Raw genomic sequence first — 115,343 nt, forward strand, 5'->3', positions numbered from 1 at the left:
GGTGACATCATCAGTATGTCGGAAGATCTCTAAAAGTGAATGGGCCGTTTAAGCGGGATACTTACACAACCATCAACAAATTGTTGCAGGCGCAGGACACTCTTAATTACTACAAAAATCAGGCCGGGAGTCTTGATTCATATCTGAAACGTTATCAGGACGTGAATTACTACCGCTCATCACCGTGCTTTAACAGTAATGTTGAATGTACTGCAGATGAAATCAGCGCACTGCGTAAAGCAGAACAGAACAGCTCTGAGGCGCGTAAAAAGGCCAATGACGCCGTTTTTAAGGCTCTTGATGAACAGCAAGAAACACTGCAAAGCGATGCTGATAACCTGGCAGATTTGCAAACTCAGGCAACCGGCGCACAAGGGCAAATGGAAGCTATTCAGGCCGCTAACCAGCTTGCCAGTGCTCAAACGAACCAGCTGCTGCAAATCCGCTCGCTCCTGGTAGCCCAGCAAAACGCTGCAGCAACACTGGCACAGGCTCAGGCAGATAAAGAATCACAACAGATAGCCGCTGATGAAAAAGCGTTAGCTGGAGAGAATACACCAAGCCCGAAGCGAATTTGGTGAGGAAACGCAGAATGAAAGATAATCTTTTGATTGTATTTATTCTGATCAGTTTATTGGCCATATGTTCTTGCGATAAAAATGATAAAGATTGTTTATCGACGCCAGATAATAAATTTTATGAAAATAAATACGATAAATGTGCTCTACGGAGTAATAATAAACCAAGCCCTAAACGAGAATGGTAATCATGAAAATAGTAAGTAAGCTCACCTTTCTAGGTATCATAATTTTCTTTTCTATAAATGCCTATGCTGGTCAATTAGATAGTAGCGGGCTACTTGATTCTTTATTAGATAAGTTTCAACAAGTAGCCAGTACATGGACAACAGTAATTGCTGACTATGCAAATTGGCTCTTCTGGGGGCTGGTATTAATAAGTATGGTTTGGACATTTGGTATGATGGCAATGCAAGGGGAAGGGTTGACAGGCGTACTTGCTGAAATAGTTCGCTTTTTTGCCGTCATTGGTTTTTTTTATTATCTTTTAATCAACGGCCATCCATATCGCAATCCATAATTAATTCAATGAGGCAACTTGCAGCAAACGCTTTAGGAATAAGTACTGGTATTTCGCCCTCAAGCATAGTTGATATGGCGTTTGCGATATTAACAAAGGTCAGTTCAGCCGCATCAATTTGGTCGCCAATGATATCCACCATTATGATAACAGTCGCGATAATCGTTTTGGTAGTGATGTCCCTTATAGCGATAAATATGCTAATCATGTTGGTTTCTGCATGGGTGTTATGCTATGCAGGAGTTATATTGCTTGGATTTGGTGGTTCGAAATGGACCTCTGATATAGCAATTAATTACTTACGAACTATTTTATCGATTGGCATTCAATTATTCACGATGACATTAATTATTGGGATTGGACAATCATTTATAGATCAATATTTTTCTCTTATTAAAGATGATGTTCCTGATCTTAATAGTCTTATCGTTTTGCTTCTGGCGTCAATTATCCTGTTAGTATTAACGAATAAGCTACCACTGTTGTTATCAGGTGTTGTAGGAGGGGCTTCTTTACAAGGGATTGGTGGATTTGGGGCGGGTATGATTACTGGCGCTGCCGCTACTGCCATCAGCGGTGCTGGAGCAATGGCAATGGGGGCATCAGCTCAAGTCAGCGGCGGAGCCTCTGCATTAAAGGCAGCGTTCGAGTCTGCGCAAGCTGCCATGGCCGAGGAATCTGGTTCAGGCGGTGGAGGCGGTTCCGGTGGAGGATTTGGCGGCGGGGAAGATACCGGTTCTGTAGATACTTCTGGAGGCCAACCCTCAGGCAGTTCCGGTGGTTCGTCAGCATGGAGCAGTTCAGTTAGCGCCAGCGGAGGAAGTCAGGGGTTTGCTTCATTCTCACGAGCTGGCCGCATGGCAAGCCATATGGGAAGCATCATGGCCAACGGAGCTGCTGAGTACCAGAAAATGAAGCGAAGTAGCAATTCTTCTCGTGTCCAACAAACCATTGGAGGGGAGTTGGCGACTCAGATACGTAAGCAGACAGCTACTCATCGGGATAACCGCGAACATGATGATTTTGCCGATGATAGCTTATCGGGTAATAATAAATCTTGAATCACGTGCGTCAGTTAACGAGGTAGCGTGAGCTGACGCTTTCACTGTGCGAACTTTACTCCTGCAATTCAAAGGAAAAACATGTCCAGGACTCCCTATACACGGTTACGTATTGAGGGCTTCCGCAAAGCAGAGGCTTCCCTGAGACTTGAAGGAATGGACCCCAGTGGTACGACACTGTACGAGTCCATTAAGGCACGTATTATTTCAGGTGAGCTTACGTATGAGCAGGGGCGTTCAGAGATTCTTGCATACTACACAAAAGCAGATACCGCCGGGCCTGTGACAGTGGGAGAAATTCTGACAGAAGAATTTTTGAAACCGCTGAACATGTCTAATGATGAACTGGCGGAAGCTATGGGTAGCTGCAAGCAGTATATTGACGATATTCTCTGCGGCTTGCGTCGTCTTACAAATGCCGATGCTCGCATTCTTGCTGCCATATTTGGGACTGATGAAGACTTTTGGAGTAACCTGCAGGAGATGCAAGTTCACCGAGAGCAACAGCATAAGTAATTAAAAACATTGCTATCTCATAATTTATCATACCAGCAGTCCCTCAAGTGCCATGATATCCGACCAACTCGCGAATTCTTCCCCTCAGCTTGGTTCTCCAAAATCTATTCACAAAACGGTGAGTTACCAGATACTCCTATATACTGCGCTTTTTGCTCGTCTATGCTAGCTGTGGATGTTAATATTTGCGTCAAGTTTTCATTGTTTTGATTGGATAAATGAATCCACAAGCTTGATACGCAACTATGGGGTTTCGCAAACGACAATTTAGCAATGATGTACAATAAATCGTTGTTATTGATGGGGATTAAATGAAATTTGCATACGAAGATCTAAGCGATGGTCAGTTCGAGACCTTGATCGTTCTTCTGTGCCAGCGGTTGCTTGGAGCCGCCGTACAGGGATTTGCAAAGGGCCCTGATGGTGGGCGCGATGCCAAGTTTATGGGAACAGCTGAACTGCACCCAAGTAAGAACGCGCCATGGGTAGGTACAACCATAGTTCAGGCAAAGCACACCAATGGGTATAACCGAAATTTCTCCGAATCTGACTTCTTCAGTGTTACGTCTGCGAACACCGTGCTGGGTAAAGAAATTCCTCGTATAAAAAAACTTCGTGATGCCAAGCAGTTAGATCATTACATGCTATTCGCTAATCGTCGCCTATCTGGTAATGCTGAAACGGAGATACGTGATTACCTCTCGTCTCAATGTAACATTTCCAGTTCATCACTTTATCTTTGTGGGCTAGAACAACTGGAGATCTGGCTTAAGCGTTTCCCCGATGTAGCGAGGGAAGCAGACCTTGATCCAGTTGATTCGCCGCTGATTGTTAGTCCCGATGACTTGTCTGATGTTGTACAGGCTCTGGCTCAAAATAAAGAGAGCTTGGTCGAAATGCTTGATGATCCGCCGACTGCGCGAGTGACATACGAGCAAAAAAATACACTCAACAATATGAGTGTTGAGTATGCCAGGGCACAGCGGAAGAGATACTTGAAGGAAACGGCTCAAATTCGGGCTTTCTTGGCTGCTCCGGAAAACCTCGAATTATTACGTATGTACGAGTCGGTAGTCGATGAGTTCCAACTCAAGATCATTGCAAAGCGTAAGGACTATCAAACTTTTGATGAGGTAATGGAATATCTGGTTGACATGTTGTTCAGCCGTGATCCTATCTTGCGGCAGCACGCTCACAAGCGCTTGACGCGTGCTGTACTGTTTTACATGTACTGGAATTGTGATATTGGGGAGGTAGACGATGCTACGGCCAACGAAGCACTCTCATCCTGATCGAACAGTCATCAATGTCTCACTGTTACTATTGGCTCGCTTGAAAACTCGGCGTATTGATGATTATGACGCTCTACGTAAATTTGCGAAAAAAAGCGTTATCGGTGGAGAGGTGCTGTTCTTACCTGCTCTTAATTTTCTTTATCTCATGGGATTGATTGAGTATCGCCCCAAAACCGATGCTCTAGAATATGTGGGGCCAAATGAAGTTATCTAGACTCTATTCTAACAAGCCTGACTTGTTCGATCCCGTGGAGTTTGTCCAAGGCATGAATGTCGTTATGGCTGAAATCCGCTTGCCGGAGAACAGAAGTAAGGACACGCATAATCTCGGCAAGACTACGCTAGGGCGCTTGCTCGACTTTGGTTTCTTAGCCAAACGTGACCCTAAGTTCTTTCTTTTCAAGCACTCCGATTTGTTCAAAGAATTTATATTCTTCCTTGAGATTGAGTTGGAAGATGCATCGTTCGTAACGATTCGGCGTAGTGTTAAAGAAGCCACTAAAATTAGTTTTAAGCGTCATCAAGCAGGCCATCAAGACTTGTCGGGGTTAGCACTGACTGAGTGGGATCATGTGAACATGCCTTTCGAGCGTGCACGTGAGTTGTTGGATGGGGTATTGGATTGGCGAGCAATCAAACCTTGGGCATATCGCAAAGGCTTAGGATATCTACTACGCTCGCAGGACGATTTCCGAGATGTATTCCATCTACGCAAATTTGCGGCAGCACATTCAGATTGGAAGCCTTTCTTGGCTCACGTCCTTGGTTTTGACGCTCAACTCATCGTTGAACATTATGAAAAAGAAGAGCAACTCTCCAAGAAACAAGCCATTGCACAGACTATCAAAAATGAATTGGGTGGCTCTATTGAGGATATCAGCAAGATCGAGGGCATTCTGTTACTTAAGCAGAAAGAGGCTGAGAAAAAGCAGACATTGCTTGATGCCTTTGATTTCCGTACTCAGGATAAGGATAGTACTAAGCAGTTGGTCGATGACATCGACGTAAAAATTGCGTCTTTAAATGCTGAACGTTACTCATACAATCAGACCAAAAAGAAAATAATATCCTCGTTGGAAGAAGATCAGATTCTCTTTAATCCCGATGAGGCGCAGCGTCTATTTGAGGAGGCTGGAGTCCTGTTTAAAGGACAGATTAAAAAGGATTTCCAACAGCTAATCGACTTCAATCGGGCTATTACAGATGAGCGTCGTGGCTATCTGCAGGAAGAGCGGGAAGAAGTCGAAGCTGAGCTAAAACGCATCAATGCAGAATTGAATTTCCTAGGAAAAAAACGCTCGGAGATGCTTTCATTTCTAAGTGAAACTGACATTTTTGGTAAATATAAACAAGTCTCGGACGAGATGGTGATATTGCGTGCTGATATTACGTCGTTAGAGCGTCAGCGAGGCTTCTTACATCGTTTGCAGGAACTTCGAAAAGAAATTAGGGCTTTGACAGAAGAGCGTGGAAATCTACAGGCCCAGATTGAAGCTAATGTCGAGAAGCAAAACTCTGATCAGGACAGCTTATTTTCTGCAATAAGAGTGTTCTTTAACGAAATAGTTGAAGAGGTCATTGATCGCAAAGCTCTGCTGAGCGTATCGCCCAATCAACTAGGACATCTAGAGTTTAAGGCAGAAATACTTGACGAGTCAGGTAATGCTACTAGTGCCGATCTTGGGCATACATACCGCAAACTGCTTTGTATTGCCTTCGATTTGGCTGTATTGCGTGCTCACTTGGACGAAAAATATCCTCGTTTTGTTTATCATGATGGTGTGTTTGAGTCTTTGGATGATCGTAAGAAAGAAAACCTTTTGGCTATCATTCGTCGTTATGCGGAGTTGGGGCTACAGCCAATCATTACTCTTATAGATTCGGACTTGCCTGTGCGTGCTGGTGATCAGCCAGTATTCTCGTCTGATGAGATTGTGATTACGTTACACGATGAGGGAGAGAAAGGTCGAATCTTCAAAATAAGGGCTTGGTAATTAAGGACGAATAAATTTTTGGCAGAATCAAAGCCTGAGACTTGGGTTATAGTTTCGCCCTATACGCCAAAAATTTACCAAACATACTAGCAACAGAAGTTGCGCAGTAAAAAATATATTGATGCCAGTGGTAGGCTGGGGGTTTTTAATGGTCTTTGATCCAAAACGCGCGTTACAACTTCTTCAAATCGGCTCCGGACGCGGGGATGCAAGTTTTCGTGATGGCCAAGAAGATGCCATACGTCATATTGTCGAAGGCAAGGGTCGTTTGCTGGTCGTGCAAAAGACTGGTTGGGGTAAGAGCTTTGTCTACTTTATCGCGACTAAAATATTGCGAGAAAATGGAAATGGCCCTGCGTTATTGATTTCTCCGCTGTTGGCTCTCATGCGAAACCAGATAGCTGCTGCACAGCGGATGGGTGTTCGTGCCGCGACAATAAACTCTGATAATATGGATGAATGGGCTGTAATTGAAGGTGAATTGGCCAAGGGTAAAATCGATATACTACTGATCTCACCTGAGCGTTTGGCGAATGAGCGCTTCAGAACACAGGTTCTGTCCAGTATCGCAGCACAAATTTCGATGCTGGTCATTGATGAAGCACATTGCATTTCAGACTGGGGCCACGACTTTCGGCCACACTATCGCCTGCTTGAGAGAATCGTCAAAACTCTCCCGCCAAACCTGCGGTTGCTCGCCACCACTGCGACGGCGAACAACCGAGTGATGGAAGATCTTGCTTCTGTCCTAGGTCCGAATCTCCATGTTTCACGTGGAGACTTAAACAGGACCTCCCTCTCCCTGCAAACTATCCGCTTACCAAGTCAGGCCGAGCGTCTAGCTTGGCTGGCAGAACAGCTAGGTACGCTAAAAGGTAATGGCATCATTTATACGTTGACTGTACGTGATGCTAATCAAGTGGCGCAATGGTTGAAAGCTCAAGGCTACAATGTTGAAGCCTATACAGGTGAAACCGGTGCTCAGCGCGAGCAGTTGGAAGAGGCGTTGCTCAACAATGAAGTCAAAGCTCTGGTTGCAACAACTGCATTAGGTATGGGTTATGACAAACCAGATTTGGCGTTTGTTATTCACTTCCAGATGCCGGGCTCGGTTGTCGCCTACTATCAGCAAGTGGGGCGTGCAGGGCGAGCAATGGAGTCCGCTTATGGTATCCTCCTAAGTGGTCAGGAAGAGTCAGATATCACTGACTGGTTTATCCGTAGCGCCTTCCCGACACGGCATGAGGTTAGAGACGTATTGGAAGCGCTTGAAGACGAGCCCGAGGGGTTATCAGTTCCCGAGTTGTTGAACCGTATCAATCTCAGTAAAGGGCGTGTAGATAAGACGATTGCACTTCTTTCTCTTGAGTCACCGGCCCCCATTGCAAAACATGGCAGTAAATGGCAGCTCACCGTTGCAACGCTGAGCGAATCGTTCTGGGAGCGGGCTGAACGCCTCACAGCGCTCCGTCAGGAAGAGCATCAACAGATGCAGCATTACGCGAGCCTACAGTACGGTGGTCATATGGGATTCCTAATTGGAGCTCTAGATGGCGATCCATCTAGTGTTACAGCACCTACCTTACCCCCACTGCCCTCAACCGTTAATGAAGCACTGGTCAAAGCAGCCATAGAATTTCTTTGTCGCACTAGCTTGCCTATTGAACCCCGCAAGAAGTGGCCTGATGGCGGAATGCCTAAGTATGACGTTAGAGGAGTCATCGCTCCTGCATATCGAGCTAATTCGGGTAAAGCACTTTGTGTATGGGGGGATGCTGGTTGGGGACGTATTGTAAGAGAAAATCGCTATAAAGATGGATATTTTTCTGAACAATTGGTTCAGGCATGTGCTGAGATGTTTCATCAATGGGGGCCCACACCAGCCCCTGAATGGGTCACAGCTATCCCATCTTTGAAGCATCCAGATATTGTTCCGAATTTTGCTAAAAGACTTGCCGCTGCCGTAGGGCTACCTTTTCATCAAGTGCTTGTAAAAACTGAAGATAGGCCAGAGCAAAAGACTATGGCGAACTCCTCTCAGCAGGCACGTAACCTTGATGGCTCTCTTGCATTAGCCAATGAGCCTATTCCTAGTGGACCAGTGTTACTTGTTGATGACATTGTTAATTCTCGATGGACGCTAACAGTGGCAGCATGGCTCCTCCGAAAGGCTGGGAGCGGTGAGGTTTGGCCAATAGCTCTTTCACAAACTGGGCACGAGGACTGATGCAAAAGATTTCACCTAATACTCAAGCGATTCTGCTACTGACGGCACCACTGATTGCAGGACGTGGGATGCCGTCAGCTGAGCTTTTAACTCCGGGAGAATACAAGCGTCTTGCTCGTCATTTGCGTGAGATTCACCGTCAACCAGCAGACCTTTTAACCCCAGACGCTGATGAGATTTTACGCGCTTGTCAAACAGTGATTGATCAGAGTCGTATGCAACGTCTATTGGCTCGTGGTTTTCTATTAAGTCAGGTGCTGGAACGCTGGCAAGCGAGAGCTATTTGGGTTGTAAGTCGTGCAGATCCTGGATATCCACGCCGCCTTAAAGCTCGGCTGCGTGAAGACGCTCCAGCAATACTTTATGGCTGTGGCGATATTAGGCTACTTGACGCAGGTGGGCTAGCAGTTGTTGGATCGCGCAATGTGAGTGAGCCATTAATTGACTATACCATGTCCATTGGACGGTTAGCCGCCTGTGCTGGACGGGCCATTGTGTCTGGGGGGGCAAGAGGCATTGATCAAGCTGCCATGCGTGGTGCATTGGAGTCAGGCGGAAAGAGTATTGGTGTGCTTGCTGAACACCTTGAAAAGGCCGTAATGAATCGTGAAGAAAGAAATCGTTTACGTGACGGTAACCTCACACTAGTTTCTGCCTACGATCCAAACGCTGGTTTCAACATTGGGCATGCTATGCAGCGCAATAAGTTGATTTATGCATTGGCGGATACATCGTTGGTGGTGAATTCCGACCTTAATAAAGGGGGGACATGGGCTGGTGCCATTGAACAATTGGAGACACTAAGGTTCGTCCCTGTTTTTATTCGATCGACGGGCGAAGCTTCCGAAGGTTTAACCGGATTACAAAAAAAAGGCGCACTTCCTTGGCCCAACCCGCAAAGCGTTGAATCCTTCAAAGACGTATTCAGTATAGCGATGCCAATGCCTGCAGCCTCTCCACAGTTAGATCTTTCTCTGTCGTCGAAAGAGGGCACGTTGTTGGCTGACGTCAAAACAGCAGAGCAAGTCTCATGCAGAACGGATTCGCAGACCGAGATTGAGCTGTCAGAACCTGCTGACATTCTTCTTGAAGAACAGCCAACAGCTGAGGCATCGGAAGAATTATCCCCATTAACAAAAGAGTCTTTAGCATCCACAAAGGACATTAAAAAATTTGAGCATGCTGAAGCAACGCCGGCCGAGGTGCTCTTCACAGCTGTACGCGCAGCGATCCAGCAACTTTTGAGCACTCCGATGAATGACGCCGAAGTAGCGGTTGCGTTGAATGTGTCGAACTTACAGGCAAAGGCATGGTTACAACGTCTGATTGATGAGGGCGTTTTGGAGAAGCAGAGTAGACCCTTGCGTTACGTTGTTAAGAAAAAAGGATAATTAGTTAAAATCGAGTGGTGCAATCCCCTTGAGCCATTTTGAGTATGGTATTGTTCATGGTCTTTGCAATTGTTTTATATTTATGTTTTTGATTTATATTGATATTTTTGTTGTATTTATAATCGAGTGGGAATAATAGCTCGAAATAAATAACTGTTAGATAAAAATTCAGCCCCCGTATATTTCGGGGGTTTTTCATTTATTTAATGTTCTCAAATGAAACAAGATGTTTATTGTTATTTTGTATTCTATTTTTCATATTTAATGTTCACGCCTAAGATGGCGCTAATGTATTGATTACATTTATTGAGTTGATATAGGCTTGGCTATACATCCTAGATATTTGCTCTGCATGGATTTCATTCTTTATTTGTTAAATTTATTCTGCCTTTAACTCTATTGTTGATGATCGTAAATGCTAGCTTAATTATTATAGTAATAAAGATGGTGTTTTTTTGCTAAAAATCACTTTAAAAATTAAAAAATGAGTTCATCAATGTAATATGCCTATGCAGGAAAAATAATGACGATATTTGTGGGTGAGGACCTGATATGTCATTTTTACTGTCTAGAACTAGGGCGCTATAGACAAGAGGATGGGTTGGCGAATGTCTACTTTAGTATCACGATGGCAGAGCTATTCTGTTAAGCCTTATATGCCGTTCAAACCCGATTTACAACCAGTAGTGACAATGAAACTTGATGGTATCTATCAAGAGAATTAGCCAATAATAACGCTTATGTTTATCTGAATGACAATGCGTATCATAGAGAAATGTATGACGATCTAGAAAAGCAAACAGTCATTTTTTATCTGGCTGATATTGTTGAGTATGGGGGGCTTAGCGCTGTCGGTGAAGGGACCAGAATATTTTCCAAGGTTATGAGAACTATTATATATGCAGAAGCGGTGGGGTAGTAAAATGCTATAATAGTAGGGTTGATTATAGCCGGGAAAAAGTAGAGATTAATTCCTTGTGAGGAAGTGAGTGGTTATCACTATTTGGTTAATGAGGGTGGAATACAAAGGTTAACTTTGCCAAAACTAATCCACCATGTCAGACCTATCAAAGCAATATACCTACAATTTTAAATGAATAGCTTCTGATTTATGCTTCTAAATTTGCATTTATTGATAAAATCAGTTCTCTCTATATAGGCAACCCAACATTACGTATGTTATTACGGCAGTCAGCGTTCAGTAGTGTTATTTGTGATGAACGCGATAGGGTTAAATGAAAGAAAGAGAGGGGGCGGGTAATAACGCAGACTCGTACTTTTCCAGCGAAAAAGTTGGCTGCGATGTTATCCCGCTAAAATTACGTTGATAATCGTTTCATCACTGACACCTGAAATAATGGAAATTTCGCCTCCGTAATATCTATTATATGATGATTTTTAAACTACGAAGTATATTCGTAACTTCTTATTAATAAGTATCGATGAGTATCATTGCAATCAATGAATAATATCATTTTCTTAAATGCACAGTATTGCTTTGAAATTAATAATACTGTCGTTTTTCTTTATGTTATCCGTTGAGATTGATCGTTATGACCTTGACGAATATTTACCTATCAACTAAATGTTTAAGTTATAGAACACCATAATTTACATCGCTCACAGGCGAGATAATTATTTTTTCACAACAGAACTTTTCACCTCGGCGAGCAGAGAAATACGCTGCGGTTTAGCCAGACAGTCACCTGCATCGCTGAATCAAATCGATGATTACTGTAGGGCGTACTTAGTGTTTTGTGGAGAGAAAACATGTCGTTACTTCCCCCATCGATACCTCGTGTTAACGGCGTATCCCGTCGGCGTTTATTGGGATATGTCGGCGTCGGGTTAGTCGCCAGCTTGATGAGTCCGTTGTCCCTGAATGTTTTTGCTGCTTCAACCTCAACAATGCCGCTCAATCTGGAACGATTTATGCTGGTTTCGCGTGCTTTGACCGGTAAGCGCCAGCTTAATCCTCACATCGGACAGCGGATCTATCAGGTACTAATCCTGCGCCTGCCGCAGCTCGATCAACAACTGGCTTTGCTTCAACCGCTTCCGGCTGGTGAGCCAAAAAATTGGTCGCAGGCACAGCAGGAAATTGCCCGGCAGGTTTTGCAGGCGTGGTATGTGGGCGTCGTAGGGGAAGGTGCGAATGCGGCGGTGATTAGCTACGAGAATGCGCTGATGTTTGAGGCTGTGTCTGATGTTTTAGTCATTCGCTCCTATTGTCCTAACCAACCCGGTTATTGGGCTGCCAAGCCTGACGTGGCCATATAATTCAGGAGAATACGTTTATGGCTGATACTTTGCAGGCTGACGTGATTGTTATCGGGTCCGGCGTAGCAGGAGGGCTTGTCGCGCATCAACTGGCGTTAGCGGGGAAATCGGTATTGATACTGGAAGCGGGGCCGCGTTTACCGCGTTGGGAGATAGTGGAGAATTTTCGCAATCAGCCGGATAAATCAGACAACATGGCCGCTTATCCTTCCACGTCTTACGCACCTCATCCCGAATTTAATCCTGATAATCACTACTTGATTCAAAAAGGGGAACACCCTTACGACGTACAGTATATCCGTGCTGTTGGCGGGACAACCTGGCACTGGGCCGCTTCGGCCTGGCGTTTTTTACCGAATGATTTCAAACTAAAAACGCTGTATGGCGTGGGATTAGATTGGCCCATCGACTATGCCGCGCTGGAAAAATGGTATTTCCGTGCTGAGCAGGAGCTGGGAGTTTGGGGGCCGAACAATGAAGATTTGGGATCGCCTCGCGCGCAGCCTTATCCGATGGAACCATTGCCGCTTTCATGGAACGAGCAGCGGATTAAAACCGTATTAAATTCGAATGGGTTTTATGTTGTTACCGAGCCGGTGGCGCGGAATAGTCGTCCGTATGATGGGAGGCCAACCTGCTGCGGTAACAATAACTGTATGCCGATTTGTCCCATTGGCGCGATGTATAACGGGGTGACTCACGTTGAAAAAGCTGAACGAGCGGGGGCAATTGTTCGTCCGCAGGCGGTTGTTTATAAGCTGGAAGTGAATGATCGGCAGGAAATTACTGCGGCCTTGTTTAAAGACGCTCAGGGTGGGGAGCATCGGGCTGAAGGGAAATTCTTCGTATTAGCCGCAAATGGCATAGAAATTCCGAAAATAATGCTGATGTCCGTCAGTGAAAAAAATCCTCGCGGAGTCGGTAATAGTTCAGATCGTGTGGGACGTAATCTGATGGACCATCCGGGTATTGGCGTGACTTTCTTGGCTAATGAAGCGCTGTGGCCGGGGCGTGGTCCGCAGGAAATGACGTCGATGGTAGGGTTCCGCGATGGCGCTTTCCGTGCTGAGTATGCGGCCAAAAAGATTCATTTATCGAATTTATCTCGCACGGACGAAGTGACAATCAATTTGCTCAAGCAGGGTGATTTACAACTGGGGCCGCAGTTGGAGGCGAAAATCCGCGACCGAGCGGCACGCTATGTACGTTTTGACAGTTTTCACGAAATTTTGCCTCATATGGAAAACCGCATTATTCCCAGCCCAACGGAAAAAGACGCCATCGGTATACCTAAACCCGAGTTTTATTACGCTATGGATGACTATGTGCGCAAAAGTGCATTGCATACCCAGCAGGTCTATGCCGATGCGGCACGGCTAATGGGCGGAACCGAAGTGGTATTCCATAATGATTTCGCCAACAACAACCACATTACTGGCACCACTATTATGGGGAACGACCCAAAAGACTCGGTGGTGGATGGTGATTGCCGCACACACGATCATAAAAACCTGTTTATCGCCAGTAGCAGCGTGATGCCAACCGTAGGTTCGGTTAACTGTACGCTGACTATCGCTGCGCTCTCTTTACGCATTGCCGAAACGTTAAAGGCCGAGGTGTGATATGAAAAAGCAAACTCTGGTCGGGCTGGCGTTATGCGGTGCCTTTAGCGCTACGGTGCAAGGAGCGGAAGGCACGGATCTGATTAAACGCGGGGAATATCTGACTCAGGCGGCAGACTGCGTAGCCTGTCATACCACCAAAGGGGGAAAGCCTTTTGCCGGAGGATTAGCCTTTAAAACACCGATGGGAACCTTATATTCTCCGAATATTACGCCGGATAAAGCGACGGGTATTGGGGAGTGGAATGACGAAGAGTTTATTCGGGCGCTACATGAGGGCAAAGGGAAAAACGGTGAGAATCTCTATCCCGCTTTCCCTTACACCTCATACACTTTACTGACGGATGATGATGTTAGGGCGATAAAAGCCTATCTGTTTAGTTTGCCCGCGGTACATCAACCAAATCGTGAAAACGATATGCCATTCCCGTTCAATCAACGTTGGGGACTGTGGTTTTGGAATCTGGTGAATTTTGAAGGGCAGCGTTTCCAGCCTGATAATAATCAAAGCGCCGAGTGGAATCGCGGTGCTTACTTTGTCGAGGCATTGGGGCACTGCGGTGAATGCCATACGCCACGCAATCTCACTATGGGAATGAAAGACAGCAAAGCCTACGGTGGCACTGAAATTAACGGCTGGACGGCATTTAATATTACTTCCGATCCTAATGCGGGGATTGGCAGTTGGAGCCAGGAACAGTTGGTTCAATACCTGCGCAGCGGCCACGTTGACGGTAAAGCGCAGGCGGCCGGACCAATGGCAGAAGTGATTGAAAACAGTACCCGCCACTTGGCAGAGAGCGACCTTAACGCGATGGCGGTTTATTTACGAACCCTGAAACCGCTGAATCTCGACGATGAAACCAAGAGCCGCTCAGACTGGGGGCTACCGGCAACCAGCGTCGAAACGCTACGCGGCAAGGCGTTTAGCGCCGATGATTACACCGATGGCGCGCGGCTATATCTGGGTAACTGTGCCAGTTGCCACAGTTTTACCGGCGCGGGAGTTAAGGACGGTTATTATCCTTCGCTGATGAGAAACTCGGTGGTCGGAGCCACGACGCCGAATAATATGGTCAATGTGATTTTGCACGGCGTGACTCGCCAGACTAACGACGGCGAAGTGTTCATGCCGGGCTTTGCTAACACCCTAAGTGATGAACAAGTTGCGACTCTAAGTAACTATTTGCTGCAACAGTTTGGTCAGCCGACGTTGAATATCAAAGCCGATGATGTGAAAGCATTACGCGAAAACTAGCCTGAGGATAGGGGGGAATCTGGCGTGAAAGGAGCGAGACATCCGGTTACCCATTTGCAGTAGTGATTTTTAGTTCGGTTTTACCCAATGCATCAAAATATATTCGCCATCTTCTCCTTTGCCGGTGGCGATTTTCTGCCAGCCATTTTGCTGATAAAACGCCAGCGCTCGCTGGTTGCGAACCAGACACTTTAACGCGCCGGTAGCGGTCAATTCCCGCTGTACGGCCTGCAGCAGTAATTTTCCCACGCCAAGACCCTGACTGCTCGGATCGACAAATAGGTTATGCAGAAAATTTTCCTCCCGAAAAACCGAAGCAAAGCCCAGCCGGATACCGTCCTCTACCGCCACCAAAATTTTCTCTCCCAACACGGCTTTATCGAAGTCTTCTAGTTGGAAATTTTCCTGATTAAGCCAGCTAAAGGCAGTCTGACGGGAAGCCAGATACAGCGTTCGTAAAAAGGGACGATCGGCTTCCTGATATTCACGAATTTTCATTTTTATCTCCCTGAGTCGCGGCTTAGCCCTTTGAGCCAGAGTTGATCTTATCTTATCAACCGCTGATAATGACCGTTCTGACTCGGGGTGCCGCGCTAACTTACTGTGTGGCTGAGATTTTACCCGTATTACCTGATCTGGATTATGCCAGCGTAGGGAAGTCTCGGCATCCTCTGGGTACCGCCTTCTTGACCGCCGGTTGGGAGGAATATGTACCTTCGACCTACCGTTTTACTCGCTTCTGCTATCACCGCCTATTTTTTGTCTCCAACGATCGTTTTTTCCGTGGAGATATGCCAATGAAACGCCTTAATGCATTAACCGTAGCCGGAACTGACCCTAGCGGCGGCGCGGGTATTCAGGCCGATTTAAAGACCTTTTCTGCTTTGGGTGCTTACGGAACCAGCGTGGTAACGGCTTTAGTGGCGCAGAATACTCGAGGCGTGCAGTCGGTTTATGCGATTGACCCCGCGTTTGTGGCCGCTCAGTTGGATTCAGTCCTGAGCGATGTGCGTATTGATAGCGCCAAATTGGGTATGTTGGCCAATGAGAGTATCGTTCAGATAGTGGCAGAGAAGTTACGGCAATATCCGCTGGATTTTGTGGTGCTGGATACCGTGATGCTGGCCAAAAGTGGCGATCCGCTGTTAGAACCTGCTGCGGTGGCGGCGCTGCGTCAGCAATTGTTGCCGCTGGTTTCCCTGATTACGCCAAACCTGCCGGAAGCGGCGGCGTTGTTGGATTGTCAGCCTGCGACCAATGAACGGGAAATGTGCGCTCAGGGGCGGGAATTGCTGGCTATGGGCTGTCAGGGCGTCTTGATGAAAGGCGGACATTTGACCGGCGGGGATAGTCCCGATTGGCTGTTTACGGCTCATGACGAGTGCCGTTTCTGTTTACCGCGCATTGCCACTTGCCACACGCACGGTACCGGCTGCACGCTGTCGGCGGCGTTGGCGGCGCTGCGGCCAACACAGGAAAGTTGGGCGGCAACGGTTTCTGCCGCTAAATCCTATCTGCAAGGCGCGTTGGAGCAGGCGGATACGCTGGAGGTTGGGCAGGGAATCGGGCCGGTTCACCACTTTTATCGTTGGTGGTAGCCCGGCCAGACTGACGCTTTGTTTATTCGGCGATCAGAAATGGGCGGGTGAGGGCGAACAGCGCCAGCGCACGCTGCAAGTGAACGGCATCAAAAGGATTCAGAATAAAGTGCTCTGCGCCTTTACGTGGGCGAATGCAGGGCAATAGGCTGATATTGCTCTGCTGATCGTGTTTCTGATCAAATATATAGCTGCCTATGTCATGTTCGTTTTCTCGCCATGAAATCATCACCGCCGCGTGAGGATGTTTATCACTTTTGGGTCGTATAGCGAAAAAATAATCTCCGGCCCAGAACCCGCTGAACTCGCCGTCAATCTGTAGGTTTTTACTGCGGAATACGGCGGAATCAGCAACCTTGTCGATGGCCTTCGGCGTAATTTCCTGATGAAGTCGCTGCCATAGCGGACGACCATTTTCCAACTGCCAGCAAGCTTCACCGAGATAATCGTTCAGAGCGAGCCAGTCTTGCTCTAACTGCTGGAGCAAGGCTTTATCCAGAATATTTCGGTATTGCTGCATGCCGTTAAGCTCGCCTTCCAGCGCCTCGTAAGTAATCAATTCCATCGTACGTGGGCGGCGGCGGAAGCTCATCCAGAGCACCATTTTTGGAATGCGGAACTCGATAGATTGCACGCTCAGCCGATGCCGATTGCCTTTATTCAGCACAAAACCGTTCGCAGTGCCGCGTTTATTTTGATAGTTACGTACCACCATCACGCTGTTTAGTCCCATCCAGCCGGTGACGTAGTGTTCGTCCTCTGAGTTGGCGACATCCAGATCGACCACCATTTGCAGAATCTTGTCGGTGGTGACTTTCTTTAACGCCGGAGCATCCGTCGCAGAATAATACAATTTGGGTATGTTTTGAGACAATTCGAGGCTAGGCATAGAGACAGATCTTCTTGGTCAATAATCTGGTTTATAGCTTAACTCAAGTTGTCATACCGATTGTTGAATAACTGAATTTAGCGTGGAAATTCGTGCCGGGGATCAACTTTTCCCTGCGTTGCGGGTCATATAAACTGAATGACAGGGCGGTGAAACCACTGCTGAATATCAAATGACATAATAAGGATTGCGATAATGAAAGGACAGAAAACCCTCCATTGTCTTTTACTGGGGACGTTATTGAGCGTGAGTTCTTGGAGTTTTGCCCAGCAAACGTTGACCACGGCAGAGTTAGTTCAGCAGCCGCAGTATAAAAGCAGCTGGCAAAAAATGATTAAAGGACAGAAGAATCTGCCTGCCTGGGCGCGTAAAGGTGCCGGAACCTCAGCGCCAGCGGAATGGGTTGAGTGGGAAGGTAAAAAATATCAGGTTGGTAATATTTGTAAGCCTCATGACTGTGCCAGCCATTTCTTGCTGGTGGCTTTCAGCGAGGATAAAAAGCGGGCTTGGGGTGTGCGGATTAGCGTAGAAGATAAGCCAGAAGCCCTGGAAACGCCGAGTCAATTTGCCAAATACCAATGGTTAGGCCAGCCGGATGAAAGCCTAAAAAACTTATTGACGGCGCAGATCGAGAAAGATCCCAACTGGAAATAAATTCCCTTTCTGACGTGGAATAATAAAACGGCGCATCGAGCGCCGTTTTGTTTAGCTTCTCTCTATCGAACTGACTATTTCCGCAGTGAATGAATAAATAAGCGATACCATTCGCTATTGGCGGTCGGTAGCGTGATTTCAACCTGCTCTAACCGCTTCAGCGTCTGGCTGCTATCGTAATCGATGGTTGTTTCCAGCAAAGATTGATAGAAGTGATCCAATTCCTCATCGCTGGACGTCATCATGTCCTGAATCAGCGGGGTGATAGGTAAAATCTCTCCTTGTTGATAGCGGCGATGCGCCTCGCGGAGCCACTGACGATGGGAAACCACGGTCATCGGCTGCGGCAAATGAGCATTTAACTGCTCAATAAATTCACGTCGAGACATTCCTTCCATAGCGGAAAGGTGGAAGATATTGTCCGTCGGATAATAGCTGGAACCGAGATGTGCCAGAGCCTTCGCGGTGTAATCCACCGGAGTCAGCTGGATATCGCCGTAGACATCATCGAAGGCCATCCCCATCTGAACGCTGCTCTTAAACAGACGGTAAAATGCCTGTAGCTCGTCATAACGCGCCAGCTCTGAATCGGCGGTAATCAGGCCTAGGCGGAAAATATTACAAGCAATGCCACGGGCGACGGCCAGATTGACAATTTCCTCGCCAACCCACTTACTCGCCACATAGCCTTGATCTGCAATGTGTTGCTCATTCTGAATTGATGACTGCTCGTTCACCACACGATGGCCTTGCTGCCCAATCGGGCTGAACACGTTCAGCGTTGACGCGAAATTCAGAATTTTGCGACTTCCCTGCGTGGTCAGACGCAGCAGTTCAACCAGTCCGGCAACGTTGGCTTTATACGCCATTTCAAATGATTCAAGGTGATTCATGCTTACAGCCGAATGGAAGATAACCCCCACGTCCTGCGCTAAGCGTTGATAAAGCAGGTTGTCGATACCCAGTCGCGGCGCTTTTATATCTCCTTGAATAGTGATGATGCGTTGCTCGTCTCCTTTGCGCCACAGCGACCATTCGGTAAGAATATTTCTCAAACGCTGCAGGCTATCTTGCGGGTTATTACCTCGTACCAGACAGTAAATTTTGCTGTTGGTACTATCCAGGAGTTCTCGCAGTAGGAAACGTCCCACAAAGCCCGTGGCACCAGTGAGGAAAATATCATTTCCCTGACTGATAGACTGCGGCTGTGGCTGAATATCTTCCGGTAGCAGCGCGTGTTGACGCAGGTTAATCACGTCGCTGACGCGAGCTTGCTGAGTGATTCGGCTCGCCAATTGTTTTACCGTTGGTGCAATAAAGATGTCACTGACGCTGACCTTATCGTCGATAGCGGCGTTGATCCGATTTGCCGCGCTAACCGCCAGCAACGAGTGGCCGCCCAGTTCGAAGAAGTGATCGTGGCGACCGACTTTTTCGCGGTCTAACAGGCTTTGCCAGATTTCGGCAATCGTGGTTTCCAGCCCGGCTAACGGCGCTTCATAAGGTTGATGTAGGAAGGCATTTTCCTGCGGAGCCGGTAAAGCCTTGCGATCCAGTTTACCGTTTGGTGTGATCGGCATGCTATCCAGCAGCACATAGGCGGCGGGTATCATGTAATCCGGCAGGCGGCTTTGCAGGTAGTGACGCAAAGCCATAGGATCCGGCGTAGGCGAGCTGGCATCAGCCACCAGATAGGCTACCAGCCGCTTGCTGCCTTTGTTGTCATCCAGCGCCAGCACTGCGGCTTCACTGATATTCGGGTGATCGTTAAGCTGAGTATCGATTTCGCCCAATTCAATGCGGAATCCGCGAATTTTAACCTGATGATCGTTACGGCCGTGGAACTGTAGCCGTCCGTCTGCAAGATAACTGGCCAGATCGCCGGTGCGATACATGCGAGCGCCTTTAACCGAACTGAAAGGATCGGGCAGGAAGCGCTCGGCGGTCATTTCTGGCAGGTTCAGATAGCCGCGAGTGACGCCCGGCCCGCCGATATACACCTCGCCAATAACGCCTCTCGGCACCAGATTACCTTGGTTATCCAACAGATAAATACGAATATTCGCCGTTGGACGGCCAATGGAATCAATATGGCTGATACCCAGTTTAGGTGAGTGAGTGGTCGCGGTAATGGTGGTTTCCGTTGGCCCATAACAGTTCACCAGCTCTGGTTTATCAGGGTAACGTTTGAGCCAGCGCGCGAGCATTTCCGGCGCGGCGGCTTCCCCGCTGATACATATCAGTCGCAGAGCGTCCGGCAGCGGCCCGCGGCTCTCTTCGCATAGTTTGCGCCAGAACTGATAAGGAATATCCAGATAGCTAATGCCATATTGCTCACACAGCTGCCAGAAATCGGTGCTACCTGCCAGCCATTGATCGTCCCGCAGCACCAAAGTCGCTCCAGAGGTTAACGCGGAGAATATCTCAGACACCGACACGTCAAAGGTGGTGTTGCAGAATTGCAGTACCTTATCCTGCGGGCCGAGATTCCATTGGCGGCACCAGGTCACCATTTGTTGCACCAGATTGCCTTGCTCGACCAATACTCCTTTTGGGTTGCCGGTTGAACCAGAGGTATAGATCACGTAGGCCAGATTCTGTGGAGCCAGATTTGGCTGCGGATTTGCCCATGTTGCCTGTAACGGAGCGCTTACCGCAGGCAGTAATTCGTGAGGAACGCTGCAGCCTTTAAACAGCGGCAGTGTCGCCGGTTCAGCCAGAATAGCTACCGGTTTAGCATCTTCCAGCATGAATTTCAGTCGTTCAGGAGCAATATCATGTGGCAAAGAGAGATAAGCGCCGCCGGCCTTCAAGATCGCCAGAATGCCGACGATCATTTCGGGGCTGCGATCGGCGCAGATCGCTACCCGTTCTTCCGCTTTGACGCCCTGTTCGATCAATCGATAAGCCAGATGATTGGCTCGATTATTCAACTCGCCGTAGCTCAATGAATAGGCATTATTCACTAAAGCAATGGCGTCTGGGTTGCGCTCCGCATGTTGCTCAAACAAATGATGGATACACAGGTCGGTAGGATAGGACTGCGCCGTCTGATTCCACTGCTCCAGCAGTAATTGCCTTTCTCGATCGGCAATCAAATCAATCTGGCCGATGAGTTGAGCGTCGTTTTTCACCATTGCTTCCAGCACCGCGAGTAAATAGTGCTGGTGGCGCTGAACGGTGGCTTCATCAAATAGTGCGCAGGCGTAATTCAGCGAGCCGGTAATGATTTTATTGCGTTCCCCTAAGCTCAGCTCTAAATCGAATTTCACCCGACTGACCGGTGGTTCCTGCAATTTCACGTCCAATCCCGCCATGTTAAGCGCGATATCGTCGATATTCTCCAAAGCAAACATCACCTGGAACAGCGGAGTTTTATCCATGCTGCGTGGCGGCTGGAGGATTTCTACCACTTGCTCGAACGGCAGAGCCTGATGTTCCTGCGCGTCGAGAGTGGTTTTCCGCACCTGCGCCAACAGATCGGCAACGCTTGAGGTAGCGGATAGATTGATACGTAACGCCAGAGTATTGACGAAGAAGCCAATGACGTCTTCGCATTCAGCCTGGTTACGGTTGGCCACTGGAGTACCTATGACTAAATCATCCTGACCGGACAGGCGCGACAGCACGATCGACCAAGCGCTGAGCAGCGTCATAAACAAAGAAGTGCCGTGTCGGTTACTCAGGCGGCGTAGCTCATCAGAAAGCTCGCTACTGAGTATGATAGGCAGACTGGCGCCGATAAAGGATTGCTGAGGCGGGCGCGGCCGGTCAGTTGGCAGCGTCAGGCGTTCTGGCGCACCTGTTAGCAATTGCTGCCAGAATTTCCCCTGTTCATGCCAGACTGGGCTATTGCGCCATTGCTGCTGCCAAACCGCATAATCTGGATATTGAATTGGCAACGGAGGCAGTGGGTGAGTGCGTTGTTGCAACAGTGCAGAGTAAATCACTCCCAGTTCGCGCACCAGAATTTCCATTGACCAACCATCGGTAATAATATGGTGCAGGGTTAACAGTAGAATGCTCTGGTTATTTCTCAGGCGCAGCCAAGTGGCTTGTATCAGCGGGTCCTCCGCCAAATCGAATATTCTCCTCTCTTCCTGACGGTATATTTCCTCTACTTTTTCTGCGCTATTTGCCTGTTCTTGCCAATCATACTCAACTAAAGGTATGCCTGATTGACTCTCCCGAAGTATCACCACAGGTTCATTTTGTTCGGATGAAATAAAGTTACTCCGCAATGATTCATGACGTGCATATAAGACATTGAGCGTTTGCTGCAGTATCGGAATATTCACATCGCCGCTTAATGCTAACGCCATCAGCACGTTATAGTTGGAATCACTGTCGCTAAGCTGGGACAAGAACCACAGGCGCTGCTGGGAGAAGGACAGTGGCAGCGGTTTATCCCGCGTAGCGGGAACAATAATACCAGCCAGCGTGGAATCACCCGTTTGATCTTCACGGTTGATGACTTCCGCCAGTTTGTTTAACTGCGGGTTATCGAACAGTGCTGCCAGTGGAATGCTGATATTGAGCAATTGCTGTAGTTGGCTAATTACACGAACTGCCAGCAGCGAATGCCCGCCTAACTCGAAGAAATGGTCGTTTCGGCCGACTTTTTCTACGCCCAGCAACTCTTGCCAGATTTCTGCTAGCGTGGTTTCAATGCCAGCCTGCGGTGCTTCAAAATCGCGATGAATAAAAGCGTCTTCCTGTGGAGCAGGCAAGGCTTTGCGATCCAGTTTTCCATTTGGCGTAATCGGCATTTCGTCCAACAGAACGTAAGCCGCGGGGACCATGTATTCTGGTAATAGCGCGGCCAAATGATTGCGCAATGTTGCAATATCAGGGCGAGGCTGTTCCGTATCGGCTACCACATAGGCCACCAGCCGTTTGCTGCCTTTACCGTCGTCCAGTGCTAGCACCGCGGCTTCCTTCAGCTGCGGATGGGAATTGAGCTGGGTTTCAATTTCGCCCAGTTCGATACGGAAACCACGGATTTTCACCTGATGATCATTACGTCCGTGGAATTGTATGCGCCCATCTGGCAGGTAGCTGGCCAAGTCGCCGGTACGGTACATACGTGCCCCGTTCACCCGACTGAATGGATCGGGTAGGAAACGTTCGGCGGTCATTTCCGGTAGATTAAGATAACCGCGCGCAACGCCTGGCCCACCGATATACAGCTCGCCAATGGCTCCCTGCGGCAGCGGATGACCGTGCGGATCGAGCAGATAGATCCGGTTATTGGCAATAGGGCGACCAATGCTATCCAGCTGCGTCTCCCCTAAAACCGGTACGTGGGCCGTCGCAACTACCGTAGTTTCGGTCGGGCCATAGTTGTTAACTAACTGTGGTTTAACCGGATAATGGCTTAGCCAGCGTTGCAGTATTTCAGGCGCGGCGGCCTCACCGCCGAAGAAAAGGGTTCGCAGCGATGGAGGCAACGGGTAGTCACTTTCTTCAGATAAACGGCGCAGGAATTGGTAAGGGAGAATCGCACGACTAATGTTGTAATGTTCGCATAGCTGCCAGAAAGTTTCGGTGCCGGACAGCCATTGATCGTCGCGTAAGACCAGATTGGCACCGGAAGTCAGTGCGGAGAAAATCTCGCATACCGAGGCGTCAAAGGTAGGGTTACAGAATTGCAGGACGTTATCACCCAGCCCAATGTCCCAACGCATGCACCAAGGGCTAACCAATTGCACCAGATTACCGTGTTCGACCATCACGCCTTTCGGGTTACCGGTGGAGCCGGAGGTGTAGATAACATAGGCCAGATTTTCGGGGCTGACGGCTACCGTCGGATTCGGGATTTCGCTATAGCTTTTTCCATCATAGTTTTGAGTGATATCAGATATCAGGCACAGTGGAATATTGCAGCCGCTGAAACGATGTTGTACCTCGCTTTGCGCCACAATCGCCGCAGGTTTGGCGTTTTCCAGCATAAAATTCTGACGTTCTGGCGCTGTATCCGGCGGAATGGACAGGTAAGCCGCACCGGCCTTGAGCGTGGCCAGCATAGCGATAATCATTTCTGGCGCACGATGGCTGCAAATTGCGACCTTATCCTCGACTTTGACGCCCTGAGCAAGCAGGCGATTGGCCAAATGGTTAGCCAGACTATTTAGCTCGGCGTAGGTCAGGCACGTTTGTTGATAGGTGAGCGCGATAGCTTCTGGATTACGCTGTGCCTGTTGTTCAAATAATTGATGGGCGCAGACATCTAGCGGATAAGGCTCCGCGGTCTGATTCCACTGATTGATCAGTAGGTTGTATTCACTATCGGAAAGTAACTGAATACGATCGACCGCTAGGTTATCGTCACGAACCATCGCCCGCAGAACGGAGATCAGATATTGCTGATGGCGTTCAATAGTCGCCCGATCAAACAGCGCGGTAGCGTAGTTCAGAGAACCCACGATCGAACGCTGACGAGTGCCTAAATTCAGTTCGAGATCGAATTTTACGCGTGTAACCTGTGGATCGATCAATTCTACATTCATACCGGTTAGCGCCGGGGCGACTGCGTCGAAGTTTTCCCAGGCAAACATCACTTGGAACAGCGGTGTTTTATCCATGCTGCGCTGTGGCTGAAGTAATTCAACGACCTGATCAAAAGGTAATTCCTGATGTTCCTGCGCGCTGAGGCTGAAGTCGCGTACCTGTGCGAGAAGTTCCGCCACGGTAGGCGCTTCGGCAAGATTAATTCGCATCGCCAATGTATTCACGAAGAAACCGACCAGCGTTTCGCATTCTGCCGCCTGTCGGTTTGCTACTGGCGTTCCGATCACCAAATCTTGCTGCCCGGAAAGGCGAGATAGTACGACAGACCATGCACTCATTAATGTCATGAATAGCGTGGTGTGATGTTTTTGGCTCAGACGACGCAAATCGTCCGATAGCTGTTGATCCAGAACGATAGGAACCGTCGCACCGAGGAAAGACTGCTGAGCCGGTCGCTGGCGATCGGACGGCAAAGTCATGCGTTCTGGTATGCCCTGCAATTTTTGCAACCAGAATTGGCCGTGGGCATGCCACTCTGGGCTATCCAGCCACTGTTGCTGCCACTGCGCATAATCAGGATATTGCAGTGGTAACGCCGGTAGTGGGTTGGGTTCGCCTTGGGACCAGGCTGAGTAAAGCACCCCCAGTTCACGAGCTAGAATCTCCATTGACCAGCCATCGGTGACGATATGGTGGATAATCAACAGCAAATAATGCTCGCTGACGGCGGTATGAGCCAGACTGGCGCGGATCAACGGACCGTGGGCGATATCAAATTTATGGGCGATTTCATGCTGATACAGCTGCCAAAAATCTTCATTGGCATGAGATGACGTAGCGAAATCATACTCTTGCAGCAGCGCTTCCGTACCAACCGGTAGCAGTTGAACGTAGCCGACCCCGTTTTCCGCGTGGAAAACCGACCGCAATGCATCATGACGGTCCAGCAAGTGGTTAAGACAACGCTGTAGACGTTGGGCGTTAAGTTCACCGTTCATTTTCAACAATAATGGAACGTTATAGTTCTCATCGTTGTTCCCTAGTTGCTCAATAAACCACAGTCGGTTTTGCGGGAATGACAGTGGAATCCGCGCATTAGCATCAATTCGTGCAATTTGTGCGGCCGTTTGTGGTTTGGCCTGAGCAACTAATAATGCCAATTGAGCAAGAGTTGGCTGGGCAAAAAACGCCCCCATGGTGATTTTGCTCTGCCAGCGGGATTGCACCTTACTTAATAGCTTCATTGCCAGCAGCGAATCCCCGCCAATAGCAAAGAAACTGTCGTTGCGCCCAATTCTCTCCTGACAAAGCACGTCTACCCATATTTCATGTAATTCTTGCTCGATGTCTCCTTGAGGAGCCTCATAGGATTCGTGCACATAGGCACTAAAATCAGGGGCAGGCAGCTGCTTGCGATCGATTTTTCCGTTAGGAGTCAAAGGTAAATGATCAACGACAACATAGGCGATAGGCAGCATGAATTCCGGCAATATCGGGCTCAGGAAATCCCGCAGATGGCGTGGTAGGTCTTCCGTTTGGGGATTTTCTGCCAGTACCAGATAGCTAACGAGTTGCTTTTCCCCCGATGCATTTTTATAGGCAATAACGACGGCTTCATTGACCTGCGGGTGGCTCAATAATTTCTCTTCAATTTCGCCAGGCTCAATACGATAGCCGTTGATTTTTACCTGCTGATCGTCACGACCTAAATATTCCAGAGAGCCGTCGGCAAAATAACGCGCCAAATCGCCAGTGCGATACATACGCAGATTCTTCGCACTGAAAGGATCGGCGCTATAGCGCTCTTCGGTTAGCGCAGGTTGATTCAGGTAGCCACGGGTCACGCCGTCGCCGCTGATATACATTTGCCCCACGGCGCCGAAAGGCACAGGTTTTAACTGATTATTCAGCAAATAAATGGCTGAATTGGCAATAGGTCGGCCAATGGTGGGCAGTGAATGCGAAGCATCAATCAGTGCCACGGTAGCGTCAACCGTGCATTCGGTCGGGCCGTACACATTGAACGCGGTAAAGTGGTTGAACGCTGACAGACGCCGCCAAGTCTGAGGAGACAAGGCTTCCCCGCCGATCAAGAGAATCAGTTTTTCCATCTGATTAGGCAAATCGGAGAGTAATAACATTTCCAATTGGGTTGGCGTGCAGTCGAACACGTCAATGGCGTTGTCTTTAAGGAATTGCACTAACCGGGCTCCATCAACGCGAACATCTTGCGGAACGATATGGAGCTGGTGGCCACTCAGCAAGCTGAGGAGGCTTTGCAATGAAGCATCAAAGGAGATGCTGGAGTTAAGGCAAACCTTTGATTGTTTAGGGTAATAATGGAAAATTGCCTCGTTCAACGCGTAATACAAGTTCATAACCTGCGCATGTTCGACCATCACACCCTTTGGTCGGCCGGTGGAACCAGAGGTAAATATTACATAGGCAAGTTGATTAACCGAAAGCTGGGGTAACTGCGGTGGCGTATCCGGTGTATCGACGGCAAGTAAGGCATCCACGTCGTAGGTACGGACATCACTGCTACCGGTTAATATTTCCTGACCCAATGAGTCAACCAACAACACTGCTGGATCGGCGTCATGAAGCACATCTTTTAAACGTTCGCTAGGGTAGGCGGGATCGAGAGGAACGTAACAGCCGCCTGATTTCAGAATCCCGAATAGCGCCGCTATTTGTAGGCAACTACGCTCCATGCACAGGGCAACACGCATATCTGCCTGAATGCCTAAACCCACCAAATGGTGGGCAATACGGTTAGCCAGCCTATCAAACTCTAGGTAAGTTAACTGCCGTTCGCCGTGACAAATCGCGATGGCATCGGGCGTTTTTTGCACCTGTTGTTCAAATACGCGGTGAATACAGCTATGGTTGTTAAAGTCGTATTCCCTGTGATTTAGCGTCTCCAGTAACAGTAATTCTTCAGATTTAGGAATAAAATTAATTTCGCCAATAGGCTGGGAAAGACTCCCTATTTCGACGCTATTTTTCAATCCTTGTAATATATGACTATTAATTTGAGTGATTCGATTTTCAGCTAAATAGGCGGCATTATAAATCCAGCGGAATTGACCGTTTAAGGCGTTGATTTGTAATGTCAGTAGCGGGAAGTTGTCGGGATTTATCTTGGAATGAATAAGAATGTCGCCATCGGTAATGGCCACTGCTAATGCATATAACGGTTTGTTCTGTGATAGTTTGGTATTTCTCTTCAGGGGTTCATGGCGCAGTATGATATCTGTTGCATAACTTTGAGCCTGATTGATTTGCTTTATTTCTTTATTAAGATTTTCTGTAACATCAGCCAATGATGATTGATCATAGATATCAGTCACATCCATCGGAACCCAAGGTGAAGAAAGTTGAGAACAGATATCTTCGCCCTGACGAATGGCGTGATAGCCAAGCTGGAAACTCTGTTCGCCAGAAAGACTATGCAGGTAAGCGGCATACAGACTGATAATGTTTGACCATGAGTTATCGCCGGAGTTTGATAACTCGGAATATTGCCATTCCCCAATAGCTAAACTGCTGTCTCCTTCGGTCTTATCAAGATAATAAGGGAAATCTACTGGATTGAATCTTTGAAGCTTTTCCAGCCAGAAAGGCTCATGCGTAGCCAAAGCGGCCAGTTCGGCTGATAGCGCGTCGGATTGTTGTTGGCTGAGAATAGGTAGCCGATCGCCAGTGGTCAGATTACCTTGTTCGGCTAAGGCAGTGGCTAACACCGGCGTGCCGTCCAGCGTGCTGAAAGCGCTGATTCTGATATCCGTCGTGAGGGTCGTTACCTGCCAGCCATCATTTATGCTATCCAGACGCACCAGCGTGCCTGGGGCGGATAATGTTTTTTCTGGCAAGGATTCAACCTGATTGACGATGAATAACTTATTGTTAATTAATATTTTTAACTTGGTTACCGCGGGAGGGACACCTGCCTTTTCTGATAATGCCAGTGCCAGATTAGCGATTTGCTGTGCATCCTGTACCTGCCAGTTAATCACGGCGGCGGACAGTGGGTTTCGGATGTTTTCAAACAGCGTTCTGCGAGGGGAATTGGCCCGCGCTTCCATGATTTGATGATCGACTTGCCCAATGGCGTTAAGTGGATTGGCCGCCAGTTGCTCAAGGATAACGCTGAATCGACGGTGGTGGTCGAATATATCTTCCAGGCTATGCAGCCTGTCACTTCCGTAAAAACTGATGGATAGCCCTTTACCGTAACCTTTATCGTCGAATACGACAGAAAAGCCGTGGGTTTGAGAGCCTTTTGCTTTTATCCATTTGGTCTCGCAGTGTCGGAAGGGCGTACCGCGATCAAATAGCATCAGGTTAATCGCTGGGCCGAAACTGAATTCCTGTTTGTTTTTTCGTAATATATTTTCTCCGCGGTAGCGCTGATGTTTTAATATCTTTGTCAGCTGCTTATTCATGTTTCTGGCAATATCCAGAATATTATCAGTGGGAGAGATTGTAACTTCTAGAGGTAAGGTATTCGATGTCATTCCTATCAGATTTTTGGATTCTTTACCAATACCTGTTACCGGAAAACTGAAACTGAGCTCATTAACGCCGGTCAGGGTATAGAAGTGAGCGGCGACGGCCGCAATATAAATGTGCGTTGGCCTGAGATTATTGTTCTCAGCAATGAACTCTATCGCTTTATTAACAGATTCATCGATATATTGTTCTTCTTTTAATATATTCCGATCGTTAGGACTGTGGCTAAGGAATGAAAGACGGTTAGCGTTCTGTGAGAACGAATCCCAATAGGATTTATCCATATTGAAGCGTTTTGACTGTAGATATTCAATATCTTTCTTGGCCAGTAAGTCGGGTTCGTCAGGAATAATAGCCTCCGGTTCTTTCCCAGAGATTAATTCATCATATCGGTCGCTGATGCGTTTTGAGATAAGCCCCAAACTCCGACCATCCATAATGATATGGTGGCATCGCTGATAGTAAATAAATTTATTTTGCGGTAAACAAATCAATGAAAAGTTGAGTAGGTTTTCATCTTCCGGCGAAATTAACGTAGTGATATCAGCCTGTATCCAGGCGTCCAAATCGAAGCTTTCATCCAAATGATCAGTTTTATCAATTACATGTAAATTTATGTCAAGATTGTTATCTACATATTGATATAACTCGCCGTCGATGGCCTTAAAGCGGCTTTTCATCGCTGGGGTTTCTGCAACAATGTCACGGAGCGCTGTTTCGAAAACAGAGATGTTTAAATTTCCATTAATTTCCGCATATTCGGAAATATTAAAGGGTAGTTCTGGTGATAATTGCTGTATCAGCCAAACTTCTTTTTGCCCTAATGTTGCCGGGGAGTAAACACAGTTTCCTTTATTCTGCTTAATGCTGTCCATCTTACTTTTCCCTACTGGATAAATGCCAATTTGTCATACTTATGTGGAAAATGAATACGGGAAATAAATAGCACAAATTTATTTTATTGTCACAGGGGGGTAATAAAACGCCAGTTATTATACCTGAATGGACTAACCTTATGTTTTAAATGAATTTATTCTCAGAATAATCGTAATAAATACCCGTTATTTGATTTAAGTCGAGTTCATCATTTAAGTAAATGGGAGAGAGAGCAGTTGATGCTAATGAATCGCTATTCTGATGAGTTGAGACAATCTTTAACTTGTTAGATATCACGTATTAATCTTTATCTTATTTACCCCTAATTAGTATCCTGATAAATTGGCAAATGAATAATATATGGTTAATATATTAGGTAAAAATATCTACGGTGATAAATTAATTATTTAACGTGTAATTTAACTTAAAGAGGACCAATCCATGTTGGTTGGATATGCCCGTGTCTCTGCGGATGATGAAAAATTGAATTTACAACGCGATTTTTTAAATCAGGTAGGGTGCGAACGGTTATTTGAAGACCATTTCAACGGAGCAAAAGTGGAACGGCCCGGTTTACAACAAGCGCTAAACTTTGTTCGTGCTGGCGATACACTCGTAGTGTGGCGATTAGACCGTCTGAGTCGTTCACTTAAAGATCTGATTGGAATGATGGCATTATTGGAAACAAAAGGCATCGCGCTAAAAAGTATTGAGGATGGTATTGATACCTCGACTAGCTCGGGGGAGCTTATTTTCCGACTTTTTGGCGCTCTGGCTAACTTTGAACGTAATGTGATCAAGGAAAGGAATCAAGCAGGATTAAGGGCTGCGCGCGCCCGGGGCCGTAATGGCGGCAGACCAAAAGCGCTGAGTCAGGATAAACAGGATTTGGCGGTAAAACTCTATGATGAGAAAAATTATACCGTGGCGCAGATTTGCCAGATGATGGGGATCTCTAAGCCTACGCTGTATAAATATCTCGGGGCCGCCAGAGGTGGCCGCACGGAATAGAATCCATGTCTCTCGGTCGATCATTGTAGCGTTCAGCGGGGTGTATGTTAGGGAGTGATTAATGTTAATCACGCCTTGATGGCCGTAGAAACCCAGCGTCAGATCTGGAGACAGGGAGGGATGTCTTGGGGCGCAGATGTTCGCCCCAATAAGGAAAGAATCAGCCTAATAAAGAATCAGCCTAATAATGCACAGTTTGGCGGTAGGCGACATAAGAGTGCCGCAGGCATCACTTCAATTCGGAACTGGCTACCAGACAGGGGTTCGCCATCCAGATTGAATCTGATGTCATGGGGCGCGCTGATTTCCAGCCAGGGTAACGTGGCGTCAATGACATTTTTGTTTTCTTCGCCGCTGAAAAGGCTGGTCAGCAGTGCGGGCAAAATTTCGGTGGCTGTAAGCAGCCGCAGCTGTAGTAATCCGTCATTAATCAATGCGTTCGGACAAAGTTCTTGTCCGCCTCCGGCCTGCTTACCGTTGCCAATTCCGATCACCAGCGCTTCACCAGACCAATGAAAATCGGGGCCGCGGATCTCGCATTGATCGGCTTTTAATGTGTCCATACGCATTAAACCGTGGACAAAGTATGAGGCACCGCCCAACGCCGATTTCAGCATCGCAGGCGTTTCGGTAGTAATTCGCGCGCCAAATCCCCCTGTTGCCATATTGATAAAATAACGGTCGTCATTAACTTTAGCGATATCAATAGGAACGGCACGGCCTTTTATCGCCAGCTGCAAGGCATTATCGATTTGCAGAGGAATACTACAGGCAGTGGCGAAGTCGTTAGCCGTACCGAGAGGCAAAATGCCCAAGCTGGGAAGCGTATGGCTGGGTTGTAAAGCCGCTAATGCTCCCGCGACCTCATTGATAGTGCCATCTCCACCGCCTGCAATCACGGTATCGACCCCCAGTGCGATAGCCTCGTTGACATAACGGGCGGCATCTCCCTGTTCCCAGGTGGTACGCACATGTAGGGTTAATCCCTCATCCCGCACGTTTTTTACTGCATTACGCACTTCTGGATTTCCGCCTTCTTTACCGTTGAGAATAAGAAGGCTGAGTGGCGTTTGAGTCATAACATGCTCCGGAGGTGGTAGGTTATATCACTAACAGTAAACCATAACGCTTTGCTCTGACTATCAGATTATTTGAGTTAAATCGCAGAAAATAAAAAGTAAGATCGGGTTGGTAGATGCTTATAAATCGGAGATAGCGGAGATTTACTCTGGATTAGAATTAAACTATGTTAGGAGTATTATTACGTTAATTTTGGTTAATAAATTAAGTGAAATTGATTGGGTTATTAGCAATTATTTTAACGTGTTTAGTTAATTATTTAGTGCTAAAAAATAACTATAAATTCAATTGGTTATTGGGTTTAAAAGAAAAGGCCGGCCCAAGGGAGATTGGGCCAGCCAAGGAGGTGGTTCCTAGTCTTGCTGTCTAACTATTTTAGTTCTTTATTGTACTCGAGCTATAGTACCTTGTAGACATTATAATAGATGTGATCCATTTCTAATATTTGTCAAAAATGCCACTCAGTGAGTGGCATTAGATATTAAGTCTACATACTACTGTTTTTCATGCGGGTTACGCGTATTAGTTCCATCCAGATTACGGATTAGCAGCGCATATTCCACATCGATTTCTTCGGGAATTGGCAAATACATGATATGCCCATTTCCCGGAGCAATCTCAGCAACTTGGCCTTTTTTATCTAGCATGCTTTCCAGCGTAAATTGAATATTGCCAGTTGGGGTCATTAATTCGACGCTATCTCCGACGGAGAATTTGTTTTTAACCACCACTTCCGCCAACCCATCTCGACGGTCGCCGGTAAATTCTCCAACAAACTGCTGCCGCTCGGAAACCGAGTAGCCGTAATCATAGGTTTGATGGTCTTCATGGACGTGGCGACGCAGGAATCCTTCGGTATAACCGCGGTGTGCCAAGCCTTCTAGCGTGGTGAGTAGCGAAGGATCGAACGGTTTTCCCGCCACTGCATCATCGATAGCGCGGCGGTAAACCTGAGCGGTGCGAGCGCAATAGTAGAAGGACTTGGTACGGCCTTCAATTTTCAACGAGTGAACGCCAAGCTGAGTCAAACGTTCTACGTGCTGAATTGCCCGCAAGTCTTTGGAATTCATGATATAGGTGCCGTGCTCATCTTCAGAGGCGGTCATATATTCCCCTGGACGCATGGCTTCCTCAATCATAAAGACTTTATCGGTCGGTGCGCCGATACCCAGAGTTGGTTCGACATTTTTCACCGGAATTGGCTGGTGAATATGCACGATATTGCCGATATCGTCCTGTTTGCCTTCTTCAACTTTATATTCCCAACGGCAGGCATTGGTGCAGGTGCCCTGATTCGGGTCACGCTTATTGATATAGCCGGAGAGTAGGCAACGGCCGGAATAGGCCATGCACAGTGCGCCGTGGACGAAGACTTCCAGCTCCATTTCTGGCACCTGTTCGCGGATTTCAGCAATTTCTTCCAGAGATAGCTCACGGGATAAAATCACCCGAGTCAGCCCCATTTGCTGCCAGAATTTTACCGTTGCCCAGTTAACCGCGTTGGCCTGCACCGACAGGTGAATATCCATCTGTGGGAAAGCTTCACGGACCATCATGATCAGGCCGGGATCGGACATGATCAGTGCGTCCGGCTCCATATCGATCACTGGTTTCAGGTCGCGTAGGAAGGTTTTTAGCTTCGAGTTGTGTGGGGCGATATTCACCACGACGTAGAACCGCTTGCCTAAGGCATGGGCTTCCTGAATCCCTAAAGCCAGATTTTCATGATTAAATTCATTATTGCGAACGCGCAGGCTATAGCGAGGTTGACCGGCATACACGGCATCGGCACCGTAAGCGAAAGCATAGCGCATATTCTTCAGCGTACCGGCTGGAGACAGTAATTCAGGTATAAACATGGGAGATTCTCAGTCTGAGTTCAAGTCAGAACCACGCCCAGAGGGAGTGGCAAAAGCCGATGATTGTAGCGCCGGAAAAGCGGAAAATCAGCCCTTGCATAATTTTTGTAGGGTTTAAATGATTTGGATCAAAAATAGCGAAGAAGTGCGCGGCCAGTCACTGCCGCGCTGTCGTCAGTAGGGTACAAATCACTCTATAGCGTCAGGTCTTTAATGGTGGTGGTGGCACCGTTTTTCATTACGGAGGCAATGCCATTTTTTGCTGCGGCTTCAGAACTATAAGATTCACTGACGCCGATAACCTGATGATTCTTAGCTTTCAGCACAAAGTAAGGTTCATTTTTTACGTTGTGCTTTAATTCGTATTGAGCTTCCAGGGGAGAATTGCTTTGGACTGATGCGATACCGTTTTCAGCGGATGCTTTACTGGCGTACATCTCGCTGGAGAGAATGACTTCATTATTGCCGGCTTTCAGATTGAAATAATATTGACCGTTCTTCGCTTTTTTAAGCTCGTAGTAGCCGATGGCCATAGTGTTTCTCCTGTTGGTTGAGTAGTCTCCTAATCAGTGTAGTCAACGCTATCCATAATGGAGATTTGCGTACCTGACTCAGCCAACATAACGCACCTTTGGCATAAAATACATTAGAGCAAACGACCCATTTCTGCCTCCCATCGGTAGCCCATTCCATATACTGCGCGGATAAAGGGTTTTTCTTCATCGAAGGATTCCAGTTTTCGTCGCAGATTTTTTATATGACTGTCTATGGTGCGATCGGTCACGACCCGGTAGTCGTCATACAGATTATTCAGCAGTTGTTCACGGGAAAATACGTGCCCCGGTTGCATCGCCAGAATCTTGAGCAAACGAAACTCTGCTGGAGTGAGATCCAGCGTGTGGCCCTGATAGCTCGCGTGGAAACGTGACTCATCAATTTGTAGCGGTGCCATGTCACTAGGCATTTCTCGCGGGCTATAGCAGCGGCGCAGAATAGTTTTCACCCGAGCCACTACTTCCCGTGGGCTATATGGCTTGCAGATATAATCGTCAGCGCCGATTTCCAGCCCGAGTAAACGATCGATTTCCTCCGTTTTCGCGGTGACCATCACGATAGGCACATCGGAAAAACGACGTATTTCGCGACAGATACTGATGCCATCGCTGCCGGGCAGCATCAAATCCAATAGGATAATCGCTGGCGGAGTTTGCCGTACCGAGGCGATGACTTCAGCGCCATTGGTCAACCATCGGGTCTGGTAGCCTGCGGCCTGTAGATAATCCACCAACAGTTGCCCAAGCTTAGGCTCGTCTTCAACGATCAGTACCGGGCCATGCTGGCCTGGCGCGAAAATGGCTTCATTCATGGAGATTTATTTTCCTAGTGAATGTGACAACGGAAAGTCTACCTTAATCAATACGCCGCCCAAAGGTGAATGTTCGGCGGCGATTTTTCCGCCGTGGGCTTCGACGATATTATGACAAATGGCCAGACCCAGCCCCGATCCGCCGCTGGCTCGGTTACGAGAGCTTTCTGCGCGATAAAAGCGTTCAAAGATCTGCTGTAGCTGTTCGTCGCTGATACCGGGTTTGCTGTCTTGCCAGCACAGCGTGAGGGTGTTGTCATCGAGACTAATACTGATATTCAGTTGCCCGCCGTTGTTGGTGTAGCGCAGGCTGTTTTCCATCAGATTATGGAATAGCTGGGTGAGGCGATCCGGATCGCCAAATATTATGGCCTGTTCGGGTAAGTGAGTTGTTACCGCCAGCCGTTTCTGCTCGATGCGACTTCGGAAACTGGCGAGCGCCACCTGCAATAAATGCACCAAATCCAGCTGAGTTTTACGGTAAGCCAGTGCCCCGCGATCGGACAGGGAAAGCTGATGCAAATCGTTGACTAGCTTGGTTAACATCGCCACTTCGGCTTGCAAGGAGTTGAGTGATTCCGGTGTAGGTTGGCGAACACCGTCCTGTAAGGCTTCCAGCTCGCCACGTAGCACGGCCAGCGGTGTCCGTAATTCGTGAGAGACGTCGGCCATAAAGTCTCGGCGCATTTGCTCATTTTTTTCCAGCGAACTGGCTAACTGATTGAAGTCTTGTGCCAGCCTTCCCAGTTCATCGCGGCTACTGACAGCGACTCTGGTGCTGAAATCCCCGGCGGCCAGCCGATGGGTGCCTTCCACCAAACGTTTTACCGGAGCCAGCATCCCTCGCGATAGTACCCAAGTAACGGCGGCGGCTAGCAAAGTGGAGAGGGCGACAATCATCCAACTGGTGCGGCGTTGCTGCAGGTCAAAATTGATATCGGCATTGCGAGTGAGTTTTTCTGGCGGGGTGGCGATCACCCAGCCGACTATCTGATTGCCGTATTTTATGGGAAGGCGTGAACCCTCTTTAGGCACTAATCCGGTGTGACCAACCAACAGCTTAAAGTGACTGTCTACTACCCAAAACTGGGTGCGCCAGCCACGTGGCGGCAGATTATGGCTATTATCGCTGTTTTGCTCGAAGGATCGCATGATTTGATACACCACCCGATCGTTATTACGCAGGAAATTCCAGTTGCCGTAGTGCTTGTATTGTTCTTCCAATGCGTCGCCCAGCATGGCGATGCGTTGCTCATTGCTGTGCTTGATATAATCGATAAAACCGCGCTCAAAGCTAGCTCGCACTCCCCAATGCATGGTGATTAATACCAACATACAGGTGGCGAAAATCGCCATGAATAACTTACCGGTAATGCCAATTCTCATGCTGTCCTCATTTCTGGCCTGTTGTATCCAGAGTGCGGTTTTTACGAATATCCTGCGGTACTTTGGCAAAGATTAATGCCGGTAAGGCAATGACAATCGCCATGCAGATATAGCTGTAAAGGAAGGCGCTGTGGGTCGCCGGTGAGTTAGTGACGACCTGATTGTGGGCAAACAGACCGAGAACGATCCCGGCGACGCTAACACCCATACTCATAGCCAACTGCATGACCATGGATAACAGACTGTTCCCACTGCTTGCCAGCCTGTCAGGCAAGCCTTTCAGGGTTAGCGTATTCATAGTAGAGAAGCGCAGAGCGTTGAGCATTCCCTGGAAGAATAAAACCACTGGCAGTAGCCATAGCCAGCCCATCAGAGCAACTAACGGGAAGCTTAGGCTAACCACAGCCAGCAGTAGAGTGGCGTTGACCAATACCTGACGATAGCCGAAGCGGTTAACCACTCGCACGATAATTCGTTTAATTCCCATGCTACCAATAATCATGGGAATCATCATCAGACCGGCGTGGAACGGAGTAAAACCCATGCCAATTTGCAGGAAAATCGGCGTCATAAAAGGCAGCATTCCACTGCCGATACGCCCTGCCATACTGCCAATTAGCCCTAAAGTGTAAACTTTATTCTTGAATAATCGTAGAGAGAATAGGGCAGAAGGGTTACCTCTGGCGTGCCACCAATAGCCCAGCAGCGCCAGCAGCCCGCAGACAATTAATCCAACAATGGCGGCGGGATGCAGGCCAAGTCCTTTATGACCGTCGAGCGCCAGCGTCAACGTAGCCATACCGACTGCCAACATCAAAAAACCGCTGATATCAAACCGGCGGGTTTGCATGGTGTAATTAGGCATCAGCATCAGAGTGGCAATAGCGCCGATCAATCCAACCGGCAAATTAATCAGGAAAATCCAGTGCCAACTGGCGTACTCCACCAGAAAACCGCCGAGCGCTGGCCCCATCAGCGGGCCAACCTGTCCAGGCAGAGTAACAAAGGCCATCGCCGCCATATATTGCTCGCGCGGAACGATTTTCATCACAGTTAAACGACCAACCGGCACCATCATCGCGCCGCCGATGCCTTGAATGACGCGGGAGAAAACTAGCTCATTCAGGGACGCGGATTGAGCACACATCAGTGAGCCAATGGTGAACAGAATAATCGCTGAGAAAAATACCCACTTCACGCCAACCCGATCAGCCAGCCAGCCGCTGGCCGGTAGCATAACTGCCACGGTCAGCACATAAGAAACAATCACCGACTGCATACGCAGCGGGTTCTCCCCCAGACTGGCGGCCATTGACGGCAAAGCAGTGTTGACGATGGTGGTATCCAGCGCCTGCATGAAAAAGCCAAAGGCGACGATCCACAACTGCCAGCGAACCGACGTGGACTGAAGCGGCGTTGGCATTTCGGGGGACATATTACTCAAGCCTCTGTAGGGGCTGACGGCTAAAGCGGCTGCGCAGGCGATCGAAATACAGGTAAACCACCGGCGTAGTATAAAGCGTCAAAAGCTGGCTCATAATCAGGCCGCCAACGATGGTAATCCCCAAGGGTTGGCGCAGTTCCGCGCCGTCGCCGCTGCCTAGAGCCAAGGGCAATGCGCCAAATAGCGCCGCCAGCGTGGTCATCATAATCGGGCGGAAACGTAGCAGACTGGCCTGAAAGATAGCCTCTTTGGCACTGAGGTTGCCGTTTCGCTGCGCTTCCAAAGCAAAGTCTACCATCATGATTGCGTTCTTTTTCACTATGCCAATCAGCAACATAATCCCGATCAGGGCGATCATACTGAAAGGCGCGTCAAACAGCTCCAAAGCCAGCAACGCGCCGACGCCAGCGGAAGGCAATGTGGACAGAATTGTCAGTGGATGGACGTAACTTTCATACAATATGCCTAGCACAATATACACCGTGGCGATGGCGGCCAGAATCAGCCAGAGCTGGGATTTCAGTGTATCCTGGAACACTTGCGCGGTACCGGCAAACGCGCCGCGTACCTCGGAAGGGACGCCCAGTTCGGTCATGGTTCTTTCCACCGCAGCGGTGGCATCAGATAAACTGTAGCCATCCGGCAAGTTAAACGAAATCGTTGAGGCCGCCGATAGGCCCTGATGATTGACGGCTAATGGCGCATTAGCCGGTTGCCAGCGGGCGAAATAGGACAAAGGAATCGCCTGTCCGGCGTTGTTAATGACGAACATTTTATCCAGCGAACTGACGTCCTGCGTATATTGCGGGGCGACTTCCATCACGACTTTGTATTGATTTAACGGTTGATAAATAGTGGAAATCTGTCGTTGCCCAAAAGCATTATTTAGCAATGCATTAGCATCGGAAACGCTGATACCCAAGCGCGCCATAGTTTCACGATCGTAAGTCAACCCCAGCTCGGCACCTTTGTCTTGTTGATCGGAGTTAACGTCCGCCAGCTCCGGCAGCTGGGCTAGTGCGGCGCGAATCTTGGGTTCCCAGATGCGTAGGGCGCTCAGATCGTCAGCCTGTAAAGTGTATTGGTAGCTGGCGTTAGATTGCCTGCCGCCAATGCGGATATCCTGTACTGCGGCTAAAAACAGGCTGGCTCCCGGCTCTTTGGCTAGCTTACTACGCAAACGGGTAATCACCTGCTGGGCAGTTTCGCTGCGTTCACTTAACGGTTTTAACGAAATGAACATGGAGCCGCTGTTAGTGCGTGAACCACCGGTAAAGCCGGTGACATTGTCCACCGCCGGATCGGCGCTGACGATTTTCATAAAATCTTGTAACTTCAGTTTCATTGCCTGAAATGAAATGCTTTGGTCGGCCTGAATAAAGCCCATCATTCGCCCGGTATCTTGCTCAGGGAAGAAGGTTTTCGGAATGCTGATATACAGCCAGACATTCAGCGCTACGGTTGACAATAGCACCACCAGCACCCAGCGAGCATGGCCCAGAACCCAATTTAATGAGCGACCATATCCTTGCTGAATAGCGAGCAGAACTTTCCCAAAACCACGAATACGCGGTTGATCATGCTCCGGTCGGGCTTTGAGCAGGTGCGCGCACATCATCGGCGTTAGGGTTAGAGAAATCACCAGCGAAATGCCAATAGCAACGGATAAAGTGACGGCAAACTCGCGGAACAAGCGCCCTGGCAGACCTTCCATCAACAGCAGTGGAATAAATACCGCCACCAGAGATACGCTCATGGAAAGCACGGTAAATCCGACTTCCCGCACGCCCAGTAGCGAGGCTGCCATGGGTTTCATTCCGGCTTCAATATGACGGGAAATATTTTCTAGCACCACAATGGCATCATCCACCACAAAACCGGTGGCAATGGTCAGCGCCATCAATGACAGGTTGTTCAGGCTAAAATCGCACAAATACATGGCGGTAAAGGTGCCAATCAGCGATACCGGCACCGCAACTGCCGGAATTAGCGTGGCGCGCCCGGATCGCAGGAACAGGAATACCACCATAATCACCAGCGCAATGGCGATAATGAGGGACTGCTCCACTTCATCCAATGAAGCGCGAATCGTCGGGGAGCGATCTTGTGCAATATTCAGTTGTACCGCTGCCGGAATGCTGGCACGAAGCGCTGGCAATTCGGCGCGGATGCGATCGACGGTAGCGATAATATTCGCCCCAGGTTCGCGGCTGACTACCAGCAAAATAGCCGGTTTTCCGTCGGACATCCCCGCATTACGCACGTCCTGCACTGAGTCTATGACGTTGGCGACATCGCTGAGCCGTACGGCAGAGCCATTGTTGTAATGCACAATCAGTGGGCGATAGCCTTCGGCGGTTTTGATCTCATCGTTGGCCTGCACCTGCCAGTTTTGCCGATCGGCGTCTACCGAACCCTGCGGGCGGCGGACGTTGGCAGCGGCAATAGATTGGCGTACTGCATCCAGAGAAACCCCCTGATTAAACAATGCGCTAGGGTTTAGCTCGACCCGCACGGCAGGCAAGGAGCTACCGCCGACGGAAACATCGCTGACGCCTTCGGTCTGGGCAATTTTCTGCGCCAGTTTGGTAGATGCCAAATCGTAAAGCTGAGCCTGATTATAGGTATCTGAGGTTAGCGTCAGAATCATGATCGGTGCATCGGACGGATTGACCTTGCGGTAAGTTGGCCGACTAGGCATACCCGATGGCATGAGGCTTTGGGCGGCATTCAGCGCTGCCTGTACGTCGCGAGCGGCGCCGTTAATGTCACGATTGAGATCAAACTGTAGGATGATTCGGGTACTGCCAAGCGAACTGCTGGACGTCATTTCATTGACACCAGCAATACGTCCCAGAGCGCGTTCCAGCGGTGTCGCTACCGAAGACGCCATGGTTTCCGGATCGGCACCCGGCAGCGAGGCGCTGACGGAAATGACCGGGAAATCCACTTGCGGCAACGGCGACACCGGCAGCAAACCGAAGCCGATAATGCCGCTTAGGGTTATCGCCAGCGTCAGTAGCGTAGTGGCGACGGGACGGGTGATGAACAGCGCAAAGAATTTCACTTTGGCTCCTGTTCATTCGGCAATAAATCCAGTTCGTCCTGCTGCGGTTTACGGCGGGTGTTGCGCGCCAGTTTGTCGAACAGCAGATAGATAACCGGCGTGGTAAACAGGGTGAGAACCTGACTTACCACCAGACCGCCGACCATACATATTCCCAGCGGACGCCGCAGTTCGGCACCGACGCCGGTACTGAGCATCAGCGGCAGCGCACCCAGCAGGGCTGCCAGCGTGGTCATCAATATCGGACGGAACCGGAGCAAACAGGCTTGATAGATCGCGTCATAAGGCGTCATTCCCTGCTCCCGCTCGGCGGCGAGGGCGAAGTCGATCATCATAATGGCGTTCTTCTTCACAATACCTATTAGCAAAATAATACCGATAATGGCGATCACATCCAGCTCGCTGCCGGCCAGCATCAGCGCCAGCAGTGCACCGACGCCCGCCGTAGGGAGGGTAGATAAGATAGTGACCGGATGAATAAAGCTCTCATACAGCACGCCGAGCACGATATACATTGCCACGATTGCGGCGATAATCAGCCACAGCGTGCTCCCCAACGCGGCTTGAAATGCCAGCGTCGCCCCTTGGAAGCGGGTGGTAATATCCGCGGGCAATTGCAGCTCTTTTTCGGTTTGGGTAATGACATTGACCGCTTTTCCCAGTGAATAACCGTCGCTGAGATTGAAGGACACCGTGGCCGATGGGAATTGATCTAAATGATTGATGGATAAAGGGCCGAAGCGTTCCTCAATACGGGCAATACTGCTCAGAGGAATGGCTTTACCGTCGCTGCCGGTCAGGCGAATATCATTGAAGGCTGCCAGCCCCGGTGTTGCTTTTACATCGTGCTCTAGCACCACGCGGTACTGATTAGCCTGCGTGTAGATCGTGGAAATCAATCTCTGGCCAAAAGCGTTATACAGTGCGCTATCAATTGCCGCCATGGTGATACCCAGACGGCTGGCGCTATCCCTATCGACATTGACGAACGCCACTAATCCCTTATCCTGCCAGTCGCTGCTTACGTTCTGTAGCACCGGACTTTTCTGCAATTCGTCTACCAGTTTAGGCACCCAAGTACTCAATTCTTCCAGCGACGTGGTTTGCAGCGTGAACTGGTATTGAGTCCGGCTGACCTGCGTATCTATGGTCAGATCTTGCACAGGTTGCAGGAACAGTTTGACCCCCGGAATGCCTTCAACGCTTTGCTGTAGGCGAGCAATGACCTGTGGAACCCGGTCAGCGCGCGCGTTAAGCGGTTTCAAATTAATTTGCAGTCGCCCGTTATTCAGTGTGGCGTTTGTGCCATCGACGCCAACAAAGGAGGTCAGGCTTTCTACCGCCGGATCTTGCAGAATAATTGCCGCAACCTGTTGCTGGCGTTCAGCCATATTGCTGAAAGAGACCGATTGCGGCGCCTCCAGCGTGCCTTGAATCAGCCCGTTATCCTGAATCGGGAAGAAGCCTTTGGGAATGATCAGGTACAGCAATACCGTCAATACCAGCGTGCTTAGCGCCACGCTAAGGGTCAACCACGGGTGATTGAGCACTTTTTTCAGCCCGACGGCATAGTGGGCAATCACCCAATCGAAGAATTTTTCACTGGCGCGAGAAAGTTTGTTTTGCTTGCGCAAAGATTCATAACTCAACATGCGCGCGCACATCATCGGCGTTAGGGTCAGTGATACAACTGCAGAGATCAATATAGCGATGGCCAGTGTAATGGCAAACTCGCGGAACAGCCGCCCGACGATATCCCCCATAAAGACCAGCGGAATCAATACGGCAATGAGCGAGAAAGTCAGGGAAATAATGGTAAAGCCGATTTCTCCCGCTCCTTTCAGCGCCGCATCCAGCGGTTTCTCTCCCTTCTCGATATAGCGTGAAATATTTTCGATGACCACGATGGCGTCATCAACCACGAAACCGGTGGCGATGGTCAGCGCCATTAACGTTAGATTGTTAATGGAGAAACCGAGGAAATACATAGCGGCAAAGGTACCGACCAGCGACAGCGGTACGGCCACGCTAGGGATGATTGTGGCGGCTGCGTTACGCAGGAACAGGTAAATCACCATCACCACCAGCACGATAGCTAATAGTAGCTCAAACTGAACGTCGCTCACTGAGGCGCGAATGGTGGTGGTTCGGTCGGTTAATATCTTCACATCGACGGATTTAGGCAAGCTTTTCACTAAGTCCGGCAACATCGCGCGAATGCTATCTGCGGTTTCAATAACGTTGACGCCCGGCTGGCGCTGAATATTCAGTACAATCGCTGGCTGTTTATTCGCCCATGCCGCCAATTTGTTGTTTTCGGCTCCTTGCTCAATAGTGGCGACGTCCTGCAAACGAACCGGTGCGCCATTTTGGTAGGCGACGATCAGATCGCGATAATCTTCGGCAGATTTCATTTGATCGTTGGCTGACAGCGTGACGGATCGCGTTGGCCCATCCAAACTGCCTTTGGCTGAGTTCACGTTAGCATTGCTGATAGCGGTGCGAATGGTTTCGCTATCTAACCCCATGGCAGCAACCGCTGGCGCGTTCAATTTCACCCGTACAGCCGGACGTTGCCCGCCGGAAATGGTGACCAGTCCGACGCCGCTGACCTGCGAAATTTTCTGCGCGATACGCGTTTCCACCATATCCTCGACCTGTGTCATAGGAATGGCCGTCGCGGTCACTGCTAGCGTCAGAATTGGCGGATCGGCCGGATTGACCTTGCTGTAAATCGGCGGATAGGGCAGATCGCTGGGGAGCAAATTGGTGGCGGAGTTAATCGCCGCCTGCACTTCCTGTTCGGCTACGTCCAGCGGCAAGGTGAGTTGGAATTGCAGCGTAATCACCGATGCGCCACCGGAGCTTTGCGAGGCCATTTGTTTCAGGCCGGACATTTGTCCAAACTGGCGTTCAAGCGGTGCGGTAATCGAAGATGTCACGACGTCCGGACTGGCTCCCGGATACAGTGTAACGACCTGAATAGTGGGGTAATCGACTTCAGGTAAAGCAGAAACCGGCAGCGCACGGTAGCCGATAATACCGGCCAGCAGGATTGCCACCATAAACAGCGTGGTGGCAACCGGCCGTAGAATAAATAGCCGCGATGGGCCGCCGCCGGGCTTAGGAGGCATCACTTGCATTAGGATTTCTCCGCTGCCGCAGTTTTATTGCCTGCTGCCCGGTACGTTTGGGGCTGATCCTTTGCGGCACCTTTGGGTTCGGCGGCGCTGCTGTGTGGTGCTACGACGTCCACCTGTAAGCCTTCAGTCAAACGGTCAATACCGTCGGTGACAACCCGCTGTCCGGCGTTGATGCCGGCGCTGATTACCACTTGTTTGCTGTCCTGAATACCGGTGGTGACTAAATTTTTGCTCACTTTGTTCTCGTCATTCAGCGTCCAGACAAAGCTACCTTCGTTACCCATTTGTACTGCAGCAGTGGGCACTACCACCGCATTTTGTAATACGTCGACTTTCACCCGAGCGTTTACGAACTGATTGGGAAATAGCACATCATCGTTATTGTCGAAACGAGCTTTCAGCTTGATGGTACCGGTGGCGGTATCAATCTGGTTATCAATGCTGAGTAGAACGCCCTGCGCTAACTGATGCTGATGAGTACGATCCCAGGCATCTACCGGCACGACAGTACCTTGCTGTTGCGCCGTTTTCTGCGCCTGCATCACCGCAGGAATATCTCCTTCCGGCAGAGTAAACACCACATCTACCGGATGTGTTTGAGTAATCACCACAATCGGCGTAGCGGTGCCGCTGGTAATGAAATTGCCGACGTCCACCTGTTTCAGCCCCACGCGGCCAGAGATTGGCGCTGTGATTCGGCTATAGGTCAGTTGCAGTTCGGCGCTATCAATCGCGGCTTGATCGACTTTAATGCTGCCTTCGGTTTGGCGCACCAGCGACTGTTGGGTATCGAGATCCTGTTGGGAGATCAGGCCGGTTTTAGCCAGATTCTGGTAGCGTGCTAAGTCTTTTTTCGCATTGGCGAGAGTCGCCTGATCTTTGGCTAGTTGCCCCTGAGCCTGCGTGAGCTGTACCTGATAGGGACGCGGATCGATTTCAGCCAGCAAATCACCGGCTTTCACCTGCTGCCCTTCGGTGAAATGGATAGCCATTAGCTGCCCATCGACGCGGCTGGTTACGGTGACGGTATTAGAGGCCAGCACGGTACCTAACCCGCTGAGATAGCGTGGTATCACTTGCTCGGTCGCGGTGGCGGCTTGTACCGGCGACATCGGCATATTGCGCCGTCCTCCCGTGCGTGGAGAGGTGTTACTGGCTGCATGTTGAGCGCCTGCGGCGGTAGGTGTACCGGGCGTGGGTGTGAAGTGGCGCCAGACGGTAATGGCAATAATAACGACGACCACCAGACCTGCCAGAATTACCCAGCGGGAAGTGCGTGTAGGTTTTGCATTCATAGTGGTGAAGGATTCTCTTTTATGCTTGGGATTTTACGTGGAGACGATCCGCAATAGGCGTTAGCCAGATAACTTATATCTTACTAGTTTAGCTGTCTTTTCACGGAGAATAATGAAGGAAATATGGAATAGAATGCTGATTGTTTTTAGTTTTGTCTTAGTAACGTTATGTTTTGTAAAAAATGCGGCCTTTTAAAGGATGGCGGTGTGAAAAAGCCGTTGTGTCAACGAGTCACGGAAAGGCAGAAGGCTGTGGATTGGTGTCGGTGAGGCAGGACATAACCGTGATTTAACCGGTGCGTCCTGCCTCAACACATTAACTATTTTTAACGATACAGCGTCTGCGCCCAGCGTGCCAGACCAGCGGTAACGGAGCCAAAATCATTGCCCCCAACCAGCGGAATGCCCGGTAACTGTTGCTGTAGTGCGCTACGTAACAGCGGTGAACGGGCACTGCCGCCGGTCAGGTAGATCACGTCCGGCTTAACGTTGCTGGTGGATAGCGCTAGGTTGACTTGTTCCTGAATGCGTTGTAACGGCTGAGCGATAGCATCGGCCAATTGCTGCTGACTGATCATTTGCCCCAATTTAGGTTTGACGAAGTCCAGCGCCGTGGCGATCTGCTCTTGCTGAGAGAGCGCAATTTTGCTCTCTTCCGCCGCTCGAACTAAACGATAACTCAAACGCTGTTGGTACACTTTCAACAGCATTTCTACCTGTTGCGGGTTAGCCGCATCGCGAATCAAATCACGCAGGAAACGGCCGTTGGCCGTGCTGTAGAAATCGCTCTGCGCCGGAACATCGTTGGTGGCTACCGCATTCCAGTAAGGCAATGAAGGCATTGCGATGCCTTTTTCGGTTTCGCTACCCATACCAAACAGCGGCATTAACTGTTTAAACGCCAGCATGATGTCCAGATCGTTACCGCCAACCCGACAGCCGCTGTGGCCGAGCAGACTTTGCTGGCGATCCGCCATGCCCTGCCAGTTTGGCCCCATCAGTAGCACAGAACAGTCGGTGGTGCCGCCGCCGATATCGACGACCAGCACGGTTTTTTCTTCGGTCAGCGTCGCTTCAAAGTCCAGACCGGCGGCCACGGGTTCAAATTGGAAAGCGATATCGCGGAAACCGGCCCGCTGTGCGGCACGCAGCAAAATGCCCTCGGCCTGACGGTTAGCTTCTTCGCCGCCAGAACCCTGGAAGTTAACCGGACGGCCAATGACTGTCTGGTTGATTTCGGTTTGTACGGCAGATTCCGCCTGACGTTTGATGTGGAACATCATGGCGCAGACCAGATCTTCAAACAGGGCGATTTGCTGAGGTTTTAAACCGGTCGCTCCGAGGAAGGATTTGGGGGATTTAACGAAGTAAACTTCTTCCGGATCTTCGATATAGTGAGCCAGCGCCGACAGGCCAAAATGCAGGCTGTCGGCATTGACTGGAATATCTTCTTCACGGTTAAAGGCGATGGCCCGCCGTAACAACTGTTGGTTTTCATCGCTGCCGGCGGGCACCTGCCAGTGACGATGTAGGCATTCACTTACCGCCTCTCGCGTGGGCGCGCATAACATGGAAGGCAAATAAACGTCGTTATTTTCCAATACCAGCAGTTCGGGAGCATCATCCCGCATTACGGCCACAGAGCAGTTCGCCGTGCCGTAGTCAAAACCAATGAACATAATTGCTCCCCAGGCCAAATAAAGGGGGGCGACTTTACCTTAGAGTGCGCAGAGGAGCAATCGACAAATCAGAGTCATATGGCGGGAATAATTCGGGTATCGGTTCCGGTTTCCTCTAAATGACATTTTTGAATCTGGCGTAGGTTATTTATTGCTTAAATAACCGCAATCTAAAATATCGGTCAGACGCTCGGTACGGGCAATACTGTCACCGTCGACCAAATCGACGCCGATGTGACAGAGTTTATTCAGGATCGTCAACTGATCGGCAGGCCCCGCGAGGGTTTTTACCCCGGCTCGGTGAGCGGTGCCGTTGATAATCGACACCATCACTTCGTCCATTTGATCGGTATGAATATTGGCGATCAGGCCGGCGTCGAGTTTTAAATAATCCATCTTGAGGTGAGTTAACCTACTGAAACCATTCATGTTGGCTGAGAAATCCGTCAAAATGAGTTTGCAGCCCAGCATTTGCAGGCGAGCGATAAAATTATCGATGGTGGACGAATGACGCAGCAGCGTAGACTCCTGTATGAACCAATGCAAATCGGAGGCCGGTATGGCGGATTGTTGCAGGCTATCCAGCAAAAAGTGGCGGAAGCTTTCTTCCTGTAGCGATTCCTCGGATAAAGCCACGGCGACCTTGAGCGCCTTACTCTGAATATTTTCGCCCTGTATACATAACAATTGGTGGCAGATCCATTTTTCCATCGCCGGGCGCAAGCCATAAAGCAAGGAGGCCGAGAGAAAATCGTCCTGACTTACGGCCAGTTTGTCATTCGGGATAACCGACGGGATCATTTGGTAGAAAGCCACGTCATTCGGCCTGAGCGGCGGTGCGGCCGCGGTAGCCAAAAGCTCTAGCTGATTATCCTCCAGAATATGCAGAATTTCATCTTTGCTCGGCAGCTCATGCTGGCGCGCCAACAGCTGTTTTTGCCGTGGCTGGTAGAGATAAACCTGCCCACGACCGCTGTGTTTGGCGGTATAGCAGGCAATGTCTGCCTGCTCCATCAGTTCACTACGCTTGCAGTTCTGACTATTGATTTGGGTTATACCGGCGCTGGCACCGATACGGTATTGCTTACCTTCCCAGCAGAATGGGTAGTCATTAATCAGTGAAACCATCCCCCGCACCACGGTTTTAGCTCTGGTGACGCTGCAGTTTTGCAGTAACAGGCCAAATTCATCGCCGCCGAGACGGGCAACGCAATCGCTAGCACGTAAATATTTACGCATCAGAGCGCTCAATTCTTTTAACAGCGCGTCTCCGGCGGCATGTCCGGCTGTGTCGTTAACCGCTTTAAAGCGATCCAGATCGAGGAAACCTAATACGTGCTGTTGATTATGTTCGATGCTTTTTTGAATCGCATTTTTCAGCTGATACTCAAAATTGGCGCGGTTAGGCAAGCTGGTTAAATTATCGTGTGAAGCGCTGTAACTGAGTTTACGCATTATTTCGCGCGATTCGCTGACGTCCTGGAAGACCAAGACAGCACCGACGGTTTCCCCTTCCAAGGTTTTCAGCGGCGCGACGGAATCCTTAATGTCATAACGTTCGCCGTCCCGACTGTGCAAAATCAGCGAAAGGTTACTTTGCGGCGGCGAAACCTCGTTAAGACAGTACCAAACCGGATTCTCTACGGTTAAACCGGTGCTGCTATCAATTAAGTGAATGATTTGATCGATAGGTTGGCCAAGAGCGATGGTATTGGCCCAGCCGGTCATTTTTTCTGCCACTGGGTTCATAAAGGTAATATGCATTTCCCGATCGGTACTGATTACCGCTTCACCGATGGAGTCCAGCGTGATATGCAGGCGTTCCTTCTCTTCGTGCAGGGCTTCCGTCAGGCTTTTCACTTCGGTTAAGTCCAGCGCAGTGCCGATTAAACGCAAAATATCGCCTCGACTATCGCAAATCATATTGGCTTGATTACGAATATGGCTGATTTGGCCGCTGCGAGACACAATGCGGTATTCCAATCGATAGGGCTGACGGTGAGTCAGCGCCGTGGCAAATTCGCGGTCAATGCGTGCAAGGTCATCGGGATGGATGCGCTCTCGCCATGCTTCTACGCTGGGAATCGTATTCGGCGGCAGGTCATACAGCTCGAACATTCGTTTATCCCAACTGATGGCATTCTCTTTCAGGTCCCACTCCCAAATTCCTACGCCACCGGCTTCATTCGCTAGGGTAATGCGTTCCATCAGCCGGCGATTGACCATTTCGGTTTTTTTTAGGTCATTAATATCTTCTACTTGAGAAATAAAATAGAGCGGACGCTGCTCGTGATCCCGAACCACGCTGACGACCAAAAGTGCCCAAACCACTTCGCCGTCGCTGCGAATATAGCGTTTCTCCATGGTGTAGCTGGGAATTACACCGTCAAACAGGTCTTCCAATAGCTTGAGATCGGCGGTGAGATCTTCCGGGTAGGTAATTTCCTGAAAGGTTAAATTGAGCAGTTTTTCTTGGCTATAGCCGAGTAAATTACACAAGGCTTTGTTGACCTGTATCCATTTGCCTTCCGGCGACACCAGTGCCATACCGATGGCTGAATATTCCATGGCGTTCCGAAAACGGTTCTCGCTCTCGATAATATGATCTTTTTCAGTGCGAAACGCGTGCATCACCATCGACATGGCGTGTGGCGGCACTAACACCAGTAATAGCGGAATAAATGCAAAAGCCTGAATAAATAGCTGGCTGCTCTCCTGATTGGTAAACAGATTGAAATTCATCATCAGCGCAATCAATACCGTGGATAGACAGCAGATGATAAATGCTTCCAATCGGGGTAGCCGAATAGCGACCCAAATCAGCGCCATTACGATGAAAGTAAAGGGGAAGGGCAGGTAAGTCAGTGCCAGATAGCAGCAAATCAAAGATAAAATTAGCATCCAGATCATTTCAAACAGAGTTTGAGAGCGCAGGGATGAATTGAAATAGCCTTGTTGATAAAGCAGCCCAACGGGTGCCAACGCCAACATGCCAATGGATTCAGACATAAACCACAGGGTGAATAGCTGGTCAAAATCGCCATGTTCTGGAGCCAGATAAAATGCTGCCGCGAAGCCGCTGAGCATGGGGATCAGCAAAACTGCGGTCAAAACAAATTTAAGCCAGCTAAACAGGCTGTGTAGCGGGTCTTTCGGCATTAACAGGCGGCGTAACAGCCAGGCACCGACGGTAGACTCCACCAGGTTAATTAGCGTCAGAGGGACAGAAAACCAGCTAGGCCCGTACAGCGTCATATTCGCCAGAATAATAGCCGCGCCAGCGACAAGCAGTTGCAGTGGCCAATAACGTAAACGCAGATGAAATAAAGCCACCATCAGAATAGCGGTAGGAAACCACAGCGGCGCGAGGTTACTTGAAGTTTCCGACAGTTGGATGCAAAAAAGCGCGAGCAGGTAAACCAGGCCGCTGATAAGCGCGATGTTCAGAAGAACATTATATGAATGATTTCGTGCTATGGCCCTGATTCTCATGGCGAACCTTATGTGTAACCTGCGAATTGCCAGCGGCATAGGAAAAATGCCACTGGTTTTTGAATCCTAGTACAGAAGGGCGATACTGACCATTGTTCCGCGCGTTATCATGGTTGATGTCGCCGCGAGAACCAGCCCTCGTTTCACATGGGTTCCTAAATCTGCTAGTGAGATCAGACCAAAAATAACGTTGCCAGACCGAGGAAAATAAAGAAACCCCCAGTATCGGTAATCGCGGTGATCATCACACTTGAGCCAATCGCCGGATCTCGCCCCAGCCGCGCCATGGTCATTGGAATCACTACGCCCATCAGCGCCGCAACCAACAGATTAAGCATCATGGCCAGCGTCATGACGCCGCCCATGGCTAAATCACCGTACAGGATATAGGTTACAATGCCCATAATACCGCCCCATACCATACCGTTGATCAGCGCGACGCCCAGCTCTCTCATCATCAGAAATGAAACGTTGCTGTTGCCTAATTGGATATGGTGCAACGCCAGCGCACGCACAATCATAGTAATGGTCTGATTGCCGGTATTGCCGCCAATTCCGGCCACAATGGGCATCAATGCTGCCAGTGCAACCAATTGAGAAATGGTATGTTCGAATAAACCTATGACGCGTGAAGCGATAAAAGCGGTGCACAGGTTAATGGCCAGCCAGGACCAACGGGTGCGAACCGCACGTCCTACCGGGGAGAACACGTCTTCTTCCGGGCTTAACCCCCCCATACGACGTAAATTGGTGTCGCTTTCTTCATTTACCACGTCAACGATTTCTTCGATGGTCAGTCGCCCCATCAGCTTGCCTTTGGCATCCACAACGGCGGCGCTGATCAAGTCATAACGTTCGAACGCCCCAGCGGCGTCTTCGGCCTTTTGTTCCGGCTGGAAAGTGGTCGGCTCACTGTTCATCACTTTGAACACCGGAGTATCCGGCGAGTGCAACAGAATGGTGGTGAGGGGCAATTCGCCCAGCAGCGTATTCTTCCGATCGATCACGAAAATCTTATCGGTGGCATCGGGGATGCTTTTACGATAGCGCAGATAGCGCTGAACGGTTCCTAGCGTGACGTCGGCGCGCACCGTGACCAGCTCGAAGTCCATCATCTGGCCGACGGTATCTCGGCCATATTGAATCACTTCCCGCACTCGCGCACGTTGAGCCGGATCCAGTGATGTCAGCAAGCGCCCCATCAGGTTTCGCGGTAGATATTCGGCCAGATAAGCCTGCTCGTCCACGTGCAGATTGCGCATGGCTTTCAGCAGGTCTTTATCGCTCATTTCTTCGATTAGGCTGTCCCACACCGTTTCGGAGGCTTCAACCAGCGTATGGCCGCGAGTGTTGTTATCCACCAGACGCCACAGCGCCAGGCGCTCATCCTGCGGCAAGGCTTCCAGTAAATCGGCGAGATCCGCGGCGTGTAAGTCGGCCAGTAAATGCTTAATCTCGGCGGTTTGATCCAGCAATTGTTCATCGCTGAGCTTTTCCCGATCGTCCAGGCGACCGAGAATGCCGTCAACCAGTGCTTTATTATTCAGTAATAGCGAAAGGATACGCTGACGAATAGCGGCCAGTTTTTTAGCGTCAAATTTGGCGGACGTTGGGTGCTGATGCACGTCGGAAACGGTAGGCGCTGACATAGTGGTCCTTAACTCAATGCATTATGGGGGGATAACCCCGCTTTTTATTTGTTCGCGTCATGTCAGGGTGACAGAGGTGTTCGGCAAACAGTGGCCGCTATGCAGCCAAAATTTTTGTTACGGTTATTTATGATTATGGGTTTTATCCGCGTAGTGCGATTCGCCACGCCACAAGACTGTGGGATAGGTAAGAAGTCTGCGGCAGGCATCTTACCTATCCTAAGAGGAAAATCAGCGATTAAGGCGTTAAATCAGGCTGCGGCGGCGTGTATTCCTGATCCACCGGTTGCTCAATCTGTTCTGATTGATTACGTTCCTGATGATGAGGGATCGCCGCGATTGCCGCGTAAAGTAAACGGCCAAACAGAATGATAAAACTGACCAGTAATATGATTTTGGTTAACTGCGTCGATTTTTTGTTTCTCATACTCGTTTTTGCACTGTGTTGTCCGTTAGAGGTAAGCATCAGGGGCCAGCGGCGACCCCTGAATTCGGAGAGCATCGGCGTTAATCCGTCTCTTTTTCGGCTTCTGGCGCGTCTTCTTCCTCGATAATCAGCTTCCACCCGACTACGTCATCCCAATAAGCCTGTTCCCGCTCAACATCGAGCTGCACCAGACTGTTTTGTGAAAAATAGCCGTAAGGGAAGCGCAGAGTCCAATGATTATCATCGGTGATCAGGCGTAAGCTTTCCGGCGTAGTCGTGGACTGGCGCTGGTTGTTCAGTAAGGCGCCCAAGCGTAGCAACTGAATCAGCGGCAGGTAGTATTTCTTTTTAAATAGGTTAAGGCGCGGTAATTCATCCAGTTTCACAGCTTTACGATGGAATCGCACCAGCGACGCGAGTAATAATTGCTGTTCCTGATTGAAGCCCGGTAAATTGGTATTTTGCAGAATGTAGGCTGAGTGACGATGCATTCCGCTGTGATTGATGCTCAGCCCGACTTCATGCAGCATGGCAGCCCATTTCAACAGCGCTTCGAGCTGAGGCTGCACCAATTTGGGGTTTTGCTCCATCCACTGGGTATACAGTAGCTCGGTGGTTTCCAGCACCCGGCGCGCCTGTTCACGATCAATATTGTAGTGATCGGCCAGACTTTTTGCTGTCCGCTGACGAATATCCTGATGGCGGAAACGGCCTTCCATTTCGTACAGTACGCCTTCACGCAGCGCGCCGTCGGAAAGGCGCAGATCTTTGATGGCTAATGCATCGAATACACCGCACATAATCGCTAAACCCGGCACAAATACCGATTGGCGATCTTCAGATAAACCCGGCAGGCTCAGAGCGCTGAACTGCTTGAATTGCAACACCTGTTCTACCAGCATTTCCAAACGTTCTGGCGTAATCAGACCGTCTTTTTCACCCATTTCGATCAGCACTTCATGGGCGGCTTTAATCGTACCTGATGCCCCAAGAGCATACTGCCAACCTTGAATACGGTATTGCCACGCCAGCGTTTCCAACTTTTGCGCCGCAGCCAGACGTGCGCGTTTAAAGTTAGCTTTGCTGATTTCACCATTCGGGAAAAATTGCTGAGCGAAGCTGACACAGCCCATACGACGGCTTTCTGCCAATAGTGGTTCAAAATCTTCGCCGATAACCAGTTCAGTTGAGCCACCGCCGATATCGATCACCAATTTGCGGCCTTTCTCCGGCTGAGTGTGTTCCACGCCCATAAAAATCAGACGAGCCTCTTCCTGACCGGAAATGATCTCGATCGGGTAGGGAATCACTTCGGCGGCGCGTTTTAGAAACACTTCAGCGTTGGCGGCCTGTCGCAGGGAGTGCGTCCCCACGATACAGACGTTATCCGGGGAGAAGCCTTGTAGTCGTTCGGCAAATAGGGCCAGACAGGCCAGACCGCGTTCCATCGCTTCTTCACTAAGAATATTGTTACTGTCTAATCCATCAGCCAGATGTACGCGCTGTTTTAAGCGGCCTAAAACCTGAAGTGCGCCGTTAACGACGCGGGCAATCACCATATGGAAACTGTTGGAGCCAAGGTCAATGGCGGCAATTTCCTGCGGTTTAGTGGTGGAGTTACTGGTTAGCGGCATAGTTTTAGGCCTATTGCTCTGGTTGTTCCAGCGCTTTTAAATAATCATAAATGGCAATCTGTGCACGTACTTTGCGCCGATTTCCGCGCGGTACATAACGATTACTCAGTTCTTTATCAATATAACGGGCTTTTACCGTGTCGTTGAACAGCAGCTCTAAGATATCCAACACTCGCTGTTTCAGTCTTGAATCCAGCAGGGAAACGGCCACTTCGATACGATAATCAATATTTCGGGTCATCCAGTCCGCTGATGAGAGATAAACCAGCTTGTCGCCTTTATTCTCAAATACGTAAACACGGTCATGTTCCAGGAAGCGGTCAACGATGCTGGTGACCTGGATATTTTCACTGATGCCCGGCATATTGGGGATCAAAGAACACATTCCGCGTACTAATAAACGAATCTTCACGCCAGCACTGGAGGCGCTATATAACCGATCAACCAGTCCTTTATCTACTAAATTATTAATCTTCAGCGTGATCCCGGCGCTTTCTCCTGCCTGCGCATGGATAATTTCCTGATCGATCAATTGATACAGCATCAGGCGCGAGTTTTGCGGCGACACCATCAAATTGTCGAATTTAACCGGCCTATAAGGGTTCTCAATAAAGTTAAATACTCGGCGAACCTCATTGGTAATGCGCGCATCGGCCGTTAACAGCGAGTAATCGGTATAAATACGCGCGGTTTTCTCGTTAAAGTTACCCGTCCCTATATGAGCATAACGGACGATTTGGTCGCCTTCCAGACGGGAAATCAAGAATAATTTTGCGTGAATCTTCAGTCCTGGTGCAGAGAAAATCACGTGTACGCCAGCGGCGGTCAGGCTTTTGGCCCAGTGAATGTTGGCCTCTTCATCGAAGCGCGCCTGTAGCTCCACCACCACCGTGACTTTTTTTCCGTTATGGGCGGCGTGAATCATAGATTCAATAATGCGTGAGTCTTTGGCGACGCGATAAATATTGATTTTGATTGCTAGCACGCTGGGGTCGAAAGACGCCTGACGCAGTAATTCCAGCACGTGTTCAAAGGTGTGATAAGGATAATACAGCAGCACATCCTGCTCGCGGATCGCGTCAAAACCGTTGCGAAATTTATCAAACCAAATATGGCGCAGGCGCGGCATCGGGCGATTCACCAGATTGCTTTTCCCTACGTTAGGGAAGCTGATGAAGTCTTTAAAATTGTGGTAACGGCCACCGGCAATGACGGAGTCATCATTGGAAATACCGAGTTTATCTCGGAGTAATTCCACCATTTCATCGGGCATATCTCGTTGATAAACAAAACGCACCGGTTCGGCGGTTAAACGCTGCTTCAGACTGGATGACATCAACTCCAGCAGGCTGGACTCCATTTCCGTGACCAGATCGTATTCCGCATCGCGGGTCATTTTCATCGAATAAGCGTTGAGCGCATCATAATCGAAGAAACCTTTAAAGATTTCGTCGAGACAATAACGCAGGATGTTATCCAATAAGATCATTGGCTTGCGACGACGCGGAGCTTCCGGTGGCAAATTAACGAAGCGCGGCACTTTATCGGAAGGAATTTCCAACAGCGCATAGGCGATTTCCTGCCCGCGGATAATCTCAACCGCCAGATAGGTGTAATCGTCTTTGAGGAATTGCACCAGATTGGTGTCGTGGTTGATCAGTATCGGCGTAATGTGCTGACGCAAATGCTGTTTAAAATATTGTTTGAGCCAAATCTGCTGGTTCTCGGAAATCTGGCGTTCATTGATCAGAAAAATCTGATTCCGCGCCATTTCCAGCAGAAGTTCATTATACAGGCTGTCGAATTCCTGATCGGCTTTGACCACTTTGGCCTGAATTTTCTTTAGCAAATGGCGAGACGTCACGCCAGAGCCTTGCTCTTCGCTAATAAGAATTCGCCGCTTTAAGTCGGCAAAACGAACTTTATAAAATTCATCCAGATTATTGGAGTAAATGCCAAGAAAGCGCATCCGCTCTATTAGCGGGTTGCTCTTGTCCGCAGCTTCCTGCAATACCCGTTCGTTAAAGGATAACCAGCTGAGTTCTTTCTCGGTGTAGAGCTTTTCCTGACCCATTGCAACTCCATTCAGATTTTTGTGGGAGTATTTAGTGTCCGTTGACATTATTGCGAGAGATTGACAGGAAAGTCCAACAGATATCATTAGTTAACATTGTCATGCAAACGCCATAAAACTGACATAAGATGCTCGGTCATCTCAGCGCGCAAGGGCGAATGAGTTATATAAATCATCTATAGGATCTAGTGTAGGGCATGGGGCAAAGCAGAGTAGTACCACTTTCAGGCAGAGATCGCCGCCGGGCTATGATTGACCGCGCGGTAGGCAGGATGGTGAGCGGTAGCGGCCTACTGGTGCTACTGACCCTGATGCTGATTTTTGTTTACCTGCTGTATGCGGTGCTGCCGTTATTCAAACCGGCGGCGATTAGCCTGCACGCTCAATTTCCCGTGAACCACAGTGTTTCCACCTTGAGTATGGGAATGGATTCCCGTGGAGAAAAGCTGTGGCGCATCGATGCTCAGGGCAACGGCGCTTTTATTCGTCTCCGGCCGGAAGGTGGGCAGGCTGCCGGGACGTTACTGGCAACGCAGGTACTTTCCGCTCCTCCCACTTCATTGGGGCAGGCTTCGGAATTGCAGGCGTTGGGATTGAGTAACGGTAGCCTGATATTGGTTCGGCCGGATTTTAGCGGCGGCGCTCACTGGCATTTCCCTTTGGGAGATCAGCCGCAACCTCTGGATGAAAAAGGACGTCCGTTGCGACATATCGCCGTAGCGGAGCCGCAAGCACAGCAATTTAAGCTGGCAGCCAGCACTGACGACGGGCGGGTTTTGCTCGGGAATTTCACTGAAACCGAACGAAAAATTATGCCACTGCCGGAATCCCCGACGCGGATAGATCAACTGTTGTTAAGTCCCGATGGTCACAGGCTGTACTTACTGTCAGCGACGCAGGTTTATATTTACCAGTTGGATGATGGTCCCAAACTTCGGGGAATTGTCGAACTGGATCAGCAGGGGCCGCTGCACTTAACGCTGTTAGCTGGCGGGAAATCGTTGTTGGTACAATCGCCGCAGGGGCGTTTGTCTCAGTGGTTTGACGTGCCACATACCCGAGAACCTCAGGATAAACCGCCACATCTGACTCGTATTCGCGAGTTCTCTTCGGCAATGGGGCTGCTGGGCGTGGAAGATCACCGCCGAGTTTTTGCCACGGTGACTCCAGCGGGAGAGCTAACGCTATTTTCCAGCATTCAATCCTCTCCTTTATTGCAGGAAAATGTGGCCGAAGGCATCAGTCATGCCGCATTTTCCCCGTGGGGCAACGCACTATTGCTGGAAAACGGCGCTAACTGGTCTTATTACCGCGTTGATAATGCCTATCCGGATATCACCTGGCGCAGCCTATGGCAGAAAGTGTGGTACGAAAACTACCCGGAACCTGCCTATGTTTGGCAATCCACGTCGGCGGAAGATAATTACCAGCCTAAATTCAGCCTGATCCCGATTATCTTTGGCACGCTAAAAGCAGCGGGCTACGCCATGTTATTCGCCGTGCCTTTGGCATTGGCCGGTGCGATTTATACTGCATATTTTATGTCGGCTGGACTGCGGCGAGTGATTAAACCGGCAATTGAAGTTATGGGGGCATTGCCTACGGTAGTGATTGGTTTAATTGCCGGTATCTGGCTAGCACCGGTGATTGAGCAATATCTGGCGGGAATTCTCCTGTTACCGTTCTTACTGGCGCTGGCTATTCTGCTGTGTGGTTGGGGCAGCGCAAAACTATCAGAGCGAATTAAATGGTGCCTACCTGCCGGTTGGGACGTTGTGGTGTTGCTGCCGGTCATTTTAGTCACTGGCTGGCTGACTTTGATGCTGGGACCGCATTTGGCGCAGTGGACGCTTGGCTTACCGCTCAATGAATGGCTGGGAGATAATTACGATCAGCGTAATGCGCTGGTGGTTGGCATCGCGATGGGCTTTGCCTTAATTCCCATTATTTTTTCTCTGGCAGAAGACGCGCTGTTTAGCGTACCGCCATCGCTGACGCAGGGGTCACTGGCCTTGGGTGCGACGCCGTGGCAAACCGTGGTAAGCGTGGTTCTGCCTTCGGCCTTTGCCGGTATTTTTTCAGCGTTAATGATTGGTTTTGGCCGAGCAGTGGGGGAAACCATGATAGTGCTAATGGCCACCGGCAATACGCCAATTATTGACGGTAGCGTTTTCCAAGGGCTGCGCGCGCTGGCGGCGAATATCGCCATAGAAATGCCAGAGGCGGTAGTAGGCAGCGGTCATTATCGGGTGCTGTTCCTTACCGCTCTGGTACTGTTTATGTTCACTTTTGCGGTTAACACCTTGGCAGAAGCGATACGGCTTCGGCTGCGTGAACGCTATCAAACGGAGCGGGATGCGTGATGAAAAGCTGGTTTAAATCAGGCTCGCCCTGGATCTGGCTGACTGCCGGTTCGGTCAGCATCAGCTTGTTAGCCTTGCTGGGTATCATCTTGTTGTTGGCAGGGCAGGGAATGCGTTATTTCTGGCCCGCGCCGGTATATCAGTTCGAGCTGAAACAAAGCGGTGCCGGGCCGGTGAGCCTGATCGGAGAAATCTATCAGCAGCAGCAGATCACGCGGGAACAGCTGGCAACGGCGGGGATCCCTTTAGCGGACGGACGTAATTCTGTGACTCGTTATCTGATTAAAACCGGTAATCGGGAGATTCAGGGGCACGATTTTCAGACTTTGCTGGACAGCGATATTGTACAGCGGCGCCAGCCGAGAGATTTGCTGGTGCTTAGCCGTTTGAATCACGGTACAGCCTATGGCTTTATGGCCGGGATGTTGGATAACGGACAGCCGCTGGTGGGGGATAATATTCCGCTGGAGCTGCAAAAACGGATTCCGCAGGTGCAGGCGTTGGTCAGGCAAGGGGATGATATTCAGTTCCGTCAGATGAACATACTGAACCAACAGGTTGATAATTTGCGTTTGCAGGAGAAACGTCTGCAAACCGCCGGTAAACTGGATGGACGGGCGCAGGATCGCCTGCGCGCTGAGCGCGGAGAGTTACAGCGTCATTACGATGGATTGGCGACAACGTTGCAGGGCCTGCGCGCTGAACAAAATCGCTACACGCTGTTGCTTAAAGATATGCAGGGGCAGGTACACCCGATTCCCCTAAGCCAAATCAGTAAAGCCTGGTATCCCAACAATATGACTTTCTGGCAGAAAATGAGGCATATGGTGGGGCAGGGACATAAATTTCTGACCGACAGTTCGCGCAATGCCAATAGCGAAGGCGGCGTATTTCCAGCGATTTTTGGCACGGTACTGATGGTTATATTGATGTCAATTATGGTGATGCCGTTGGGGGTTATCGCCGCGGTTTATCTCCATGAATACGCCAAACGCAATTGGTTAACACGAATAATCCGCATTGCGGTTGTGAATCTGGCGGGGGTACCCTCTATTGTTTACGGTGTATTCGGGCTGGGCTTCTTCGTCTATTTTATCGGCGGTTCGCTGGATAAGTTATTCTATCCGGAGGCATTGCCTAGCCCGACCTTTGGCACGCCTGGCGTACTGTGGGCGGCATTAACCTTGGCGTTACTGACTCTGCCAGTAGTGATTGTTTCTACCGAAGAAGGGTTATCGCGCATACCTGCCAGCCTGCGTCAGGGTTCACTGGCGCTGGGAGCCAGCAAAGCCGAAACGCTGTGGCATATTGTGTTGCCGATGGCGGCTCCAGCGATGATCACCGGCCTGATTTTGGCCGTGGCTCGTGCGGCGGGAGAAACCGCGCCGCTGATGTTGGTTGGCGTGGTGAAATCCGTACCGGTATTGCCGGTAGACGGTGTATTTCCTTTTCTGCATCTGGAACGAAAATTCATGCATTTGAGTTTCCAGATATACGATATGGCATTCCAAAGTCCGAACGTTGAGGCCGCGCGACCGCTGGTATTTGCGACGGCGTTACTGCTGGTTGTTATTGTGGTTGGGCTGAATTTAGCCGCTATGGGAATGCGCCATCATTTACGTGAAAAATACCGTGGCCTGATGCTGTAATGACATTATTTAACTCGCAGGAAACCTTATGGGACTGATGACACCGGACGCTTTGCCCGTACTGGATGTACGGCACCTGAGCGATGAAAATACCGCGCTGGCGGTAGAGCATCTCAATCTGTTTTATGGTGAAAAACAGGTTTTGCACGATGTTTCTCTGCGTATTCCTAGAAATCGGGTCACGGCGCTTATTGGGCCTTCCGGTTGCGGTAAATCGACGTTATTGCGTTGCTTTAACCGTATGAATGACCTGTTGGAACATTGTCGTATGGACGGTGAAATCAGAATTGGCGCTGAAAATATCATCGGAAAAACGGTCGATGTTGCGGCGCTGCGCCGTCGTGTGGGAATGGTGTTCCAACGACCAAATCCTTTCCCTAAATCCATTTATGAGAACGTGGTTTACGGCCTGCGTTTGCAAGGTATTCGAGACAGACGTGTTTTGGATGAAGCTCTGGAGCGTGCTTTACGCGCCGCGGCGTTATGGCATGAGGTGAAAGATCGATTGCGGGAGAATGCTTTCCGTCTTTCCAGCGGTCAGCAACAGCGTTTGGTCATTGCACGAGCGATTGCCATCGAACCGGAAATTTTACTGTTGGATGAGCCAACTTCGGCGTTGGACCCTATTTCGACCTTGACTATAGAAGAGTTGATTACTTCGTTAAAACAGCACTATACCGTGGTTTTGGTTACTCATAACATGCAGCAGGCGGCTCGTGTTTCGGATTACACTGCGTTTATCCATCAGGGTTGTCTAGTGGAATACAAAGACACTGATGGATTATTTACCTCACCGGCTATGCGTCGGACGGAAGATTATATTACCGGACGTTATGGTTAAGATTCGATTGGTTGGGATTATCTGCACAAAATACACCGGAGCCAATGGCTCCGGTATAGCGATTAAGAAGCTTTGATCGCCGGCGTTTTATATTTTGCCAAATATTGAGGTTGGAAAATACACATACGGATAACCGTGCGGTATTCGCCGTTGATAAAGAACTCGTCGATTAGCTCGCCTTCGCTTTTAAAGCCAAGCTTGCTGTAGATGTGAATGGCTTTTTCATTTTCTTTATCAACAATCAAATACAGTTTATACAGGTTCAATACGGAGAAACCGTACTCCATTGCCAGTTTGGCGGCGGTGCCTGCATAACCCTGACCCTGATGGGAGGGATCAATGATGATCTGAAATTCTGCCCGACGGTGAATATGGTTGATTTCCACCAATTCCACCAGACCGACTTTTGTCCCCTGATTTTCGATAATAAACCGGCGTTCGCTCTGGTCATGGATATGTTTATCGTACAGGTCAGACAGTTCAACAAAAGCCTCGTAAGGCTCCTCAAACCAATAGCGCATAACGCTGGCATTATTATCTAACTGATGAACGAACGGCAGGTCATCCCTTTCCATCGGGCGTAGCCTGACGCTGGTAGTGCTAGACATGCGGATTCCTCGAAATAATAAATAGAACAGCGGACGCTGCGAGGGAATTATAACCATATAGGGCGTGGGAGAGGAGATATTCCTTTAGATGTTGTGGGGCAGTTTATATTCAACTAGTAAATACCTAGTTTCCATGGTCTAAACTGACTAATTGCCTTGAATCAAGAAATACACTGCTTTCCCGCTATCAGCCAGTGAACCTGCTAAGCTTCCAATGAAGCTCATCCATCGTTAACTGAAATTGATTAGATAAATACAGCCAGTATTCGCTGATAAATCTTTAAGGAGACTGAGGTGATTAAAGCTTTCTCTAAAGAAATAGCCAAAGCGCTGGTTGATCCTTTGGTTGGTATCGGTATTGCGGAGTTGGCGAAAGGGAAGGCGCTGAATAGTTTCGGTACGCGTATCGCCGCGGGTAAAAAGGTGGGATGCCATGCCCATTTTCACGGCGAGGAGTGGTATATCATTCTGGCTGGAAGGGGGCGAATGTACCTGGGGGATGTGGAAAACCAGAAACTAGTAAACTTTAGAAATCATAATGTTAAGCAAGGGGATATCTTTTGTATACCGCCGGGAACAGCCCATCAGTTACAGGCTGAATCGCAACTGGATTTAATCTTTTTGTGCCCAAATAGCCATCTGGAGACGGATAGAATACTGTTCCCCGATATGTGCTAACCCTTGATTGCTGGCGGACAGAAAACAACGCTGGAACGTTGGGATTAAAAAAGGGCCATATCACATGGCCCTTTTAGCATAAAACCGGCGGTAGCTTTACTCGTCGGCTGCGTAACCCTGTAAGGGCAGCTTTTTACCATCCAACCAGGCTGCGTTCTCACGCATTTCCAATCGTCCTTCGGTAAACCAACTGACCACCAACGGATAGATATTGTGCTCCTGCGCCTGCACTCGCTCAATCACATCATCTTCACTATCTTCAGAAAAAATAGGCACTTTTGCCTGTAAGATAACCGGCCCGCCGTCCAGCTCCTCGGTCACGAAATGCACCGAAGTGCCGTGTTCCGTATCCCCGTTTTCGATGGCCTGACGGTGAGTGTGCAAACCCGGATACTTAGGCAGCAGCGATGGATGGATATTCAGCATTCGACCGGCGTAATGCTGTACGAATTCCGGGCTAAGAATGCGCATATAGCCAGCCAGCACTAGCAAATCCGGCTGATAGGCATCAATAGCCTGAGCCAGCGCTAAATCAAAGCTGACACGGTCAGGAAAGGTCTTGGCATCCAGCGCATGAGCAGGAATCGCGGCCTGCGCCGCGCGTTCCAGACCGTAAGCCTGCTGATTATTACTGAAAACCGCACAAATAGTGCCCGCCAGTCGCCCTTGTTGCTGGGCGTCCATCAGCGCTTGCAGATTGCTGCCTTGACCGGAAACCAAAACCACGATTTTTTTCATAGAAGCTACCGCTGTCCGTCTTTTTGTTGATCCGTTACGGATTGATAACAACCTGCTCTGCTGCTTCTGGCAGCGCCGCAATCGCACCGATTTTCCATGCTTTTTCGCCGGAAGCGGTCAGCAGTTCAACCGCCTTATCTGCCAGTTCGGCAGGTAAGGCGACAACCATACCTACGCCACAGTTAAAGGTGCGGTACATTTCGTGGCGGCTCACGTTGCCGGCCTGCTGCAACCAGCTGAATACCGCTGGCCATTCCCAGCTGGATTCATCGATTACCGCCTGTGTGCCTTCTGGCAGAACGCGTGGGATGTTTTCCCAGAAGCCGCCGCCGGTCAGATGGGCAATGGCGTGAATCTCCAGTTGCTCGATCAAACTAAGGATAGATTTTACATAGATTTTTGTCGGTTCCAGCAAATGATCCGCCAGAGATTTACCTGCCAACTGCGTTTGCTCAGGGTCGGTTTTGCTGACTTCCAGAATTTTACGAACCAGAGAGTAGCCGTTGGAATGCGGGCCGCTAGCGCCTAACGCAACCAGTGCGTCGCCGGGAGCCACTTTGCTGCCGTCGATGATTTCGGATTTTTCGACCACGCCAACGCAGAAACCGGCAACGTCGTAATCTTCGCCGTGATACATGCCCGGCATTTCAGCGGTTTCGCCGCCTACCAGCGCGCAGCCAGACTGTTTACAGCCTTCGGCAATGCCGGTGATCACGCTGGCTGCGGTATCCACATCCAGTTTTCCAGTAGCGAAATAATCGAGGAAGAACAGTGGCTCTGCGCCCTGAACGACCAGATCGTTAACGCACATCGCGACTAAATCTATACCAATGGTATCGTGACGTTTCAGATCCATCGCTAGACGCAGCTTGGTGCCAACGCCGTCGGTGCCTGAAACAAGAATAGGTTCACGGTATTTTTGCGGTAATGCACACAGGGCACCAAATCCACCCAATCCACCCATAACTTCCGGACGACGAGTCTGTTTTACTACGCCTTTAATGCGATCAACAAGGTCGTTGCCGGCATCGATATCTACACCTGCGTCTTTATAGCTGAGAGAGGTTTTGTCGGTCACTGCGAGGTCCCCACGGAGGTTGGCTGTTTGAGCTTTGGAAGAAATCTCGGCAATTCTAACAGCGTAGGCAAACGTTTGCGAGTGGCTTGTGATGGAGTCGTTGTTTTCCATGTTCTAGAATTAAGATCCAGTTTCTATTGATCTGAATCAGGCTATTGGTTGTGGCGTTCAAAAAAAAAGGCGGTATAATCTCGCGATTTTTTTGGCCGTCAACCGCCTTAATAGGAGAAAAATAATGAAGATCGTTGAGGTGAAACACCCGCTGGTGAAACATAAGCTTGGCCTGATGCGTGAAAATGACATCAGCACCAAACGCTTCCGTGAGCTGGCTTCTGAAGTGGGTAGTTTGCTGACCTATGTGGCAACCGCCGATCTGGAAACCGAAAAGGTCACTATTGATGGTTGGAATGGCCCGGTTGAAATTGAGCAGATTAAAGGGAAAAAAATTACCGTTGTGCCTATTCTGCGTGCCGGTCTGGGCATGATGGAAGGCGTGCTGGAAAATGTTCCTAGCGCGCGTATCAGCGTTGTCGGCGTGTACCGCGATGAAGAAACCCTGAAGCCGGTTCCTTATTTCCAAAAATTGGTTTCCAACATTGACGAGCGCATGGCGCTGGTAGTTGACCCAATGCTGGCGACCGGTGGTTCTATGATTGCAACCATCGATCTGCTGAAAAAAGCGGGCTGTCAGAGTATTAAAGTATTGGTTCTGGTTGCAGCGCCTGAAGGTATTGCTGCACTGGAAGCCGCTCATCCGGACGTTGAGCTGTACACCGCTTCCATCGATCAGGGATTGAATGAACACGGTTATATCATCCCTGGTTTGGGTGATGCCGGTGATAAGATTTTTGGTACTAAATAGTTTTACCAGCCGACTGAGAAGTCGGCTTTTTTTTGCTCCACAGCCTAAGAATATCAATAACCCAGTCAGAGGATAGAGAAGATGAGCCGTCGCACCATAGGGGTCAGTGAACGTCCGCCGTTATTGCAAACGATTCCCTTGAGTTTTCAACACCTGTTCGCCATGTTTGGTGCCACCGTTTTAGTTCCTATTCTTTTTAAGATTAACCCGGCTACGGTATTGCTGTTTAACGGCGTCGGTACGCTGCTGTATTTATTTATCTGTAAAGGAAAAATCCCGGCCTATCTCGGTTCTAGCTTTGCGTTTATTTCACCGGTATTGCTGTTATTGCCATTGGGCTACGAAGTGGCGCTGGGCGGATTTATTATGTGCGGCGTTTTATTTTGCTTGGTCGCGATGATTGTGAAAAAAGCGGGGACTGGCTGGCTGAACGTCTTATTCCCACCGGCGGCGATGGGGGCCATTGTGGCGGTTATCGGGCTGGAACTGGCTGGGGTTGCGGCCGGTATGGCCGGATTGCTGCCAGCGGCAGGCGCGTCGGCGGATTCTACGACCATTATTATTTCGATGGTAACGCTGGGTGTGACTATTCTCGGTTCAGTTCTGTTCCGCGGCTTTTTTGCCATTATCCCGATTTTGATTGGCGTGCTGGTAGGATACGCGCTGTCATTCGGCATGGGCGTGGTGGATTTAACACCCATTCGGGAAGCCCACTGGTTTGCCTTGCCGACTTTCTATACGCCGCGTTTTGAGTGGTTTGCCATTTTAACGATCCTGCCGGCGGCATTGGTGGTTATCGCCGAACATATCGGCCATTTGGTCGTGACGGCGAATATTGTTAAAAAAGATTTGATCCGCGATCCTGGTCTGCATCGTTCGATGTTTGCCAACGGTATCTCCACGGTGATCTCCGGTTTCTTCGGCTCTACGCCAAACACCACATATGGTGAGAATATCGGCGTGATGGCCATTACCAAGGTTTACAGCACCTGGGTGATTGGCGGCGCAGCAATTCTGGCCATTATGCTTTCTTGCGTGGGCAAGCTGGCTGCGGCCATTCAGGCGGTGCCTGTTCCGGTGATGGGCGGCGTTTCTCTGCTGCTGTACGGCGTGATTGCTGCTTCGGGTATTCGTGTATTGATTGAATCTAAAGTTGACTACAACAAAGCGCAAAACCTGATCCTGACCTCGGTGATCCTGATCATTGGCGTCAGCGGCGCGAAGATCAACATTGGCGCGACCGAGTTGAAAGGTATGGCGTTAGCGACGGTAGTGGGGATTGGCCTGAGTCTGTTGTTTAAAGTCTTCAGCCTGATCCAGAAAGATGAAGAAGTGATTGAATCTGCCGAAGATCAAGCGGCGAAATAGTAGCTAAATGCCGGTGCCACCGAGGGATTATTCGGCGGTATCGGCCAGTGATATCAGGGAAAGGAGAAATTGATCCCTTTGGCGCTTTTTTCAGGATCAAAATGGTTTTTATGAAGCTTTTGATTTTTGTGGTAAGCTCTCTCGGTTTTCCTGCCCGTTTTGGTTGAGGTGCTTCTGAATACGCCGGCACAGCTTTCACTGCCACTTTATCTTCCCGATGATGAAACTTTTGCGAGTTTTTATCCGGGGGAGAACCCATCCCTATTAGCTGCGATTCAGGCTGCTGTTCATCAGTCTCACGGTAGTTATATCTACTTTTGGTCGCGAGAGGGCGGCGGACGTAGTCATTTACTCCATGCAGCCTGCGCCGAACTATCGCAGCAAGGGGAAGCCGTCGGCTATGTGCCGCTGGATAAGCGCGCCTATTTTGTCCCTGAAGTGCTGGATGGCATGGAACAGTTAGCGCTGGTTTGCATCGATAATATCGAATGTATTGCTGGTGACGATGAGTGGGAGATGGCGATGTTTAATCTGTATAACCGTATCGTTGAAACCGGTCGCACTCGTTTGTTGATCACTGGCGATCGGCCTCCGCGCCAGCTTAATTTGCGTTTACCGGATCTGGCTTCTCGTCTGGATTGGGGGCAAATCTATAAGCTTCAGCCGCTATCTGACGATGAAAAACTCCAGGCGCTGCAACTGCGAGCAAAATTACGTGGATTTGAACTGCCGGAAGACGTGGGCCGCTTTCTGTTGAAACGACTGGATAGGGAAATGCGCACTTTGTTTATGACGCTGGATCAGTTGGATCGAGCCTCTATCACTGCTCAACGTAAGCTGACGATTCCTTTTGTAAAAGATATTCTCGGGCTGTAGCTACCGAACGAAGAATGGACCCGAAAAGTGTCCATTCTTACACGGAATATCGTTACCTATCCCAATGGATTATAAAATCTCAAGCACCTGCTCCGGTGGGCGGCCCAGTCGCGCCTTGCCCTGATGAATAACGATCGGGCGTTCGATGAGTTTTGGGTTATCCGCCAAGGCTTGCAACAGTTGCGTTTGAGACAGGCCGCTATCGGCCAGATTCAACGTTTTATATAACTCATCTTTGGTACGCATTAGCTGACGGGCGTCGCTGAAACCCAGCTGTTGCAGCAGTTCTGACAACGTTGTTACGCTCGGCGGCGTATCCAGATACAGCACCACCTGCGGCGTAATGCCTTGTTGTTCCAGCAAAGTCAGTGTCTCACGGCTCTTGGAGCAGCGCGGGTTATGGTAAATCGTGACGTTGTTCATCATTACATTCCTTGAATAAATCATCCTAAACGCATCAGGATTTCTGGTATTTACGAAAACGTTCGTTTAATTGGCGTAATTGGTCGATGCGAGCATCGTAACGCGCCTGCTTCAGACTGCCCAATTTTACCCGTGCGCTGGCATCGCTAAGTAAGCCAATCGCCTGTGGTAATTTGCCACTCAGCGCCAGACTTTCTGCCCGGGCAGAGAGTTCCTCATCTCGTAAACCTTGTGCAGCAGAGGCCTGAGCCAGTAAATCCCAGCCATTGGGATCGTTCGGATGGGCAAAAGTGTAGCGATACAGGATTCGGCTAGCTGCCGCTGGCTGCCCGCCCTGTACGTAGGCATTGGCGAGGTTAAGCTGTAAGACTGGCTCGTTATTTTGGCCAGCAATGGCTTTCTCTAATCGGGCAATCGCCTGCGCGTTTTTATTCTGCCCCAAATCAATGTCGGTCATTAAATCGAGAAACCAGATATTGTTCGGCTGTTGGGTCAGCAATGGCTGTAGCACATTACGGGCGCTATCATATTTCTTAGCCTGATAGAACAAGATTGCCTGACCGTATTTGGCCGCGAGCTGTTCCCGCGTGGTGCCTTTACTTAGCGTATCCAGCAAATCAGAGCTAAGGCTGTACTCGGTGGAACCATACATCCCCAGAATACGGACTTTGGCAAACAGATAATCCTGTGATGAGGCCACTGGGTGAGGCTTCATTTGGCTGGCACGGTTACGGGCGTCGGAGAGTCGGCTATCCGGCAAGGGGTGAGTCAGCAGCATTTCCGGCGGTTTGGAAGCATAGCGGGATTGATCGGCCAGTTTCTGCATAAAGTTCGGCATGGCCTGCGGATCGAAGCCGGAGCGCTGTAACACCACGATACCGATGCGGTCAGCTTCCTGTTCGTTACCCTGAGTAAAGCTGATGATACCTTGCTGGGTACCCGCCAGCGTGCCGCTCAGCCCTGCCATACCGGCCTGCGGGCTTGCCATGGTCAAAAGTATCGAACCCAATACGCCCACCCAGGTCAGTGGAGCCATTCGCTGCTGTTCTTCCATCGCGCGCGCCAAATGGCGTTGAGTCACATGGGAAATTTCATGGGCCAACACCGATGCGAGTTCGCTTTCATTCTCGGTATAGCGAAATAGCGCAGAGTGGAGCACCACGTTGCCGCCAAAGAAGGCAAAGGCGTTGAGTTGATCATTATTGACTATAAAGAAGTGAAAAGGAGTGCGCACCGAGTTGGCGTTCGCCACCAGTCGGTTTCCCAACTGATTGATATATTGAGTCAGTAGTGGATCGGAGATCAGCGGCGTGCTGGCACGCATCTGGCGGACGTAAAAATCGCCCATCGCCAATTCCTGATTAATACTGAGAGTGCCCCCGGCGGTAGTGCCGATATCAGGTAACAGATCCTGCGGCGTTTCGGCAGAAACGGGGGCGACCCCAGAATAGAGCAGGGTAGTGAGCAATGTGGCGATCACTGTTTTACTTAACAGACGTGTCATAAACGAGACTGCCCCTACTGAGGTAATGACGATTTTGACGCCTGTGATGCGTAAGAGTTCTTCTTCCCTGCTCTGCTCTCCAGTACAATCATCACGAACGCGTGTTGGATCACAAATAAGCGATCAGAAACCTCAAAAGCTCTGTCCTTGGCTTTGTTTCGAGATTGTCTGTTATCTTAGCTAGCCCGCCAGCACAATGGAACTTTTGCCTAGCAATATTCTTAGTTTTACTCATTAATGCTCTCCCCTGTGCTTAAAGGGCCGCAAAGGAAACCTGTATTTCGCAGGTTCATCATGGTTTTCAAGGAGCAATCTCTGATGTTAGAGATGTTATTACAGTGGTATCGCCGACGTTTTACTGACCCGCAAGTCATCGCATTGCTGGTTATTTTACTGGCCGGATTCTGCATTCTTTATTTTTTCAGCGGTATTTTAGCACCGCTGCTGGTGGCTATTGTGTTGGCGTATTTGCTGGAGTGGCCAACGGCTCGTTTGCAACGTATCGGCTGTTCGCGACTGTGGGCGGCCAGTATAGTGCTGATCCTGTTTGGCGGTATCGCCATGCTGTTGGTATTAGTGGTCGCGCCGACCGCGTGGCAGCAAGGGATTAATCTGATTTCGGATATGCCGAAAATGTTGAATCAATTCAACGCGTACGCTCAGACCCTGCCGACACGTTACCCGGCGCTGGTGGATGCTGGCATCGTGGATATGATGGCGGAAAATATGCGCGGTAAGCTTTCCGGCATGGGAGACTCGGTCGTTAAATTCTCGCTGGCTTCGATAGTTGGCCTGCTGACATTGGCTATCTATCTGATTTTAGTGCCGCTGATGCTGTTTTTCCTGCTTAAAGACAAAGAACAGATGCTCAATGCGGTGCGGCGAGTATTGCCACGTAACCGTGGCTTGGCGGGGCAGGTATGGAAAGAAATGAATCAACAGATCACCAATTATATTCGCGGCAAAGTGATGGAAATGGTGATTGTTGGTATTGCTACCTATCTGGTGTTCTTTATCCTGGATATGCGCTACGCGCTGTTGTTATCGGTTTTGGTGGGTTTCTCGGTGCTGATTCCCTATATCGGCGCGGTGATTGTTACTATTCCGGTGGTGCTGGTGGCGTTGTTCCAATGGGGTATCGGTGCCGATTTCTGGACGCTCATCGTGGCCTATCTGGTGGTTCAGGGGTTGGATGGCAACCTGCTGGTGCCAATTCTGTTCTCGGAAGCGGTAAACCTGCATCCGCTGGTCATTATTCTGTCCGTGATTATTTTCGGCGGAATGTGGGGGTTTTGGGGCGTATTCTTCGCGATTCCTTTGGCGACGCTGGTGAAAGCGGTGATTCATGCCTGGCCAGAAGAGTTTATTCCTGACGCTGATTAGTGTCTGTGAATACCCAATATTATCCATAAAAAAGAGCGCCTCGGCGCTCTTTTACGTTATCTGAATCTTATCTGTTGGCAGACAAATCAGGCATTTTGCTGTAGATAAGCCATCACGATATCGTGGTGATTGGTGGTTTTGAAGTTATCGAACACGTGTTCGACCTTACCTTCTCTGTCAATCAGGAAACTGATGCGATGGATGCCGTCATAGGTTTTCCCCATGAAACTCTTTTCGCCCCACACGCCAAACTGTTCAGCAACCTGATGATCTTCATCAGAAAGCAAAGTGAAGTTCAGCAACTCTTTTTCTGCAAAGCGAGAAAGTTTCTCGGGTTTATCGGTACTGATACCTAGCACTTCTACACCGGCATTTTTCAATGTATCCATGTTGTCACGCAGACCGCAGGCCTGAACGGTACAACCCGGCGTCATCGCTTTCGGGTAGAAATAAACCAATACGCGTTGTCCAAGGAAGTCGGCCAAACTAATTTGCTCACCGTCTTGATCGGGCAAACTGAATTTTGGCGCAATATCACCGGCTTTCAATGGGCTCATTACTAACTCTCCATTCGGTCGTCATGCTGTGGGTAGTTCACAACGCTAATACTGCCCTGCGCATTGAGTTCTGTACATAGCTGATGAAAAGCTTGTTCAATAATAGAACTGTTTTGGCTGGCAGGGCTGTGGGCGCTGATCTGAATATGTAGCAAAGGCGAATGATTGCCCTCTGCCGGCTGGGTTTTTGAGACCAGTTCCGCAATGTTCATATTGTGACAATGGAACAGGTTAGTGAATCGCTCAATAATATGCGGGGAGTCTTTAACTTCAACTTTTACCCAAACGGTAGCAGGCATAGCTTGCTGATCCTGCGCGTTAGTGCGTTTCATCACAATCAGTAAATCCAGCTCTGCCCCTTTCTGCGGCAAAGTGGACTCAATCAGAGTGATGGCGTTCCAACTACCGGAGAGCAACATGATGAATGTGAACTCTTCACCGAACATCGCCAAGCGGCTATCTTCAATATTACAACCGCAACTACTCACATGGCGGGTGATAGTGTTTACGATACCTGGGCGGTCAGCACCCAGTGCGGTAATGACCAGATAATGTTCATCAAGCTGCGGCAAAGTCGCTCTTCCTGTCTCGCTCTATGGGGTTACCATGGTAAACATAAAAAAAACCTGCTGCCAAGCGCTTACAACACAGTTGTTTACTTGCTTTTGGATAGAGGTCAAAAGTACCATGAGGAACTTGTTTGTGGAGGAGATGGCCGATGTTTACGGGAAGTATAGTTGCGCTGGTAACGCCGATGGACGACAAAGGTGCTGTCGATCGTGCGAGCCTTAAAAAACTGATTGATTATCATGTGGCCAGTGGAACTGCCGCTATTGTCTCCGTCGGCACGACGGGTGAGTCTGCAACGTTGAATCACGACGAGCATGCGGATGTGGTGATGATGACGTTGGATCTGGCCGATGGCCGTATTCCGGTCATTGCAGGAACCGGCGCAAATGCTACCTCGGAAGCCATTTCTCTTACTAAACGCTTTAACAATACGGGTGTCGTTGGTTGTTTGACCGTTACGCCGTATTATAATCGTCCAATGCAGGAAGGTTTGTTCCAGCATTTTAAAGCTATTGCTGAAAGTACCGATTTGCCGCAGATTCTCTATAATGTGCCTTCGCGTACCGGTTGCGATATGTTGCCGGAAACCGTTGCACGTTTAGCTAAAATTAAGAATATTGTTGCGATAAAAGAAGCCACGGGGAACTTATCGCGGGTAAGTCAGATCCAAGTGCTGGTTGATGATGAAGATTTCATCCTGCTGGGCGGCGACGATGCCAGCGGGCTAGACTTTATGCAACTGGGTGGTAAAGGCGTTATCTCGGTGACTGCGAACGTAGCAGCCCGTGAAATGGCACAGCTTTGTGCCCTAGCGGCCGCAGGCGATTTCGCTGAAGCACGCCGTTTAAATCAACGCTTGATGCCGTTGCATCAGCATTTATTTGTAGAAGCAAATCCAATTCCGGTGAAATGGGCCTGTAAGGCGCTGGGGTTGATGGCAAATGACACTCTGCGTCTGCCGATGACGCCGCTGACTGACCCTGCCAAGCTGGTAGTGGAAAAAGCGTTGAAAAGCGCCGGTTTGCTGTAACTCTTAGGGAAATTTGATGGCAATATCATTGCAAAAGTCGATGGTGGCAAAGGTTGTGGGTGTTTCGTTGGTCATGCTGCTGGCAGCTTGTTCAACGGATCAACGCTATAAACGTCAGGTCAGCGGAGATGAAGCCTATCTCGATGCGCCGGCGCTCAAGCCGCTTAACGCACCTGCTGGTATGATTCTTCCGTTGCAAAACGGTGATTTTGATATTCGTGAAGTTCGTTCCACGGGCAACGTCGGCAAGGCTCTGGACATTCGTCCTCCGGTGCAGCCGTTGGCGCTGTTGAGCGGTTCGCGCACGGAATATACTAGCGATACCAGCAAGCTATTGTTAGAAAGTAGCCCGCAAAACCGTAACCTGTGGAGCCAGGTCACCCGCGTGATTCAGGATAAGAATCTGCCGGTTGCCAGCCGTCAGGATGCGAATCAAACGCTGACTACCGATTGGATCAAGTGGAGCCGCGGTGATGAAGACGTGCAGTTCGAAGGCCGCTACCAGGTTAGCGTCGTAGAACAGGGTTATCAGTTGGCGCTGGTGGTGAAATCACTGGAGCTGCAGCAGGCGGGTAAACCCGTCACCGAATATAGCGCTATTCAGCGTTACAATGGTGCAATGCTGAACACCATTATTGAAGGTCTGGATAAAGTCCGTACCGACACTGAAAACAATCAGGCCGCTCGCAAAGTGGGTTCTCTGGATGTTCAAAGCGGCAGTGATGATACCGGCTTGCCTAACCTGATCGTGCGCGCACCTTACACCACGTTGTGGGAACGTCTGCCAGCTGCGCTGGAAAAAATGGGCATGAAAGTGACCGATCGCAGCCGTCCGCAGGGTACCGTGGCCGTGACCTACAAATCTATGAGCAGCAGTAGCTGGGATGCGTTGGGTGCGAAAGATCCCGAGCTGAAAGAAGGCGATTATAAACTTCAGGTCGGCGATCTCGATAACCGCAGCAGCTTGCAGTTTATTGATCCTAAGGGCCATACCTTAAGCCAATCGCAGAACGATGCGTTGGTGGCGGTGTTGCAGGCCGCGTTCAGCCAGACGAGCGCAAACTAAACAAAGGGGCTTCGGCCCCTTTTGTCTTTGTGTTTATCAGACATATTGGGCGGTGCTGGAGCGATGCGGCGCGGTTCTGTAGGTAAAATTCATTTTGTTAACATTCGTTTTGTTAATGCCAGTTTTGTCAACATAGTCATTCTTTATCAAAGATTGTCACACTATTGGAGTAATAAGATGCAAAAGCTAGCTGAGTTGTATCGTGGGAAGGCTAAGACCGTCTACACTACCGAAAATCCTGACCTGTTGGTACTGGAGTTCCGTAACGATACGTCAGCACTGGATGGTCAGCGCATTGAGCAGTTCGATCGTAAAGGCATGGTCAACAATAAGTTTAACCATTTCATTATGACCAAACTGGAAGAAGCCGGTATCCCTACCCAAATGGAACGCCTGCTTTCTGATACCGAAGTGTTGGTGAAAAAGTTGGATATGATTCCCGTAGAATGCGTGATTCGTAACCGTGCCGCCGGTTCTTTGGTTAAGCGTCTGGGCATTGAAGAAGGTCTGGAACTAAACCCGCCGCTGTATGATTTGTTTTTGAAAAACGATGCCATGCATGACCCAATGGTCAATGAATCCTACTGTGCAACCTTTGGCTGGGCTAGCGAAGCGCATTTGGCTCGTATGAAAGAATTGAGCTACAAAGCGAACGACGTACTGAGCAAAATCTTTGACGACGCCGGTCTGATTCTGGTGGACTTCAAACTTGAGTTCGGTTTGTTCAACGGCGAAGTGGTGTTGGGCGACGAGTTTTCTCCGGATGGCAGCCGCCTGTGGGACAAGAAAACCCTGAATAAGATGGATAAAGACCGCTACCGTCAAAGCCTGGGTGGTTTGATTGAAGCCTACGAAGAAGTTGCGCACCGTATCGGCGTTAAATTAGACTAACCGCGCAATCGATTACGTTGTTTTGTCAATCTCGTTAATCAGGGGAGAGCGTTCGTCTCTCCCCTCTATTTTTGTGTTTTTGATTAAAATCCTGCCATTTCTCTCTTCCGACACTATTTTTAATGGTATTCATCCATATGATTTTCTACGATGAGTGGAAAGTCTGTTCTGGAGCAAAACTATGCGTTGGCAAGGTCGTCGTGAAAGTGACAATGTGGAAGATCGTCGGGGTGCCTCATCCGGTGGTGGCGGTGGTTTTCGCCCGCCGATTGGAGGCAAGGGCGGGCTTGTAATCCTGATCGTGGTGCTGGTGGCGGGTTATTACGGTGTGGATCTCACTCCGCTGCTGAACGGCAGCGATCCGGCACAGCAAACCACCCCGCAATCCAGTGCGCCGATTAGTCCGAAAGATGAGCAAATGGCCAAGTTTACCAAGGTTGTGCTGGCCGATACCGAAGATACCTGGAAACCTATTTTCCAGAAGATGGGTAAAACCTATCAGGATCCGAAACTGGTGATGTATCGCGGCGCAACTCGCACCGGTTGCGGTACTGGGCAATCGGTTATGGGGCCATTTTATTGTCCGGCGGACAGCACCGTGTATATTGATTTATCGTTCTACGAAGACATGAAAAATAAGCTGGGCGCGGGGGGAGATTTTGCTCAGGCTTATGTTATTGCTCATGAAGTAGGGCATCATGTTCAACATTTGTTAGGGATTGATGCCAAAGTACGCCAGCAACAGCAGGGTGCCTCTCAGGTTGAAGCTAACCGTCTTTCTGTGAAGATGGAACTACAGGCCGACTGTTTTGCCGGCGTGTGGGGTAAAGCTATGGATGAGCAACAGGTACTGGAAGAGGGGGATTTACAGGAAGCTCTCAATGCTGCGCAGGCCATCGGCGACGATCGTCTACAGCAAAAGAGTCAGGGGCGAGTGGTACCGGATAGCTTCACCCACGGCACATCCCAGCAACGTTACACTTGGTTCAACCGCGGTTTTGAGAGCGGTGACCCAAACAGTTGTGATACCTTCGCCAGCCGCTAAAATACCTCATCGCTGCGTGACAGCATGATTCTCCTATTCTTGCCGGCGCATTAGCGACCGGCATTTGTTTTTTGAATATTTTGCTTTTCGACTACATTGCACTTTGACTAAAAGGTAGGGAAAACCATGGCTACTCTCGATCCTACATTGCTAATCCTGTTGGGATTGGCTGCGTTGGGTATTATCAGTCACAACATGACGGTAACGCTGGCGATTTTAACCTTGCTGGCCATTCGTATTACGCCGTTGAACCAGTATTTTCCGCTAGTGGAAAAATACGGTTTAACCATAGGGATATTGATTCTAACTATCGGTGTGATGACGCCTATCGCCAGTGGGCGAATTAGCGCCAGCGAGGTACTTCACTCCTTTATTCACTGGAAATCGATTCTGGCGATAGCTGTTGGCATCGGAGTATCCTGGCTGGGTGGGCGCGGCGTATCTTTGATGACACATCAGCCTTCGGTAGTCGCCGGGCTATTAGTCGGTACGGTATTGGGCGTAGCGCTGTTTAAAGGTGTACCGGTTGGCCCGTTAATCGCCGCTGGTTTGCTGTCACTGGTTATCGGTAAACAATAACGTGATTGACACTCTGGTTGCTTTACAGCCGCAGATGGTGCAGCAGGGCATACGCCGTTTAGTGGTATTGAGCGGTAGCGCTGACTGGAGCCGCCAACAGGCGAAAGAGCTGTATCAGCGATTAGGCAGTGGCGTTTGGCTGGCTGAACAGGCGCCAGATTCCGCTGAAATGATTGCGCCATTATCGGCGAAAACCTTATTGGGGCAGGAACGCCTGCACGGCTTTTTCGATGCAACCCAAGGGGTGAATATCGATGCGTTGGCGATTTTGGCTGGAACGTTGCAAGCGGGAAGCTGGCTGGTTTTGCTGGTGCCAGAGTGGGAAAGCTGGCCAACGCAGCCGGATGAAGACAGCCTGCGCTGGAGCGAGCTTCCGCAGCCGATTGCCACGCCGAATTTCATTCGTCATTTGCAACGGCATATGTTGGCTGACTCTGAAACGATAGTGTGGCGGCAAAATCAGGTGGTTCAACAGCCGCAGTTTGCTAAGCGTGCAACCTGGCAACCGGCAACGGGCGCGCCTACTCAAGAGCAGCGGGCGATTTTGTATGCACTGCTGCATTCTGAAGCTGATATTTGGGTTGTGACCGCGCCTCGTGGCCGTGGCAAATCGACGCTGGCTGGAATGTTGGTAAACCAGTGGTCAGGAGCCTGTTGGGTTACGGGGCCGACCCGGTCAGCCACAGAAATACTCAATCACTGCGGCGATAGAAAAGCACAATTCTGGGCTCCGGACGCACTATTGCATCACCTTGAAACTGAACTCAATCATGACGCAGACTGGCTGATTGTCGATGAGGCCGCTGCGATCCCGACGCCGCAGCTATCCGCCATGTTAGCTCATTTCCCACGTGTATTATTGATCAGTACCGTGCAGGGTTATGAAGGTACTGGGCGTGGATTTCTGCTGAAATTCTGCGCGTCGTTACCTCACTGGCAAGGTTTCACTTTAAAAGATCCTATTCGCTGGACAAATAACGATCCGTTAGAAAATTGTTTGGACCGTGCGTTGTTGTTTACCGATCCGATCGTCACTGACTCAGCCGATTTGGTAACGATCCGCCGTTGTCAGCAGCAGGATTGGCTTAACGATCCCGATCTGTTGACCGAGTTTTATGGTTTGTTATGTAGCGCGCATTACCGAACTTCTCCACTGGATTTACGTCGTTTGATGGACGCACCGGGAATGCATTTTTCCGCGGCGGTAAGTGCTGGGCAGGTGATTGGCGCGTTATGGTTGGTGGATGAAGGTGGATTAACGGCGGAGTTAGCTTGGGAAGTCTGGGCTGGACGGCGTAGGCCGCGAGGCAGCTTGGTCGCGCAGTCGCTGGCGGCTCATGGAGGACTATGGCGGGCGCCGACGCTGCGTTCGCGTCGGGTGAGTCGGGTGGCCGTGCTGGCGCAACGGCGGCGTGAGGGCATTGCGCGACAAATTATTGCTGAAGAAACTCAGCGGGCAAAAGATCAAGGTGTGGATTTTCTCTCCGTCAGTTTTGGTTTTACCGAGGATTTATGGCAATTCTGGCAGTCCTGCGGTTTTGAACTGGTGCGAATCGGTAGCCATAAAGAGGCTAGCAGTGGTTGCTACGCAGCAATGGGAATTTTACCGTTAACATCTGACGCTGTAGCGCTATGTTTGGCCGCAAAGGAGCAACTGGCTCGCGACTGGCGCTGGTTGCGCCGTTGGATAGATTTGACGTTACCTTTCCCCGATTGCGCAGATACGGATCTCAATGAGGATGACTGGCAGGAATTGGCCGGATTTTCCTTTGGTTTCCGCCCGATAGAAGCCAGTCTGGCGGCGTTGAACCGATTGTTACTGCACTGTATTTTGCCGCTACCGGCATTACGGCAATATTTACAAGAAGGTGTGTCTACTGCGGAGATTAGTCAAAACCTGAAGCTTAGCGGACGAAAAGCGTTGATTACCCGCTGGCGGGAAGAAACTGCGCTTGGATTAAGTGAATTAGATGTGGCGTTGACGGGCTGGTGGCGGGAAAGGGTAAAAGGGGATTAGGTTTTGATCTTAAGAATGTATTTGAGCTTTCCGATGTCTAGATTGGATCTGGTTTCGGAAGCCCAATAGTTCAGTTTTTCCTCACTTAGCGTGGAGGCTTCCGAGCAGGGTTAGCCGTTGCCCCAACCCTGACCTGCGCTTGGCGCGAAAGTGGGGTTCTGCGAACTTTTCTCGTTCACTCCTCGTCCGGCGAACCCGCGCGAGATTCACCCGCGGGCTTTCTGTGGATGGACATGCCATCCTGCTCCAGCGGTTCACTCTGGTTCTCATCCCGCTCGGCCCACTTTTTGATTGCGCCTTTCAACGTCAAAACACAGATGATTATCTGTTTTAAATTTAGTTTTTGGATTTGACCTCTCAGAGCACATCTCAGCTTGCTGAGTGAAGAACAGAGGGTCGGGCAATCCGCCATGGACGGCGCATAGAGGCGTCATGAGCAGGGACGCAAATAAAGCCGTCCTGTCAGCCTGCGTGATAAACGAGGTGGCCTGCGCATCAGGTAGGCGATACGTGCAGAGGCACGGATTGTTAAGCTTAGAGATGTGAGGTATGCGCAAATCAAATATCAACCAGAATGAGAACTCCATACCAATCCCACATCATTGCAATAAATGGAATAACTCATTCAAGAAAACCCGATATTCATCTCGCAGCAGCGGCGTATAGTATTTCTATCGCCACCTGAATACAGGGGCACCTTTTCGGCTCCGTAGAGCCAGTATTTATTGAACTAAGGAGTATCCTATGAACCATGAGCATTTCGTTGTACAAAGCCCCGCAACACCGGCTGAGCAGCTGATTTTGCTCTTTCACGGTGTAGGAGATAATCCAGTCAATATGGGGCAGATCGGGAGCTATTTTGCTAAAGAATTCCCGCAGGCGTTGGTGGTCAGTATCGGCGGGCCTTTTGCCAGCGGCCCGGCTAACGGACGCCAATGGTTTTCCGTGCAGGGTGTAACGGAAGATAACCGGCAGGCACGTATTGATGAAGTCATACCACAGTTTGTTTCAGTGGTACGCCACTGGCAGCAGCAAAGCGGGCTGGGCGCGCAGGCTACGGCGCTGGTCGGTTTTTCTCAAGGGTCAATTATGTCCCTCGAAGCGGTTAAAGCGGAGCCTCAACTGGCTGGACGAGTAGTGGCATTCAGTGGACGCTTTGCTACTTTGCCGGAGCAGGCGCCGAAAGATACGGTTATCCATCTGATTCACGGCGAAGATGACAATGTGATCAACGTTGAGCAAAGTAAAGCGGCGGCGACTCGTTTAGCCACTTTAGGCGCGGATGTTACGCTAGATTTGGAACAAGATAATGGCCATGCGATTAACCAGGGTATGATGGATAACGCACTGGAACGCCTGCGTTATTATGTGCCCCGGCATTATTGGGATGAGGCTTTGTCCGGTAAACGCGGTGAACTAATCGCTTTCCGATAAGCGGCGAGAAAAAAAGGGCAAGCGTCTGAGAATATTGCGCTTGCCCTTTTTTATGCTTAATTATCAAAACGCTGGCTGCTTCATCCTATAAGAGAATGATCGCAGGCTACTTTTTTTTCTTATTATCCGGCCAGTCATCGTCGTCGTCCCATTGAGCATTATTATCCCGGTGTGGCGGTAACTCCGGCTTATTGCTCAAGAATTTTTTATGGTCGAGCCGACGCAGCTCTTTGATCCCATTCAAAATAATCCCTACCAGCAGGATCAGTACAATCCACCAGTAATCTGCTAACCATTGCATGGGCGCACTCCTTTGGTTGTGGATATGAAACGCGAAAATACCAGCGGTAAATGGCTGGCAAGCCACTCAATACCGGCAACGTCCTGTTGTTGCCAGGCTTCAAGCAGCAATTCTGGCGTGAGTAAATGCTCAGCCTGTTCCGCCAATGGTCGGTAACTTAAATGCCATGGCTCTACCGCTACGCCGCCGCTGTCTTCAACGAATGGGCGATAGAAGCCAAAATCGGCCATGTTGGCGCTAAGCCATTGGGTTAACGAATAAAAATATCCGCCAGCTTCATATTCCCAAGGTTCTAACTGTAGTTTTTTTCCTTCCGGCAGCAGAGTCGGATCGTAAATATCCAAATCGCTGCCCCAGTGATGGCGGCTGGCACCCGGTAATGCTGACCAGCGCAGAATGGCCACGCAGCGTTCGCCCTCACTTATTCCTGAAATATCCAGCGGCTGGCTGTTCTGATCTAATACTGGTCGCTCACCGCGGAATTTGCCATTCCAGATCGCTAATTGCCGCTCAAAATCGCGAAAGGTACTCGCGGGCTGTAGATTCAGACCGGCGTCTTTGGCCGCCTGCTGCATAGCGAGAAACGCTTTTACTGCCTGAGGTTGTAGACGGTGATTTCCACTGAGAGGAACCAGATGCTCACAGGTTCTGCCGGTCAGCATTTCTGGGGTCATCATGCGATCAATTGCTCCATTATGCGTTGATACATGCGGCTAAGTAACTGCAAATCGGCTGCGTTAACGCATTCATTTACTTTGTGAATAGTGGCGTTAACCGGGCCTAGTTCAACCACCTGTGCGCCCATCAGAGCGATAAAACGCCCGTCGGAGGTGCCGCCTGTGGTCAATAGTTGAGGTGTCACTTCATTATACAACTCCACCGCGTCTACCACCGCATCCACTAAGGCTCCGCGTGCGGTCAGGAATGGCTGACCGGAAAGCACCCAGTCGATGCTGTAATTAAGTTGATGACGCTCCAGCAAGGCTTCGACACGCTGCCGGATTAGCGCATCGGTCAATTCGGTGCTGAAACGGAAGTTAAACTGAACGTAAAGTTCACCGGGGATAACGTTGTTGCTGCCGGTGCCCGCTTGCACGTTGGCAATTTGCATACTGGTCGCCGGGAAGAATTCGTTGCCCTCATCCCATTGGGTGGCAACCAGTTCCTGTAATGCAGGCATCGCGCGATGCACAGGATTATCCGCTAGATGAGGATAAGCGACGTGACCTTGAACACCATGAATGCGCAAGTTGGCGGTGATTGACCCGCGGCGGCCATTTTTTACCACGTCGCCGACGCGTTCGGTGCTGGATGGTTCACCAACCAGACAATAGTCCAGCCGCTCGTTACGTGCCATCAGCGCATTGACCACTTTTACCGTGCCATTAATCGCCTTCGCTTCTTCATCGGAAGTGATCATAAAGGCCAGACGTCCTTTATGATTCGGATTTGCGGCGACGAAACGTTCAGCAGCCACCACCATCGCGGCGAGTGAACCTTTCATGTCGGCAGCACCACGGCCATAGAGCATTCCGTCCCGAATGACTGGATCGAACGGCGGATTCGTCCAATGGCTTTCATCGCCGGTAGGCACCACATCGGTATGGCCAGCAAAAGCCAGGGTTTCACCTTCACCGCGCCACGCCCAGAAATTTAGCGTATCGCCAAAATTCATCGGTTCGACGGTAAAACCAATCGCCAGTAGGCGCTGAATCATAATATCCTGGCAACCGGCATCTTCTGGGCTGAGAGAGGGGCGACGGATTAACTGTTGGGCAAGTTCAATAACGGGGCAGCTCATCTTAACGCACCTCTGCAAAAAATTGTTGATAGCTCTCAGGTTTGAAACCGAGCAGAATGCCGCCGTTTGCCGCTTCCAGCACCGGGCGTTTAATGATAGCCGGTTGTTCCAGCATTAGAGCCTTGGCGGTATCCGCATCGACCACGGCGGCGCGCTGCGCTTCATCCAGTTTACGCCAGGTGGTGCCGCGAGTATTCAGCAGGGCTTCCCAACCTAAACGTTCGATAAAACCTTGCAGAAGTGTATCGGTTAATCCGTCAACGCGGTAATCGTGAAACCGATAGGGAATCGTGTTTTCTTCCAGCCAGCGGCGGGCCTTTTTAATTGTGTCGCAATTTTTAATGCCATAGAGGCTAATAGGGGTGTTTTCCGGGCTATCTGACATAAATAACAATGGCCTCTACAAAAGATGGGCAAATGAGTGCGGGTAAACCAAAAAATTGTATGGAACCTCGGATTTAGGCTACACCACATAATGCGGCAAAATGCCCTGTGAATCCAGACGGCTATCGTCGTATTCCCTCAATGGGTTATTTCGCGCAGGTTGAGCCGGATAGGGTTGCCATTTCAGTTTATGTCCTGATAACGTAGCGCCTTATTTCGGTGCTTGTTTAGATAGGGATATTAAGATGCAGGGAATATTACGCTTTTGTGTTTTTTTCGGATGTTGTATGACGATGTTTGCAGCCAGTGCCGCCGGGCCTGACGGTGTATTTTCGCTGATTGATCAACGTTTATCTTATATGAAAGATGTCGCTGGCTATAAAGCCGCCCATCATCTACCTATTGAGGATTTAGCGCAGGAAAAGCGGGTATTGCAGCAGGTTATGGGTGAGGCTGAAAAAAAGGGGATTGATCCTGAGTCGATTAAACCCTTCTTTATCGCTTCGATGGATGCGGCTAAGGTAATTCAATATCGTTATCGGGCCGAATGGTTATCTAAACCAGCAGAAGGGTGGGAACCACGCAGCTTGGATAAAATCCGGCCTGAAATAGCCAATTTAAGTAAGCAATTGATTGCAGAAATTTATTCGCTACTGGCCTCCGGCCAAACCATTGAGCAGAGCGAATTGTCACGTTTTAGGGATATTGTGCATCAGATGAACTTGAATGATGCCGATAAAATGCGCTTATTCACAACTCTACGGCTAATTAAACTGAATCAGAAATAATGCAATTGCCACCCCGTTGCGGGTGGCGCTACTTAGATTAGCCAGTCATTCTCTGTATCAGCCAATCCGGTCCAAGTCTGCTGCGTACTGTCGAATTGCCCGTTGATATAGGCTGATTTCTTTATGGTTAGAGGTTTCCGCCAGAAGCAATAGCAATGAGGCGACCGCGTCTTTGGTCTCGCCCAGATTATATAACGTCATGGCGCGAAACAGCGTTATCTCTTTGGCATCAGGGAATTGCGTTAACGCCTTTTCGAATATATCCAGCGATTCTTTATATAAACCCAGAGTGCGGTAGGTGCTACCTAATCCCAGATAAACTTCCTGTAATTCTTCTGCGGCTAGATTGTTGTCAATGGCAGTCAGATAAAATGGAATCGCCTGCATTTCTAAGCCCTGAACATCGTACAGCGAGGCAATTTTATGCAGCAGGCTACCGTTATGGGGATCTTCAACCAGTAATTTGAATGCCAAAGTCATGGCATCGTCATAACGGCCCAGTTTCTCCAGCGAATCTATGGTGTGTTTCATGGCATATGGCGCGTTAATGTGAGAATAACCCGCACGCTACTCTGTCGGGCTGAAACAGGCAAGCCTGCATGTGTAATAACCTGAGTTATTTCAATATCTCGGCCAACGAAGTTATACCCTAAAAAACCAGTCTATTATTTCGCCTTTATTTGCTCGAAAAATAATCGTATAATTACGGCGGTTATTAGAGAGGACATTATGGTTGATGTAGAATTAAACACATGGAAAGAGTTCATCGAGTCAATGCTGCGTAAGGCATAATTCGATAAATGAGTAACAGCGGTTGACGCTATTTTGTATGACTTAGATTTACCCAGGGAGCGAGTGACTCGCTCGCAAAAGGCAGGTTCTCAAAGAATCTGCTTTTTTTATTTGGGTCATGGCACGTGTGAAATGAAAGCTATTTTAGATATCTGCAATATTATTCACGTTATCTGATGAATAACTTATCGAATTAAAATAACTTTTTAGTCGACATTAATAATGTGGTTTTCTCCGTTGAACTTATGACTTTCTCTATTTATTAGGAAATAATCGAGTAAGGTATTGTTAAGATATATTTATTATTGATTAATCATTCACTCATGCAATATCGTTATTTTTGCTGAGGATACGGCGCCAATCAATTCACTGAAATAATGAATAATTGGCGCAGTGATTGTGAGGGAATAAAGAATTAGAGCTCATCTCCCTGATTAGGCTGGCTTCCACGCATCGGCCTTCCCGGGAAACGACGGCGAACCAAAACAAAGAATAATGGCACGAAGAAGATGGCCAGAACCGTTGCTGAAATCATGCCGCCCATGACGCCGGTCCCCACAGCGTGCTGGCTGCCAGAGCCTGCACCCTGACTGATAGCCATAGGCAATACGCCAAAGATAAAGGCCAATGACGTCATCAGAATAGGTCTGAGGCGTTGACGCGAGGCCTCAAGCGTGGCTTCAACCAGATCTTTACCTTTGTTATTCAATTCATTGGCAAACTCAACTATCAAAATGGCGTTTTTGGCCGATAGCCCGATGATAGTCAACAACCCTACCTGGAAATACACATCGTTTTCCAGCCCGCGCATCCAGGTTGCTGCGACGGCACCGATCACCCCCAAAGGCACGACCAGCATAACGGAGAACGGAATAGACCAGCTCTCGTAAAGCGCTGCCAGACACAGGAATACTACTAATAGCGAGATAGCGTAAAGCGCCGGAGCCTGTGAGCCGGACTGGCGTTCCTGATAGGACATGCCTGTCCATTCCAGCCCGAAACCATTTGGCAACTGGCTTACCAGCTTTTCCATGACGTCCATTGCTCCGCCGGTACTGACACCTTGGGCGGCTTCCCCGACAATTTCCAGTGCGGAATAACCGTTGTAACGCTCCAGACGTGGTGAACCAAATTCCCAGCGAGTGGTGGAAAAGGCGGAGAAAGGCACCATGCCACCACTGTTATTCCTGACGTACCACTTATTGATGTCTTCCGGCAACATTCGAGCGGTAGCTTCGGCCTGAACGTAAACTTTCTTCACCCGTCCGCGATCGACAAAGTCATTCACATAAGTTGAGCCCCAGGCGGTTTTCAGCGTGTTATTAATATCATCCAGCGATACGCCCAGTGCCTGAGCTTTACGTTGATCGATATCGATTTGCAGCTGCGGGCTGTCGTCCAGACCGTTATGACGTACTCGTGTCAGCTCTGGCTGTTTGGCCGCTAGCTGTAACAGTTCATCCCGCGCGGCCATTAATTTATTGTGCCCCTGACCACCGTGGTCCTGCAATTCCAGCTCAAAGCCAGAGGAGTTACCCAGACCTGAAATAGCCGGGGGACTACTGGCTGAAACCTTGGCTTCGGTAATTTTGTTAAAAGCCTTGGTTGCCCGCTCAATAATGGCAAAAGAAGAATCCTGACTGTTGGTGCGCTGATCCCAGTTTTTCAAACGGACAAACAGACGAGCAACGTTTTGCCCGTTACCGCCGGGGCCAGAGCCTACGGTAGAAAACACCGATAGCACGTTATTTTTTTCTTCCGTCAGGAAGTAATCCTCCACTTTTTCTACGACTTTCAGCGTTTGTTGCTGAGTGGAACCGACGGGCAACTGAACCTGAGCCATAAATACGCCGCGGTCTTCCTGCGGTAAAAACGAAGTCGGTAGCTTGAGAAATAAAAACGCCAGGCCGCCGAGTAAGAGTAAATACACCAGGATATAGCGCAGGCTATGATGTAAAACCCGAGCGACGCCGTTTTCATAGCGTTTCGCATTGCGGTCAAACATACGGTTAAACCAGCCAAAGAATCCTCGTTTACCGTGATGATGCCCGGCAACGACCGGTTTGAGTAAGGTGGCGCATAGGGCTGGTGTCAGGATGAGAGCGACTAAAACCGACAGAACCATGGCAGAAACGATAGTGATGGAGAACTGACGGTAAATCGCACCGGTCGTGCCACCAAAGAAGGCCATAGGGATAAATACCGCTGAAAGCACCAGTGCAATTCCGACTAATGCCCCTTGTATCTGCCCCATAGATTTGCGGGTGGCTTCTCTTGGTGGCAGCCCTTCTTCGCTCATGACGCGTTCGACGTTTTCCACCACGACGATGGCGTCATCAACCAAGAGTCCGATGGCTAATACCACGGCAAAAAGGGTGAGGGTATTAATGCTAAACCCGAAAGCCGACAAAATAGCGAATGTCCCCAATAACACTACCGGTACGGCGATTGTCGGAATTAAAGTGGCGCGGAAATTTTGTAAAAACAAATACATAACCAGAAATACCAACAGCACTGCTTCAACCAGCGTTTTTACCACGTCTTTGATTGAGGCCTGTACGAAAGGGGTAGTTTCGTAAGCAATTTTGGCTTCCAGACCGTGGGGGAAGAACGGAGCCAGTTCGGCAATACGCGCTTTCACGAGCTTATCGGTTTGTAATTCATTGGCACCAGAGGCCAGTTTGATACCCATTCCTGACGCGGGCTGTCCGTTAAACCGGCTGAGATAATCATATTTCTCCGCGCCCAGCTCAACTTTTGCGACATCGCCTAGGGTCACCAGAGAGCCGTCTTGATTCACCCGCAGGGTAATTTCACGGAACTGTTCTGGGGTTTGCAATTGGGATTGAGCGTTCATGGTGGCATTCAACGCTTGATTATCCACCGAAGGCGTACCGCCAAGCTGCCCGACGGCAATCTGACTGTTCTGGGATTTAATGGCATCCACGACATCTTGAGTGGTTAACTGGTAGTTAGTCAGCTTGGACGGGTCGAGCCAAATGCGCATTGCATATTGGGAACCAAAGGCATCCACGCTGCCGACGCCTTCAATACGGCTGATCGGATCTTGCAGGTTACTGGCCACATAATCGGCAATATCTTGTTTATCCATGCTACCGTCGGTAGAGACAAACGCCAGCATCATTAGGGTATTATCACCCGATTTAGAGACGCTAACCCCTTGCTGCTGGACATCCTGCGGTAACTTTTTAATGGCAGACTGCAACTGGTTCTGCACCTGCTGCATGGCTTCATTGGGATTGGTACCGGCTTGGAACGTCAGCGTGACGCTGGCGCTACCGGTATTACTGCTCTGGGAGGACATATACAGCAGGTTGTCCAGGCCGGTCATGCTTTGTTCGATTACCTGAGTGACGGTGTTTTCCAGCGTTTGGGCCGATGCACCCGGATAACTGGCGGAAATCCGCACATTTGGCGGCGCCAGATTAGGATACTGTTCGACGGGTAAAGAGAAAATAGCCAACATCCCGGTTAGGCAGAGAATTATCGCTAACACCCATGCAAAAATGGGGCGATCGATGAAGAAATTTGCCATGCAGCGGGAACCTCGTTAAGCGTGACCTTATCACTAGATTAGGAAAATTATTACTTTTGTGAATCTGTCGCTACTTTACGTGGGAATCAGTGATGAAACGTGGAGAAAAAAAGGAGATAGTGTAAAAAAACACAAGGTCGCTTTTTTTTGCCGCCTTATTGCTCATAACTCACGATATCCAGTGGTTATTACTCATCGCGCAGATTGATGTCTGGTGCTTTGGAGTCGAACAGAGATGTCGCCTGAGAGCGTCCTTGAACCAAAATAGTCTCTTTAAAACAGGATATAGCCATGGAACTCAATCCGGTATTCGCCCGGCGACTTTATCTGTGCTGGTTACTTAGTGTGAGTGATAAGCCCAATGTGCCGCGATTAATGGCGTTAACCGGCTGGCCGCGGCGCACTTTGCAGGACGTGTTGAAAGCCTTGCCGGGGCTGGGCGTCACTTTAACCTTTATTCAGGACGGGATAAGAAATAATGACGGTTTTTACTGCCTGGAAAGCTGGGGGCCGCTGAATAAAAAGTGGGTGCTGGAGCACCATAAAGTCATTTTAGCGGCCATAGAGTAGCCCCGGTTGACCGGGGTTAGTCTCAGTGGTGCTTGTTTTCCAGATACAAAATGGTGGCGGCGACCCGTGAACGCACATTCAGTTTACGTAACAGGTTACGAATATGAACTTTCACCGTTTCTTCGGAAATATGTAGCTCGAAAGCCACCTGTTTATTGGACATACCGCGCGCGACTTCCTGAAGAACATCCAATTCACGCTCGGTTAATTCGGCAAAAGGATTAATCTGTTCGTGGCGAGAGGAGAGATACTCCTGCACTTCTTCGCTGAACACGCTTTCTCCCTCAGCGGCCTGCCGCAAATGCTCTAGCAGAATTTCAGGCTCGCTGTCTTTTAACAGGTATCCGTCGGCGCCGGCGTCAATCATGGCGTACACGTCGCTGCGGGCGTCCGAAACGGTCAATACGATAATTCTGGCGTCAATGCCTTCGTTACGCAGAGCTTTCAGCGTGTCTAAGCCGTTCATTCCCTTCATATTCAGATCGAGCAAAATAACGTCGGGTTGAGTTTGACTGGCCAATTCCAATGCTTCTTCGCCGTTATTGGCTTCGGCAACTACGGTAAATGCCGTTTCCAACTCTAACAGCTGTCTGATGCCGCGACGCATTAACGGATGGTCGTCAACAATCATAATGGTGTGATTTGTCGTCATGATAGGTAATGCTCCCTGTAGCCAGTAAAACGTACCGCAACAGGCAAGGTTATGCCGATTCCGGTAGCAAGATTATGGTGGAATTACGTGGTGATAGCCGAAAAACCTTTAGCCAACCTAAAGTGGATTCTTTTTATTGCGTAACTTGGAACCTGTTACGCTCCGTTAAAACGGTTCGATCCGCTATTTATTGTACCGCAACCGCCCTGAATATTATAAACCTGTTCTGCTTTAAATCGTGATTTCTGCCTATATAACACGGTAAAACGGCTATTAGGTGATTAATTTTATACGCATACAGTTATGCGAATTATTTAATAAATAAGTTCGCCTTAATTATTCTATTTGGTAAATAAAATAATCAGGAAAATACTGATCGTGCTCATCTTGGCTTAATCTTGATTCAGCCGTTAGTTAAATCGTTGTGTAAAAATATAAATAACGCAAATCGGTTAAAACAGGAGGGTGAGAGCAAATAACGCTGGAAATAATTGATCTAGCGCAATCTTTCCCTCTGATTAACTCTAAAGGGTAATTATGTTTTTACCAATAATTGGGTATCTACTGTTACCAAACTAGGGAAACCATTTAGTGGTAATACGAATAATAATAATTATCACCATTTTGATTTTCCGGCCAGAGCAGCCGGGTCCTATTTGCTAAGCCACATTATAAGTGTGAAGCAATCAGGTATTTAAATAAATGGCAAGCAATGTTGCCAGCAATGTCAAGGGTATCTGCATGGCCGATTTGTCCCGACGCCGCTTGCTTTCAGGGCATTGGCGGCGCAATTCTGACCATCCGTCTTCCGTTATCCGGCCGCCCTGGTCGGTTGCCGAGGCTGAGTTCACGGCTGGCTGCACGCGCTGCCACGCCTGTATCAATGCCTGCGAAACCGGAGTGCTTATTGCCAGCCGCGGGGGGTTCCCCGAGATAGATTTCCAACGTGCCGAATGTACTTTTTGTACTCATTGCGTAACCGCCTGCGAGGCACCGGTTTTTACCTCGCCAGATCGCGAGCCGTGGCAGCTAAAAGCTACATTCTCGGCGAGTTGTCTGCCTTTTAAAGGCATCGAATGCCGTAGCTGTCAGGATAGCTGCGAAAGTCGGGCGATCGGATTCCGCCCGCGCTTAAACGGCATTGCCCAACCAGAATTAGCGGTCGACGCCTGCAACGGATGCGGAGCCTGTGTGCCCGGATGTCCGGTACAGGCCGTGACTCTTACCCGGAGCGAAGATGGAAGATAAAGAATGGCATGTTTGTGGTCTGGTGGTTCAAGCCAAACCGGAACGCATTCCCCGATTAATCGACGAGTTACTCGCGATTCCGGGAACAGAAATACCAACCAGTGACGCCCAACAGGGAAAATTGGTGGTGGTTATGCAGGCAGCGCGCTCAGACGTGCTCCTGAGACAAATTGAGTCAGCGCGTAATTTGACCGGCGTGCTGGCTGTGTCGCTGGTATATCACCAGCAGGATGAGCAAGGTGAGGAACAACCATGAAACTCAGTCGTCGGGACTTCATGAAAGCCAATGCCGCAGTGGCCGCCGCCGCCGCCGCGGGGATGACCATACCCACCGTGGCCAAAGCCGTGGTGGGGGGGGCAGATACGATTAAATGGGATAAAGCACCTTGCCGATTCTGTGGTACCGGCTGCGGTGTACTGGTGGGCACGCAAAATGGCCGTATCGTGGCGTCGCAGGGCGATCCTGATTCACCCGTCAACCGTGGGCTGAACTGTATTAAAGGGTATTTTTTGCCGAAAATTATGTACGGCAAAGACCGTTTGATCCAGCCGCTGCTGCGTATGAAAGATGGCCAGTACGATAAAGAAGGCGAGTTTACTCCAGTCAGCTGGGAAAAAGCCTTCGATATCATGGAGCTAAAATTTAAAAATGCGCTGAAAGAAAAAGGCCCAACCGCCGTGGGAATGTTCGGCTCCGGTCAGTGGACAATCTGGGAAGGCTACGCCGCGTCTAAGTTAATGAAAGCCGGTTTCCGCTCGAATAACCTCGATCCTAACGCTCGTCACTGCATGGCATCGTCCGTAGTGGGTTTTATGCGTACTTTTGGTATGGATGAGCCAATGGGGTGCTATGACGACATTGAGCAGGCCGATGCATTCGTGCTGTGGGGCTCGAATATGGCGGAAATGCATCCCATTCTGTGGTCGCGGATGACTAGTCGTCGTTTAACCGATCCTAACGTTAAAATTGCCGTCCTTTCGACCTTCGAACATCGTAGCTTTGAGCTGGCTGACAATCCGATTGTCTTCACGCCTCAAACCGATCTGGTGATGATGAATTACATCGCCAACTCTATCATTCAAAATAATGCGGTCGATCAGGATTTCCTCGATCGTCACGTTAATTTCCGTCGTGGTGCCACCGATATCGGCTACGGTTTACGCCCGACTCATCCACTGGAAAAAGCGGCGAAAAACCCAGGCAGCGACGCGTCCGAGCCGATGAGTTTTGAAGACTTCAAAGCCTTCGTGGCGGAATATACGCTGGAAAAAACCTCTAAAATGAGTGGCGTGCCGGAAGATCAGCTGGAAGCGCTGGCGCAGCTGTATGCCGATCCAAAAGTGAAAGTGGTTTCCTACTGGACCATGGGCTTTAACCAGCATACCCGTGGCGTGTGGGCGAATAACATGTGCTACAACCTGCACCTGTTAACCGGAAAAATCTCTAAGCCGGGCTGCGGGCCGTTCTCTCTCACCGGCCAGCCTTCCGCCTGCGGTACTGCGCGTGAAGTGGGCACCTTCTCTCACCGTTTACCGGCCGACATGGTGGTAACCAATGAGAAACATCGCCAAATTGCTGAAACCAAGTGGCAATTGCCAGCCGGTACGATTCCGGAGAAAGTCGGCCTGCACGCCGTGGCTCAGGATCGCGCGCTGAAAGACGGCACTCTTAATGCGTATTGGGTGATGTGTAATAACAATATGCAGGCCGGGCCGAATATCAACGAAGAACGTATGCCTGGCTGGCGTGATCCCCGTAACTTTATCGTGGTTTCCGATCCTTATCCGACCATCAGTGCGCTGGCCGCAGACCTGATTTTGCCGACGTCAATGTGGGTAGAAAAAGAGGGCGCATACGGTAACGCTGAGCGTCGTACCCAGTTCTGGCGTCAGCAGGTGCCATCACCGGGTGACGCCAAATCCGACCTGTGGCAAATGGTTGAGTTTTCCAAACGTTTCAAAGTGGAAGAAGTATGGCCTGCGGAATTGTTGGATCAAAAACCGGAGTATCGCGGTAAAACCCTGTTTGACGTCCTCTACGCCAACAACGTGGTGAATAAATTCCCATTAAGCGAAATCCCGGCCGATCAGTTGAACGATGAAGCGCGTGATTTTGGTTTCTATATCCAGAAAGGGCTGTTCGAAGAGTATGCCGATTTTGGTCGCGGGCACGGTCACGATTTGGCACCTTTCGATCGCTATCATCAGGAGCGCGGCCTACGCTGGCCAGTGGTGGACGGCAAGGAAACCCTGTGGCGCTATCGGGAAGGTTTCGATCCTTTCGTGAAAGCTGGAGAAAGTGTGCGCTTCTACGGTAAACCTGATGGCAAAGCGGTGATTTTTGCGCTGCCTTATGAGCCAGCGGCAGAAAGTCCAGATGAAGAATATGACCTGTGGCTGTCAACGGGTCGCGTGCTGGAGCACTGGCATACCGGTTCTATGACGCGTCGGGTTCCGGAGCTGCATCGTGCTTTCCCTGAAGCGGTGCTGTTTATTCACCCGCTGGATGCGCGAGCCCGTGATCTACGCCGAGGAGACAAGGTGAAAGTCATTTCCCGACGTGGTGAAGTGATTTCGCTGGTGGAAACCCGTGGCCGTAACCGTCCGCCCCAAGGATTGGTGTTTATGCCGTTCTTCGATGCGGCGCAGTTGGTCAATAACCTGACCTTGGATGCTACCGATCCATTATCCAAAGAAACCGACTTTAAAAAATGCGCGGTGAAATTGGAAAAGGTTTAACCCTGATACTCAGCCTGCTGTCGGAGCCATTTTAAGGCACGCAGGCCGATTTAGGGAAAGATGAAGTGTCATTCGGGAGCCAAATAATGAACAACAAAATGTTTAAGTCGTTTAACCGCTGGTTGGTGCTAGTGGCACTGATTTTGGGCGGAGCGGCTTATGCCGCCAGCAATGTCGAAATGGATTTGAGCCAATCTCCGGAAGTTTCTGGTACTCAGGAAGGCAAAGTAAAAATGCCTAAACAACAACAGCGTATGGCGCTGAACTATGTTAACCAACCGCCGATGATTCCTCACAGCGTGGATGGCTATCAGGTCAGCAAAAACACCAATCGCTGCTTACAATGTCACGGCGTGGAGCATTATCGCACCACCGGCGCACCGCGCGTCAGTCCAACCCACTTTATCGATCGTGATGGAAAAGTATCGAGCGAAGTTTCAGCGCGCCGATATTTCTGCCTGCAATGCCATGTTCCGCAAACAGACGCGGCGCCCATTGTAGAAAACACCTTCCAGCCTGCACCGGGCTTTGGTAAATAACCGAGGTAGCTATGACAGATGAAAAAAAACCGGGCGTGATCCGGCGGTTATGGCTGTGGTGGCGCAGGCCGAGCCGATTGGCACTAGGGACGTTGCTGCTGATCGGCTTTGTTGCCGGGATTATTTTCTGGGGTGGTTTCAACACCGGAATGGAAATGGCTAACACCGAAAAGTTCTGTATCAGTTGTCATGAAATGAAAGACAACGTGTACCAGGAATATTTGGGCACTATTCACTACAGTAACCGCAGCGGCGTCAGAGCCACTTGTCCGGATTGCCACGTTCCGCACGAATGGGGCCCGAAAATGTTGCGTAAAATCAAAGCCAGCAAAGAGCTGTACGCGAAAACCTTTGGTTTGATTGATACGCCGCAGAAATTTGAGGCGCACCGGCTGACGATGGCGAAGAGTGAATGGGCGCGCATGAAAGCCAATAATTCACAGGAATGTCGAAACTGTCATAACTTCGACAATATGGATTTCACCGCGCAGAAAACCGTGGCGGCCAAAATGCACAATAGCGCGATTGCCGAAGGCAAAACCTGCGTAGATTGCCATAAAGGTATTGCTCATAAACTGCCGGATATGCGGGAAGTTCCTAACGGTTTTTAATTTCCCCTCGAATCTGAGCGCTGTACTTTTCAACACCTCGCTGGCTTTTGCTGACGAGGTGTTTTTTTATTGCAAAGTTATCGCCACTAGCGTTAGCTAGCGCCAGGAAAATACCTTCAATTACATGATACGGAATGAATATATGTCAGCAAAAATCGCGAATATCCAACGCACGTTATTATCTGATAATTGGTATGTGCTGAATAAATATTCTTATGACTTAAAAAGAAAAAACGGTGAGTTAGTCCATCAGGAGCGTGAAGTCTACGACCGAGGCAACGGCGCCACTATCTTGTTATATAACCGTGCTAAAGGAACCGTAATACTAATCAACCAATTTCGTATGCCTACATATGTTAATGGCAATGAAAGTGGCATGTTACTAGAAGCCTGCGCGGGTCTGTTAGACGCGGATACTCCGGAAGACTGTATTCGCCGAGAAGCGATAGAAGAAACCGGTTTTGAAATTGGCGAAGTGGAAAAGCTATTTGCTGCATATATGTCACCCGGCGGCGTTACCGAACTGGTGCATTTCTTTGCTGCGGAATATCTACCGGAACAGCGTATTTATGCCGGTGGCGGTATCGATGACGAAGATATAGAGGTTCTGGAAATTCCCTTCAAAGACGCGCTGGCGATGATTGCCGATGGTCGCATCAAAGACGGTAAAACCATCATGCTGTTACAGCAGGCGCAGATTAAGGGCTGGTTTGAGTAATCGAGGAATTTTTCAGCAAATTCATCTTATGTAAGTAACTTAAGCGCAAAATGTTGTGAAGAGTTTGGGCTGCTTCATGGTTTAGACCTATTCACTCACTATACTGGTTCTGTTCCTGATTTTACCTCTCAACATATAAAAGCAAAAGGGATCCTATAATGGACGAACAGTTGAAACAAAGTGCCCTGGATTTTCACCAATATCCCACTCCGGGGAAAATCCAGGTCTCGCCAACCAAGCCGCTGGCCACGCAACGAGATCTGGCGCTAGCGTATTCTCCTGGCGTAGCGGCACCTTGTCTGGAGATTGCGGCCGACCCTTTGGCTGCCTATAAATATACTGCGCGCGGCAATCTGGTTGCGGTGATTTCCAACGGCACAGCGGTGCTGGGGTTAGGTAATATTGGCGCTTTAGCCGGAAAACCGGTTATGGAAGGCAAGGGCGTTCTGTTTAAAAAATTCTCAGGTATTGATGTTTTTGATATTGAAGTCGACGAGCATAATCCCGATAAACTGATCGACATAATCGCCTCGCTAGAACCGACCTTCGGCGGTATTAATCTGGAAGATATTAAAGCGCCAGAGTGCTTCTATATTGAACGAAAACTGCGCGAACGGATGAACATTCCGGTATTCCACGACGATCAGCACGGCACTGCGATTATTTGTACTGCAGCAGTTCTGAACGGCCTGCGCGTAGTTGAGAAAGATATTTCTGATGTTCGGCTGGTGGTTTCCGGGGCAGGGGCTGCATCCATTGCCTGTCTGAATCTGCTGGTGGCTCTGGGGCTGAAACGCCACAATATTACGGTTTGTGACTCAAAAGGCGTTATTTACCAAGGTCGAGAACCCAATATGGAGGCGACCAAAGCCGCTTACGCCATTGCTGATAACGGCCAGCGTACTTTGGGAGATGCCATTCCAAATGCCGATATTTTCCTTGGTTGCTCCGGCCCCGGTGTATTGACGCAGGACATGGTAAAAACCATGGCTCCTAATCCGTTGATTATGGCGCTGGCCAATCCAGAACCGGAAATTTTACCGCCGCTGGCGAAAGCCGTGCGTCCTGATGCGATAATCTGTACCGGTCGTTCGGATTATCCGAATCAGGTGAATAACGTTCTGTGCTTCCCGTTTATCTTCCGCGGTGCGCTGGATGTGGGCGCCACAGCCATTAACGAAGAGATGAAACTGGCCTGCGTTCACGCTATTGCCGATCTGGCTCTAGCGGAACAAAACGACGTAGTGGCTTCAGCCTACGGCGAACAAGACCTGTCCTTCGGCCCTGAATACATTATTCCAAAGCCTTTTGATCCACGTCTGATCGTCAAAATCGCCCCTGCGGTAGCCAAAGCGGCCATGGACTCTGGCGTAGCCACGCGTCCAATCGAAGATTTCGATGCTTACGTCGAGAAGCTTTCAGAGTTTGTCTACAAAACGAACCTGTTTATGAAACCCATTTTCTCTCAAGCGAGAAAAGAGCTGAAACGGGTAGTCCTGACCGAAGGGGAAGAAGAAAGAGTATTGCATGCGACTCAAGAACTTGTTTCCCAAGGGCTTGCATTCCCTATTCTGATTGGTCGCCCAAGCGTTATTGATATGCGGCTGAAGAAACTGGGGCTGCAAATCGTCGCGGGTAAAGACTTTGAAGTGGTGAATAACGAATCCGATCCTCGCTTTAATGAATACTGGCAAGAGTACTATCAGATCATGAAACGCCGAGGTGTTTCTCAGGAGCAGGCGCGTCGTGCCGTGATTAGCAATACGACGGTGATCGGTTCTATTATGCTGCACCGCGGCGAAGCTGATGCCATGATTTGCGGCACCATTGGCAATTATCATGAGCACTATTCGGTGGTCGAGAAAGTCTTCGGTTTCCGTGATGGCGTACACGTGGCTGGCGCGATGAACGCCTTGCTGTTGCCAACCGGTAATACTTTTATCGCTGATACCTATGTTAATGACGATCCAACCCCGGAAGAACTGGCCGACATTACTTTGATGGCGGCAGAAACCGTGCGTCGTTTTGGTATTGAGCCAAAAGTAGCGCTGGTTTCCCATTCTAGTTTCGGCACTGCGGATTGCCCATCAGCCCGTAAAATGCGTCGTACTCTGGAATTGGTCAACCAAATGGCACCGCAGTTGGAAATTGACGGCGAAATGCACGGCGATGCGGCTTTGGTGGAAAGTATCCGCCATGACCTGATGCCGGACAGTCCGTTGAAAGGTGCAGCTAACGTGTTGATTATGCCGAATATGGAAGCCGCGCGCATCAGTTACAACCTATTGCGCGTGACCTCATCTGAGGGCGTAACCGTTGGCCCGGTATTGATGGGTGTGGCGAAACCGGTGCATATTTTAACGCCGATTGCGTCAGTACGCCGTATTGTGAACATGGTGGCACTGGCGGTCGTTGAGGCGCAAACTGAGTTGCTGTAATACTTAATCGCATTTTTGAAAAAATCTGAGCCTTTGTCTATTTAGACAGAGGCTTTTTTATCTATGTTATTTTTCACCACAATGAAACATTCTTGTTCCGTTATTGATGTTACATAAATTGTAAATGATAATCATTATCTATATTATGCGGGCGATTAAACCGCTAAATGGATAACGCCTACTAATGAGAATCTTATTATTATTCAGTATGTTTTTAATGGTTAGCTGTACTTCTACGCCTCCTGAAAATATTCCGAGCGATAAATCCGATATTACCGTGTTAGGAACCATTACCGATCTGCATACCGGAAAAATCCTGACTGCCTCCCAGTTAGTGGATGAGCTGGCGCGCGCTCCTCAAGTGATCGTGGGTGAGAAACACGATAATCTTTATCACCATCAAATCGAGCTGTGGTTGATAGAAAATCTGGCACAGAAACGTCCACAGGGCAGTGTATTGCTGGAAATGTTAAATCCGAACCAACAGATCAAGGTGGATAAGGTTAAGTCCTGGCTACAGCAAGCGCCTAGTGTTCGGGAAAGTCGAATCATGGAGCTGCTAGCCTGGCAGCCGGGCTGGAGTTGGGCGCTGTACGGGGATCTGGCAATGGCGGTGATGCGTGCGCCTTATCCCGTGTGGTCGGCGAATTTGGATCGAGATGAAATCATGGCGATCTATAAGGAGAAACCGTCGATAGAGGGCAAACTTTCCACCATGCCAGAAGTGCGCGCGGCGCTGGAAAAGCTAATTCGTGCGTCTCACGATAATAAAATTGATGCTTCGCAATTAGCCTCAATGGTGGCAATTCAGCAGCAACGCGACCGCCGTATGGCTGAACGTTTGCTGGCTGCGCCCACTCCAGCACTATTCATTGCCGGTGGTTATCATGCGGCGAAAAATATTGGAGTGCCTTTGCATATGCAGGATCTTAAAGCGGCTTCACGCCCGTTGGTGCTAATGCTGGCTGAAGAGGGCGCTGAAGTAGGACCAGAAAATGCAGATTATCTGTGGTCTGTACCGGTGAAGACTTTACCGCGCTAAGAATTTCGCCGAGCTAAAAACTTCGCCATGTAAGAATCTTGCCTTGTCCCAGCGCAACAAATGCGACATTTTATGTCGCATTCTTCATTTATTTGCACGGATTCTGAAAAGAAACTGTTAATCTTATTTACAAATGATTATCATTGTTAAATATAACTGATAATCATTCGCATTCTAATTATTCCATGTATTCACTGCATTTCTACGATCACCCTTTACCAAAGCCGAAAGTTGGCCAAAGTTTTGTTCTGGCTATCGCTGCTCATCTCGCCGTTGCGTGGTTGATCTTTCGCGTTGCTGAAACCTTGCCTCCGTTACCTTTGCCGCCTCCCGCAGTGATGATGCAATGGTCGACGCAGATTGAAGCGCCAGCTACGCCGAAACCCTTGCCAGTCGGTGAGCAGCAGACCGTCTCATCGGCAGCCTCTGAACCACAGAAAAGCGCAGAGAAGCAGCCGGAGTTACCGAAGCTGACCAGAGCGGAAAAAGCCAAAATTATCGTGGCTGAAAATAAGCCCGAGCCTAGAGTGCGGCAAAAGCAGCCCAAGCCGGAGAAACCTCAGGCTATTACCAGCCCTGCGGCGTTGGCGTCTGCTGCCAGCAGTGCGGCTCCGATGGCACAAAGTCAGCCTTTCGAACGCGTTTCCGCGCCGATAAATAGCGATGCCAACGCAAAAGTAGACGCCAAAATTTCGTGGGAAAGTTTGGTAAGAGGGCATCTTAATCGTTTTAAACGCTATCCTGCTGAAGCGCAGGCGCGTAACCGTACTGGAACCGTCTGGGTTGAATTTACTCTCGATTATCGTGGCAATATTCTCAGTAGCAAAAAAATAAAATCATCTGGTACGCAATCCCTCGATCGTGAGGCGATGAGAATGCTGGAAAAATCGCAGCCACTGCCGATACCGCCAGAGTCAATATTGTATCAGGGGAGAATTACCGTCACGCTTCCTATTGATTTTAGTTTAATTAATCAACAGTAATATCAGTGGCTCAAATTCTTAAATAACCCTAGGTGAAATCATTTATTTTTTGATAGCCCGGTTAGCTACAGAATTTGTAGTAAATAAAATGGACTGTATTTAATTATATCAGAGGGACTATGAGATATTTTATATCACCTAAGATTAATGCGGGTAATTGCCTAATACCTTCGATTATTTATCTCGGTTTATTCAGTTTTTCCTTATTTGCAGGTGCGGCTGAGATGACTGAGCCAACGCCTCCTCTTGCGGAAAAACATCCGTATCAATTAACCCTACATTCAGAAACTCGCGTCGATAATTACTATTGGTTGCGAGATGACGACCGCAAAGATAAAAAGGTTATTGATTATCTGAAGGCTGAAAATAGCTACGCTGAATCTATACTTAAATCGACGACTGCCTTGCAAGATACGCTATATCAGGAAATGTTGGAGCGAGTAAATCAGCAGGATCAATCGGTACCTTATAATCTTAATGGATATTCTTACCAAGAAAGCTATCAGCCAGGCAAAGAGTACGCGCAGTACCAACGGCAGCGGGAAGTGCCTGATGCAGAATGGGAAGTGTTGCTAGATGCCAATCAGCGTGCGCAGGGGCATGATTACTATAAGCTGGGTGGCCTGAGCGTCAGCCGTGATAATCAGCGCATGGCTGTGGCGGAAGATACGCTATCTCGTCGACAGTACAGTATCCATTTAAAACAGATTGCCGATACCCAATGGTCTGATGAGGTTATTCATGACACTTCGGGCAATATGGTGTGGGCCAACGATAATAACACTCTGTTTTACGTACGTAATCATCCGCAAACTTTATTGCCGTATCAGGTGTTTCGGCATCAATACGGTACACCAGCAGAAAATGATGTCTTGGTTTACCAAGAGAATGACGATAGCTATTACCTCAGTTTATCGCCCAGCACCTCTCGCCGGTATATTTTGATAAATATCAGTAGTACCGCGACCTCGGAAACCCGGTTGCTGGATGCTAATCAACCACAGCAGGCACCGACGATTTTCTCTGCCCGCAAAACGGGACGTGAATACTACATCGATCATTTTAACGACCAATTCTATATTCGCTCTAATCATCAGCATCCTAACTTTGGTTTGTATCAGACCGCATCTGGGGAAGCCTCTTGGACAACGCTGATTGCACCGGAGGATTCTAAAGACGTAGAGAATTTTGTGTTATTCCGCGATTGGCTAGTGGTCGCTGAACGGGAGCAGGGCTTAACCCATATTCGTAAAATCAATTGGCAGAGTCAGCAACAGCAGCAATTGACCGTTGAAGACCCGACTTATATGGCGTGGCTGGCCTATAACCCGGAGCCAGATAGCCACGTTCTGCGGTATCGCTATTCCTCAATGACCACGCCGACCTCGACTTATCAATGGGATATGATTAGCGGAGAGAAAATTCTGCTAAAACAACAGGAAGTAAAAAACTTTAATCGCGATGAATACCAAAGCCAGCGTATCTGGGTTACGGCTCGCGATGGGGTGCTGGTTCCGGCTTCGCTGGTTTACCGTAAATCATTATTTAAAAAAGGCCATAATCCATTGCTAGCTTACGCCTATGGGGCTTACGGCATGAGTATGGACCCTTCGTTTAGCGCGAACCGGCTGAGTTTATTAGATCGCGGCTTTATCTTTACTTTGATTCATGTGCGCGGCGGCGGTGAGCTGGGGCAGCGGTGGTATAAACAAGGTAAACTGGCGCAAAAAGAAAACAGTTTCAATGACTTCATCGATGTTACTAAAGGTTTGCTACAGCAAGGCTTTGGCCAGCCGGAGCGACTCTATGCCATGGGCGGTAGCGCCGGAGGGCTGCTGATTGGGGCGGTCATTAATCAGGAACCCACCTTATTTAACGCGGTAGTGGCGCAGGTGCCTTTTGTTGATGTTGTGACGACTATGTCTGATACCTCGATCCCATTAACCACCAATGAATACGGTGAATGGGGGAATCCTGAAAAGTTAGCTGATTATAAGGTCATGCGAGCCTATAGCCCTTATGACAATATCTCTTCTAAAAATTATCCTAATTTATTAGTGACCAGCGGATTGCATGATTCGCAGGTGCAATATTGGGAGCCAGCCAAATGGGTGGCTAAATTACGAGAGTTTAATCGGGGGAATAATATTGTTTTATTAACCACGGATATGAGTGCCGGGCACGGCGGTAAATCTGGCCGTCTCAGTAGATTGAAGAATAGTGCGCAGGAATACACCTTTATTTTAGCCATGGACGAGAAATTAAAATCATTCCACATAAAAAATGTGGAATAAACAAATAAGAAAATAATAATAATGGAAGTCAGAGTGTTCATATTCAAATTGGGTATGAATGCTTCACGGCTATCTGAATTTCATAACACGATTAAGTTTTTAATACGGAATTTTAAATTAATTTATTGAGGGACTTATGACAGTTAATCTAGTGGTGAAAATAATGGGAACCGGTTTGGTTTTTATCGGATTGCCAGCTATAACTCAGGCAGAAACCGAATTAGCCAATACCAAGGAAAAAATGGTATTCAGCCCGTTAACGGTGTCAGGAGCAAAAACATCGCCTGAAAACAGTGCGTTGGAAAAACCAGGCGCATTCAGTTCTCGAGGAGAAAGCAAAGACCTGCAATCAATCGATTCGGTAATTAGAAGCATGCCCGGAACCTCAACGCAAATGGATCCCGGTCAGGGAACCGTCAGTGTGAATATTCGTGGTATGACCGGCTTTGGTCGGGTGAACACGATGGTGGATGGCGTAACGCAGAGCTTTTATGGCAGTGCACCTAACCCCTATAACCATGGACAATCCCCGACGACCCAATTTGGTGCGCTAATCGATCCTAACTTTATCGTGGGCATTGATGTGGCCCGAGGCAATGCCATCGGCGCTGATGGGGTGAATGCGCTTGCGGGTAGCGCCAATTTCCGAACTATCGGCGTGGATGACGTTATTTTTTCTGGTAATCCCTTTGGCATTAGAAGCAAATTTTCGTTGGGCAATAACGGTATTGGCCGTAGTGGAATGATTGCTGTTGCGGGTAAAACGGATGCTTTTACCGATACCGGGAGTATTGGCGCGATGCTGGCAGTGAGCGGCAGCAGTATTGACGCTAGTTATAAAAATGGCGATGGGGTGATGAGCCAGGAATTTGGTAGTGACGAAACCTTTAAACAAAATCCACAGTCTCAGTTAATTAAGCTGAATATCAAGCCGAATGAGTTTAATGACATCGAGCTATCTGGTCGAGCCTATAACAATAAAATCAGCCGCCGCCACATTAACAGCGATGACTTTTATATTAAATACAACTATACACCGTTCTCCGAGCTGATTGATTTGAGCGTATTGGCTAGCGTTAGCCGCGGGAATCAAAAATATGATTCCGACGCATTGAACAAATTTACCAACTCAAGTGCTAAAAACAGCTCAGATGCGATTGATATTAATAACGTCAGCAGATTCAGCTACGCTGATACGGACTTTTCCGTCAAAATCGGCGGTAAGTTGATGAATACTGAGTATTACAAGCATATTGAAACTACGGAACCGGATAATAAAACCGCAGGAGAAATATTGGAAAACAACGTGTTCGCGCCGGGCGGCAGACAGGATATCTCTAGTTTGTATACCGGGCTGCAAATAAATCGCGGTATTTATCAGGCTAATTTTGATCTCAATTATACTGCAGCCAAGCTTAAAGGTTTCAAACCCGCCTGTGACGATCGCATCCGCTGTTTCCCGCAGGGTAGTGCCAATATTAATTTAAATGAACATGGCTTTAATCCTAGTTTGCTGCTGTCGGCGGATATTGTGAATTGGTTCCAGCCTTTTATCAGCTATAACCAATCGATGCGCGCGCCAAACGTGCAGGAAGTGTTTTATTCCAATGAGGGCGGGGCTTCGATGAACCCATTCCTAAAAGGTGAAGAGGCAGAAACTTATCAGTTAGGTTTTAACTCCGCCAGCCAAGGGCTGATATTTAAAGATGACTCGCTGCGTTTTAAAGCGGTTTACTATCGCAGCAAGATTAAAAACTATATTTCCAGCCAATCTTATATGCTGTGTGGGACGGGGCGGGTCTGCACGTTGGATCAAATGACTAGCGAGGATTGGAGTACAACTGATGGTAACTTTAATATTTACATCTACACCAACTCACTAGCACCGGTCAGAACTCACGGTTTTGAGCTAGAAGCTAATTATGACGCCGGATTCTTATTTAGCCGTCTGTCCTTCAGCAAAGAAAATACCGACCAACCGACTTCTATCGCCAGCGGTGTTTTCGGCGCAGGTGACAGCTCTGAAATGCCGGATAAATTCCTGACGTTGGATACCGGATTGCGCTTCCTGGATGAAAAATTAACGGTTGGCACTATTGTGAAGTATACCGGCAAGACCCGTCGGATGAGCCCCGCATTGGATTACGATGAACATGACGGAAGATTGATGAAAGAAGAAATGTCGAATATTCCAACCATCGTGGATATTTACGGTAATTATCAAATGACTAAAAATGTGATGCTGAAAGTTTCGGTGCAGAATTTGATGAACAAAAGCTATTCGGATTCGCTAAATAAACTGAACGCTATGCCGATGCAACAACGGGAAGAGAACCCCAATAATACGGCCAGAGGAAGAACTTATTTGTTTGGCGGTGAGATTCGCTTCTAACAAAATTAGCCCTGCGATTGACGCCGATCGCAGGGCTATTATTCAAATGCTTAGCCGTTTTTTTTCTTTGCCTGCTGTAGCCATTTATCCAGCTCATTGGCAAACTGCTGGCGATCCCGCTGATGTAAAGTGTTAGGCCCGCCGGTTTGAATACCGCTGGCGCGCATGGTATCCATAAAATCGCGCATATTTAGCCGTTCACGAATAGTATCCGGCGTATAACGCTCACCGCGTGGATTTAAGGCTATTCCACCTTTTTCAATGACCTCAGCGGCTAACGGAATATCGGCGGTAATCACTAAATCACCGGTTTCAACTCGTTGTACGATTTCGTTATCAGCTACGTCAAATCCCGATGCAACCTGAAGAGTACGGATAAACTTTGACGGTGGTGTTTTCAACGGCTGATTTGCGACCAGAGTCACCATCATACCAACGCGATCTGCCGCGCGGAAGAGTACTTCTTTAATCACGTTCGGACAGGCATCCGCATCGACCCAAATTTGCATCAACAGGTTTCTCCGTTTGTTTCATTTACCCATTCTCTGACCGGCAGAAAATCGCGGTAAAGCATGGCTTCCGGGCTATCAGGCTCTGGCTGATAATTATATTCCCAGCGCACCAAAGGCGGCAGCGACATTAAAATAGACTCGGTGCGTCCACCGGTTTGTAGGCCAAACAACGTGCCACGATCCCACACCAGATTGAATTCGACGTAACGACCACGACGATAAAGTTGGAATTGACGCTCACGCTCGCCCCAAGCCAGGGTTTTACGACGTTCGACAATGGGCAGGTAAGCATCGGTAAAACCTTTGCCAACTGCCTGAGTAAAGGCAAAACAGATCGAAAAATCTGGAGTGTTCAAGTCATCAAAGAACAGCCCACCGATGCCACGAGCTTCGTTCCTATGTTTGATATAGAAATAATCGTCGCACCATTTTTTATACTTGCCGTACAGATCTTCCCCAAATGGCTGGCATAGCGCTTTAGCCGTTTGATGCCAATGCACCGCGTCTTCTTCAAAGCCGTAGTAGGGGGTTAAATCGAAACCGCCGCCGAACCACCAAACTGGCTGTTCACCGGGTTTTTCGGCAATAAAGAAGCGAACGTTGGCATGGCTGGTGGGGATGTAAGGATTGAGGGGATGAATAACCAGCGAAACGCCGAGCGCCTGAAAGCTACGGCCCGCCAACTCTGGGCGGTGCGCGGTAGCGGAGGCGGGTAAGGTAGCACCAGACACATGCGAGAAATTCACGCCGGCCTGTTCGAATACTGCACCATTAACCATTACCCGGCTGCGTCCGCCGCCACCTTCCTCTCGTTCCCACTGTTGTTCGGTAAAACTGGCTTGACCGTCTGCCTGCGCGAGTTTGGCGCAAATGTCATCCTGTAGTGATAAGAGAAAGGTTCTGATAATGTTTATGTCTGGTGTATTCATCGGAATTATATTCACTGGCTTGGGAGTGTTTTAGGCCGCTAAGTATACCCTGATTCCGGCCTATAGTTGTACCGTCAGTGTGGGTTCGGTTTATGACTGCTAAGGAAACCGATTATCGTTGCCTACTACGAGAATTCCGCTTGAATCCGCTATTATTCACGGTATCAACCTCGGATAATACATGCGCCAGTCTGAGCCAATTCTCTTAATTATGTGTATCCATATCAATTTATTATTGCGTGTGTAGATAATCCCGCGATAATCAGAACATCAACTTTAATTAACAGCGGCGAACACTGATGGAAATTCGCGTATTTCGACAAGATGATTTTGAAGAGGTAATCACTCTGTGGGAGTGCTGTGATTTATTACGGCCATGGAACGACCCAGAGATGGATATTGAGCGCAAACTCAACCACGATCCGGATTTATTCTTGGTGGCGGAAGTGAATGGCGCGGTCGTGGGCTCGGTGATGGGCGGTTATGACGGCCATCGAGGTTCCGCATATTATCTTGGCGTTCATCCGGACTTCCGTGGTCGCGGCATTGCCAATGCGCTGATCAGCCGCCTGGAAAAGAAATTAATCGCCCGTGGCTGCCCAAAAATAAACATCATGGTCCGCGACGATAATGATGCGGTGCTGGGTATGTATGAAAAGTTGGATTATGAGATTCAGGACAGTATTAGCCTTGGCAAACGACTGATCGTCGATCAGGAATATTAACGGTGGGCCAATCGGAAGATTAAAAATACCCTATCCCGCTGAATTGATCTGAGGGATAGGGCGTTCATTATTGCAATTTGGTAATATTTCTCACATCAACTTCTACTGAGTTCCAGTCTTTATCCACCTTACCTTCGATTTGTACTTTATCTTTTGGCGTGATGGTCTGGCCTTTCCAACGCTTGGCGTCAATATCTACGGTGATCGTGCCGGTATTGTCGCGGAAAGTGTAGTTATCGTGGCTCAAACGCTCCTCGATATAACCTTGTAAAGTGACGCGAGTGTCGTCACGCATAGATTTTACTTTATCTACGGTTGTGCTTTCCGCGCTTGGGCCTTGGAAGCCGCCTTGAGTTGCGGGCTGAGTTTGGGTTGTTGACGGGCCATCAAAGCCACCGGTAGTTGGAGTAGTGGTGGTTTGCGCTAGTGCCGGAGTGCTACATAAAGCCAGGAATGTTGCTGCTGTGATGAACTTCTTCACGTTATCGCTCCTTCAATCAATAAATGATTATGTCCGATAGACGGGGAAATCTCGTCCTTTGAGTAGCCGATAATGACCAGACCGCAAAAAATGCTTAAATATCACGACCTGAGTGGTCATTATAGTTTAGGAATATAGGTTGGCAATAATCCGATGGCTGTCAAATGATGAGTATCTGTGAAGATAAGTGGCCGATTAGTATGGCGAGATTACGATATTATGAGCTTCTTTGGCGCGATTGTCATACCGAGGTACTGCGACTACGGCACTTTTTTAGCAAACTGAACTCCAACCAGTGAATCATTGAGCGCTATTCTACTGAAACGGGCTTTGTCTATGGGCCGAAAGCAAGTGATTATCGGTGTCACCGTTTTTGTCAGTTAATTTTAAGGAGCTATACCATGAATTTACGCCCGCTATTGATTGGGTTGCCAATATTGCTGACAGGGTGTTCTGCGCTCTCAAACTTTTCCTGGTCGAGCCTGTCTCCCACGAATTGGTTTGGTAGTAGCCTGCGGGTGACCGAGCAAGGCGTGGGGGGGATTACTGCTGCCACGGCGATGAATCAGGATGCGATTAACGAAGGTCTGAACGGCGATTACCGTTTACGCAGCGGCATGGCTGGCAATGGTGATAGATTAATTTCTTTTTATCAGGCGATGAAGGACGATCAGGTTAAACTGATTGTTTCAGGCCAGTCTAAAGGCACCGTCGAACGAATTGACGTTATGGACAAAAATATTTCCAGCCAGTGGGGCGTAAAACTGGATACACCGTTTAGCGATATCTTTAAGCAGGCTTATGGTGCCTGCCAGAAAGGTACCGGTGATGATGCTGAAGGCGTAGAGTGCGTGGCTCCAGAAAGTCAACATGTTAGTTACCTGTTTACCGGCATTTGGCATGGTCCGGAAGGACTAATGCCATCAGACGACGCATTGAAAAGCTGGAAAGTGAGTAAAATAATTTGGCGTGCTCAGGCACATTAATCTTAGCCGTAGCAGGAATATTTTTAACGTCGTAAAGGCTCCTCTGTCGGAGCCTTTATTATTTATGGGGAGAAATCACGGTGGCAGCAACCTGCTAGCATTGGGGCTATTCCTGTTTTATTTTGCGCTGACGCAATGTAATAATTAAGGCGTCGCGTATGATGTCGAACAAATAAAGTCGGGGGAAGAACCCCAACGCCCAGTTTTTATTGAGGAAGAAATCATGTCTCAGGTTCAGAGCGGTATTTTGCTGGAACATTGCCGTTTTGCTATTTTTATGGAAGCAAAAATTCAGGGTGAACTGGATGACATCCGTAGCGGTTGTAAAACATTTTGCCAATCGTTGGTGGAGTTACAACAACAATATCCTGATGCGCATTTAGGCGCGGTTATTGCCTTCGGTTCTGACGTATGGCATGACCTCTCTGGTGGGCAGGGCGCTGCTGAACTAAAGCCTTTTGTGCCGTTGGGACGAGGTTTGGCTCCGGCGACCCAGCGTGACATGCTGATCCACATTCAGTCTCTGCGTCATGATGTGAACTTCTCTCTGGCTCAGGCTGCGCTGGCCGCATTCGGTAAAACTATTGCTATTGAAGAAGAAACCCAGGGTTTCCGTTGGGTGGATGAACGTGACCTGACCGGCTTTATTGATGGTACTGAAAACCCGCAGGGTGATAACCGGCCTGAAGTCGCGGTTATTGCCGAAGGTGAAGAAGACGCTGGCGGTAGTTACGTTTTAGTACAGCGCTATGAGCACAACCTGAGCACCTGGCAGCGCCAATCGCAGGAAAAACAAGAGCAAATTATTGGTCGCACCAAGCCGGATAGCCAGGAACTGCCGCCGGATCAGCGTCCTGATACCTCGCACGTTAGCCGGGTTGATTTAAAAGAAAACGGTAAAGGGTTGAAAATTCTGCGTCAGAGCCTGCCTTATGGTACGGCCAGTGGGAAACATGGCCTGTATTTCATCGCTTATTGCGCGCGTTTACACAATATCGAACAGCAATTGCTAAGCATGTTCGGCGATCTGGATGGCAAGCACGACCAGTTGCTGCGTTTCAGTAAGGCCGTTACCGGCAGCTATTATTTCGCGCCGTCGCTAACTAAACTGCTGTCACTATAGCTAGAGTATTTTCCGCAAAAAAACGTACAAAAAAGCCGGATTGCTATTTAGCACCGGCTTTTTTTATCGCTCAATGATCGCGGTCTACATTATTCCTTGGGAAGATTACAGCGCCACTGCATCACGCATTCTGTTCAGCACAGTTTGTTTTTGTTCTTTAGTTAGAGCACGTAACGGCAACCGCGGATTACCAGCATCAATACCGTGTAATTGCATCGCAGCTTTACCTGCGGCGACGCCACCAAATTCTACTAGTACGCGAATTAGCGCAATGACCTGATCCATACTTCTTTGTACCGCGGCATGGTTACCAGCGTTGAAGTCCGCAATGATTTTATGGAACAGTGGCGCCGCGTAATTATAAGTGCTGCCAACGGCACCAATAGCGCCGACAGCTAATCCGCCAGGTAGATGTTCATCCACGCCAAACGGAATATCAAATTTGCCGCCGCTAACCCGTAGGCAGCGTTGGAATTCATACAAATCGGCATTATTGAATTTAATGCCAGACAAGTTAGGAATTTTAGACTCAGCTTTAATTAAGAACTGTTCCATATCCAAATTCACGCCAGACATACCGGAGTGATAATAGTAAAAGCCTTTCGACGGAGCCGCCGCTGCAATTGCCTGACAATAGGCAATTAAATCATCCAGATTACCTGGCTTGAAGAAACAGGGGCCAATGGCTGAGGTAGCAAAAATATCCAGTTCTTCCGCATGACGAGACAAATCTACGGCATCTTTAATACTGAGAGCGCCAGTGTGCAGCGTAATGCTTAATTGTCCCTGTGCGGCAGCAACCCAGCGCTCGGCAATTTTTTTACGTTCTTCAACGGAGCAATGAATACCTTCTCCCGTGGTACCGCAAACGTAAACACCTTTTACGCCATCATTAATCAGATGCTCTGCAATCTGGTCAATGACCGGGTAATTGACTTCACCGTGCTCATCAAATGGAGTGTGTGGTGCAGCGATAAGGCCGGTTAACTTTTTCATACATATCCTTAAACTCGAAGAGATAGCAGGGTGGAGTTTCTTTATGGAGGATAACTCCACCGTTAAAATTAAGCACGTCAGGAAGACTAACGTTGCCTGATGGCATCGGTGAACCAGCCGCAGATATGTTCAATGCGGGTGATGGCGGATCCGACGGTCACGGCATAGGCTCCCGCTTTAATCGCGGCGGCGGCGAGCGGCGGCGAGTTATAGCGACCTTCGGCTATCACGCGGCAACCGGCCTGAGCCAGTTGGTTTACCAGAGCTAAATCTGGCTCAGACGGCGTATTTTCCGAGGTATAGCCGGATAACGTCGTGCCGATAAAATCGACGCCCAAGCGGTGAGCGCTGATACCATCGGTATAGTCAGAAGCGTCCGCCATGGATAAACGACCAGAAGCTTTAATTCGTTCAAACAGCATTTCCACCGAAACGGGGCGCTCCCGGAGGGTGACATCAAAAGCGATAATATCGGCTCCGGCAGCAACTAATGCATCCACATCTTCCAGCCATGGAGTTATTCTGACTGCGCAGCCCGGCAGATCCCGCTTAACAATGCCAATAATTGGCGCAGCGGTCACTTCACGCACCGCTTTGACGTTGGCGGCACCTTCAATACGTAGACCTACGGCACCGCCGTCCAGCGCGGCTTTCGCCATGGCGGCAATAATTTCGGGGCGATCCATGGCACCGTTAGGAACCGGTTGGCATGAAACGATTAATCCGTTCTGGAGCTGATGGCGGAGGTGGATTGGATTGCTCACGGTCTTTAACTCCGATATTTTATTTTAAATGAAGTTTTACTCCATTATGTTAGATCTTTTATTCGGCGGGCGCAACGACTGAACGAGCAAAATGTGAAGCCGTAGGAAAGGGTGCCAGTCCCTTTTCCTTTGGCCGCGTTTTCTGTTTGCCTAATAGAGTGAGTTGAGATAGGTTCATCTGAAGTAAAACTCCACTTTATTCCATTGCTCGGAGTTTGTTCAATTGACGTAGAGGCTGAGGCACAGAGAGGCAGCGGTATGAAGCAGGGCTTGGTACTGGATATTGGTGGCACTAAAATCGCCGCCGCGCGGGTGAATCATAAAGGTGAACTGAGTCAACGGCAGCAAATTGCCACTCCGCGAGGAGACGCAGAACAGTTGCAAAGAGCGCTGGAACAACTGATTGAACCTCATCGACAACAGGTTGATTTTGTTGGTGTGGCCTCAACCGGGATTATTAATCATGGTTATCTCACGGCGCTGAATCCTGCCAACCTCGGTGGCTTAGCCAATTTTCCACTGCAAGCTTGTATTGAAGGCATCGCGAACTTGCCTTGCGTACTGCTAAACGATGGTCAGGCCGCGGCATGGGCGGAATATCAGGCTTTGTCCATTGCCGTGAATAATATGATGTTCGTGACGGTTTCAACCGGCGTGGGCGGCGGTATTGTCCTGAATAATAAGTTATACACCGGTAATCAAGGATTGGCGGGTCATATTGGTCACACGTTGGCCGATCCTCACGGGCCGATGTGTGGCTGTGGCCGACGTGGCTGCGTAGAAAGCGTCGCTTCCGGTACGGCTATTGGCGCAGCCACTGCGGCCTGGGCTGAGCCGGTCAATGCCGTTGAGGTATTCCGCATGGCAAAGAATGGCCTACGGCAGGCAGAACAGATTATTGACGATTCAGCGGCAGCCATTGCCCAAATGGTGGCGGATATGGCCATGGCTTTGGATCTGGAAATGGTGGTGATCGGTGGCAGCGTGGGGTTAGCCGAAGGCTATCTCGATAGAGTGAGGCTGGCACAGAAAATGTTACCGGCCATCTATCGAGCGCCTTTGCAGGCGGCTCATTACCGCCAAGATAGCGGTTTATCGGGCGCAGCGCTGTGGGCCAGAGCCACGCTGTAATTAATAACGCAACCTAATGACGAATAATTAAGGTTATCCGTTGGGATATAAGGCATAAAAATGATTCACGGTAACTTAAATCAGTCCGAATTTTTCGGTGGCTATCCGGAAAGTATTCAAATGATACTGGCGTATTTGTCGGAAATACCGGTTAACGAATTGTCCTGCGGTCGTCATGATATTAACGGCGAGGATATTTTTATGAATGTGATGGAATTTGACACTCAGCCAGCGGAAAGTAAAAAAGCAGAAATGCATCTTGTCTATGCCGATGTACAGCTGCTCATTCGCGGTGTGGAAGGGATTGAATATTCAACCCAAACGCCATCAGAACATCTGGAACCTTATCAGGCTGAGGACGATTATCAGCTTATTGCCGAAATACCGGATAAAAGCCAATTACGTATGCTCCCCGGTATGTTTGCAGTATTCCTACCGGGTGAGCCTCATAAGCCGGGCTGTCAAATTATCGGTTCTGGCACGATTAAAAAACTGGTGGTGAAGGTGCATCGCCGTCTGCTTGAGGATACTCTACTATCTTGATTTATCTATAATAATAACCTTGGTTATCTTTGACATCTTCCCCGGCCCCCCGGGGTTTTTTATTGCTTCTAACGCCGTTCTCCGGCCTCATTTGTCTTCACGAAGTCCGCCAACTATGTAATCATGCTCACCAAATTTAAACTCACCCTGAGGTGTTCGCGATGAAAACGGGTACTCCACGTTTCCAGCCTGGAAAAATTCTTGATGCCTTGGGGGCGATGCAAAATAGCCTGACCCGTTCTGCTCAGCGTATTGCGGCTTATATTCTGACTGAACCGGCTAAAGTGACTCAGGTTTCTATTGCTGAATTATCGTCGTTAACTCAAACCGGCGAAGCCACCATTATTCGTTTCTGCCGTACGCTGGGTTATAAGGGATTCCATGATTTCAAAATGGATTTGGCCATCGAAATTGCTACCAGCAATGCGTCAAATAATGAAAATAGCCTGTTAGACGCCGATGTTCAGGATAGCGATGATACCTTGACTATTGGTAGTAAATTGCAGGTGGCGATTAATAATGTGTTATCAGAAACCCTGAATTTGCTGTCGCTGGAATGTGTTGAACAAGTGGTTAGTTTGCTGCGTCCGGCAGATAGAATTTGTATTTTTGGCGTGGGGTCTTCCGGGATTACTGCAGAAGATGCCAAGGCAAAATTAATGCGCATTGGCCTGCGAGTCGATGCCGCAACCAATAATCATTTTATGTATATGCAGGCTTCATTAATGAAAGCCGGTGATGTTGCTATTGGTATTAGCCATTCAGGTACTTCTACAGAGACCGTAGAGGCATTGCGGCTGGCAAAGCAGGCCGGAGCGACTACCGTTGCCTTAACTCACAATATGGGGTCGCGCATTACTGAACTGGCCGATCATGTATTAATCAACGGTAACCGTCAGGGGCAATTACAAGGTGACTCTATCGGCACCAAAATTGCCCAGCTATTTGTGTTGGATCTGATTTACGCCTTATTGGTGAAAGCCGATCCTGTGCAGGCGGAAAGTACGAAACGTAAAACCACTCTCGCTGTTAGCCAGAACGGATAAACGGCAAGAAGAATATAATCTCCTTTGCAAAACGCTATTCTCCCGTAAATAAGCCATCTCTACGTTATATCTACGGTGGCTTATTTGGTTCCTCCCAGTAATACAAACATTTCGCCATCTTTGTCACGTTTTCTACACATTGTGATTGAAAAGAGAGGGTGATCTTATACACTCAAATGGAGTTTTACTCCTTTTTATTATTTGTTTCGGGGTTTAACTACAAAAAACATAAGCGTAGCTATCAGCGCAATTAGCTGCTTTAAATATGCGTTAAAACAATGAGATGCTGATTGTTAAACGCGTGGCCGGGACAATAGATTTCCGTCAGAGGTTTATCATTGACGGGGGAGAACGCCTTAATATGAATACTTCAATACAGCAGCGTTGGTATAAACAGCTGACGCCTGCTCAATGGAAGGCATTTATTGCCGCATGGATCGGTTATGCCCTGGATGGCTTTGACTTCGTACTGATCACGCTGGTGCTGACCGATATAAAGCAAGAGTTTGGTTTATCCCTTATTCAGGCCACCAGTTTAATCTCTGCGGCATTTATTTCCCGCTGGTTTGGCGGATTAGTGCTGGGTGCTATGGGCGATCGTTATGGTCGTAAATTAGCCATGATTACCAGCATCGTTCTCTTTTCCTTTGGTACGCTGGCATGTGGCCTGGCACCGGGTTATACCACCTTATTTATTGCTCGACTGATTATCGGTATTGGTATGGCCGGAGAATATGGTTCCAGCTCGACTTATGTCATGGAAAGCTGGCCGAAACACATGCGGAATAAAGCCAGCGGCTTCCTGATTTCCGGTTTCTCCATTGGTGCCGTATTAGCCGCTCAGGCCTATAGCTATATCGTTCCTGCTTTTGGCTGGCGGATGCTGTTTTATATTGGTTTGTTGCCGATTATTTTCGCTTTGTGGCTACGAAAAAACCTGCCAGAGGCCGAGGATTGGGAAAAGGCGCAGAATCAATCGGCTAAACAGAAACCGGCTAAATCGCTAAATATGGTGGATATCTTGTACCGCAGTAATCTCAGTTATCTGAATATTATTCTGACGGTATTTGCCGCCGCAGCGCTATATTTCTGCTTCACTGGTATGGTTTCTGCATCCGTTGTGGTGGTTCTGGGAATTTTATGCGCGGCAATATTTGTCTACTTTATGGTGCAAACCAGTGGCGATCGCTGGCCGACGGGCGTGATGCTGATGGTGGTGGTGTTCTGCGCCTTCCTCTATTCCTGGCCGATTCAGGCGCTGCTGCCAACTTACCTGAAATTGGAGCTGGGTTATGATCCACATACTGTAGGTAATGTGTTGTTCTTTAGTGGCTTTGGTGCGGCGGTTGGCTGCTGCGTCGGCGGTTTCCTGGGCGATTGGCTGGGGACTCGTAAAGCCTATGTAGCCAGTTTACTCGTTTCCCAATTGCTGATTATCCCGCTGTTTGCCATGGGCGGTGGGAATATTATGCTGCTTGGCGCGGTGCTATTTTTACAGCAAATGTTGGGGCAGGGTATTGCGGGACTGTTACCGAAATTATTGGGCGGCTATTTCGATACCGAACAACGCGCAGCCGGTTTAGGCTTTACTTATAACGTGGGGGCGCTCGGCGGCGCATTGGCACCGATTTTAGGCGCGTCTATTGCTCAACACTTGAGCCTGGGAACCGCGCTAGGATCGCTATCCTTCAGCCTGACTTTCGTGGTTATTCTGCTCATCGGTTTTGATATGCCATCGCGCGTTCAGCGCTGGATTCGTCCGAAAGGATTGAGAATGGTTGACGCCATTGATGGTAAAGCTTTCAGCGGTGCTAAGGGCAATGCCACGGCACAGCCAGTCACGTTGAAATAATCCCTCTCGCTGTAGTTTAACCACGGCGCTTTCACAAAGTCTGGCTGATATCAGCCGGACTTTCTCATTTTTGTCAGTCGCGGGGAGACGGCAGTTTTGCTGCCTTAGAGCATTTCATACTTGCACATCACTAAACGGTATATAAAAGCGTTACAGCTATGTACCTAGTTATAAATACACTGATCATCATTAAGGCGTTATCAGCCCGGCGAACTCAGTGACTAAGGTGCAGAATGAAACAGAACTTGATGAAGAATGGCAGGCTGACCAGATGGTCAAAAGCGGCTCTGTTGAGCACTTTGGTATTGGGCAGCGCCACGGTTTCTGCCACCGAGTTACTGAACAGCTCTTATGATGTTTCCCGCGAATTGTTCTCTGCGCTGAATCCGGGTTTCCAGAAACAGTGGGAAGCTCAGAATCCCGGCGATAAGCTGACCATCAAACAGTCTCACGCAGG

85 protein-coding genes, 2 pseudogenes and 1 riboswitch (1 of these 88 running past the window's edge) are annotated in these 115,343 nt (G+C 49.2%); of the genes and pseudogenes, 50 read left to right on the plus strand and 37 right to left on the minus strand.

The window, feature by feature from the left end:
* Nucleotides 1–65: 65 nt before the first annotated feature.
* The 11 genes and pseudogenes from trbJ to AD970_RS02915 form a co-directional block, all read left to right on the plus strand.
* Nucleotides 66–581 (plus strand): annotated as a pseudogene (trbJ, locus tag AD970_RS02865) (P-type conjugative transfer protein TrbJ); the annotation flags it as partial.
* 187 nt (nt 582–768) lie between these two features.
* Nucleotides 769–2,159, plus strand: a pseudogene (trbL, locus tag AD970_RS02870) (P-type conjugative transfer protein TrbL).
* Nucleotides 2,160–2,240: 81 nt separating this feature from the next.
* Entirely contained in the window at nt 2,241–2,675 is a 435-nt protein-coding gene (locus AD970_RS02875; protein WP_049596845.1) for a HigA family addiction module antitoxin, read from the plus strand.
* A 311-nt stretch (nt 2,676–2,986) separates the two neighbouring features.
* Nucleotides 2,987–3,967 carry an ABC-three component system protein gene (locus AD970_RS02880; protein WP_032652988.1) on the plus strand — a complete coding sequence of 327 codons (981 nt, stop codon included), beginning with the start codon at nt 2,987–2,989 and terminating at the stop codon, nt 3,965–3,967.
* Entirely contained in the window at nt 3,936–4,184 is a 249-nt protein-coding gene (locus tag AD970_RS02885) for an ABC-three component system middle component 8 (protein ID WP_049596846.1), read from the plus strand. Before AD970_RS02880 ends, AD970_RS02885 begins: the two co-directional genes overlap by 32 nt.
* On the plus strand, nt 4,171–5,964 hold the full coding sequence (locus AD970_RS02890; protein WP_049596847.1) for a DUF2326 domain-containing protein: 1,794 nt from the start codon (nt 4,171–4,173) through the stop codon (nt 5,962–5,964). Before AD970_RS02885 ends, AD970_RS02890 begins: the two co-directional genes overlap by 14 nt.
* A gap of 148 nt (nt 5,965–6,112) precedes the next feature.
* Nucleotides 6,113–8,191 (plus strand): RecQ family ATP-dependent DNA helicase, encoded by a 2,079-nt coding sequence (locus AD970_RS02895; protein WP_049596848.1) that lies wholly within the window; start codon nt 6,113–6,115, stop codon nt 8,189–8,191.
* The gene (locus tag AD970_RS02900) at nt 8,191–9,582 is read left to right on the plus strand and encodes a DNA-processing protein DprA (protein ID WP_032652984.1); all 1,392 of its coding nucleotides are present in this window, start codon (nt 8,191–8,193) and stop codon (nt 9,580–9,582) included. Before AD970_RS02895 ends, AD970_RS02900 begins: the two co-directional genes overlap by 1 nt.
* Nucleotides 9,583–11,352: 1,770 nt before the next feature.
* The gene (locus AD970_RS02905) at nt 11,353–11,862 is read left to right on the plus strand and encodes a sugar dehydrogenase complex small subunit (RefSeq protein ID WP_049596849.1); all 510 of its coding nucleotides are present in this window, start codon (nt 11,353–11,355) and stop codon (nt 11,860–11,862) included.
* Nucleotides 11,863–11,879: 17 nt separating this feature from the next.
* Nucleotides 11,880–13,484, plus strand: coding sequence for a GMC family oxidoreductase (locus tag AD970_RS02910; protein ID WP_049596850.1), 1,605 nt, complete (start codon nt 11,880–11,882; stop codon nt 13,482–13,484).
* A 1-nt stretch (nt 13,485) separates the two neighbouring features.
* The gene (locus tag AD970_RS02915) at nt 13,486–14,742 is read left to right on the plus strand and encodes a cytochrome c (RefSeq protein ID WP_049596851.1); all 1,257 of its coding nucleotides are present in this window, start codon (nt 13,486–13,488) and stop codon (nt 14,740–14,742) included.
* 69 nt (nt 14,743–14,811) lie between these two features.
* Here the strand turns inward: AD970_RS02915 and AD970_RS02920 are convergent, their stop codons facing one another.
* Nucleotides 14,812–15,240, minus strand: coding sequence for a GNAT family N-acetyltransferase (locus AD970_RS02920; protein WP_049596852.1), 429 nt, complete (start codon nt 15,238–15,240; stop codon nt 14,812–14,814).
* Nucleotides 15,241–15,313: 73 nt separating this feature from the next.
* Nucleotides 15,314–15,416: riboswitch (TPP riboswitch) on the plus strand.
* 123 nt (nt 15,417–15,539) lie between these two features.
* Between AD970_RS02920 and thiD the strand changes: the two genes are divergently transcribed.
* On the plus strand, nt 15,540–16,340 hold the full coding sequence (gene thiD / locus AD970_RS02925; RefSeq protein WP_049597164.1) for a bifunctional hydroxymethylpyrimidine kinase/phosphomethylpyrimidine kinase: 801 nt from the start codon (nt 15,540–15,542) through the stop codon (nt 16,338–16,340).
* A gap of 22 nt (nt 16,341–16,362) precedes the next feature.
* On the opposite strand, the gene AD970_RS02930 is transcribed toward thiD, so the two are convergent.
* The gene (locus AD970_RS02930) at nt 16,363–17,229 is read right to left on the minus strand and encodes a hypothetical protein (protein ID WP_049596853.1); all 867 of its coding nucleotides are present in this window, start codon (nt 17,227–17,229) and stop codon (nt 16,363–16,365) included.
* Nucleotides 17,230–17,424: 195 nt separating this feature from the next.
* Here AD970_RS02930 and AD970_RS02935 point away from each other — a divergent pair, with 195 nt between their 5' ends.
* Nucleotides 17,425–17,883, plus strand: coding sequence for an inhibitor of vertebrate lysozyme family protein (locus AD970_RS02935; RefSeq protein WP_049596854.1), 459 nt, complete (start codon nt 17,425–17,427; stop codon nt 17,881–17,883).
* A gap of 74 nt (nt 17,884–17,957) precedes the next feature.
* Here the strand turns inward: AD970_RS02935 and AD970_RS02940 are convergent, their stop codons facing one another.
* Nucleotides 17,958–29,783, minus strand: coding sequence for a non-ribosomal peptide synthetase (locus AD970_RS02940; RefSeq protein ID WP_049596855.1), 11,826 nt, complete (start codon nt 29,781–29,783; stop codon nt 17,958–17,960).
* A 442-nt stretch (nt 29,784–30,225) separates the two neighbouring features.
* Here AD970_RS02940 and AD970_RS02945 point away from each other — a divergent pair, with 442 nt between their 5' ends.
* Nucleotides 30,226–30,795: a recombinase family protein gene (locus AD970_RS02945; RefSeq protein ID WP_049596856.1), complete on the plus strand. Its 570-nt coding sequence runs from the start codon at nt 30,226–30,228 to the stop codon at nt 30,793–30,795.
* A gap of 176 nt (nt 30,796–30,971) precedes the next feature.
* Here AD970_RS02945 and yegS read toward each other — a convergent pair whose 3' ends face one another.
* The 15 genes from yegS to ppk1 all read right to left on the minus strand — a co-directional run bounded on the left by yegS (nt 30,972) and on the right by ppk1 (nt 56,390).
* On the minus strand, nt 30,972–31,874 hold the full coding sequence (gene yegS / locus AD970_RS02950) for a lipid kinase YegS (RefSeq protein ID WP_049596857.1): 903 nt from the start codon (nt 31,872–31,874) through the stop codon (nt 30,972–30,974).
* 495 nt (nt 31,875–32,369) lie between these two features.
* Entirely contained in the window at nt 32,370–33,734 is a 1,365-nt protein-coding gene (gene trhP, locus AD970_RS02955; protein ID WP_049596858.1) for a prephenate-dependent tRNA uridine(34) hydroxylase TrhP, read from the minus strand.
* A gap of 194 nt (nt 33,735–33,928) precedes the next feature.
* Nucleotides 33,929–34,267: a YegP family protein gene (locus AD970_RS02960; protein WP_049596859.1), complete on the minus strand. Its 339-nt coding sequence runs from the start codon at nt 34,265–34,267 to the stop codon at nt 33,929–33,931.
* A gap of 113 nt (nt 34,268–34,380) precedes the next feature.
* On the minus strand, nt 34,381–35,100 hold the full coding sequence (gene baeR, locus AD970_RS02965; RefSeq protein ID WP_049596860.1) for an envelope stress response regulator BaeR: 720 nt from the start codon (nt 35,098–35,100) through the stop codon (nt 34,381–34,383).
* Nucleotides 35,101–35,106: 6 nt separating this feature from the next.
* Complete coding sequence (baeS, locus tag AD970_RS02970; RefSeq protein ID WP_049596861.1) at nt 35,107–36,486, minus strand: envelope stress sensor histidine kinase BaeS; 1,380 nt, start codon at nt 36,484–36,486, stop codon at nt 35,107–35,109.
* A gap of 7 nt (nt 36,487–36,493) precedes the next feature.
* The gene (mdtD, locus tag AD970_RS02975) at nt 36,494–37,921 is read right to left on the minus strand and encodes an MFS transporter (RefSeq protein ID WP_084728107.1); all 1,428 of its coding nucleotides are present in this window, start codon (nt 37,919–37,921) and stop codon (nt 36,494–36,496) included.
* A gap of 1 nt (nt 37,922) precedes the next feature.
* Nucleotides 37,923–40,997 (minus strand): multidrug efflux RND transporter permease subunit MdtC, encoded by a 3,075-nt coding sequence (mdtC, locus tag AD970_RS02980; protein WP_049596862.1) that lies wholly within the window; start codon nt 40,995–40,997, stop codon nt 37,923–37,925.
* A complete protein-coding gene (locus AD970_RS02985) occupies nt 40,994–44,140 on the minus strand; it encodes an MdtB/MuxB family multidrug efflux RND transporter permease subunit (RefSeq protein WP_049596863.1) in 3,147 nt (1,048 codons plus the stop codon). The genes mdtC and AD970_RS02985 overlap by 4 nt, the downstream gene beginning before the upstream one ends.
* On the minus strand, nt 44,140–45,435 hold the full coding sequence (locus AD970_RS02990) for an MdtA/MuxA family multidrug efflux RND transporter periplasmic adaptor subunit (protein ID WP_049596864.1): 1,296 nt from the start codon (nt 45,433–45,435) through the stop codon (nt 44,140–44,142). Before AD970_RS02990 ends, AD970_RS02985 begins: the two co-directional genes overlap by 1 nt.
* A 326-nt stretch (nt 45,436–45,761) precedes the next feature.
* Nucleotides 45,762–47,114 carry a molecular chaperone gene (gene yegD / locus AD970_RS02995; RefSeq protein ID WP_049596865.1) on the minus strand — a complete coding sequence of 451 codons (1,353 nt, stop codon included), beginning with the start codon at nt 47,112–47,114 and terminating at the stop codon, nt 45,762–45,764.
* A gap of 144 nt (nt 47,115–47,258) precedes the next feature.
* Nucleotides 47,259–50,606 (minus strand): diguanylate cyclase, encoded by a 3,348-nt coding sequence (locus AD970_RS03000; RefSeq protein ID WP_049596866.1) that lies wholly within the window; start codon nt 50,604–50,606, stop codon nt 47,259–47,261.
* Nucleotides 50,607–50,779: 173 nt separating this feature from the next.
* Entirely contained in the window at nt 50,780–52,255 is a 1,476-nt protein-coding gene (gene mgtE, locus AD970_RS03005) for a magnesium transporter (RefSeq protein WP_049596867.1), read from the minus strand.
* A 238-nt stretch (nt 52,256–52,493) separates the two neighbouring features.
* The gene (locus tag AD970_RS03010) at nt 52,494–52,682 is read right to left on the minus strand and encodes a YfgG family protein (protein ID WP_049597166.1); all 189 of its coding nucleotides are present in this window, start codon (nt 52,680–52,682) and stop codon (nt 52,494–52,496) included.
* 80 nt (nt 52,683–52,762) lie between these two features.
* Nucleotides 52,763–54,316 carry an exopolyphosphatase gene (gene ppx / locus AD970_RS03015; RefSeq protein WP_049596868.1) on the minus strand — a complete coding sequence of 518 codons (1,554 nt, stop codon included), beginning with the start codon at nt 54,314–54,316 and terminating at the stop codon, nt 52,763–52,765.
* Nucleotides 54,317–54,326: 10 nt separating this feature from the next.
* On the minus strand, nt 54,327–56,390 hold the full coding sequence (ppk1, locus tag AD970_RS03020) for a polyphosphate kinase 1 (RefSeq protein WP_049596869.1): 2,064 nt from the start codon (nt 56,388–56,390) through the stop codon (nt 54,327–54,329).
* 197 nt (nt 56,391–56,587) lie between these two features.
* On the opposite strand from ppk1, the gene AD970_RS03025 reads away from it, so the two are divergent.
* Genes AD970_RS03025 through pstB form a run of 3 tightly spaced genes read left to right on the plus strand, consistent with a single transcriptional unit; the run spans nt 56,588 to nt 61,243 of the window.
* Complete coding sequence (locus AD970_RS03025; protein WP_049596870.1) at nt 56,588–58,753, plus strand: ABC transporter permease subunit; 2,166 nt, start codon at nt 56,588–56,590, stop codon at nt 58,751–58,753.
* Nucleotides 58,753–60,402 (plus strand): phosphate ABC transporter permease PstA, encoded by a 1,650-nt coding sequence (pstA, locus tag AD970_RS03030; RefSeq protein ID WP_049596871.1) that lies wholly within the window; start codon nt 58,753–58,755, stop codon nt 60,400–60,402. The genes AD970_RS03025 and pstA overlap by 1 nt, the downstream gene beginning before the upstream one ends.
* A gap of 28 nt (nt 60,403–60,430) precedes the next feature.
* A complete protein-coding gene (gene pstB, locus AD970_RS03035; protein WP_049596872.1) occupies nt 60,431–61,243 on the plus strand; it encodes a phosphate ABC transporter ATP-binding protein PstB in 813 nt (270 codons plus the stop codon).
* A gap of 62 nt (nt 61,244–61,305) precedes the next feature.
* Here the strand turns inward: pstB and speG are convergent, their stop codons facing one another.
* On the minus strand, nt 61,306–61,851 hold the full coding sequence (speG, locus tag AD970_RS03040) for a spermidine N1-acetyltransferase (RefSeq protein ID WP_049597167.1): 546 nt from the start codon (nt 61,849–61,851) through the stop codon (nt 61,306–61,308).
* Nucleotides 61,852–62,145: 294 nt separating this feature from the next.
* On the opposite strand from speG, the gene AD970_RS03045 reads away from it, so the two are divergent.
* A complete protein-coding gene (locus AD970_RS03045; protein ID WP_049596873.1) occupies nt 62,146–62,529 on the plus strand; it encodes a cupin domain-containing protein in 384 nt (127 codons plus the stop codon).
* A gap of 96 nt (nt 62,530–62,625) precedes the next feature.
* Here AD970_RS03045 and purN read toward each other — a convergent pair whose 3' ends face one another.
* Nucleotides 62,626–63,267, minus strand: a complete 642-nt coding sequence (gene purN / locus AD970_RS03050) for a phosphoribosylglycinamide formyltransferase (protein ID WP_049596874.1) — start codon at nt 63,265–63,267, stop codon at nt 62,626–62,628.
* Nucleotides 63,268–63,301: 34 nt separating this feature from the next.
* A complete protein-coding gene (gene purM / locus AD970_RS03055) occupies nt 63,302–64,345 on the minus strand; it encodes a phosphoribosylformylglycinamidine cyclo-ligase (RefSeq protein ID WP_049597168.1) in 1,044 nt (347 codons plus the stop codon).
* A 235-nt stretch (nt 64,346–64,580) separates the two neighbouring features.
* On the opposite strand from purM, the gene upp reads away from it, so the two are divergent.
* From upp to hda, 3 genes are all read left to right on the plus strand, one after another.
* Complete coding sequence (gene upp, locus AD970_RS03060; protein ID WP_004722334.1) at nt 64,581–65,207, plus strand: uracil phosphoribosyltransferase; 627 nt, start codon at nt 64,581–64,583, stop codon at nt 65,205–65,207.
* A gap of 81 nt (nt 65,208–65,288) precedes the next feature.
* Entirely contained in the window at nt 65,289–66,575 is a 1,287-nt protein-coding gene (gene uraA / locus AD970_RS03065; protein ID WP_049596875.1) for a uracil permease, read from the plus strand.
* Nucleotides 66,576–66,743: 168 nt separating this feature from the next.
* The gene (gene hda, locus AD970_RS03070; protein WP_049597169.1) at nt 66,744–67,451 is read left to right on the plus strand and encodes a DnaA inactivator Hda; all 708 of its coding nucleotides are present in this window, start codon (nt 66,744–66,746) and stop codon (nt 67,449–67,451) included.
* A gap of 69 nt (nt 67,452–67,520) precedes the next feature.
* Here the strand turns inward: hda and arsC are convergent, their stop codons facing one another.
* Both arsC and bepA read right to left on the minus strand, forming a co-directional pair.
* Nucleotides 67,521–67,874, minus strand: a complete 354-nt coding sequence (gene arsC / locus AD970_RS03075; RefSeq protein WP_049596876.1) for an arsenate reductase (glutaredoxin) — start codon at nt 67,872–67,874, stop codon at nt 67,521–67,523.
* A gap of 34 nt (nt 67,875–67,908) precedes the next feature.
* Nucleotides 67,909–69,378: a beta-barrel assembly-enhancing protease gene (bepA, locus tag AD970_RS03080; RefSeq protein ID WP_049596877.1), complete on the minus strand. Its 1,470-nt coding sequence runs from the start codon at nt 69,376–69,378 to the stop codon at nt 67,909–67,911.
* A gap of 318 nt (nt 69,379–69,696) precedes the next feature.
* Here bepA and AD970_RS03085 point away from each other — a divergent pair, with 318 nt between their 5' ends.
* Nucleotides 69,697–70,761, plus strand: a complete 1,065-nt coding sequence (locus AD970_RS03085) for an AI-2E family transporter (protein ID WP_049596878.1) — start codon at nt 69,697–69,699, stop codon at nt 70,759–70,761.
* Between the two features lie 86 nt (nt 70,762–70,847).
* Here AD970_RS03085 and bcp read toward each other — a convergent pair whose 3' ends face one another.
* Together bcp and AD970_RS03095 are read right to left on the minus strand one after the other, a co-directional pair.
* Complete coding sequence (gene bcp, locus AD970_RS03090) at nt 70,848–71,318, minus strand: thioredoxin-dependent thiol peroxidase (protein ID WP_049596879.1); 471 nt, start codon at nt 71,316–71,318, stop codon at nt 70,848–70,850.
* 2 nt (nt 71,319–71,320) lie between these two features.
* A complete protein-coding gene (locus AD970_RS03095) occupies nt 71,321–71,890 on the minus strand; it encodes a glycine cleavage system transcriptional repressor (protein ID WP_049596880.1) in 570 nt (189 codons plus the stop codon).
* Nucleotides 71,891–72,036: 146 nt separating this feature from the next.
* Between AD970_RS03095 and dapA the strand changes: the two genes are divergently transcribed.
* From dapA to ypfH, 7 genes are all read left to right on the plus strand, one after another.
* A complete protein-coding gene (gene dapA / locus AD970_RS03100; RefSeq protein WP_049596881.1) occupies nt 72,037–72,918 on the plus strand; it encodes a 4-hydroxy-tetrahydrodipicolinate synthase in 882 nt (293 codons plus the stop codon).
* Nucleotides 72,919–72,934: 16 nt separating this feature from the next.
* Nucleotides 72,935–73,984 carry an outer membrane protein assembly factor BamC gene (gene bamC / locus AD970_RS03105; RefSeq protein ID WP_049596882.1) on the plus strand — a complete coding sequence of 350 codons (1,050 nt, stop codon included), beginning with the start codon at nt 72,935–72,937 and terminating at the stop codon, nt 73,982–73,984.
* Nucleotides 73,985–74,161: 177 nt separating this feature from the next.
* On the plus strand, nt 74,162–74,875 hold the full coding sequence (purC, locus tag AD970_RS03110) for a phosphoribosylaminoimidazolesuccinocarboxamide synthase (RefSeq protein ID WP_049596883.1): 714 nt from the start codon (nt 74,162–74,164) through the stop codon (nt 74,873–74,875).
* 181 nt (nt 74,876–75,056) lie between these two features.
* Entirely contained in the window at nt 75,057–75,920 is an 864-nt protein-coding gene (ypfJ, locus tag AD970_RS03115) for a KPN_02809 family neutral zinc metallopeptidase (protein ID WP_049596884.1), read from the plus strand.
* 126 nt (nt 75,921–76,046) lie between these two features.
* On the plus strand, nt 76,047–76,499 hold the full coding sequence (locus AD970_RS03120) for a DUF441 domain-containing protein (protein ID WP_049596885.1): 453 nt from the start codon (nt 76,047–76,049) through the stop codon (nt 76,497–76,499).
* 1 nt (nt 76,500) lies between these two features.
* The gene (locus AD970_RS03125; protein ID WP_049596886.1) at nt 76,501–78,516 is read left to right on the plus strand and encodes a tRNA(Met) cytidine acetyltransferase TmcA; all 2,016 of its coding nucleotides are present in this window, start codon (nt 76,501–76,503) and stop codon (nt 78,514–78,516) included.
* 744 nt (nt 78,517–79,260) lie between these two features.
* Complete coding sequence (gene ypfH, locus AD970_RS03135; protein WP_049596888.1) at nt 79,261–79,950, plus strand: esterase; 690 nt, start codon at nt 79,261–79,263, stop codon at nt 79,948–79,950.
* A gap of 106 nt (nt 79,951–80,056) precedes the next feature.
* Here the strand turns inward: ypfH and AD970_RS03140 are convergent, their stop codons facing one another.
* The 4 genes from AD970_RS03140 to AD970_RS03155 are packed head-to-tail and all read right to left on the minus strand — an operon-like array spanning nt 80,057 to nt 82,437.
* A complete protein-coding gene (locus AD970_RS03140) occupies nt 80,057–80,251 on the minus strand; it encodes a YpfN family protein (RefSeq protein WP_049596889.1) in 195 nt (64 codons plus the stop codon).
* Entirely contained in the window at nt 80,239–80,913 is a 675-nt protein-coding gene (locus tag AD970_RS03145; RefSeq protein ID WP_049597170.1) for a M15 family metallopeptidase, read from the minus strand. The genes AD970_RS03140 and AD970_RS03145 overlap by 13 nt, the downstream gene beginning before the upstream one ends.
* A gap of 11 nt (nt 80,914–80,924) precedes the next feature.
* Nucleotides 80,925–82,052 (minus strand): succinyl-diaminopimelate desuccinylase, encoded by a 1,128-nt coding sequence (gene dapE, locus AD970_RS03150; RefSeq protein ID WP_049596890.1) that lies wholly within the window; start codon nt 82,050–82,052, stop codon nt 80,925–80,927.
* Between the two features lies 1 nt (nt 82,053).
* Entirely contained in the window at nt 82,054–82,437 is a 384-nt protein-coding gene (locus AD970_RS03155) for an ArsC family reductase (protein ID WP_049596891.1), read from the minus strand.
* A gap of 244 nt (nt 82,438–82,681) precedes the next feature.
* Here AD970_RS03155 and AD970_RS03160 point away from each other — a divergent pair, with 244 nt between their 5' ends.
* Nucleotides 82,682–83,224: a chorismate mutase gene (locus AD970_RS03160; RefSeq protein ID WP_049596892.1), complete on the plus strand. Its 543-nt coding sequence runs from the start codon at nt 82,682–82,684 to the stop codon at nt 83,222–83,224.
* Between the two features lie 57 nt (nt 83,225–83,281).
* On the opposite strand, the gene AD970_RS03165 is transcribed toward AD970_RS03160, so the two are convergent.
* Complete coding sequence (locus tag AD970_RS03165; RefSeq protein WP_049596893.1) at nt 83,282–83,755, minus strand: tetratricopeptide repeat protein; 474 nt, start codon at nt 83,753–83,755, stop codon at nt 83,282–83,284.
* A 676-nt stretch (nt 83,756–84,431) separates the two neighbouring features.
* Nucleotides 84,432–87,572, minus strand: coding sequence for a multidrug efflux RND transporter permease AcrD (gene acrD / locus AD970_RS03170; protein WP_049596894.1), 3,141 nt, complete (start codon nt 87,570–87,572; stop codon nt 84,432–84,434).
* A gap of 291 nt (nt 87,573–87,863) precedes the next feature.
* Here acrD and AD970_RS03175 point away from each other — a divergent pair, with 291 nt between their 5' ends.
* Nucleotides 87,864–88,142 carry a winged helix-turn-helix domain-containing protein gene (locus AD970_RS03175; RefSeq protein ID WP_049596895.1) on the plus strand — a complete coding sequence of 93 codons (279 nt, stop codon included), beginning with the start codon at nt 87,864–87,866 and terminating at the stop codon, nt 88,140–88,142.
* 22 nt (nt 88,143–88,164) lie between these two features.
* Here AD970_RS03175 and narL read toward each other — a convergent pair whose 3' ends face one another.
* Complete coding sequence (narL, locus tag AD970_RS03180) at nt 88,165–88,794, minus strand: two-component system response regulator NarL (protein WP_049596896.1); 630 nt, start codon at nt 88,792–88,794, stop codon at nt 88,165–88,167.
* A gap of 741 nt (nt 88,795–89,535) precedes the next feature.
* Between narL and napF the strand changes: the two genes are divergently transcribed.
* From napF to AD970_RS03240, 11 genes are all read left to right on the plus strand, one after another.
* Complete coding sequence (gene napF / locus AD970_RS03190) at nt 89,536–90,042, plus strand: ferredoxin-type protein NapF (protein WP_049597171.1); 507 nt, start codon at nt 89,536–89,538, stop codon at nt 90,040–90,042.
* Nucleotides 90,032–90,298 carry a chaperone NapD gene (gene napD, locus AD970_RS03195; protein ID WP_049596898.1) on the plus strand — a complete coding sequence of 89 codons (267 nt, stop codon included), beginning with the start codon at nt 90,032–90,034 and terminating at the stop codon, nt 90,296–90,298. The genes napF and napD overlap by 11 nt, the downstream gene beginning before the upstream one ends.
* The gene (gene napA / locus AD970_RS03200) at nt 90,295–92,781 is read left to right on the plus strand and encodes a nitrate reductase catalytic subunit NapA (RefSeq protein WP_049596899.1); all 2,487 of its coding nucleotides are present in this window, start codon (nt 90,295–90,297) and stop codon (nt 92,779–92,781) included. Before napD ends, napA begins: the two co-directional genes overlap by 4 nt.
* 86 nt (nt 92,782–92,867) lie before the next feature.
* Nucleotides 92,868–93,320 carry a nitrate reductase cytochrome c-type subunit gene (napB, locus tag AD970_RS03205; protein ID WP_049596900.1) on the plus strand — a complete coding sequence of 151 codons (453 nt, stop codon included), beginning with the start codon at nt 92,868–92,870 and terminating at the stop codon, nt 93,318–93,320.
* A gap of 11 nt (nt 93,321–93,331) precedes the next feature.
* Nucleotides 93,332–93,931 carry a cytochrome c-type protein NapC gene (napC, locus tag AD970_RS03210; protein ID WP_049596901.1) on the plus strand — a complete coding sequence of 200 codons (600 nt, stop codon included), beginning with the start codon at nt 93,332–93,334 and terminating at the stop codon, nt 93,929–93,931.
* Between the two features lie 142 nt (nt 93,932–94,073).
* Nucleotides 94,074–94,649, plus strand: coding sequence for a GDP-mannose pyrophosphatase NudK (nudK, locus tag AD970_RS03215; protein WP_049596902.1), 576 nt, complete (start codon nt 94,074–94,076; stop codon nt 94,647–94,649).
* A 158-nt stretch (nt 94,650–94,807) separates the two neighbouring features.
* Nucleotides 94,808–97,087 carry an NADP-dependent oxaloacetate-decarboxylating malate dehydrogenase gene (gene maeB, locus AD970_RS03220; RefSeq protein ID WP_049596903.1) on the plus strand — a complete coding sequence of 760 codons (2,280 nt, stop codon included), beginning with the start codon at nt 94,808–94,810 and terminating at the stop codon, nt 97,085–97,087.
* Between the two features lie 184 nt (nt 97,088–97,271).
* The gene (locus tag AD970_RS03225; protein ID WP_049596904.1) at nt 97,272–98,129 is read left to right on the plus strand and encodes a ChaN family lipoprotein; all 858 of its coding nucleotides are present in this window, start codon (nt 97,272–97,274) and stop codon (nt 98,127–98,129) included.
* Nucleotides 98,130–98,272: 143 nt separating this feature from the next.
* Nucleotides 98,273–99,112 carry an energy transducer TonB gene (locus AD970_RS03230; RefSeq protein ID WP_235786897.1) on the plus strand — a complete coding sequence of 280 codons (840 nt, stop codon included), beginning with the start codon at nt 98,273–98,275 and terminating at the stop codon, nt 99,110–99,112.
* 224 nt (nt 99,113–99,336) lie between these two features.
* Nucleotides 99,337–101,406, plus strand: a complete 2,070-nt coding sequence (locus AD970_RS03235) for a S9 family peptidase (RefSeq protein WP_049596906.1) — start codon at nt 99,337–99,339, stop codon at nt 101,404–101,406.
* Nucleotides 101,407–101,542: 136 nt separating this feature from the next.
* Nucleotides 101,543–103,798 (plus strand): TonB-dependent receptor domain-containing protein, encoded by a 2,256-nt coding sequence (locus AD970_RS03240; RefSeq protein WP_049596907.1) that lies wholly within the window; start codon nt 101,543–101,545, stop codon nt 103,796–103,798.
* Between the two features lie 50 nt (nt 103,799–103,848).
* Here AD970_RS03240 and AD970_RS03245 read toward each other — a convergent pair whose 3' ends face one another.
* Together AD970_RS03245 and hemF are read right to left on the minus strand one after the other, a co-directional pair.
* Entirely contained in the window at nt 103,849–104,307 is a 459-nt protein-coding gene (locus tag AD970_RS03245; RefSeq protein WP_049596908.1) for a YaiI/YqxD family protein, read from the minus strand.
* Complete coding sequence (gene hemF, locus AD970_RS03250) at nt 104,307–105,239, minus strand: oxygen-dependent coproporphyrinogen oxidase (RefSeq protein ID WP_049596909.1); 933 nt, start codon at nt 105,237–105,239, stop codon at nt 104,307–104,309. The genes AD970_RS03245 and hemF overlap by 1 nt, the downstream gene beginning before the upstream one ends.
* A 299-nt stretch (nt 105,240–105,538) precedes the next feature.
* On the opposite strand from hemF, the gene AD970_RS03255 reads away from it, so the two are divergent.
* Complete coding sequence (locus AD970_RS03255) at nt 105,539–105,964, plus strand: GNAT family acetyltransferase (RefSeq protein WP_049596910.1); 426 nt, start codon at nt 105,539–105,541, stop codon at nt 105,962–105,964.
* 67 nt (nt 105,965–106,031) lie between these two features.
* Here AD970_RS03255 and AD970_RS03260 read toward each other — a convergent pair whose 3' ends face one another.
* Nucleotides 106,032–106,445 carry a YgiW/YdeI family stress tolerance OB fold protein gene (locus AD970_RS03260; RefSeq protein WP_049596911.1) on the minus strand — a complete coding sequence of 138 codons (414 nt, stop codon included), beginning with the start codon at nt 106,443–106,445 and terminating at the stop codon, nt 106,032–106,034.
* A 401-nt stretch (nt 106,446–106,846) separates the two neighbouring features.
* Between AD970_RS03260 and AD970_RS03265 the strand changes: the two genes are divergently transcribed.
* Both AD970_RS03265 and AD970_RS03270 read left to right on the plus strand, forming a co-directional pair.
* Nucleotides 106,847–107,431: an RpoE-regulated lipoprotein gene (locus AD970_RS03265; RefSeq protein ID WP_049596912.1), complete on the plus strand. Its 585-nt coding sequence runs from the start codon at nt 106,847–106,849 to the stop codon at nt 107,429–107,431.
* A gap of 223 nt (nt 107,432–107,654) precedes the next feature.
* Nucleotides 107,655–108,554 (plus strand): Dyp-type peroxidase, encoded by a 900-nt coding sequence (locus tag AD970_RS03270; protein ID WP_049596913.1) that lies wholly within the window; start codon nt 107,655–107,657, stop codon nt 108,552–108,554.
* 105 nt (nt 108,555–108,659) lie between these two features.
* Here AD970_RS03270 and AD970_RS03275 read toward each other — a convergent pair whose 3' ends face one another.
* Both AD970_RS03275 and AD970_RS03280 read right to left on the minus strand, forming a co-directional pair.
* Nucleotides 108,660–109,550 (minus strand): dihydrodipicolinate synthase family protein, encoded by an 891-nt coding sequence (locus AD970_RS03275; protein WP_049596914.1) that lies wholly within the window; start codon nt 109,548–109,550, stop codon nt 108,660–108,662.
* A gap of 86 nt (nt 109,551–109,636) precedes the next feature.
* Nucleotides 109,637–110,314 carry an N-acetylmannosamine-6-phosphate 2-epimerase gene (locus AD970_RS03280; RefSeq protein WP_072080589.1) on the minus strand — a complete coding sequence of 226 codons (678 nt, stop codon included), beginning with the start codon at nt 110,312–110,314 and terminating at the stop codon, nt 109,637–109,639.
* 258 nt (nt 110,315–110,572) lie between these two features.
* Here AD970_RS03280 and AD970_RS03285 point away from each other — a divergent pair, with 258 nt between their 5' ends.
* From AD970_RS03285 to AD970_RS03305, 5 genes are all read left to right on the plus strand, one after another.
* The gene (locus AD970_RS03285) at nt 110,573–111,445 is read left to right on the plus strand and encodes an N-acetylmannosamine kinase (RefSeq protein WP_049596916.1); all 873 of its coding nucleotides are present in this window, start codon (nt 110,573–110,575) and stop codon (nt 111,443–111,445) included.
* Nucleotides 111,446–111,505: 60 nt separating this feature from the next.
* Nucleotides 111,506–111,988, plus strand: a complete 483-nt coding sequence (gene nanQ, locus AD970_RS03290; RefSeq protein WP_049596917.1) for an N-acetylneuraminate anomerase — start codon at nt 111,506–111,508, stop codon at nt 111,986–111,988.
* Nucleotides 111,989–112,149: 161 nt separating this feature from the next.
* Nucleotides 112,150–113,034 carry a MurR/RpiR family transcriptional regulator gene (locus tag AD970_RS03295; protein WP_049596918.1) on the plus strand — a complete coding sequence of 295 codons (885 nt, stop codon included), beginning with the start codon at nt 112,150–112,152 and terminating at the stop codon, nt 113,032–113,034.
* A gap of 361 nt (nt 113,035–113,395) precedes the next feature.
* On the plus strand, nt 113,396–114,886 hold the full coding sequence (locus tag AD970_RS03300) for an MFS transporter (protein ID WP_049597172.1): 1,491 nt from the start codon (nt 113,396–113,398) through the stop codon (nt 114,884–114,886).
* Nucleotides 114,887–115,119: 233 nt separating this feature from the next.
* Nucleotides 115,120–115,343: the 5' end (the start) of a sulfate ABC transporter substrate-binding protein gene (locus AD970_RS03305; protein ID WP_049596919.1), read on the plus strand. 814 nt of this gene lie beyond the right edge of the window; the window shows 224 of its 1,038 coding nt (coding positions 1–224); the start codon lies at nt 115,120–115,122; its stop codon lies beyond the right edge, outside the window.

The sequence above is a fragment of the Yersinia nurmii genome (assembly GCF_001112925.1).
Classification (GTDB): domain Bacteria; phylum Pseudomonadota; class Gammaproteobacteria; order Enterobacterales; family Enterobacteriaceae; genus Yersinia; species Yersinia nurmii.

What these genes read in the sequence shown, in the direction of transcription:
- AD970_RS02895 (WP_049596848.1), top strand. Translation starts at nt 6,113, where the DNA reads ATGGTCTTTGATCCAAAACGCGCGTTACAACTTCTTCAAATCGGCTCC.
- hemF (WP_049596909.1), bottom strand. Translation starts at nt 105,239, where the DNA reads ATGAATACACCAGACATAAACATTATCAGAACCTTTCTCTTATCACTA.
- speG (WP_049597167.1), bottom strand. Translation starts at nt 61,851, where the DNA reads ATGTCTAGCACTACCAGCGTCAGGCTACGCCCGATGGAAAGGGATGAC.
- AD970_RS03145 (WP_049597170.1), bottom strand. Translation starts at nt 80,913, where the DNA reads ATGCTGACCGGCAGAACCTGTGAGCATCTGGTTCCTCTCAGTGGAAAT.
- AD970_RS02985 (WP_049596863.1), bottom strand. Translation starts at nt 44,140, where the DNA reads ATGCAAGTGATGCCTCCTAAGCCCGGCGGCGGCCCATCGCGGCTATTT.
- AD970_RS03025 (WP_049596870.1), top strand. Translation starts at nt 56,588, where the DNA reads ATGGGGCAAAGCAGAGTAGTACCACTTTCAGGCAGAGATCGCCGCCGG.
- acrD (WP_049596894.1), bottom strand. Translation starts at nt 87,572, where the DNA reads ATGGCAAATTTCTTCATCGATCGCCCCATTTTTGCATGGGTGTTAGCG.
- AD970_RS02935 (WP_049596854.1), top strand. Translation starts at nt 17,425, where the DNA reads ATGAAAGGACAGAAAACCCTCCATTGTCTTTTACTGGGGACGTTATTG.
- uraA (WP_049596875.1), top strand. Translation starts at nt 65,289, where the DNA reads ATGAGCCGTCGCACCATAGGGGTCAGTGAACGTCCGCCGTTATTGCAA.
- AD970_RS02885 (WP_049596846.1), top strand. Translation starts at nt 3,936, where the DNA reads ATGCTACGGCCAACGAAGCACTCTCATCCTGATCGAACAGTCATCAAT.
- arsC (WP_049596876.1), bottom strand. Translation starts at nt 67,874, where the DNA reads ATGAACAACGTCACGATTTACCATAACCCGCGCTGCTCCAAGAGCCGT.
- ppk1 (WP_049596869.1), bottom strand. Translation starts at nt 56,390, where the DNA reads ATGGGTCAGGAAAAGCTCTACACCGAGAAAGAACTCAGCTGGTTATCC.
- nanQ (WP_049596917.1), top strand. Translation starts at nt 111,506, where the DNA reads ATGATTCACGGTAACTTAAATCAGTCCGAATTTTTCGGTGGCTATCCG.
- bamC (WP_049596882.1), top strand. Translation starts at nt 72,935, where the DNA reads ATGGCAATATCATTGCAAAAGTCGATGGTGGCAAAGGTTGTGGGTGTT.
- purN (WP_049596874.1), bottom strand. Translation starts at nt 63,267, where the DNA reads ATGAAAAAAATCGTGGTTTTGGTTTCCGGTCAAGGCAGCAATCTGCAA.
- bcp (WP_049596879.1), bottom strand. Translation starts at nt 71,318, where the DNA reads ATGAGCCCATTGAAAGCCGGTGATATTGCGCCAAAATTCAGTTTGCCC.
- AD970_RS02940 (WP_049596855.1), bottom strand. Translation starts at nt 29,783, where the DNA reads ATGGACAGCATTAAGCAGAATAAAGGAAACTGTGTTTACTCCCCGGCA.
- napF (WP_049597171.1), top strand. Translation starts at nt 89,536, where the DNA reads ATGGCCGATTTGTCCCGACGCCGCTTGCTTTCAGGGCATTGGCGGCGC.
- maeB (WP_049596903.1), top strand. Translation starts at nt 94,808, where the DNA reads ATGGACGAACAGTTGAAACAAAGTGCCCTGGATTTTCACCAATATCCC.
- AD970_RS03300 (WP_049597172.1), top strand. Translation starts at nt 113,396, where the DNA reads ATGAATACTTCAATACAGCAGCGTTGGTATAAACAGCTGACGCCTGCT.
- AD970_RS03160 (WP_049596892.1), top strand. Translation starts at nt 82,682, where the DNA reads ATGCAGGGAATATTACGCTTTTGTGTTTTTTTCGGATGTTGTATGACG.
- AD970_RS02990 (WP_049596864.1), bottom strand. Translation starts at nt 45,435, where the DNA reads ATGAATGCAAAACCTACACGCACTTCCCGCTGGGTAATTCTGGCAGGT.
- AD970_RS03235 (WP_049596906.1), top strand. Translation starts at nt 99,337, where the DNA reads ATGACTGAGCCAACGCCTCCTCTTGCGGAAAAACATCCGTATCAATTA.
- AD970_RS02890 (WP_049596847.1), top strand. Translation starts at nt 4,171, where the DNA reads ATGAAGTTATCTAGACTCTATTCTAACAAGCCTGACTTGTTCGATCCC.
- baeR (WP_049596860.1), bottom strand. Translation starts at nt 35,100, where the DNA reads ATGAATGAAGCCATTTTCGCGCCAGGCCAGCATGGCCCGGTACTGATC.
- mgtE (WP_049596867.1), bottom strand. Translation starts at nt 52,255, where the DNA reads ATGTCAGCGCCTACCGTTTCCGACGTGCATCAGCACCCAACGTCCGCC.
- AD970_RS03085 (WP_049596878.1), top strand. Translation starts at nt 69,697, where the DNA reads ATGTTAGAGATGTTATTACAGTGGTATCGCCGACGTTTTACTGACCCG.
- narL (WP_049596896.1), bottom strand. Translation starts at nt 88,794, where the DNA reads ATGACGACAAATCACACCATTATGATTGTTGACGACCATCCGTTAATG.
- AD970_RS03000 (WP_049596866.1), bottom strand. Translation starts at nt 50,606, where the DNA reads ATGAGAATCAGGGCCATAGCACGAAATCATTCATATAATGTTCTTCTG.
- napC (WP_049596901.1), top strand. Translation starts at nt 93,332, where the DNA reads ATGACAGATGAAAAAAAACCGGGCGTGATCCGGCGGTTATGGCTGTGG.
- AD970_RS03165 (WP_049596893.1), bottom strand. Translation starts at nt 83,755, where the DNA reads ATGAAACACACCATAGATTCGCTGGAGAAACTGGGCCGTTATGACGAT.
- AD970_RS02910 (WP_049596850.1), top strand. Translation starts at nt 11,880, where the DNA reads ATGGCTGATACTTTGCAGGCTGACGTGATTGTTATCGGGTCCGGCGTA.
- trhP (WP_049596858.1), bottom strand. Translation starts at nt 33,734, where the DNA reads ATGTTTATACCTGAATTACTGTCTCCAGCCGGTACGCTGAAGAATATG.
- thiD (WP_049597164.1), top strand. Translation starts at nt 15,540, where the DNA reads ATGAAACGCCTTAATGCATTAACCGTAGCCGGAACTGACCCTAGCGGC.
- yegS (WP_049596857.1), bottom strand. Translation starts at nt 31,874, where the DNA reads ATGACTCAAACGCCACTCAGCCTTCTTATTCTCAACGGTAAAGAAGGC.
- AD970_RS02900 (WP_032652984.1), top strand. Translation starts at nt 8,191, where the DNA reads ATGCAAAAGATTTCACCTAATACTCAAGCGATTCTGCTACTGACGGCA.
- AD970_RS03270 (WP_049596913.1), top strand. Translation starts at nt 107,655, where the DNA reads ATGTCTCAGGTTCAGAGCGGTATTTTGCTGGAACATTGCCGTTTTGCT.
- AD970_RS02880 (WP_032652988.1), top strand. Translation starts at nt 2,987, where the DNA reads ATGAAATTTGCATACGAAGATCTAAGCGATGGTCAGTTCGAGACCTTG.
- AD970_RS02920 (WP_049596852.1), bottom strand. Translation starts at nt 15,240, where the DNA reads ATGAAAATTCGTGAATATCAGGAAGCCGATCGTCCCTTTTTACGAACG.
- AD970_RS02945 (WP_049596856.1), top strand. Translation starts at nt 30,226, where the DNA reads ATGTTGGTTGGATATGCCCGTGTCTCTGCGGATGATGAAAAATTGAAT.
- AD970_RS03265 (WP_049596912.1), top strand. Translation starts at nt 106,847, where the DNA reads ATGAATTTACGCCCGCTATTGATTGGGTTGCCAATATTGCTGACAGGG.
- AD970_RS02905 (WP_049596849.1), top strand. Translation starts at nt 11,353, where the DNA reads ATGTCGTTACTTCCCCCATCGATACCTCGTGTTAACGGCGTATCCCGT.
- AD970_RS02930 (WP_049596853.1), bottom strand. Translation starts at nt 17,229, where the DNA reads ATGCCTAGCCTCGAATTGTCTCAAAACATACCCAAATTGTATTATTCT.
- AD970_RS03295 (WP_049596918.1), top strand. Translation starts at nt 112,150, where the DNA reads ATGAAAACGGGTACTCCACGTTTCCAGCCTGGAAAAATTCTTGATGCC.
- AD970_RS03140 (WP_049596889.1), bottom strand. Translation starts at nt 80,251, where the DNA reads ATGCAATGGTTAGCAGATTACTGGTGGATTGTACTGATCCTGCTGGTA.
- pstA (WP_049596871.1), top strand. Translation starts at nt 58,753, where the DNA reads ATGAAAAGCTGGTTTAAATCAGGCTCGCCCTGGATCTGGCTGACTGCC.
- ppx (WP_049596868.1), bottom strand. Translation starts at nt 54,316, where the DNA reads ATGCCGCTAACCAGTAACTCCACCACTAAACCGCAGGAAATTGCCGCC.
- ypfH (WP_049596888.1), top strand. Translation starts at nt 79,261, where the DNA reads ATGAACCATGAGCATTTCGTTGTACAAAGCCCCGCAACACCGGCTGAG.
- yegD (WP_049596865.1), bottom strand. Translation starts at nt 47,114, where the DNA reads ATGTTCATTGGTTTTGACTACGGCACGGCGAACTGCTCTGTGGCCGTA.
- baeS (WP_049596861.1), bottom strand. Translation starts at nt 36,486, where the DNA reads ATGAGAATTGGCATTACCGGTAAGTTATTCATGGCGATTTTCGCCACC.
- napD (WP_049596898.1), top strand. Translation starts at nt 90,032, where the DNA reads ATGGAAGATAAAGAATGGCATGTTTGTGGTCTGGTGGTTCAAGCCAAA.
- AD970_RS03010 (WP_049597166.1), bottom strand. Translation starts at nt 52,682, where the DNA reads ATGAGAAACAAAAAATCGACGCAGTTAACCAAAATCATATTACTGGTC.
- purC (WP_049596883.1), top strand. Translation starts at nt 74,162, where the DNA reads ATGCAAAAGCTAGCTGAGTTGTATCGTGGGAAGGCTAAGACCGTCTAC.
- AD970_RS02960 (WP_049596859.1), bottom strand. Translation starts at nt 34,267, where the DNA reads ATGGCCATCGGCTACTACGAGCTTAAAAAAGCGAAGAACGGTCAATAT.
- AD970_RS02875 (WP_049596845.1), top strand. Translation starts at nt 2,241, where the DNA reads ATGTCCAGGACTCCCTATACACGGTTACGTATTGAGGGCTTCCGCAAA.
- AD970_RS03120 (WP_049596885.1), top strand. Translation starts at nt 76,047, where the DNA reads ATGGCTACTCTCGATCCTACATTGCTAATCCTGTTGGGATTGGCTGCG.
- pstB (WP_049596872.1), top strand. Translation starts at nt 60,431, where the DNA reads ATGGGACTGATGACACCGGACGCTTTGCCCGTACTGGATGTACGGCAC.
- AD970_RS03255 (WP_049596910.1), top strand. Translation starts at nt 105,539, where the DNA reads ATGGAAATTCGCGTATTTCGACAAGATGATTTTGAAGAGGTAATCACT.
- dapE (WP_049596890.1), bottom strand. Translation starts at nt 82,052, where the DNA reads ATGAGCTGCCCCGTTATTGAACTTGCCCAACAGTTAATCCGTCGCCCC.
- bepA (WP_049596877.1), bottom strand. Translation starts at nt 69,378, where the DNA reads ATGACACGTCTGTTAAGTAAAACAGTGATCGCCACATTGCTCACTACC.
- AD970_RS03275 (WP_049596914.1), bottom strand. Translation starts at nt 109,550, where the DNA reads ATGAAAAAGTTAACCGGCCTTATCGCTGCACCACACACTCCATTTGAT.
- napA (WP_049596899.1), top strand. Translation starts at nt 90,295, where the DNA reads ATGAAACTCAGTCGTCGGGACTTCATGAAAGCCAATGCCGCAGTGGCC.
- ypfJ (WP_049596884.1), top strand. Translation starts at nt 75,057, where the DNA reads ATGCGTTGGCAAGGTCGTCGTGAAAGTGACAATGTGGAAGATCGTCGG.
- AD970_RS03155 (WP_049596891.1), bottom strand. Translation starts at nt 82,437, where the DNA reads ATGTCAGATAGCCCGGAAAACACCCCTATTAGCCTCTATGGCATTAAA.
- AD970_RS03225 (WP_049596904.1), top strand. Translation starts at nt 97,272, where the DNA reads ATGAGAATCTTATTATTATTCAGTATGTTTTTAATGGTTAGCTGTACT.
- upp (WP_004722334.1), top strand. Translation starts at nt 64,581, where the DNA reads ATGAAGATCGTTGAGGTGAAACACCCGCTGGTGAAACATAAGCTTGGC.
- AD970_RS02915 (WP_049596851.1), top strand. Translation starts at nt 13,486, where the DNA reads ATGAAAAAGCAAACTCTGGTCGGGCTGGCGTTATGCGGTGCCTTTAGC.
- nudK (WP_049596902.1), top strand. Translation starts at nt 94,074, where the DNA reads ATGTCAGCAAAAATCGCGAATATCCAACGCACGTTATTATCTGATAAT.
- dapA (WP_049596881.1), top strand. Translation starts at nt 72,037, where the DNA reads ATGTTTACGGGAAGTATAGTTGCGCTGGTAACGCCGATGGACGACAAA.
- AD970_RS03245 (WP_049596908.1), bottom strand. Translation starts at nt 104,307, where the DNA reads ATGCAAATTTGGGTCGATGCGGATGCCTGTCCGAACGTGATTAAAGAA.
- mdtD (WP_084728107.1), bottom strand. Translation starts at nt 37,921, where the DNA reads ATGTCCCCCGAAATGCCAACGCCGCTTCAGTCCACGTCGGTTCGCTGG.
- AD970_RS03285 (WP_049596916.1), top strand. Translation starts at nt 110,573, where the DNA reads ATGAAGCAGGGCTTGGTACTGGATATTGGTGGCACTAAAATCGCCGCC.
- AD970_RS03240 (WP_049596907.1), top strand. Translation starts at nt 101,543, where the DNA reads ATGACAGTTAATCTAGTGGTGAAAATAATGGGAACCGGTTTGGTTTTT.
- AD970_RS03175 (WP_049596895.1), top strand. Translation starts at nt 87,864, where the DNA reads ATGGAACTCAATCCGGTATTCGCCCGGCGACTTTATCTGTGCTGGTTA.
- napB (WP_049596900.1), top strand. Translation starts at nt 92,868, where the DNA reads ATGAACAACAAAATGTTTAAGTCGTTTAACCGCTGGTTGGTGCTAGTG.